This window comes from Nocardioides massiliensis (assembly GCF_030811215.1).
Taxonomy (GTDB): Bacteria; Actinomycetota; Actinomycetes; order Propionibacteriales; family Nocardioidaceae; genus Nocardioides_A; species Nocardioides_A massiliensis.
The window spans coordinates 1,470,919-1,583,907 of record NZ_JAUSQM010000001.1 but is presented as its reverse complement, the minus strand read 5'-3'; the positions used below and the strand labels follow the sequence as shown (position 1 = coordinate 1,583,907).

113 protein-coding genes and 2 pseudogenes (1 of these 115 only partly in view) are annotated in these 112,989 nt (G+C 71.4%); 66 read left to right on the top strand and 49 right to left on the bottom strand.

Going from position 1 to position 112,989, the window contains the following annotated elements; translation table 11 throughout:
• Positions 1-23 precede the first annotated feature (23 nt).
• Positions 24-599, bottom strand: coding sequence for a hypothetical protein (locus J2S59_RS07895; RefSeq protein WP_181641591.1), 576 nt, complete (start codon positions 597-599; stop codon positions 24-26).
• Here J2S59_RS07895 and J2S59_RS07890 point away from each other — a divergent pair.
• Positions 550-2,763, top strand: coding sequence for a 5'-nucleotidase C-terminal domain-containing protein (locus J2S59_RS07890; RefSeq protein WP_181641590.1), 2,214 nt, complete (start codon positions 550-552; stop codon positions 2,761-2,763). The two genes, J2S59_RS07895 and J2S59_RS07890, sit on opposite strands and share 50 nt — an antisense overlap.
• Here the strand turns inward: J2S59_RS07890 and J2S59_RS07885 are convergent, their stop codons facing one another.
• Together J2S59_RS07885 and J2S59_RS07880 are read right to left on the bottom strand one after the other, a co-directional pair.
• Entirely contained in the window at positions 2,764-3,606 is an 843-nt protein-coding gene (locus J2S59_RS07885; RefSeq protein WP_068117849.1) for a hypothetical protein, read from the bottom strand.
• Positions 3,584-4,594 carry a type IV toxin-antitoxin system AbiEi family antitoxin gene (locus J2S59_RS07880; protein ID WP_068117846.1) on the bottom strand — a complete coding sequence of 337 codons (1,011 nt, stop codon included), beginning with the start codon at positions 4,592-4,594 and terminating at the stop codon, positions 3,584-3,586. Before J2S59_RS07880 ends, J2S59_RS07885 begins: the two co-directional genes overlap by 23 nt.
• A 311-nt stretch (positions 4,595-4,905) precedes the next feature.
• On the opposite strand from J2S59_RS07880, the gene J2S59_RS07875 reads away from it, so the two are divergent.
• The gene (locus tag J2S59_RS07875) at positions 4,906-6,417 is read left to right on the top strand and encodes a catalase (RefSeq protein ID WP_281366693.1); all 1,512 of its coding nucleotides are present in this window, start codon (positions 4,906-4,908) and stop codon (positions 6,415-6,417) included.
• A gap of 211 nt (positions 6,418-6,628) precedes the next feature.
• On the opposite strand, the gene J2S59_RS07870 is transcribed toward J2S59_RS07875, so the two are convergent.
• The 4 genes from J2S59_RS07870 to J2S59_RS07855 form a co-directional block, all read right to left on the bottom strand.
• Positions 6,629-7,090 carry a hypothetical protein gene (locus J2S59_RS07870; protein WP_068117840.1) on the bottom strand — a complete coding sequence of 154 codons (462 nt, stop codon included), beginning with the start codon at positions 7,088-7,090 and terminating at the stop codon, positions 6,629-6,631.
• Between the two features lie 33 nt (positions 7,091-7,123).
• Entirely contained in the window at positions 7,124-7,492 is a 369-nt protein-coding gene (locus J2S59_RS07865) for an ankyrin repeat domain-containing protein (protein WP_068117838.1), read from the bottom strand.
• A gap of 413 nt (positions 7,493-7,905) precedes the next feature.
• Complete coding sequence (locus tag J2S59_RS07860) at positions 7,906-8,265, bottom strand: phosphomannose isomerase type II C-terminal cupin domain (protein WP_068120869.1); 360 nt, start codon at positions 8,263-8,265, stop codon at positions 7,906-7,908.
• An 86-nt stretch (positions 8,266-8,351) separates the two neighbouring features.
• Complete coding sequence (locus J2S59_RS07855; protein ID WP_068120867.1) at positions 8,352-8,654, bottom strand: MerR family transcriptional regulator; 303 nt, start codon at positions 8,652-8,654, stop codon at positions 8,352-8,354.
• Positions 8,655-8,781: 127 nt separating this feature from the next.
• On the opposite strand from J2S59_RS07855, the gene J2S59_RS07850 reads away from it, so the two are divergent.
• From J2S59_RS07850 to J2S59_RS07840, 3 genes are all read left to right on the top strand, one after another.
• Positions 8,782-9,219 (top strand): Hsp20/alpha crystallin family protein, encoded by a 438-nt coding sequence (locus tag J2S59_RS07850; protein ID WP_306824991.1) that lies wholly within the window; start codon positions 8,782-8,784, stop codon positions 9,217-9,219.
• 212 nt (positions 9,220-9,431) lie between these two features.
• Positions 9,432-11,621, top strand: coding sequence for an ATP-binding protein (locus J2S59_RS07845; protein WP_306824990.1), 2,190 nt, complete (start codon positions 9,432-9,434; stop codon positions 11,619-11,621).
• 368 nt (positions 11,622-11,989) lie between these two features.
• Entirely contained in the window at positions 11,990-12,439 is a 450-nt protein-coding gene (locus J2S59_RS07840) for a VanZ family protein (protein WP_068120615.1), read from the top strand.
• Here the strand turns inward: J2S59_RS07840 and J2S59_RS07835 are convergent.
• The 3 genes from J2S59_RS07835 to J2S59_RS07825 all read right to left on the bottom strand — a co-directional run bounded on the left by J2S59_RS07835 (position 12,408) and on the right by J2S59_RS07825 (position 14,065).
• Positions 12,408-13,007: a hypothetical protein gene (locus tag J2S59_RS07835; RefSeq protein ID WP_068120614.1), complete on the bottom strand. Its 600-nt coding sequence runs from the start codon at positions 13,005-13,007 to the stop codon at positions 12,408-12,410. The two genes, J2S59_RS07840 and J2S59_RS07835, sit on opposite strands and share 32 nt — an antisense overlap.
• On the bottom strand, positions 12,991-13,509 hold the full coding sequence (locus J2S59_RS07830; RefSeq protein WP_068120613.1) for a pyruvoyl-dependent arginine decarboxylase: 519 nt from the start codon (positions 13,507-13,509) through the stop codon (positions 12,991-12,993). The genes J2S59_RS07835 and J2S59_RS07830 overlap by 17 nt, the downstream gene beginning before the upstream one ends.
• Positions 13,510-13,600: 91 nt before the next feature.
• Positions 13,601-14,065, bottom strand: coding sequence for a Fur family transcriptional regulator (locus tag J2S59_RS07825; protein ID WP_246360303.1), 465 nt, complete (start codon positions 14,063-14,065; stop codon positions 13,601-13,603).
• A gap of 106 nt (positions 14,066-14,171) precedes the next feature.
• Here J2S59_RS07825 and J2S59_RS07820 point away from each other — a divergent pair, with 106 nt between their 5' ends.
• Positions 14,172-14,552, top strand: a complete 381-nt coding sequence (locus J2S59_RS07820; RefSeq protein ID WP_068120612.1) for a response regulator — start codon at positions 14,172-14,174, stop codon at positions 14,550-14,552.
• Positions 14,553-14,859: 307 nt separating this feature from the next.
• Here J2S59_RS07820 and J2S59_RS07815 read toward each other — a convergent pair whose 3' ends face one another.
• Positions 14,860-15,354 carry a heme-binding beta-barrel domain-containing protein gene (locus tag J2S59_RS07815; RefSeq protein ID WP_068120610.1) on the bottom strand — a complete coding sequence of 165 codons (495 nt, stop codon included), beginning with the start codon at positions 15,352-15,354 and terminating at the stop codon, positions 14,860-14,862.
• A 185-nt stretch (positions 15,355-15,539) separates the two neighbouring features.
• Between J2S59_RS07815 and J2S59_RS07810 the strand changes: the two genes are divergently transcribed.
• Together J2S59_RS07810 and J2S59_RS07805 are read left to right on the top strand one after the other, a co-directional pair.
• Positions 15,540-15,899 carry a DsrE family protein gene (locus J2S59_RS07810; protein ID WP_068120608.1) on the top strand — a complete coding sequence of 120 codons (360 nt, stop codon included), beginning with the start codon at positions 15,540-15,542 and terminating at the stop codon, positions 15,897-15,899.
• Between the two features lie 167 nt (positions 15,900-16,066).
• Positions 16,067-17,764, top strand: a complete 1,698-nt coding sequence (locus J2S59_RS07805; RefSeq protein WP_068120606.1) for a hypothetical protein — start codon at positions 16,067-16,069, stop codon at positions 17,762-17,764.
• Here the strand turns inward: J2S59_RS07805 and J2S59_RS07800 are convergent, their stop codons facing one another.
• From J2S59_RS07800 to J2S59_RS07790, 3 genes are read right to left on the bottom strand one after another with little or no spacing between them, the layout of a single operon-like run.
• On the bottom strand, positions 17,765-18,619 hold the full coding sequence (locus J2S59_RS07800; protein ID WP_068120603.1) for an SGNH/GDSL hydrolase family protein: 855 nt from the start codon (positions 18,617-18,619) through the stop codon (positions 17,765-17,767).
• A gap of 2 nt (positions 18,620-18,621) precedes the next feature.
• Positions 18,622-19,545 (bottom strand): NAD-dependent epimerase/dehydratase family protein, encoded by a 924-nt coding sequence (locus J2S59_RS07795; protein ID WP_068120601.1) that lies wholly within the window; start codon positions 19,543-19,545, stop codon positions 18,622-18,624.
• The gene (locus J2S59_RS07790) at positions 19,542-20,537 is read right to left on the bottom strand and encodes a GDP-mannose 4,6-dehydratase (protein ID WP_068120598.1); all 996 of its coding nucleotides are present in this window, start codon (positions 20,535-20,537) and stop codon (positions 19,542-19,544) included. Before J2S59_RS07790 ends, J2S59_RS07795 begins: the two co-directional genes overlap by 4 nt.
• A gap of 74 nt (positions 20,538-20,611) precedes the next feature.
• On the opposite strand from J2S59_RS07790, the gene J2S59_RS07785 reads away from it, so the two are divergent.
• Complete coding sequence (locus J2S59_RS07785) at positions 20,612-21,040, top strand: hypothetical protein (RefSeq protein WP_068120595.1); 429 nt, start codon at positions 20,612-20,614, stop codon at positions 21,038-21,040.
• Here the strand turns inward: J2S59_RS07785 and J2S59_RS07780 are convergent.
• The 5 genes from J2S59_RS07780 to J2S59_RS07760 form a co-directional block, all read right to left on the bottom strand.
• Positions 21,037-21,879, bottom strand: a complete 843-nt coding sequence (locus J2S59_RS07780) for a beta-keto acid cleavage family enzyme (RefSeq protein ID WP_068120593.1) — start codon at positions 21,877-21,879, stop codon at positions 21,037-21,039. The genes J2S59_RS07785 and J2S59_RS07780 overlap by 4 nt on opposite strands.
• A 162-nt stretch (positions 21,880-22,041) precedes the next feature.
• Entirely contained in the window at positions 22,042-22,350 is a 309-nt protein-coding gene (locus J2S59_RS07775) for a DUF1416 domain-containing protein (RefSeq protein WP_068120591.1), read from the bottom strand.
• A 2-nt stretch (positions 22,351-22,352) separates the two neighbouring features.
• Positions 22,353-23,201 (bottom strand): sulfurtransferase, encoded by an 849-nt coding sequence (locus J2S59_RS07770; RefSeq protein WP_068120590.1) that lies wholly within the window; start codon positions 23,199-23,201, stop codon positions 22,353-22,355.
• A 71-nt stretch (positions 23,202-23,272) separates the two neighbouring features.
• Positions 23,273-23,791, bottom strand: coding sequence for a DUF4395 family protein (locus J2S59_RS07765; protein WP_306824989.1), 519 nt, complete (start codon positions 23,789-23,791; stop codon positions 23,273-23,275).
• A gap of 288 nt (positions 23,792-24,079) precedes the next feature.
• Positions 24,080-25,735 (bottom strand): hypothetical protein, encoded by a 1,656-nt coding sequence (locus J2S59_RS07760; protein WP_068120788.1) that lies wholly within the window; start codon positions 25,733-25,735, stop codon positions 24,080-24,082.
• A gap of 152 nt (positions 25,736-25,887) precedes the next feature.
• On the opposite strand from J2S59_RS07760, the gene J2S59_RS07755 reads away from it, so the two are divergent.
• Genes J2S59_RS07755 through J2S59_RS07745 form a run of 3 tightly spaced genes read left to right on the top strand, consistent with a single transcriptional unit; the run spans position 25,888 to position 29,269 of the window.
• Positions 25,888-27,045: an acyltransferase family protein gene (locus J2S59_RS07755; RefSeq protein WP_068120790.1), complete on the top strand. Its 1,158-nt coding sequence runs from the start codon at positions 25,888-25,890 to the stop codon at positions 27,043-27,045.
• The gene (locus J2S59_RS07750) at positions 27,042-28,229 is read left to right on the top strand and encodes an acyltransferase family protein (RefSeq protein WP_306824988.1); all 1,188 of its coding nucleotides are present in this window, start codon (positions 27,042-27,044) and stop codon (positions 28,227-28,229) included. Before J2S59_RS07755 ends, J2S59_RS07750 begins: the two co-directional genes overlap by 4 nt.
• Positions 28,208-29,269 carry a glycosyltransferase family 2 protein gene (locus J2S59_RS07745; protein ID WP_068121952.1) on the top strand — a complete coding sequence of 354 codons (1,062 nt, stop codon included), beginning with the start codon at positions 28,208-28,210 and terminating at the stop codon, positions 29,267-29,269. Before J2S59_RS07750 ends, J2S59_RS07745 begins: the two co-directional genes overlap by 22 nt.
• On the opposite strand, the gene J2S59_RS07740 is transcribed toward J2S59_RS07745, so the two are convergent.
• The 7 genes from J2S59_RS07740 to J2S59_RS07710 form a co-directional block, all read right to left on the bottom strand.
• Entirely contained in the window at positions 29,192-30,433 is a 1,242-nt protein-coding gene (locus J2S59_RS07740; protein WP_068121949.1) for a CDP-glycerol glycerophosphotransferase family protein, read from the bottom strand. The two genes, J2S59_RS07745 and J2S59_RS07740, sit on opposite strands and share 78 nt — an antisense overlap.
• Complete coding sequence (locus J2S59_RS07735; protein WP_306824987.1) at positions 30,430-31,767, bottom strand: lipopolysaccharide biosynthesis protein; 1,338 nt, start codon at positions 31,765-31,767, stop codon at positions 30,430-30,432. The genes J2S59_RS07740 and J2S59_RS07735 overlap by 4 nt, the downstream gene beginning before the upstream one ends.
• The gene (locus tag J2S59_RS07730) at positions 31,764-34,220 is read right to left on the bottom strand and encodes a hypothetical protein (RefSeq protein WP_306824986.1); all 2,457 of its coding nucleotides are present in this window, start codon (positions 34,218-34,220) and stop codon (positions 31,764-31,766) included. The genes J2S59_RS07735 and J2S59_RS07730 overlap by 4 nt, the downstream gene beginning before the upstream one ends.
• Complete coding sequence (locus J2S59_RS07725) at positions 34,217-35,071, bottom strand: lysophospholipid acyltransferase family protein (protein WP_068120436.1); 855 nt, start codon at positions 35,069-35,071, stop codon at positions 34,217-34,219. The genes J2S59_RS07730 and J2S59_RS07725 overlap by 4 nt, the downstream gene beginning before the upstream one ends.
• Entirely contained in the window at positions 35,068-35,562 is a 495-nt protein-coding gene (locus tag J2S59_RS07720; RefSeq protein ID WP_068120437.1) for a hypothetical protein, read from the bottom strand. The genes J2S59_RS07725 and J2S59_RS07720 overlap by 4 nt, the downstream gene beginning before the upstream one ends.
• A gap of 103 nt (positions 35,563-35,665) precedes the next feature.
• Positions 35,666-36,796 carry an alpha/beta hydrolase family protein gene (locus tag J2S59_RS07715; protein ID WP_068120438.1) on the bottom strand — a complete coding sequence of 377 codons (1,131 nt, stop codon included), beginning with the start codon at positions 36,794-36,796 and terminating at the stop codon, positions 35,666-35,668.
• Positions 36,793-37,947, bottom strand: a complete 1,155-nt coding sequence (locus J2S59_RS07710; protein WP_068120439.1) for a glycosyltransferase family 4 protein — start codon at positions 37,945-37,947, stop codon at positions 36,793-36,795. The genes J2S59_RS07715 and J2S59_RS07710 overlap by 4 nt, the downstream gene beginning before the upstream one ends.
• Before the next feature lie 148 nt (positions 37,948-38,095).
• Here J2S59_RS07710 and J2S59_RS07705 point away from each other — a divergent pair, with 148 nt between their 5' ends.
• The 7 genes from J2S59_RS07705 (at position 38,096) to mshD (ending at position 44,645) form a co-directional block, all read left to right on the top strand.
• Complete coding sequence (locus J2S59_RS07705) at positions 38,096-39,145, top strand: glycosyltransferase family 2 protein (protein ID WP_306824985.1); 1,050 nt, start codon at positions 38,096-38,098, stop codon at positions 39,143-39,145.
• Between the two features lie 3 nt (positions 39,146-39,148).
• Positions 39,149-40,297 (top strand): glycosyltransferase family 4 protein, encoded by a 1,149-nt coding sequence (locus J2S59_RS07700; RefSeq protein ID WP_306824984.1) that lies wholly within the window; start codon positions 39,149-39,151, stop codon positions 40,295-40,297.
• A 96-nt stretch (positions 40,298-40,393) separates the two neighbouring features.
• Positions 40,394-42,013, top strand: a complete 1,620-nt coding sequence (locus tag J2S59_RS07695) for a hypothetical protein (RefSeq protein WP_181641435.1) — start codon at positions 40,394-40,396, stop codon at positions 42,011-42,013.
• Positions 42,014-42,046: 33 nt separating this feature from the next.
• Positions 42,047-42,586 carry a TlpA family protein disulfide reductase gene (locus tag J2S59_RS07690; protein ID WP_068116585.1) on the top strand — a complete coding sequence of 180 codons (540 nt, stop codon included), beginning with the start codon at positions 42,047-42,049 and terminating at the stop codon, positions 42,584-42,586.
• Positions 42,583-42,897, top strand: a complete 315-nt coding sequence (locus J2S59_RS07685; protein WP_246360046.1) for a MoaD/ThiS family protein — start codon at positions 42,583-42,585, stop codon at positions 42,895-42,897. The genes J2S59_RS07690 and J2S59_RS07685 overlap by 4 nt, the downstream gene beginning before the upstream one ends.
• A 78-nt stretch (positions 42,898-42,975) precedes the next feature.
• Positions 42,976-43,770: a winged helix-turn-helix transcriptional regulator gene (locus tag J2S59_RS07680; RefSeq protein ID WP_306824983.1), complete on the top strand. Its 795-nt coding sequence runs from the start codon at positions 42,976-42,978 to the stop codon at positions 43,768-43,770.
• Positions 43,767-44,645, top strand: a complete 879-nt coding sequence (gene mshD, locus J2S59_RS07675; RefSeq protein WP_181641730.1) for a mycothiol synthase — start codon at positions 43,767-43,769, stop codon at positions 44,643-44,645. Before J2S59_RS07680 ends, mshD begins: the two co-directional genes overlap by 4 nt.
• Before the next feature lie 68 nt (positions 44,646-44,713).
• On the opposite strand, the gene J2S59_RS07670 is transcribed toward mshD, so the two are convergent.
• Positions 44,714-45,664, bottom strand: a complete 951-nt coding sequence (locus tag J2S59_RS07670) for a type IV toxin-antitoxin system AbiEi family antitoxin domain-containing protein (protein WP_181641731.1) — start codon at positions 45,662-45,664, stop codon at positions 44,714-44,716.
• 217 nt (positions 45,665-45,881) lie between these two features.
• A complete protein-coding gene (locus J2S59_RS07665; RefSeq protein WP_306824982.1) occupies positions 45,882-47,051 on the bottom strand; it encodes an alpha/beta hydrolase in 1,170 nt (389 codons plus the stop codon).
• Between the two features lie 60 nt (positions 47,052-47,111).
• Here J2S59_RS07665 and J2S59_RS07660 point away from each other — a divergent pair, with 60 nt between their 5' ends.
• On the top strand, positions 47,112-49,364 hold the full coding sequence (locus tag J2S59_RS07660) for an RNA degradosome polyphosphate kinase (RefSeq protein ID WP_068121096.1): 2,253 nt from the start codon (positions 47,112-47,114) through the stop codon (positions 49,362-49,364).
• Between the two features lie 101 nt (positions 49,365-49,465).
• Here J2S59_RS07660 and J2S59_RS07655 read toward each other — a convergent pair whose 3' ends face one another.
• Positions 49,466-50,542: a hypothetical protein gene (locus J2S59_RS07655; protein ID WP_306824981.1), complete on the bottom strand. Its 1,077-nt coding sequence runs from the start codon at positions 50,540-50,542 to the stop codon at positions 49,466-49,468.
• A gap of 85 nt (positions 50,543-50,627) precedes the next feature.
• On the opposite strand from J2S59_RS07655, the gene J2S59_RS07650 reads away from it, so the two are divergent.
• The 6 genes from J2S59_RS07650 to J2S59_RS07625 all read left to right on the top strand — a co-directional run bounded on the left by J2S59_RS07650 (position 50,628) and on the right by J2S59_RS07625 (position 57,222).
• Positions 50,628-51,536 (top strand): NUDIX hydrolase, encoded by a 909-nt coding sequence (locus J2S59_RS07650; RefSeq protein ID WP_068120456.1) that lies wholly within the window; start codon positions 50,628-50,630, stop codon positions 51,534-51,536.
• 124 nt (positions 51,537-51,660) lie between these two features.
• Positions 51,661-52,770, top strand: coding sequence for a phosphate ABC transporter substrate-binding protein PstS (pstS, locus tag J2S59_RS07645; protein WP_068120454.1), 1,110 nt, complete (start codon positions 51,661-51,663; stop codon positions 52,768-52,770).
• A gap of 118 nt (positions 52,771-52,888) precedes the next feature.
• Positions 52,889-53,857 (top strand): phosphate ABC transporter permease subunit PstC, encoded by a 969-nt coding sequence (gene pstC, locus J2S59_RS07640; RefSeq protein WP_306824980.1) that lies wholly within the window; start codon positions 52,889-52,891, stop codon positions 53,855-53,857.
• The gene (gene pstA, locus J2S59_RS07635) at positions 53,854-55,122 is read left to right on the top strand and encodes a phosphate ABC transporter permease PstA (protein ID WP_306824979.1); all 1,269 of its coding nucleotides are present in this window, start codon (positions 53,854-53,856) and stop codon (positions 55,120-55,122) included. The genes pstC and pstA overlap by 4 nt, the downstream gene beginning before the upstream one ends.
• Before the next feature lie 55 nt (positions 55,123-55,177).
• Positions 55,178-55,957 (top strand): phosphate ABC transporter ATP-binding protein PstB, encoded by a 780-nt coding sequence (gene pstB / locus J2S59_RS07630; protein WP_068119666.1) that lies wholly within the window; start codon positions 55,178-55,180, stop codon positions 55,955-55,957.
• Between the two features lie 188 nt (positions 55,958-56,145).
• A complete protein-coding gene (locus tag J2S59_RS07625; RefSeq protein ID WP_068119664.1) occupies positions 56,146-57,222 on the top strand; it encodes a putative endonuclease domain-containing protein in 1,077 nt (358 codons plus the stop codon).
• Positions 57,223-57,311: 89 nt separating this feature from the next.
• Here the strand turns inward: J2S59_RS07625 and J2S59_RS07620 are convergent, their stop codons facing one another.
• From J2S59_RS07620 to J2S59_RS07605, 4 genes are all read right to left on the bottom strand, one after another.
• On the bottom strand, positions 57,312-58,340 hold the full coding sequence (locus tag J2S59_RS07620) for an inorganic phosphate transporter (RefSeq protein WP_068119663.1): 1,029 nt from the start codon (positions 58,338-58,340) through the stop codon (positions 57,312-57,314).
• A gap of 2 nt (positions 58,341-58,342) precedes the next feature.
• Positions 58,343-58,960, bottom strand: a complete 618-nt coding sequence (locus tag J2S59_RS07615) for a DUF47 domain-containing protein (protein ID WP_068119661.1) — start codon at positions 58,958-58,960, stop codon at positions 58,343-58,345.
• 266 nt (positions 58,961-59,226) lie between these two features.
• Complete coding sequence (locus J2S59_RS07610) at positions 59,227-59,385, bottom strand: hypothetical protein (RefSeq protein WP_181641762.1); 159 nt, start codon at positions 59,383-59,385, stop codon at positions 59,227-59,229.
• A gap of 366 nt (positions 59,386-59,751) precedes the next feature.
• Positions 59,752-59,955 carry a cold-shock protein gene (locus J2S59_RS07605; protein WP_028650227.1) on the bottom strand — a complete coding sequence of 68 codons (204 nt, stop codon included), beginning with the start codon at positions 59,953-59,955 and terminating at the stop codon, positions 59,752-59,754.
• Positions 59,956-60,271: 316 nt separating this feature from the next.
• Between J2S59_RS07605 and J2S59_RS07600 the strand changes: the two genes are divergently transcribed.
• Together J2S59_RS07600 and csrA are read left to right on the top strand one after the other, a co-directional pair.
• Positions 60,272-61,840 (top strand): VldE C-terminal domain-containing protein, encoded by a 1,569-nt coding sequence (locus J2S59_RS07600; protein WP_306824978.1) that lies wholly within the window; start codon positions 60,272-60,274, stop codon positions 61,838-61,840.
• A 10-nt stretch (positions 61,841-61,850) separates the two neighbouring features.
• Positions 61,851-62,090 carry a carbon storage regulator CsrA gene (csrA, locus tag J2S59_RS07595; protein ID WP_068120683.1) on the top strand — a complete coding sequence of 80 codons (240 nt, stop codon included), beginning with the start codon at positions 61,851-61,853 and terminating at the stop codon, positions 62,088-62,090.
• Between the two features lie 98 nt (positions 62,091-62,188).
• Here csrA and fliW read toward each other — a convergent pair whose 3' ends face one another.
• The 4 genes from fliW to flgN all read right to left on the bottom strand — a co-directional run bounded on the left by fliW (position 62,189) and on the right by flgN (position 65,398).
• A complete protein-coding gene (fliW, locus tag J2S59_RS07590; RefSeq protein WP_068120681.1) occupies positions 62,189-62,581 on the bottom strand; it encodes a flagellar assembly protein FliW in 393 nt (130 codons plus the stop codon).
• Positions 62,582-62,649: 68 nt separating this feature from the next.
• A complete protein-coding gene (locus J2S59_RS07585; protein WP_306824977.1) occupies positions 62,650-63,549 on the bottom strand; it encodes a flagellin N-terminal helical domain-containing protein in 900 nt (299 codons plus the stop codon).
• Positions 63,546-64,922, bottom strand: coding sequence for a flagellar hook-associated protein FlgK (gene flgK, locus J2S59_RS07580; protein WP_068116955.1), 1,377 nt, complete (start codon positions 64,920-64,922; stop codon positions 63,546-63,548). The genes J2S59_RS07585 and flgK overlap by 4 nt, the downstream gene beginning before the upstream one ends.
• Entirely contained in the window at positions 64,922-65,398 is a 477-nt protein-coding gene (gene flgN, locus J2S59_RS07575; RefSeq protein WP_068116953.1) for a flagellar export chaperone FlgN, read from the bottom strand. The genes flgK and flgN overlap by 1 nt, the downstream gene beginning before the upstream one ends.
• Before the next feature lie 249 nt (positions 65,399-65,647).
• Between flgN and J2S59_RS07570 the strand changes: the two genes are divergently transcribed.
• From J2S59_RS07570 to J2S59_RS07435, 28 genes are all read left to right on the top strand, one after another.
• Positions 65,648-66,529 carry a sigma-70 family RNA polymerase sigma factor gene (locus tag J2S59_RS07570; RefSeq protein WP_068116951.1) on the top strand — a complete coding sequence of 294 codons (882 nt, stop codon included), beginning with the start codon at positions 65,648-65,650 and terminating at the stop codon, positions 66,527-66,529.
• Between the two features lie 133 nt (positions 66,530-66,662).
• Positions 66,663-67,781 carry a flagellin N-terminal helical domain-containing protein gene (locus J2S59_RS07565; RefSeq protein WP_068116948.1) on the top strand — a complete coding sequence of 373 codons (1,119 nt, stop codon included), beginning with the start codon at positions 66,663-66,665 and terminating at the stop codon, positions 67,779-67,781.
• Positions 67,782-67,943: 162 nt separating this feature from the next.
• Positions 67,944-69,275, top strand: a complete 1,332-nt coding sequence (fliD, locus tag J2S59_RS07560) for a flagellar filament capping protein FliD (RefSeq protein ID WP_306824976.1) — start codon at positions 67,944-67,946, stop codon at positions 69,273-69,275.
• Positions 69,276-69,284: 9 nt separating this feature from the next.
• Positions 69,285-69,701, top strand: coding sequence for a flagellar export chaperone FliS (gene fliS, locus J2S59_RS07555; protein WP_246360107.1), 417 nt, complete (start codon positions 69,285-69,287; stop codon positions 69,699-69,701).
• 5 nt (positions 69,702-69,706) lie between these two features.
• Positions 69,707-70,090, top strand: a complete 384-nt coding sequence (locus J2S59_RS07550; RefSeq protein WP_068117216.1) for a hypothetical protein — start codon at positions 69,707-69,709, stop codon at positions 70,088-70,090.
• 188 nt (positions 70,091-70,278) lie between these two features.
• Positions 70,279-70,641: a flagellar basal body rod protein FlgB gene (gene flgB / locus J2S59_RS07545; RefSeq protein ID WP_068117214.1), complete on the top strand. Its 363-nt coding sequence runs from the start codon at positions 70,279-70,281 to the stop codon at positions 70,639-70,641.
• Positions 70,641-71,033: a flagellar basal body rod protein FlgC gene (locus J2S59_RS07540; RefSeq protein ID WP_068117212.1), complete on the top strand. Its 393-nt coding sequence runs from the start codon at positions 70,641-70,643 to the stop codon at positions 71,031-71,033. Before flgB ends, J2S59_RS07540 begins: the two co-directional genes overlap by 1 nt.
• Positions 71,033-71,380 (top strand): flagellar hook-basal body complex protein FliE, encoded by a 348-nt coding sequence (gene fliE / locus J2S59_RS07535; RefSeq protein WP_068117219.1) that lies wholly within the window; start codon positions 71,033-71,035, stop codon positions 71,378-71,380. Before J2S59_RS07540 ends, fliE begins: the two co-directional genes overlap by 1 nt.
• Positions 71,381-71,388: 8 nt before the next feature.
• A complete protein-coding gene (fliF, locus tag J2S59_RS07530) occupies positions 71,389-72,984 on the top strand; it encodes a flagellar basal-body MS-ring/collar protein FliF (protein WP_306824975.1) in 1,596 nt (531 codons plus the stop codon).
• On the top strand, positions 72,981-74,003 hold the full coding sequence (fliG, locus tag J2S59_RS07525) for a flagellar motor switch protein FliG (protein WP_068119142.1): 1,023 nt from the start codon (positions 72,981-72,983) through the stop codon (positions 74,001-74,003). Before fliF ends, fliG begins: the two co-directional genes overlap by 4 nt.
• Positions 73,984-74,619 (top strand): FliH/SctL family protein, encoded by a 636-nt coding sequence (locus tag J2S59_RS07520; RefSeq protein WP_068119139.1) that lies wholly within the window; start codon positions 73,984-73,986, stop codon positions 74,617-74,619. The genes fliG and J2S59_RS07520 overlap by 20 nt, the downstream gene beginning before the upstream one ends.
• Positions 74,616-76,001 carry a FliI/YscN family ATPase gene (locus J2S59_RS07515; RefSeq protein ID WP_181641707.1) on the top strand — a complete coding sequence of 462 codons (1,386 nt, stop codon included), beginning with the start codon at positions 74,616-74,618 and terminating at the stop codon, positions 75,999-76,001. Before J2S59_RS07520 ends, J2S59_RS07515 begins: the two co-directional genes overlap by 4 nt.
• Positions 75,998-76,489, top strand: a complete 492-nt coding sequence (locus tag J2S59_RS07510; protein WP_068119136.1) for a flagellar FliJ family protein — start codon at positions 75,998-76,000, stop codon at positions 76,487-76,489. The genes J2S59_RS07515 and J2S59_RS07510 overlap by 4 nt, the downstream gene beginning before the upstream one ends.
• Positions 76,486-77,457, top strand: a complete 972-nt coding sequence (locus tag J2S59_RS07505) for a transglycosylase SLT domain-containing protein (RefSeq protein ID WP_306824974.1) — start codon at positions 76,486-76,488, stop codon at positions 77,455-77,457. Before J2S59_RS07510 ends, J2S59_RS07505 begins: the two co-directional genes overlap by 4 nt.
• On the top strand, positions 77,454-78,692 hold the full coding sequence (locus J2S59_RS07500; RefSeq protein WP_306824973.1) for a flagellar hook-length control protein FliK: 1,239 nt from the start codon (positions 77,454-77,456) through the stop codon (positions 78,690-78,692). The genes J2S59_RS07505 and J2S59_RS07500 overlap by 4 nt, the downstream gene beginning before the upstream one ends.
• Before the next feature lie 9 nt (positions 78,693-78,701).
• On the top strand, positions 78,702-79,184 hold the full coding sequence (locus J2S59_RS07495) for a flagellar hook assembly protein FlgD (RefSeq protein ID WP_306824972.1): 483 nt from the start codon (positions 78,702-78,704) through the stop codon (positions 79,182-79,184).
• A 42-nt stretch (positions 79,185-79,226) separates the two neighbouring features.
• The gene (locus J2S59_RS07490) at positions 79,227-80,069 is read left to right on the top strand and encodes a flagellar hook-basal body complex protein (RefSeq protein WP_068122259.1); all 843 of its coding nucleotides are present in this window, start codon (positions 79,227-79,229) and stop codon (positions 80,067-80,069) included.
• Between the two features lie 176 nt (positions 80,070-80,245).
• A complete protein-coding gene (locus J2S59_RS07485) occupies positions 80,246-80,569 on the top strand; it encodes a flagellar FlbD family protein (protein WP_181642501.1) in 324 nt (107 codons plus the stop codon).
• Positions 80,570-80,572: 3 nt separating this feature from the next.
• Complete coding sequence (locus J2S59_RS07480; protein WP_068124006.1) at positions 80,573-81,340, top strand: flagellar motor protein; 768 nt, start codon at positions 80,573-80,575, stop codon at positions 81,338-81,340.
• Position 81,341: 1 nt separating this feature from the next.
• Positions 81,342-82,319, top strand: coding sequence for a flagellar motor protein MotB (locus J2S59_RS07475; protein ID WP_181642500.1), 978 nt, complete (start codon positions 81,342-81,344; stop codon positions 82,317-82,319).
• The gene (locus tag J2S59_RS07470; protein ID WP_068124003.1) at positions 82,316-82,774 is read left to right on the top strand and encodes a flagellar basal body-associated FliL family protein; all 459 of its coding nucleotides are present in this window, start codon (positions 82,316-82,318) and stop codon (positions 82,772-82,774) included. The genes J2S59_RS07475 and J2S59_RS07470 overlap by 4 nt, the downstream gene beginning before the upstream one ends.
• 132 nt (positions 82,775-82,906) lie before the next feature.
• The gene (locus J2S59_RS07465) at positions 82,907-83,932 is read left to right on the top strand and encodes a flagellar motor switch protein FliM (protein WP_246360573.1); all 1,026 of its coding nucleotides are present in this window, start codon (positions 82,907-82,909) and stop codon (positions 83,930-83,932) included.
• Positions 83,929-84,711, top strand: a complete 783-nt coding sequence (gene fliN / locus J2S59_RS07460; protein WP_068120343.1) for a flagellar motor switch protein FliN — start codon at positions 83,929-83,931, stop codon at positions 84,709-84,711. Before J2S59_RS07465 ends, fliN begins: the two co-directional genes overlap by 4 nt.
• A gap of 1 nt (position 84,712) precedes the next feature.
• Complete coding sequence (locus tag J2S59_RS07455) at positions 84,713-85,195, top strand: FliO/MopB family protein (protein ID WP_068120345.1); 483 nt, start codon at positions 84,713-84,715, stop codon at positions 85,193-85,195.
• A gap of 10 nt (positions 85,196-85,205) precedes the next feature.
• Positions 85,206-86,066, top strand: coding sequence for a flagellar type III secretion system pore protein FliP (gene fliP / locus J2S59_RS07450; protein ID WP_306824971.1), 861 nt, complete (start codon positions 85,206-85,208; stop codon positions 86,064-86,066).
• A complete protein-coding gene (gene fliQ, locus J2S59_RS07445; protein ID WP_068117452.1) occupies positions 86,063-86,332 on the top strand; it encodes a flagellar biosynthesis protein FliQ in 270 nt (89 codons plus the stop codon). Before fliP ends, fliQ begins: the two co-directional genes overlap by 4 nt.
• A 5-nt stretch (positions 86,333-86,337) precedes the next feature.
• Positions 86,338-87,105: a flagellar biosynthetic protein FliR gene (locus J2S59_RS07440; RefSeq protein WP_068117450.1), complete on the top strand. Its 768-nt coding sequence runs from the start codon at positions 86,338-86,340 to the stop codon at positions 87,103-87,105.
• A gap of 3 nt (positions 87,106-87,108) precedes the next feature.
• Entirely contained in the window at positions 87,109-88,248 is a 1,140-nt protein-coding gene (locus J2S59_RS07435) for an EscU/YscU/HrcU family type III secretion system export apparatus switch protein (protein ID WP_068117448.1), read from the top strand.
• Positions 88,249-88,311: 63 nt separating this feature from the next.
• Here J2S59_RS07435 and aroQ read toward each other — a convergent pair whose 3' ends face one another.
• Complete coding sequence (aroQ, locus tag J2S59_RS07430; protein WP_068117445.1) at positions 88,312-88,755, bottom strand: type II 3-dehydroquinate dehydratase; 444 nt, start codon at positions 88,753-88,755, stop codon at positions 88,312-88,314.
• 216 nt (positions 88,756-88,971) lie between these two features.
• Between aroQ and flhA the strand changes: the two genes are divergently transcribed.
• The 3 genes from flhA to J2S59_RS07415 are packed head-to-tail and all read left to right on the top strand — an operon-like array spanning position 88,972 to position 92,878.
• On the top strand, positions 88,972-91,038 hold the full coding sequence (gene flhA, locus J2S59_RS07425; protein WP_068117442.1) for a flagellar biosynthesis protein FlhA: 2,067 nt from the start codon (positions 88,972-88,974) through the stop codon (positions 91,036-91,038).
• A complete protein-coding gene (locus J2S59_RS07420; RefSeq protein ID WP_181641550.1) occupies positions 91,035-91,313 on the top strand; it encodes a hypothetical protein in 279 nt (92 codons plus the stop codon). Before flhA ends, J2S59_RS07420 begins: the two co-directional genes overlap by 4 nt.
• Positions 91,314-91,369: 56 nt before the next feature.
• Positions 91,370-92,878: a fused MFS/spermidine synthase gene (locus J2S59_RS07415; RefSeq protein ID WP_068117435.1), complete on the top strand. Its 1,509-nt coding sequence runs from the start codon at positions 91,370-91,372 to the stop codon at positions 92,876-92,878.
• Here the strand turns inward: J2S59_RS07415 and ccsB are convergent.
• Genes ccsB through hemL form a run of 6 tightly spaced genes read right to left on the bottom strand, consistent with a single transcriptional unit; the run spans position 92,875 to position 99,067 of the window.
• Positions 92,875-93,900 carry a c-type cytochrome biogenesis protein CcsB gene (gene ccsB / locus J2S59_RS07410; RefSeq protein ID WP_068117432.1) on the bottom strand — a complete coding sequence of 342 codons (1,026 nt, stop codon included), beginning with the start codon at positions 93,898-93,900 and terminating at the stop codon, positions 92,875-92,877. The two genes, J2S59_RS07415 and ccsB, sit on opposite strands and share 4 nt — an antisense overlap.
• Positions 93,897-95,549: a cytochrome c biogenesis protein ResB gene (gene resB, locus J2S59_RS07405; RefSeq protein ID WP_068117429.1), complete on the bottom strand. Its 1,653-nt coding sequence runs from the start codon at positions 95,547-95,549 to the stop codon at positions 93,897-93,899. Before resB ends, ccsB begins: the two co-directional genes overlap by 4 nt.
• A gap of 15 nt (positions 95,550-95,564) precedes the next feature.
• A complete protein-coding gene (locus J2S59_RS07400; RefSeq protein WP_068117427.1) occupies positions 95,565-96,323 on the bottom strand; it encodes a cytochrome c biogenesis CcdA family protein in 759 nt (252 codons plus the stop codon).
• The gene (locus J2S59_RS07395; RefSeq protein WP_306824970.1) at positions 96,316-96,927 is read right to left on the bottom strand and encodes a TlpA disulfide reductase family protein; all 612 of its coding nucleotides are present in this window, start codon (positions 96,925-96,927) and stop codon (positions 96,316-96,318) included. The genes J2S59_RS07400 and J2S59_RS07395 overlap by 8 nt, the downstream gene beginning before the upstream one ends.
• Complete coding sequence (locus tag J2S59_RS07390) at positions 96,924-97,679, bottom strand: histidine phosphatase family protein (RefSeq protein WP_181641858.1); 756 nt, start codon at positions 97,677-97,679, stop codon at positions 96,924-96,926. The genes J2S59_RS07395 and J2S59_RS07390 overlap by 4 nt, the downstream gene beginning before the upstream one ends.
• Complete coding sequence (gene hemL / locus J2S59_RS07385; RefSeq protein WP_068120229.1) at positions 97,676-99,067, bottom strand: glutamate-1-semialdehyde 2,1-aminomutase; 1,392 nt, start codon at positions 99,065-99,067, stop codon at positions 97,676-97,678. The genes J2S59_RS07390 and hemL overlap by 4 nt, the downstream gene beginning before the upstream one ends.
• Before the next feature lie 275 nt (positions 99,068-99,342).
• Here hemL and J2S59_RS07380 point away from each other — a divergent pair, with 275 nt between their 5' ends.
• Positions 99,343-100,656, top strand: coding sequence for a lytic transglycosylase domain-containing protein (locus J2S59_RS07380; RefSeq protein ID WP_068120230.1), 1,314 nt, complete (start codon positions 99,343-99,345; stop codon positions 100,654-100,656).
• Positions 100,657-100,777: 121 nt separating this feature from the next.
• On the opposite strand, the pseudogene J2S59_RS07375 reads toward J2S59_RS07380, so the two are convergent.
• Positions 100,778-101,921, bottom strand: a pseudogene (locus tag J2S59_RS07375) (ISL3 family transposase); the annotation flags it as partial.
• 152 nt (positions 101,922-102,073) lie between these two features.
• Between J2S59_RS07375 and J2S59_RS07370 the strand changes: the two are divergent.
• Positions 102,074-103,390 carry an IS256 family transposase gene (locus tag J2S59_RS07370; RefSeq protein WP_068120234.1) on the top strand — a complete coding sequence of 439 codons (1,317 nt, stop codon included), beginning with the start codon at positions 102,074-102,076 and terminating at the stop codon, positions 103,388-103,390.
• A gap of 55 nt (positions 103,391-103,445) precedes the next feature.
• Here the strand turns inward: J2S59_RS07370 and J2S59_RS07365 are convergent.
• Together J2S59_RS07365 and J2S59_RS07360 are read right to left on the bottom strand one after the other, a co-directional pair.
• A pseudogene (locus J2S59_RS07365) lies at positions 103,446-103,646 on the bottom strand (ISL3 family transposase); the annotation flags it as partial.
• A 451-nt stretch (positions 103,647-104,097) separates the two neighbouring features.
• On the bottom strand, positions 104,098-105,867 hold the full coding sequence (locus J2S59_RS07360) for an FAD-dependent oxidoreductase (protein WP_306824969.1): 1,770 nt from the start codon (positions 105,865-105,867) through the stop codon (positions 104,098-104,100).
• 56 nt (positions 105,868-105,923) lie between these two features.
• Here J2S59_RS07360 and J2S59_RS07355 point away from each other — a divergent pair, with 56 nt between their 5' ends.
• The 5 genes from J2S59_RS07355 to J2S59_RS07335 are packed head-to-tail and all read left to right on the top strand — an operon-like array spanning position 105,924 to position 109,690.
• The gene (locus J2S59_RS07355; protein ID WP_068119660.1) at positions 105,924-106,550 is read left to right on the top strand and encodes a TetR/AcrR family transcriptional regulator; all 627 of its coding nucleotides are present in this window, start codon (positions 105,924-105,926) and stop codon (positions 106,548-106,550) included.
• Positions 106,550-107,968 (top strand): flavin-containing monooxygenase, encoded by a 1,419-nt coding sequence (locus tag J2S59_RS07350; RefSeq protein ID WP_068119657.1) that lies wholly within the window; start codon positions 106,550-106,552, stop codon positions 107,966-107,968. The genes J2S59_RS07355 and J2S59_RS07350 overlap by 1 nt, the downstream gene beginning before the upstream one ends.
• Positions 107,959-108,615: an acetoacetate decarboxylase family protein gene (locus tag J2S59_RS07345; protein ID WP_306824968.1), complete on the top strand. Its 657-nt coding sequence runs from the start codon at positions 107,959-107,961 to the stop codon at positions 108,613-108,615. Before J2S59_RS07350 ends, J2S59_RS07345 begins: the two co-directional genes overlap by 10 nt.
• A 26-nt stretch (positions 108,616-108,641) precedes the next feature.
• Positions 108,642-109,178, top strand: coding sequence for a DinB family protein (locus J2S59_RS07340; protein WP_306824967.1), 537 nt, complete (start codon positions 108,642-108,644; stop codon positions 109,176-109,178).
• Positions 109,175-109,690, top strand: coding sequence for a nuclear transport factor 2 family protein (locus J2S59_RS07335; RefSeq protein WP_068122296.1), 516 nt, complete (start codon positions 109,175-109,177; stop codon positions 109,688-109,690). Before J2S59_RS07340 ends, J2S59_RS07335 begins: the two co-directional genes overlap by 4 nt.
• Positions 109,691-109,718: 28 nt before the next feature.
• On the opposite strand, the gene J2S59_RS07330 is transcribed toward J2S59_RS07335, so the two are convergent.
• Together J2S59_RS07330 and J2S59_RS07325 are read right to left on the bottom strand one after the other, a co-directional pair.
• On the bottom strand, positions 109,719-111,122 hold the full coding sequence (locus J2S59_RS07330) for a TIGR02679 family protein (protein ID WP_306824966.1): 1,404 nt from the start codon (positions 111,120-111,122) through the stop codon (positions 109,719-109,721).
• Positions 111,119-112,989: the 3' end of a TIGR02680 family protein gene (locus J2S59_RS07325; protein WP_068121045.1), read on the bottom strand. 2,242 nt of this gene lie beyond the right edge of the window; 1,871 of the gene's 4,113 nt are visible here — the last part of the coding sequence; its start codon lies beyond the right edge, outside the window; it ends in the stop codon at positions 111,119-111,121. Before J2S59_RS07325 ends, J2S59_RS07330 begins: the two co-directional genes overlap by 4 nt.

Genomic DNA, 112,989 nt, shown 5'->3' with positions numbered 1-112,989 from the left:
GACGCTCCGCTCGGCCGCCCCCTCTACTTCCTTCGCGCGAAGATCAACCAGGTCGCTCCGAGAGGACGCGGAGCGCGGTTGAGCAACGTGAGCGCGGCTCCCCAGGCGAGTTTCGAGGCACCGAAGTAGGCGGGCTCCGTGTTGATCGTGTAGGCCGCGAGCTCCCATTGGTCTGCCGGGAACCACCGCTCGAGGTCGCGGCGGGTGTTCATCAGGTAGGTCGTCGGGAAGACGTCCTGGGCCTGTCGGTGGGGTTGGAGCTTCTTGAGGAAGCCGACGTGCAGTGCGTTCGGCACGGCGCGGGCGCCGAGGCCGATGTAGCCCCACTTGTTGGGCGTCATCGCGCACACCCACAGATCGGCGGACGCGTCCGGCAGAGGGTACGGGTCGGCCGGGTCGATGACGTGCGCCTCGTCGAGGGCCGCGTTGCGGCGCACTGCCTCATCCACGTCGAGCCCGATGACCTTCGCGACCTTGCCTAGCCCGCGGTCGAACTCGTGGTTGCCGAGCGCGGCGGCGTCGACGCCGAGGGCGTTGAAGAGGTCGATGGTGGGGGCGTCGTCCTGGCTGGCCGAGCTGAGCAGCGAGGCGCCGGCCAAGCTGCGCTCGCAGATCGAGGCTCGGGCCGACTTCCCGCTGCTCGCCGCGAACGTCGCCGAGCGCGGCAAGACGACCCCGGCATTCGAGCCCTACTCCCTTCATGAAGTCGGTGGTCTGCGCGTCGCGGTCATCGGTGCGGTCACCGAGGACACCAAGCGCACCGCGCCACCGGGTGCGCTGAACGGCCTCGATTTCTATGACCCCGTCGTCATGCTCAACGCCCGCGCCCAGCGGCTCAAGGACGGCAATCCGGCCAACGGCGAGGCCGACATCGTGGTCGCGATCTATCACGACGGCGCGGCGTGGGGTGAGGACTGCGAGCTCCTCGCCCACGAGGTCGGCGCTGGGGCCAGCTTCGGCAAGCTCGTCCTGCAGACCCGGTGGGAGGTCGACGCAATCCTCACCGCCCACACCCACCGGGCGTACTCCTGCGACGCGCCCACCCCCGGCCGCCCCGGCCGCGAGCGCCCGGTGCTGCAGGCCGGGTCGTACGGCGAGCAGGTCGGCCTGGTCCGGCTGACCTACGACCGTGCCGCGCGCGATGTCACGAACTACTCCACGCAGATCGTCCCGCGCGCCGCCGCCGTGGACCGCACGCTGCCAGTGGTGCGTCTCGTCGTCGACGTCGTGCAGAGCGCGCTCGACCTGCTCCAGATCGTGGCCGGACAGCGCATCGGCACCATCACCGGAGACTTCAGCCGCGCCCGCACCGACGGCGAGGTCGACTTCGGCCGCGAGTCGCCGCTGGTCAACGGCATCGCCGACGCGATCCGCGCCTCCGCGCGCGACGCCGGCGGCAACGGACCGCTGATCGGCCTCATGCACCCCGAGCTGGTCCGCGCCGACCTGCGCTACAAGGGCACCCTGCTGCCGCTGGGCAACACCGACGGCGTCGTGACCTACGCCGAGGCCGACGCCGTGTTGCCGTTCTGGACGCAGATGGTCGTCGTGCCGGTCACGGGGGCCCAGCTGCGCCAGCTGCTGGAGGAGCAGTACATCGGGGCGTCCTCCCAGCCGCGCTACCACTTCGGGCTGTCGGAGAACGCCACCGTCACCTTCGACCCCGCACGCGCGGTCGGCGAGAAGGTCACCAGCGTGACCATCGACGGCTCCCCGCTCGACCCCGCGGCGACGTACCGGATCGCGACCAGTGAGTACGTCGTCGCCAGCAACCAGTTCCCCGCGCTGCGCGGGGTGACTCCCCGACCGCTGGGCAAGACCGTGCGCGACGCGCTGGCCGAGCAGCTGACAGAGCGGTCGCCGTGGACGCCGAGCTTCGCCCGCCGGCAGGTGCTGATGACTGCCCCCACGGGGCCCCTCACGCCCGGCTCGACGGCCAGCGTCCGCCTCGCGGCCCTGGGGATGCAGGCCGCCGGGGCGCCGGCGGCGAAGGAGGTGGAGGCGCGGCTGCGCCCCACGGGCAGCAAGCCCGAGTCACTCGGCACCTACCCCGTGCGCGACCGGCGCGCCGACTTCCGGCTGCGCGTTCCGTCGAGTGTCCCGGCCGGTACCCGCATCGAGCTCGTCGTGAAGCCCACGCGCACCATGACCTCCCTCGCCGTCGCCGGTCGCGGTTCTGCTCCGCCCAGCGACCCCCTCCCCGCTCCCAAGGTCACCGCGACGCTGTCCCAGGCACGGCCGCAGGTCGGCAGGGGACGCCCGGTCCTGACCGCCACCGTGGCGCGCGGCTCGACGCCCGCGCGCTCCGGCACCGTCACGGTGCGGCTGGGAGGCCAGGAGCTCGGTAGTGCCGCGGTGAGGAACGGCAAGGCGAGCGTGCGGCTGCCGGCGTTCACCGAGCCCGGCGCCAAGAAGCTCGAGGTCGTCTTTAGCGGTGAGGGGCAGCGTGCAGTTGCCTCGATCACCGCCCGCCCACGCAAGGCAAAGCCCACGCTGCGCGTGCGGGTGATGCCGAAGCGTCCCCGGGCGACGCGGGCCCACCCACGGATCCGGGTGCGCGTCGTCGCCCCCGGGATCACCGCGAAGGGCCGGGTCAATGTCCGAGCCCGCGGCCGCGTCTACCGTGCGCCGCTGCGCAACGGCGTTGCGACCGTGAGGTTGCGGCCCTTCCCCCGGGCTGGTGTCTATCGGGTGCGGGTGGTGCACCCGGCGGGACCGTTGACCACGCGCGCTGTGCAGGTGGTCAGGGTGCGGGTGCGGTAGCTAGACCAATTCCAAACCGCTTTCCATCGCCGCCACGATCTCGCTTCGGCGGCGGTGGTCGCGCGGCCATTGTGCCTCCACCGGCAGCGTAAGCTCGCTGATCAACAACGCCCGACGAGCGTCAGGCCAACGAGCCCTGAGTTCGTTGTGGCGTTCGGGGCCGAGCAACGCGCGAATGTCCTGACCCAGCAGATGTGCCGCTGACGCACTGAGGTCCATCTCGTGTTCGAGCAGGACAGCGTTGCCCGCGTCCGAGGAATACAAACGCTCCTCGAGGGCGTCGGAGTTAGCGAACCAGTACAGAACGGTCGCGAGGTCGGCGGCGTCCTTGTACTGGCCACCTCCCGCCCGGTCCAACCACGCACAAAGCTTCAGCGCGGCGTAGCCGGGTATCGACGGGACTCGGATCTGCGTATTCGGATCCAGGCGGAGGTTCATAGCTCCGGCATAGACCTCACGGAAGGCCCAGACGCTCATCGCTTCCCCACGACCGCGAGGCGTCACGATGCCAGCCGGATCCTCCACCCTCCCGAACGGCATCAGGTCGACCGGCACACCCGCGACGGCATACCGAACGCCGTTCGCCGCGTCCCGCATTGGCGTCAGCCGACTCGTCAAGTGACTGTAATCAGCCCAGTCCGCCATGGCGAAAGCCAGATCGAGATCGTTGGTCGCGCGCAGTGGCCAGTCGAACCCCAGGGCACTGTGCAAGATGTCCCTACACGTTGCTCCCACGAGCATGATCGTCTCCGGCGCGACGCTAGGGACCATCTGGACGATTTCTCTCACGACGTGGCGCACCAGGTCGAGCTCTCCGGGGTCACTCGCCGTTAGGTCCAGCATGGCGCTCTCTCCACTGGCGGGCGACTTCGCGTTGCCGCGGGTCGCCACTAGCGATCAAGTCGGCGTAGACCAACGGCCAGGGTGCCGTCCTGATGCCGACCAGTGGCCCGTTGTCCCCGGCAGGCGAGGACCAGAATTTGTGGCGAAGGAAGATGTTCGGCTCCTGGTCGGCGCGCCACCGGTTGGCGATCGCCAACTGACGGTCCATTGACTCGACATAGAAGGTCGCCGTCAGCGGCGTGATGAACTCGCTGGCGGCGTACTCACCGCTAGCGAACATAGGCATATCGGGTTGCGGTTTGCGCACATACGGGACCTCTCCGCGGTAGGACGCGATTCCGAGCCGGCGCCCGAGGCCGGTCGGATACGCAGCCGTCCAGTGATCCATCAGTTCGTCGCGGCGGTAAATCACCGTCCCCCCGTCAACGAGGTAACCCGCCTCGCCCAGTTTCGCCAGCGTGTCGTGAGCCTGACCGACCGAGACCCCCGAGGCCCGCGCAACCTCACGGACGTTGGCACCAACCAGGTGGGGCCACGCCAGAAATGCAAAAACGACCTGGGACCGGCGCGGGCTGAAGAGATTCGTCGGCCGCCTGGGCCGCCCGGCCGCCCCACCGCTGGGGGGCCTGCGGCGACCACGAATGTCGACCAACACATCAGCGAAGCTGACGTAGGCGTTCCCTGCTAGGTCAGCGAACTGGATCCCGGCCTCGCGCAGTGGAGCGGAGGTACGTTCGGTCAGGTAGTCGGTTGCGACGAAAGTGGGCAGAAGGTCCGCCAGAGCTACCGACCTGATGCGGCCGACGTCGGTGAAGGTCAAGCCGCGCCCGAAGATGGTGAGGTAGGTGCCCCGTGCCGGTCCACGACTGATGGTGGCGAGCGCGGTGGCGTGGCGCTCTGTTTCCTCCATCCGGTCGAGGTTCAGGTTGAGCCCGATGTGGGCGAGCCTCTCCTTAACAGCATGAATAAGCTCGTGGGGATTAGTCACTGCCGCCTCGCTCGTTCATTCGTCGATTGCGTTCAGCATAAGTGAACGGCACGCGAAACTGAACATCACCAGAGGGCGCGACGTTCTCACGCGGTCCAGGCCTGGGCGCTACGAGGCGAGCGGCGCGGCCGGCCGATGCGACCGAGGGTCGTGCACGCCGCGGGGAGCGTCCTCGCCGTACCCAGATTGCGCCACGCCACAAGACAGAAATTGGAATGATTCAAGAAAACGTGGTTGACTGAGGGGTACCCACCGCGCCGCGCCCAGTTCATCTCCGCGCAGCGCACCTGCATCTTCGAAGGAGATCCTCTGTGCCCGTAGACGTGCCTGAGAACACCGCCCCTGCGACCACCGTTGCCGGTGCACCGGTTGTCGACAACCAGAACAGCCTGACCGCCGGTCCGCGTGGCCCGATGCTTCTGCAGGACGTTTGGTTCCTCGAGAAGCTCGCCCACTTCGACCGCGAGGTGATCCCCGAGCGGCGCATGCACGCCAAGGGCTCGGGTGCCTTCGGCACGTTCACCGTGACCAGCACGGAGATCACGAAGTATTCCAAGGCCGCGATCTTCTCCGAGGTCGGCAAGCAGACCGAGCTCTTCGCGCGGTTCTCCACCGTGGCCGGCGAGCGCGGTGCGGCCGACGCCGAGCGCGACATCCGCGGCTTCTCGGTGAAGTTCTACACCGAGGACGGCAACTGGGACCTCGTCGGCAACAACACCCCGGTCTTCTTCTTCCGCGACCCGCTGCTGTTCCCCGACCTCAACCACGCGGTCAAGCGCGACCCGCGCACCAACCTGCGCAGCGCTGAGAACAACTGGGACTTCTGGACCAACCTCCCCGAGGCCCTGCACCAGGTCACCTACGTCATGGGCGACCGCGGCATCCCCGCGTCGTACCGCCACATGCACGGCTTCGGCTCGCACACCTACTCCCTCTACAACGAGGCCGGCGAGCGCTTCTGGGTGAAGTTCCACCACGTCACCCAGCAGGGCATCAAGAACCTCACCGACGCCGAGGCCGCCGCGGTCGTCGCCGAGGACCGCGAGTCCAGCCAGCGCGACCTCCTCGAGGCCATCGACGGCGGTGACTTCCCGAAGTGGAAGCTCATGGTCCAGGTCATGCCCGAGGCCGACGCGAAGGACTACCGCTTCCACCCCTTCGACCTCACCAAGGTCTGGTCGAAGAAGGACTACCCGCTGATCGAGGTCGGCGAGTGGGAGCTCAACCGCAACCCGGACAACTACTTCGCCGACGTCGAGCAGGCCGCCTTCACCCCGGCCAACGTCGTCCCCGGCATCGGCTTCAGCCCCGACCGCATGCTGCAGGGCCGGCTTTTCTCGTACGGCGACGCGCAGCGCTACCGCCTCGGAGTCAACCACCACCAGATCCCGGTCAACGCCCCCCGCGGCGTGGCCAATCCCAACCACCCGCACCGTGACGGCGCGATGCGCGTCGACGGTAACCAGGGCGCCGTGCCGTCGATCGTGCCGAACTCCTACAACCACTTCGGCGACCGGCCGCAGTACCGCGAGCCTGCGCTGCAGCTGGACGGTCCGGCCGACCGCTGGGACTACCGCGAGGACGACAGCAACTACTTCGAGCAGCCCGGCAACCTGTTCCGGCTCATGGACTCCGCTGCGCAGAAGCGGCTGTTCGCCAACACCGCCCGCGCCATCGACGGCGCCTCCGAGGCCACCATCGAGCGCCACATCGCCAACTGCACCCAGGCTGACCCGGCGTACGGCGCCGGCGTCCGCGCGGCGATCGAGGCCCTCAAGGCCGGCACGCTGGACGACACCGACGTGAACTCCGACTCCGTCTGAGTCTCATAGTCAGCAGCGGCCCGGAGCTTCAGCTCCGGGCCGTTCTGCGTTCCTAATGATCAACCGAGGTCTGAACATTGGCACGCAGGACCCGCTGTGGGTGCGTTGCCCCTAATGCTCTTCGGGCCGTTTCGGTTTCATTTCGGGGTGTCCGCTCGGTTTCGTCCACGCCGGGGCTCCTGGGCGTCGGCGATTGGCGTCAAGATGTCAGTCAGACTTCGGGACCTTGCTGCAACAGCGGCCGGGAGCCGACGACCGCAAGCCACGAGGTGTCGAGGTCGGGTTCGATCGCTCGGCGTAGCCAGCGCTGGTTCAGGCCCAGTTCGTGGCGGACGACCACCCGCAGCTTTTCGATGTCAGCTGCCGTCGTAGCGGAATGGCCCTGAAGGCCTAAGCACTGGAGAAAAGCTGCAGCGACTTCCCTGTTCCGACACGTGACGAGCAACCTCGAATGTGTCAACCGAAGCTCGGCAGCGGACACGGCGCTCTGCGGGGTCGAATCCGGGAACAATGTAGTGAACACAGCGTCGACCTGCGCCAGAGCCTCGAGACATGCTTCGCGCTTCATCGCGAACAACTGCAGGGTTCGTTCCACCCGCGCTTTGAAGTAGATCGACAGCCCTGCCCCTAAAACGGAAGACGAGGCCAGGGCTACCAAAAGCGTTTCAGCCACTGCGGCACCATACGGCGCCTCGCATGAGCGGGATCACTCGATTACAAATCCGAACATCACCGCCGCCTGGCGCGCCGGTGGCGTACCGGCGTCCAGGTCGGCACCCGCCTCCAGCAGCACCTGCACCACCGCCCGCTCACCCTTGAACATCGCGCCCGCGATCGGCGACTGGTCGCGCTCGTTGCGCAGGTCGACATCGGCCCCGCGCTCGACGAGTGCCGCGACCGTCTCGGCCTGACCGTGGTACGCCGCCAGCATTAGCAGCGAGTCGCCGGCGGCGTTCTGCGCGTCCACGGGAAGGCCGTGGTCGAGGAACTCGAGCAGTTGTGTGGTCTCGCCCTCGCGCGCAAGGTTGCCTGCCAGCTCGATCACCTGGGCGGTCTGCTCGTCGGAGAGTGCCATGGGGTGATTGTGCCCAAGCGCGACGCGATCACCCGACGCCGGATGGGCGGGTGCTGCTTACGGGCGCGATTGACACGCCGTGCCGCGATCACGCGCAGTGTTCGGTTGACCCGGTCCAAACTTGCCGGTCGACGGATCGGCATCTCAACGCCGCCGTCGGTTGGCTCTGGACGAACCGTCGCGCGACGAGCCACCCCGGCCCCACAACGCGGCCTCCGCTCACCCGCCGTTCTTCGGCTTGGTTGCACCGCACTCGCACTGGTAAAAGTCAGGGGCCTGGTCGATCCGGATCAGCACCCACTCGTGCTCGTGGTCGCTACTCATAACTCAACGTTACGACGGCGGTTGCTTCCCTGCAGCAAATTGTCCTAACTGACCAATAAGCAGCACATCGGCCAATCCAACGGACCCGCCTACGGGCTCTTGACCTCAGCGCGCCCGAAGTCGTCCTCAAGCCGGCAGATGTCGTCCTCGCCGGTGTAGGCGCCGCGCTGGACCTCGACGATCACGAGTTCCTCGGTGCCCTCGTTGCACAACCGGTGCGCGGCGCCCTGCGGCACGTCCACGGACTCGCCGGGGCCGATGATGTGGGTGACGCCGTCGATGATGGCGGTCGCGATGCCGAAGATGACGACCCAGTGCTCGGAGCGGTGCTCGTGGGTCTGGTAGCTCAGCCGGCTGCCCGGAGTGACGTGGATGCGCTTCACCTTGTAGCCGCGATCGACGTCGATGACGTGCCACGAGCCCCAGGGCCGCTCCTCGGACTCCAACATGCGCATGACCCCTTCGGCTGACGGCACCAGTGCCGAGACAGTGTCGACCCCCCTAGCGTACGAGACGGCCGCCACCTGGCGCAGACCTATCGACGCTGGCGGCGCCGCGCCAGCCGCGCGCGCAATCGCGCGTTCTCCTCCTCCAGCTCCAGGACCCGCGCGATCCCGGCGAGGTTGAGGCCCTCGGCCAGCAGGTCGCGGATGCGGTGGAGCCGGTCGACGTCGGCGGCACTGTAGAGCCGGGTGCCGCCGTCGGTGCGCGCCGGCTCGAGCAGGCCGCGCCGCTCATACACCCGCAGGTTCTGCACCTCCATGCGCACCATCGAGGCGGCCACCGAGATGGCGTAGACGCCCTCGGTGTGCGCTGGTCCCGCACCCGCTGCCGACATGGCTTGCCTCCTCGGCGTTTCGACGCTATAAGGAATATATAACAGTGACTACAGGTTATGGATGGTGAGCGGATGAGATATCCGCTCCATCATCCAATCGCCGTGAGGCAAGAGAAGGAGGTTCCCCATGCTGCTGCGCACCGACCCGTTCCGTGACTTCGACCGGATCATGGCCCAGGCCTTCGGGTCCTCGACCGGCACGTCCACCCGCCCCGCCGTCATGCCGATGGACGCGTGGCGCGAAGGCGACACGTTCGTGCTCGAGTTCGACCTGCCCGGCGTCCACGCCGACGCGATCGACATCGACGTCGAGCGCAACGTGCTCACCGTCCGCGCCGAGCGTCCCGGCCGCAACGGCGACTGGGAGCTGCTGGCCTCCGAGCGCACCCGCGGCGCCTACAGCCGCCAGCTCGTGCTCGGCGAGAACCTCGACCTCGACCGCCTGGAGGCCGCGTACGCCGACGGCGTCCTGCGGCTGACGGTCCCGGTCGCGGAGAAGGCCCGCCCGCGCAAGATCGAGGTCCGGCGCGCCGACGACGCGCAACCCGCCGCGATCGAGAGCTGACCGCGTCCCACCCCCACAGCCGGGCCCCAGCGACACGCTGGGGCCCGGCTTTGTTGTGACCGCCGCGACCGGGACTCGCGATCCTCGAGCGCCGTGCCCCGACTGCGAGACGCCAGGTTGAGGGGGTCACCGCGGAGCCATACGGTGGGCCGGGCACTCGCAGGCGGCATCGTGCCCACCTCGAGGCCCTCCCCCGACGAACGGATCAGCCCGTGCTGCGCAGGACCAGGTCGAGCACCTCGCGGGACGACGACCCCACGTCCGCGTGGGACTCCAGCCCGTCCCCACGAGCGTTCGCCCTGGCCGTCTTCGTCACCGTCCCGACGCTCAGCCTCGTCGGCGCGATCACCCTCGGCTTCCCCGGCAGCGACGTCAGCACCAACGTCTCCTCCGGCGCCCTCGTCCTGGCGGGACTCGCCGCCACCGTCAGCTGCCTGCTCCGCGCTCGCCGTACGACGGGCCGGCGCCGACGCGGCTGGAACCTGATCGCGCTCGCCGGCGTCATCGTCATCTCCGGCAACGTCGCGGCCAGCACCGTCTCCGGGGGCTTCGCGACCGGCCTGGCCAACGGGCTCACCGACACCACCATCGCGCTCGGCCTGGTGGTGTCGGCGATCGCGTTGCTGCACTTCACCCGCGTCGCCTCGCGGCGCAACCTCACCGCGCTGACCCTCGACGGCACCGTCGCCGGTGCCGCGGTGCTGATCATCGCCAGCTCGGTGATCTACGACCCGTTGCTCGAGCAGGCGGACGGTGGGTTCATCAACGGCTTCACCGTGCTGCTGATCCCGGTCCTCGACGTCATCGTCGCCACCATCGCCGGCATCCAGGCGCTCCGCGCCGGTCGCTCGGACCGACTTGCGCTCGGCCTGATCGGGGCCGGCTACCTGGCCTACATGCTCGACGACCTCAACTACGTCGTCGAGCAGGCGAGCGCGGGCTACGTCTTCGGCACCTGGACCGACCTGGGCTGGGTCGCCGGCTACGCGCTCATCGGCCTGGCGGCCTGGGCGCCCTCGACCACGCGCGGACCGCGCCGGATCCGTCGTCGTACGGCCGAGGCGTTCGGCACGATCATCATCTTCGTCATCCTCCTCTCGGCCGGGCTCGTCCAGGCGCTCGCCGCGGACGGTCCCTCCACGGCCGGCCGCGTCGCACTGTGGGTCGTGCTCGTGGGGGCCGCCCTCGGTCGCGAGCTCCTGCAGAGCCAGGAGATCCACGACCTGCGCCGCGGGCTCGAGCAGCGCGTGACCGAGCAGACCGCCTCGCTGCGGCATTGGGGCGAGCAGACCCAGGCACTGCTCGACAGCGTCGGCGACGGCATCTACGGCGTCGACGTACGCGGCCGGATCACCTTCATCAACCGCTCCGCGCAGACGATGCTGCAGCTCGACGACGCGGTGCTCGGCAGCGCCCACGCCCACGACCTGTTCCACGCCCCGAAGGCGTCGGGCGAGCCCTACCCGGTCGAGTCCTGCTACATCACCGAGGCCATCGAGCACGCCATCACCGCCAACTCCGAGGAGGACGTCTACCTCCGCGCCGACCAGACCGAGCTGGCCGTCGAGATCACCGCCTCGCCGATCCTCAGCCGGGTCGACGGGACCGTGTCCGGCGCCGTGGTCGCCTTCCGCGACGCCACCGAGCGCCGCGAGGTCGAGCGGATGAAGGACCACTTCCTGTCGGTGGTCAGCCACGAGCTGCGTACGCCGCTCACCGCGATCCGCGGCAGCCTCGGCCTGATCTCCAGTGGAGCGCTCGGCGACCTGCCCGAGGAGGTCAGCGCGTTGACCGCCACGGCGGAGGAGAGCGCAGAACGGCTCGGACGCCTGGTCAACGAGATCGTCGACGTCGAGCGGCTGGCGTCGGGCAACTTCGTGGTCAACCTCGCCGCCCACCGGGCCGCCGACCTGGTGGCGGCCAGCCTCACCGAGCTCGACGGCTTGGTCAGCGCCTCCGGCATCGAGCTGGTCACCGGGGAGATCGACGGGACCGTCTTCGCCGACGCCGACCGGTTCTCGCAGGTCCTGACCAACCTCGTCGGCAACGCGGTGAAGTTCTCCGAGCCCGGCTCGGCGATCACGCTCACCGCCGTACCCGACGGCGACGAGGTCGTCTTCGCCGTCACCGACCAGGGTCGGGGCATCCCGCCCGAGCGTCTCGAGGACATCTTCGAGCGGTTCCGCCAGGTCGACTCCTCCGACGCGCGGCTGCAGGGTGGCACCGGTCTGGGCCTGGCGATCACCCGCGCCATCATCACCCAGCTCGGTGGCCGGGTGTGGGCCGAGAGCCAGGTCGGCGTCGGCAGCACCTTCCGCTTCACCCTGCAGTCGGCCACCCACGCCGACGCCGAGGAGCTGGAGTGCGACTGCGAGGGCTCCTGCGAGCATGCCGCCAACTGAGCGGCTTGCTCGCTGCGGCGAGCTGACCGGGACCCCTGCCTGCTGGCGCTGCGCGCGTATTGCGCGGGCGTCACGTCCGGATGGTCCCGTACGCCATGGCCACTACCTCGCCCGCCTGGCGCCCGCTCCCCCCAGAGATCGCGGAATGGATGGGTATGGACGAGGCGATGGTGCCGTTCGCCCTCGCCGTGGCGCGCGGACGACCCCGGCAGCTGGACGCGTGCGAGGCGGACACCCGCCGCTGCTCCGCGTCGCACGTGTCCAGTCCCTAATCGCTCACCTGCCGGCCCACCCAGCTGCCGATCTGCCACCTGCCGGCCCGCCGGGCACTGTGAAGGCCTCGGCAACGCACCTCTACCGTTCACGAGGTGACCCACCAACGCCTCGCCCGCCGGTGCCTGGTCGCGTGGGGACTCGTGGTCGCGGTGTTCTTGCTGACGCCGGCCGTCGAGCTCCCCTCCGGCGCCGTCGGCTGGGTGGCCGACGTCCTGCGCTCCGGCGGGGCGCCGGAGACGGTGGTCGCCGGCAAGCGCGTGGAGTTCGGCGTCAACGTCGCCGTCATCAGCCCGCTGACGTTCCTCGGTCACTGGGCGTTCCCGGGCCGGACGTGGCGCGACTGGACCGCCTACGGGTTCGTCGGCTCCATGGCCGTCGAGGCCACGCAGGCGCTGCTGCTGTCGAGACGGTCGGCGGAGTTCGTCGACGTCGTCGCCAACACCGCCGGTGCGCTGCTCGGGGCGATCGCGGCGATCGCCGTGGTCTCGACGGGGCTCGACCAACGGATGATCAGTCGGCGCCGACCCCGAAGTCCGCGGTGAAGTAGGTCTGGGTGTCGACCTGGATCGACGGCGCACCCGCGCCCTTGAGCAGCATCCCCATGATCCCGTCGTTGAGACCGGCGCGGACGTTGGCCTCGCACATGTCCCAGGCGACGATGACCTCTTCGGCGACCGCGGCCTCCATCATCGCGGTGAGCATCGTGGCGAAGATGCCGCCGCCCTGCTCGCCGGGGATGGTCATGGTGAAGCCGAGATACCAGACAGCACCGCGGGCGACGTGCTCCGGGTGGCGCGCGGCATAGAACTCCGCGCTGGCCCACGGCACCGCCGCGAGATCGGTCACCAGGATGGACAGGCCGAGGAAGTTGCCCTCGCCGTCGGTGGCGACCCACTTGTCGATGCGCTCGTCGGCCATGTCCTCGACGAACTCCTCGAGGCTGAGCACGTGGCGCGCGGCTGCGGCCGTGCGCAGCGGGCCGAAGGTGCGCTCGTAGTGCGGGTAGAGCACCGTGGCCTCGTCCTCGGGCAGCTTCGTGCGCCGCTCGACGTGGACACCGGGCACGCGCAGTCCGTTGACCTGTCGTCCGGCGTCACGCACGTGCGTCATCCCAGCCGCGCACCTCGAACGTCGCGATCGCCAGCGCGCACACCGGCTGGTCGACGCAGTGCGCCCCGATGACCGCCTGGTGCACGGGGCCGAAGTCCCGCTCGCGGCGCCTGGCCATGTCCTGCATGGACATCTCCACGAGCTCCCGCACCGACGCCTCACTGCCGCTGTGGTGCTCGACGAACAGCCCGCCGTGGTCCTCGTCGTACGCCCACCCGAGCCCGGCCCAGGTCGACTCGCCCCGCAGCTCGGCGTGCCCGGCGGCATAGACGCAGTAGAGCCGGTCGCCGTGCTCCATCGGCAGCGGCTCGTCGCTCACGACGACGTCGGAGCGCGGCGGGACGACCGAGGAGAGCCGGATCAGGTTGAAGTCGGCGACGCCGGCCTTGTGCAGGGCGTCGTCGAACGCCGAGACCGGCGTGCGTCCGGTGCCGGCGGCGGTGCGAACGGTGATGTGCAGCCGTCCCGAGGCCTCGGCGGCCTCGCTGGAACGTGCGTTCACGCTGTGCTCTCTCTCCTCGTCCCTCGCGGACCCCCTCCGGGTCCGCCCCTTGCACCCCCGTGCTGTGCCCGTGCGGGCCCCTCCGCACTACTCAGTCGGCGGAGGTCTCCGAGGCGCAACCGGCGCACCGACCGAACAGTGCCAGATGGCCTAGGTCGGCGGTGAATCCGTGCTGCTCCCGCAGCGTGTCGCCCAACGACGCCGCCAGCGCCAGCTCGACCGACGTCACCTCACCGCACCCGCGACAGACCAGGTGGAAGTGGTCGTGGTCGGTGACGGCGTGGTAGGTCGGGGCGCGGTCGCTGAGGTGCGTGTGGCGGATGGCGCCGAGCTCCTCGAGGACCTCGAGGTTGCGGTAGACGGTCGAGAGGTTGATCGCGTCGTGGTGACGGCGTACCTCGGTGAGGATCTCCTCCGGCGTGGCGTGTCGCAGGGTCTCGACCGCCTGCAGCACGAGCCGACGCTGCGGGGTCAACCGCAGCCCGCGTGCCCGCAGCTCCGCGCGCCAGTCCCGCGGGTGTGCGGGCGTCAGATGGCGCGCTTCGGGCTGAGGCACGCAGTGAGTTTAGGGGGTATCCGACACGAGTCGGACAACGAACCTGCCACAATCAGGACGTCCACCCCTCCACCCGGTGGCACCAAGACTCGGGAGTACGTCTGCCGTGACCCCACGACTCGCGCTCGTCGTCGACGACGACGACGACATCCGCATGATCACCTCGCTGACGCTGCGCCGCGTCGCGGGGTGGGAGGTGCTGACGGCCAGCGACGGCCAGGAGGCGATCGACATCGCCCGCGAGCGGCGCCCCGACGTGATCCTGATGGACCTCATGATGCCGGGCATGGACGGCATCGAGGCCTCCAAGCTCCTGCTCGCCGACGCCCGCACCGCCGACGTCCCGATCGTTCTGCTCACCGCCAAGGCCAGCATCGGGGGCGCCCAGCCGCCCTGGGACGGTCTCGGCGTCGCGGGCGTCATCTCCAAGCCGTTCAACCCCCGCTCCCTCGCCGAGGAGGTCGCCGGGATGGTGGGGTGGGAGTAGGGGTGTTGGGGGCGGCAGCTTCACCGCCCGACTAACGACACGCCCGCTCGTCGAACGTTTCTCCCCCGTCGGACGCCCGGTTTCGTGCGACCAGTGTGACGTGAGTGGCGCTCCGGCCGGGCGCGGCGGATGCCGAGCGCGCACCCCGACCTGCTGGGCGTGCGCCGCCGAGCGCGGCGCGCGAGCCGAGCATCGCCGTACCTCTGACCCCACGAGCACCACTTGTCGACCGAAACCGGGCGTCGCGGACGACAGTTTCGTATGGCAAGCGGGCGTGTCGTGGCTCGGGCGGTGAAACTGCGCCGGCTCAGGCTCGTTTGAGGCGCGCCCACAGGTGGGGCTGGAGCTGCTGGCCCATGGCGGCCATGTCGAAGGCGTAGAGCAGGTCGCCCTCGACGTTGCCGTAGAGGCGGTGGCCGCCGACGTACTCCTTGGCGCTCTCGGTACGCGCAACGGCGTCGGTCGAGATCTCGAGCTTGCCGTCGCCGGCCTTGCCGTGCCAGATCTCCACGAACCCGATGTTGTGGCTCAGCGTCACCTCGATGTCGCCACCGGGGCGGCAGCGGATGAATCCGGTCTCGAGCGCGGCGTCGCGGACCTTCTCGCCGTTCTCGTCGATGATCCAGGAGCGCGCGAAGTAGTGGAAGAACGGCCGGCCGTCGTGGGTGAAGATCAGCTCCTGGCCGAACTGGAACGCGTCGATCGTTGGGTAGTCGCCGTGGCCGTTGCCGCGCCAGGTGCCGAGCATCCACGCCAGCGGCGCGCAGTCGGGGTGGAGGTTCTCGGGCAGCTCGAAGGGCATGGGTTCTCCTGGTTGTGCGGGGGTACGGCGGTGGGGCTCAGTCGCGGCCGGCGCGCAGCACGCGGACGACCAGCATCCCGCCGATCCAGCCCGCGGCGACCACTGCGGCGATCATCGCGACCACGAAGAGGGCTTCCATGAGGCGCCACCCTACGCGTCGGCGTCTCCCGCCTACGCTGGCGCGCATGAGGTCGCTGGTCGTCAAGGTCACTGCTGGAGCCGAGGATGCCGAGCGCTGCAACCAGGCGTTCACCGTTGCCGCCTCCGCCGTGGCAGCGGGGGCGTCGGTGAGTTTGTGGCTGACCGGCGAGGCGGCGTGGTTCGGCGTGCCCGGCAAGGCCGAGGAGTTCTCCCTCCCACTCGCGACCCCGCTGGCCGACCTGCGCGACGTCGTGCTCGCCGGCGGCACCCTGACCGTCTGCACCCAGTGCGCCGAGCGGCGCGGGATCGGCGCCGACGACGTGCTCGACGGGGTCCGCATCGCCGGGGCGGCCTCCTTCGCCGAGGAGATCCTCGACGACGGGGTGCAGGCGCTCGTCTACTGAGCCCGGCATAGCCCGAAAGGACTATGCCGCGGTGCCCCATGAGGGGATGGGGAGCGCCCCGATCGGGTCGATGATGGACGGTGGGGGATCAGAGCAGTAACGGGCAACAGCCCGCAGCGTTGAACAGTTGGTACCACCTCTCGGGTACCGCGTGTGGGGAGGCTGGAATGACGACGACGACGTCGGCCGACGGATCGGCCGTGCGCGCACTGCTCGCACGCCACGACGAGCCGTTGCGGGCGTTCGCCGAGAAGCTCAGCGGCCAGCCCGACGAGCTGCTCGCGCAGACCGAGGAAGCCGCGAGGCAGCGGTACGCCGCGGACGCGCCCGGCGAGCTCGCCCTTCCCTGGCTGCTGCGGCTCATGGCCGTCACGCATACCGGCCGCGATCCGAAGCCGTCCGCCGACCTCGTCCCCGTCGCGGCGTACCTCGCGCTCCCCCGCGCCACCCGCGGCCTGCTGTGGCACGTCGCGGTCGAGGGCCAGGACGTCGACGAGGCCGCTGCCGCATTCGGCACGGAGCGCTCGGTGGCCCTCGCCCAGGTGCGCGCCGGTGCGGCCGACCTGCGCAACGCCGTCCTCTCCCAGCACGAACCCGAGTCGCGGCCGGAGGAGTGCCAGTGGCTCTACCGGCGCGAGCTCGAGGCGCCCGAGCGGCCACTGACCACCGGCGAGCGTGCCCGCGGCGAGCAGCACGCTTGTGCCTGCGCGTGGTGCGGCACCATCGTCGACCAGCTCACCATGGTCTCCACCGAGCTCCGCTCGACCATGGCGGTGAGCGTGCTGGGTTCGCTGGCGCCGCTCTACCTCGCCACCCGCCCCGAGCCCGCGCGCTCCTTGGCGCCGCCGGTCCTGCCCACGCTGGCCGGATTCCGGCGTACGGCGGCCGAGCACCAGCGTCCGCTCATCGGCATCGGCGCGATGGCCGCGGTCGCCGCGGGCGTCGCCGGAATGGTGCTGCTGCAGCCGATCGTCAGCACCGAGCAGGTCTTCAGCGCCGATAACGGGATCGTGGAGATCCGCGAGTCGGGGCGCTCCGGCAACGACGTGGTCGTCGCCGACCCGCCGGCAGCCGTGGGTACGACGCCAGCACCCGCGGCGGCACCGGCCGGAGCCCCGGCGGGCGAGGGGGTCGACGGTCCGGGTACGCCGGACGCCGGCGCCGGCGAGGGTCCCGGCCGCACGCCGGGCACCGGTCCGGGCGCTGGTCCTGGTCCCGCCCCGGGCGACGGCCCGGGCGGTCCGGGCGGACCCGGCACCGGCCCGGGGACGGGCACGCCGGAAGGCGACGACGGTGACGGCGACGGGCTGCTCGACCTCGACGTCGACCTCGCGCCGATCGCGGTCGACGCCCGCGTGGGCCTGCGCCCGCTGCTCGGCGCCGACCAGCGGCTGCATGTCGGACTCGACCGGGTGGGCCTCGACGGGCTCATCACGCTCGAGGTGCCGCTGCTCGGGGGCGGCCGTCAGGCCGAGCCGGCGGAGCGGGCCGCGCCGGCCCCGCGGGTGGCACCGGCCCCGCGGGTGGCACCGGCGAAGCGTGCGGCGCCCGCGAAGCGCGCAGCTCCGAAGGCCGTGGTGCGGCGCGGGCCGGCGCCCCAGGCCGACCGTGGTCGCGCCCCGGCACACGCGAGCAGGTCGCACGCGAGCAGGCCCCACGCCGGGAAGCCCGCGACCACCGGCCACCGCGGTCGGCACGAGCGGCGTACGGGCCGCACCGACGACCGGAGCGACAACGCCTCAGCCGGCGGCCGCACGACCCGCCAAAACGCCGCTCCGCCACGACGCGTCAGCGACACGCGCTCCACCGACCGGCCCACGGCGGTCGGAGCACTGCTCCGCGGGCTCCTCGGGCAGCGGGACTGATCAGCTGACGATCTCGACCAGGAGTTCTGCCACGGCTGCGTGATAGTCACTCCGGGGATGACCGATCGCCCCATCGCCGTCGGTGGTGAAGCCGTTGGTCCAGGGCTCGGCGTCACACACGCCGTGTCCGCGGGTGGCGGCATAGGTGTCGACGTACGCCGCGCCGGCTTCCTCGGCGGCCTCTTGCAGCACCACGTTGAGCTCGCGGACCGTGGCCACGGCCAGGTCGAAGGCATCCTGGGTCAGCGGCATGGCCGGGCACGGACCGGCCGCGCCGAGCGCGTCGCCGTACCCCACGACGAGGACCTCGGCCTGCGGGGCGCGCTCGTCGATCGTCTCGAGCAGGACGCGGAGCTCGCTCGCGAACGCTTGCAGGCGGTCGCCGGCCGCAGCCCGTGCGGCGGTCGTGGAACACGAGTCGTCAGCTGCACCGTCTGCGCAGTCGGCGCTGACGAGTCCGGCGTACCCGAGGTCGTTGGCGCCGACCATCACCGTGACGAGCGTGGTCTGCTCGTCGAGCGCGTCGACCGGCGCGTCCCCGCGCGATCCTGGGCCACCTATGACGTCGATGACGCGGGCGCCAGCACAGGTCCGGTTGACGAGCTCGAGGCCGTTGCGCTGGGCGAGCAGGACCGGGTACGCGCGCGCCGAGCGCCGGCAGATGTCCCCGGGCCGCTCCGGCGCGATGCCCATGCCCGACGCGGCAGAGTCGCCGAGAGCGACGTAGACCCCCTCTCGGATCTCGCCGGCCGACCCCTCCGGCTCGTCGGGGCGATCAGGCCCGGAGCCGACTCCACATGCCGTCAGCAGCACACCGAGCAGCACCAACAGCACGAGCCGGTACGGCGCACGCATGCTCAGCCCCGCAGGGAGAGAGCAACGAGGTCGCGCACGCTGTCGGCCACGGTTCGCTCCGGCTTCCACCCGGTCGCCGCGTGCAGCCGGCCGGCGTCGCCGGCGACCACGCGCGGGTCGGTGGGCCGCACCCGGGCCGGGTCCACCTGCAGCGTGGGCGTGGGGAACCCGCCGGCCGCGACGAGCTCGGCCAGGAGCGCACGACCCGTGGTCGGCGTACCCGAGCAGACGTTGAAGACGCGGTGGGGCAGCGCGTCGGCCTCGAGCAGCAGCCGGTAGGCGCGGCACACGTCGCGCACGTCGGTGTAGTCGCGCGCGGTGTCGAGGTCGCCCACGACCAGCGGCGCGTCGGACCCCCGGATCGCGCGCAGCCCCGCGACGAGGTCGCCGAGCAGGAACCCCGGGCCCTGGCCGGGACCGATGTGGTTGAAGGGGCGTACGACGACGGCGTCGAGCCCACGTCGCACGTAGTAGTCGACCTGGTGCTCCATCGCGGCCTTGCTGACGGCGTACGGCGAGGCACAGGCCAGCGCCGCGTCCTCCGACAGCGGTCCCGGCCTGCTCGTGTCATAGAGGGCGCCGGTGCTGATCACCAACACCCGGGCGCCCGAACCCCGGCGCAACAGCTCCTCGGCGACGGTGGTGAGGGCAGCGGTGTTGACCTGCAGGTAGCGCTGCGGCTCGGTGAACGACTCCGCTACCCGCGACAGCCCGGCGAGATGGACGACCGCGTCGATGTCAGCGATCCCGCTCAACGACGCGGGTTCGCACAGATCGGCGGCGACGTGCTCGACGTCCGCGGGCAGAGAGTCCGGGCGCGGACCGCGATCGGTGGTGACGACCGACCAACCATGCGCGCGCAACTCGCGCACGAGGTGCGGGCCGACAAAGCCACCGGCTCCGGTGACCAGCGCGGTCCTGCTCACCGACCCTCCGGCGCGTGCAGGCGCAGGTCGTGGTCGACCATCCGCTTCACCAGGCCGGCGAAGTCGACCTCGCGCTTCCAGCCCAGCACCCGCTCGGCCTTCGCCGGGTTGCCCAGCAGGATGTCGACCTCCGCGGGGCGCTGCAGTTCGGCGTCCTGGCGCACGTAGGGGTGCCAGTCCTCGATGCCGATCTCGCCGAAGGCCAGCGTCAAGAACTCCTCGATGGAGTGCGTCTCCCCGGTCGCTAGCACGAAGTCATCGGGCTCGTGGTGCTGCAGCATCTGCCACATGCCGCGCACGTAGTCGCCGGCGTACCCCCAGTCCCGCTTGGGATACAGGTCGCCGAGCGTGACGTGGTCGGCCAGACCCCAGTGGATGCGGGCGACGGCGTCGGTGATCTTGCGGGTGACGAACTCCAGCCCGCGGCGCTCGCCCTCGTGGTTGAAGAGGATGCCGGTGGCCACGAACATCCCGTAGGACTCGCGGTAGTTGCGCGCGATCCAGTGGGCGTAGAGCTTGGCGACGCCGTAGGGGCTGCGCGGGTGGAACAGCGAGTCCTCGTCATAGCCCGTGCCGGGGCGGTTGTAGTCCAGGCCGCCGAACATCTCCGACGTCGACGCCTGGTAGAAGCGCGTGTGCTGGTCGAGACCGGTGATCCGCACGGCCTCCAGCAGGTTGAGCGTGCCCTTGGCCGTCACGTCCGCGGTCAGCTGCGGGTTGCGGAACGAGTAGCCGACGTGGCTGATCGCGCCGAGGTTGTAGATCTCGTGCGGCTGCGCGACGTCCACCGCGCGGATGAGTGAGGTCTGGTCGGTGAGGTCGGCCTCGATGAGGTGCACGTAGGGGAACTCCCCCACCACTGCCTCACGGCGCGAGTTGCGCTGGCCGCGGATGAGCCCGAAGACCTCGTAGCCCTTCTCGTGCAGCAGCTCGGTCAGGTGGCCGCCGTCCTGTCCGGTGATGCCGGTGATCAGGGCACGCCTCGGCTCCACGGGTCACCTCTCTCTCGGCCGCGCACGGGACGCGGCGACTCTATACGCGTCCGCAGCGGGTGGATGATGGGACCATGGACGGCTGGTTGGCGACCACGGCAGGCATCACCTTCTTCTGGACGGGCGTTGTCGTGGCGATCTCCTTCATCGAGGCGCCCCTGAAGTTCCGCGCACCGGGCATCACCGTGCCACTCGGTCTGGGCATCGGCCGGCTGGTCTTCCGCGCGGTCAACTCCCTCGAGGCACTGCTCGCCATGGTGCTCGTGGTCGCGCTGGTGCTCGCCGGTGCGGACGCGCTGGTCTGGGTGCCGCTTGCCGTCGCGATCGCGGCGTTGGCGCTGCAGGTCGTCGTCGTCCGCCCGGCGCTGTCCAAGCGCTCCGACGCCGTGCTGGCCGGGGAGGACGCCCCGCGCTCCCACGCCCACCTCGGCTACGTCGCGTTCGAATGCGTCAAGCTCATCGCGCTGGTCCTCGGCGGCGTGAGCGCCCTCGCGTCGGGTTAGGCCATCCCGAGCAGGGTGCGGGCCTGCGACGGCGTCAACGGCCGGCGCTGGGCCAGCTCGCCGAGCGCGACCGCACGCTCGACCAGCTCGGCGTTGTGGGTGACCGGGACGCCGCGGGCGAGCGTGAGCACGTCCTCCATGCCGACCCGCAGGTGCCCACCCTTGCTCAACGCGGCGAGGGCGACCGGCAGCGCCGTACGCCCGATCCCGGTGGCCGACCAACTGGTGACCGCTGCGGGGAACGCCGCGACCGCTGCGACCAGGGCGTCGGCCGTGCCCGGCATCCCACCCGGGACCCCCATGACCAGATCGACGTGAACCTTGCCGCCGTACGGCAACCCGTAGCGATCGAGCAACCGGCTCAGGGTGGCGACCTGCCCGAGGTCGAACACCTCGAACTCGGGCACCACCTGGCGCTCCTGGGAGAGCTGGTAGAGGTCGCAGACGAAGCCCCACGGGTTGAGAAAGACGTCGTCACCGAAGTTGACCGTGCCGAGGGTCAGGCTGCAGGAGTCGGGAGCGGCGTCGAGGACGCGCAGCCGCGCGTCGAGCGGGTCGTGCACCGAGCCGCCCGTCGACAGCTGGACGACCAGACCGGTCTCGGCCCGCAGCGCCGCGACCGTGTCGGCCAGGCGGGCCGGGTCGAGCGAGGGGCGGTGGTCGTCGTCGCGGATGTGGACGTGGATCATCGCCGCACCCGCAGCCTCACAGGCGCGCGCCGTCTCGACGAGCTCGGGCAGCGTCGTCGGGAGCGCCGGACAGTCCGCCTTCGCGGTCTCTGCACCGGTCGGGGCGACCGTGACCAGCAGCCCCTCAGCCGGAAGATCTTCGGCAATCATGGTGTCATGCTGGCATATCTGCGGACGCCATGCGCTTTCGGCGCAATAGCGCGGCCCCCGCATGACGCTGTGGTGCAGCGTCATACGAGGGCCGGACTATAGGCCGCGGGACGTATGACGTCCCGGACCGGGGTGGTGCGGTGGTACGTGTGGTGCGGTGGGTCAGATCGCGATCTCGAGCTCGGCGACCGAGCCGAGCGCCGCGACGACCTTGCGGTCGGTCGGCTCGGCGCGGGGCGCCAGCGTGCGGACCGTCCACTCACCGGGGCCGGCGAAGAACCGGAAGTGCCCGGTGGCCGAGGTGGGGACCTCGGCGGTGAACTCGCCGGTGCGGTCGAGCAGCCGGACGTAGGCGTTGCCGACCGGCTCCGCCGCGTCACCGGTGCCGCGCAGCACCTGGCCCTGAATCACGGCCTGCTTGTCGAGGTTGACGCCGTCGAGCGACAGCCCACCCTTCGTCGCGCCGCACATGCTCAGGCCTCGCCGGGCTCGTCGCCGAGCACGACCGGCACGCCGACCAGCGAGCCGTACTCGGTCCACGAACCGTCGTAGTTCTTGACGTTCTTGCGGCCCAGGAGCTCGTGCAGGACGAACCACGTGATCGACGAGCGCTCACCGATGCGGCACAGCGCGATGGTGTCTTTGTCCTCGTCGAAGCCGACCTCGGCGTAGAGCTTCGCAAGCTCCTCGTCGGACTTGAACGTGCCGTCGTCGTTGGCGTTCTTGCTCCACGGCACGTTGACCGAGGTGGGGATGTGACCGGCGCGCTGAGCCACCTCCTGCGGGAGGTGGGCCGGGGCGAGCAGCCGGCCGGCGTACTCGTCGGGGCTGCGCACGTCGACCAGGTTCTTGGCGCCGATGGCGTCGACGACCTCGTCGCGGAAGGCGCGGATCGAGGGGTCCTGGTCCTGGGCGACGTACGACGTCTTCTCGCGCGTCGGCACCTCGGAGACCAGCTCGCGGGAGTCGAGCTCCCACTTCTTGCGGCCGCCGTCCATGAGGCGGACGTCGCCGTGGCCGTAGAGCTTGAAGTACCAGTAGGCGTAGGCCGCGAACCAGTTGTTGTTGCCGCCGTAGAGGATCACCGTGTGGTCGTTGGAGACGCCACGCTCGGAGAGCAGCTGCTCGAAGGCCTGCTTGTTGACGAAGTCGCGACGCACCTGGTCCTGCAGGTCGGTGGTCCAGTCGAGCTTGATGGCGTTGCGGATGTGGCCCTGGTCGTAGGCCGAGGTGTCCTCGTCGACCTCGATGACGACGACGCTGGGGTCGTCGAGGTGGTCCTCGACCCACTGGGTGGAAACGAGTACGTTCTCGCGGCTCATGGTGATGCCTTTCGTTCGGTGCTTCGCAGGATCTGTGTCAGATGTCAGTGGTGCAGGGGTACGGCGGCCGGCTAGGGCGTCGCCCCCTCGGCGACCCCGGAGCGGGCACCGCGCAGGCGGGCCAGCAGGAGGTACATCTCGCAGCCGAGGCAGAAGTCGAAGGCGGCGTTGAGGAACGCCGCCGCCAGCGCGAACCCCAGCGCGACCTGCCCGACCAGCGTGGCGCCGGCGAGCAGCGCGACAAGGGCGACGACGACGAAGACCAGCCCGACGCTCTGGGCGAAGCGCGGAGGCTGCGGTGCCTCGAGCTCGACCGGCGGGGCCAGACGCGGACGCACCACGGCGCGGAAGAGGACGGCGTACGGCGTGGCCGCGACCCCGAGCAGGGTCCCGACGGCGAAGACCGCGCCCTGGGCAGCGACGAGCGCGATGCCGACCGGTCCCGGCACGAGCAGCAGCGCGAGCGCGAGGACGGTCGTGGTCAGGACCGCGGCGAACCGGGGTCCGCGCGGGTCGATGCCGGAGGCGGGACCAGCAAGATCCGGGGGCGCCGGCGTGGCGGCGAAATCGGCGGTGGTGCGGGCACTCAAAGCGGGCCTCCTGGGCCGGGTCATGCGTGCGCGGGGTACGCCGGGACACGGCGTACGGCGCAGGGACGGGTCGAGTCGGGGTCGAGTCAGTCCGTCAGGCGCGACACAGGGACGAGCGCATGCGGCAGTGGTCCACTGCCCTGCGCTTGGTCAACCAGGTCGACTGCATGGGCCCGAGACTACGGGGGGTCGCGTGGCGCCACGAACCGTCGTCTCAAATAGCGAGCAGCCCGTCCAGATGCTGGACGGGCTGCTCGGCATTGGCGTGCGGCCTACGCGGCCGATGGCTCAGCGGGCGGGACGCCACACCCGGCGGGGTGCGCCCCATCCGACGTCGTTGCGCGCCCGCACGGCCACGAGGAGCCGCACGTCGCGCCGAACGCCCCGGAAGACCACTCTCCGCTGTTTGCCTCCGACCACCTTGACCTGCTTGCCCAGGCGCACGCGGTAGCGATCGACGGCGCTGCCGCGCGGGCGCGCCGCGCGCCACCGGACAGCCACGCGCTTGCCCCGGGTGACGGTGGTGACCGCGCCCGGTCGGGTCGGCGCCTTGGCCGGGTTGGCCACCGGCTCGGGCTCCGGGTCCGGGGTCGGCTCGGGATCGGGCGATGGCTGCGGGTCCGACGTCGATTGCGGGTCGGGGTCGAGCGTGATCGCGGTGACGCCGCCGTCGAGGTCGAACTCGACCGAGGATCCGACCGACGAGCTCACCGGCTCCGCCCCCTCGGAGACGCGGTGGACCGTGATGCCGTAGTCACGGGTGAAGTCCAGCGTCACCCGTGAAGGCTCCAGCGGCAGGTCGCGGTTCGCCGTCGTGTCCCAGACGTCGACGTCGCGGTACCCGAGCAGGACGTACGTGCCGTCACGCTTCTGCGTGACCATCCAACGACCGTCGCCCGGCCACCCCTTCGCCACCCGCGCCAGCTCGAGCGGCTTCGGCGTGAACGCCGGACCGGGGTCGTCGAGCAGACCGAGCAACGTCTTCATCGCCGTGTAGGCAGGCTTGGGCGACCAGTCGCGGCGCAGGAGGCCGAAGTGCGACTCCGGGTTGACCCGGGCGTTGAACGGCTCCGGGACGGAGTCGATCAGCTCATAGGCGTAGGTGCGCAGGTGGCCGCGCTGGACGTGCTCGAGCAGCAGACGCGGGTGATAGAGCGCGGCTGCCCGCTCGGAGACCGGTCGGTGCACGTTGGGCAGCGCGTTGAGCGCGTTGTGGTAGCCGGTCTCGGTCGTGACCAGTGGCTTGCGATCGAGGACCGCGAGCAGCGCCCGGACGACGTTGCGCTCCTCGGTGCCGGGACGCTTCCCGCCCGGGTAGATGTGCACGTTGGCGACGTCGGAGAACGGCGACAGGTCAGGCAGCAGTCCATAGTTGTTGCGGAACGCCAGCGCCGGCGAGAGCACGGGCAACCCACGAGTCTCCGGGGTGGTCTTGATGCTGGCATAGAGGCGTGCCTGCCAGTCCGCGAGCTGGAGGACCCATGCGCCGTCCGGACCGAAGTGGTCCCACTCGTTGATGCCCTCGACACTCGTCACCGCCCCCGCCGGCAGTTGCGTGACGGCGCGGACGTAATCCTCCGGCGAGCCGGGACGGTCGGGTCGACCCATGATCAGGTTGAAGGTGACCCCCCGGTCGGCGATCGTGCGGATCGCCTGCGCCTGCCGAGCGTTGATCCGCAGGTCGGCATCGAGGAAGAGGTCGTCGCGCACGTGCCGCACGCCAAGGTCCTCCAGCGCGTCGGCCACGCGTTCGGCATCGGCGTACGGCGTGTCGAGGAAGGGTGTGTGGATGCCCAGGCCGTACGCGTCGACCAGAGAGTCAGCGGGCACGGCCGGCATGGGGATCGGCTCCGCTGCGACAGCAGCATCACGGTGGACAGGAACGGCGAGGAGCACAGCCACCATCGCGATGGTGACTGCGCACGCGTGGAGGGCACGGCGCATGAGCCGGACTCTACCCGCTGGCGGGCCGACCATGCGCCGCGTGCGCTTCCGTCCCGTGCTGCCGTAACCCCAGCCCGCACCACGTCGTTGCTCGATGGAATCACGCGTTCTTGCTGACCCCACTCCACTCCTTCGACGATCGCGGAGGGTCCATGGCGGGCACCGGTCGCTTTCACTACCTCGACGGTCTGCGCGCCGTGGCGATCGGCTCCGTTCTCGGCGTGCACTGGCTTGTCTGGTACGTCCCGTTCTTCCATGGCGGGGTCATCGGCGTGGACATCTTCTTCGTACTCAGCGGCTTCATCATCACCACGGTGCTGTGGCGCTCGTCGTCGACCCGCACCCTCGCGGGCGAGTGGCTGCACTTCGTACGGCGCCGCGTCGTCCGGCTCTACCCGGCGCTGGTCGGACTGGTCGTCGGCGCGACCGTGCTCTACGCCGTAGTGCCGCACAGCGGCCTCTCCGCCACCGAGGTGACCCAACGGGGACTGATGGTCCTGGGGCAGGCGACCTCCATCTGGGGGGCGGTGCAGGAGGGTTCGCTGCTCGTCCCGGCCCTCGAGCCGTTCGGACACACCTGGTCGCTCGCCGTCGAGTGGTACTTCTACCTCGCCTGGCCGCTGCTCCTGCTCGCCGTACGACGCCGAGGCTGGACGGCCCAGCGAACCGCCCACCTCAGCGTCGTGATCGCCGCCTGCTGCTACGCGGGCTCGCTCGTCCTGCCGCCGTTCTGGTTCTACTTCGGCCCCTCGGCGCGATTCGCCGAGATCCTGGCGGGTTGTGCACTGGCGCTCTACCTGCTCGCACGTCCGAACGACGCCGCTCCCCTGCGGATGCCCCCTGTCCTCCCCGCGGCCGCCCTGGTCGCCGTCGTCCTCTACGTCCTGCTCGCCCCCGCGAGTCACGGCCCCTACCGCTGGATCGGCGTCCCGCTCGCCGTCACCGCGACGCTGGTGATCATCTGCGCGGGGTACGCCGCGTCCGGCGGACCGGTGCGCACGCTGCTGAGCCACCCGCTGCTCACCGCCATCGGCCGGGTCAGCTACAGCCTCTACCTGTGGCACACGGTGCCGGTCCTCGCCCTGGAGGACGTGCCGAGCGTGCCGAAACCACTGCTAGGAGTGCTGGCGGTCGGCATGGTCGCCGCGCTCACGGTCGGCAGCTACTCCCTGCTGGAACGGCCGTTCCTGCGCGGCCGGAGCGACGTGCTGTCGCCCCGGCGCACCCCCACCTCGTCGGTGCCCCGGCCGCGGGAGGTCTCGACCGAGAAGCCGCCGGTGTCCCGCACGAAGGAGACACCCGGCCCATGACCCATACCGGGCGTTTCGCCTACCTCGACGGACTCCGCGCCGTGGCCATTCTCGCCGTCCTCGGGGTGCACTGGTTCTCCTCGTACGTCCCGTTCTTCCGCGGCGGCGTGATCGGCGTCGACATCTTCTTCGTGCTCAGCGGCTTCATCATCACCACGGTGCTCTGGCGCTCGAGCTCGACGGCGTCCCGCAGGAGCCAGTGGTGGCACTTCGTACGCCGCCGGGTGGTGCGCCTCTACCCGGCGCTCGTCGGGTTGGTCGCCGGATCGGTCCTGCTGTACGCCGCCGTACCGACGAGTGGCCTGTCGCCCGCGCAGGTCGCCGAGCGCGGATGGCTGACCCTCGCACAGGCGACTTCGATCTGGGGACCGCTGCAGGACAACGACCTGCTGGCTCCCACGTTGAACCCCTTCAGCCACACCTGGTCCTTGGCCGTCGAGTGGTACTTCTACCTGGTCTGGCCACTGCTGCTGTTCACCGTCAAACGGCATGGCTGGACCGCACGCCGCGCCGCGCAGGTCAGCGCGGGGATCGGGGCGTGCTGCTATCTCGGCTCCCTGGCGCTGTCGCCGTACTGGTTCTACTTCGGTCCGTCGGCACGCTTCGCCGAGCTGCTGGCGGGGTGTGCGCTCGCCCTCTACCTGCTGTCACGCCCCACCGACGCCGGACCGATGCGGATGCCACCCCTCGCGACGCCGATCGCCCTGGTCGCGATCGTGCTCTACGTCGTGCTGGCCCCGCCGAACCCGGAGGTGCATCTCGCCCTGGTCGGTGTGCCGGTCGCCGTTGCTGGGACCCTCGTGCTCATCTGCGCCGGCTACAGCGCGGACGGTGGCGCCATGCACGCCCTGCTGAGCCATCGTGTGCCCACCTTCATCGGACGGCTCAGCTACAGCCTCTATCTGTGGCACATGACGCCGATCCTCGCGTTGGCCACGGTGCCCGGTGTCCCGCGACCAGTGCTCGCCCTCCTCGCGCTGACGTTGGTCGCCGCGCTCACGCTGAGCAGCTTCTACCTCCTCGAACGACCGTTCCTGCGGGCGCGCAGCGACGTGTTGTCCCCCGCGCCCCTCTTCGCGTCCAGCCCGGGCACTGCACAGGTGCCCCAACCGCGCGACGTGGCACACGACCCGATCCCGCCTGTGCCGGCGAAGGAGAAGCCGTGGTCCACGCCGTCGCCGTGACCGTCGCCGTCATCGTCACCGCGCACAACCGCGCCGACCAGCTCGAGGCAGCACTCTCCAGCGCCACCGCACAGACCTATCCACACCTCGACATCGTCGTCGTCGACGACGCCTCCACCGACCGGACCCCCGAGGTGTGTCGCCGGTACGCGGCCATCGACTCCCGGGTGCGCGTGCTGCGGATGGAGCGCAACGGCGGCGTCGCCCGTGCCCGCAACGCCGGTCTCGACGCGGTCCGGTCCGACTACGTCGCCTTCCTCGACGGCGACGACTACGCCGACCCGCCGTGGATCGAGGAGATGCTCACCGCCGCGCTCGCCACCGATGCGCCGCTGGTCGCGACCGGTCACGTCGTCGACATGCACGCCGGTGGCGACGCAGCCGTCAAGAGCGAGTCACGACCGGTCGACGAGCTCACCCTGATGCCGGGTGGGCCCGTCCCTGCCGTCCATCCCCAGCCCTTCGTCTGGGCCATGGGCTACTGCTGGAACAAGCTCTACCTGCGCTCGTTCCTCGAGCAGCACCGGCTTCGCTTCGATCCCGCCTGGCCGCTTTTCGAGGACATGATGTTCAACCTGGACCTGATGGCCGTCGCGCCTCGCGTGGCCCTCATCCCGGCGGCGCACTACCACTACGTCCAGCACAGCGCGGACCGGCTCACGAACCGGCCGCAGGTGCCGGACCTGCGGTTCCGGGCCCACTTGGCGCAGCGTCTCGTCGCGCAGCTCGAGCGATGGGGACTCGAGGGGCAGATGAAGCCCGTCATCGGCTCCCTCCTGGGGTGGAGCATGGCTGTCGAGTGCTCGCGGACCACCCCGCCCGGCGTACGGGCGGCGCCCGCGTTGCGGGACGCGCTGGGCGATCCCGGCGTGCAGTGGATGATCACCCGGGCAGTCTCCGAGGGTCACGTACGGCGCGTGGACCGCCCCGTCGTCGCGGCGCTGCGTGCCGGACGAGTCCGGTCAGCGCGCACGCTGGCGCTCGCCGTCCTGGGACTCGCGCGGGTCCGGGCCTGGCTCGGTCTGCGCCTGGCACGCTGACCCACTCCTCGCCCGCAGCACCCCGGCTGCCGCCAGCGCCTCGAGCAGGTCGTCGGCGCACCGACTGCTCTGATGCAGACCGACCCGCTCGGTGACGGCCCGGCGTACCTCGGCGTCCCTCGTGCCACCGGCGTCGAGGTCGGCGACGAACCTGGCGAACGGCCGGTCGTCCCCCACCAGCTCCCCGGGCAGCCAGTCCAGGACATCGGCCGGCACCAGCGCTCGACCGTAGACCTGTCGGTCGGGCACCAGGAACGCGATCGGTCGGTCGAGGAGCAGGTAGTCGACCCACACGCTCGAGTAGTCGGTGACCAGACCCGACGAGGCACCCAACAAGGCGTACAGCGGCACCCCGGCTCGGGCCAGGTCGGCGTCGCTCACGGCGACCACGCCCGCGGCCCGTCGATCCTCGGCATCCAGCGGGTGCGGCTTCACGACCAGTTGCATACCGCGCTCCCGCAGCGCCGCCAGGAGAGGTGTGACCTCCTGGACCCCCGCACCCAGCTCCCCCTCCGACCAAGCGCGCAACCCGCTCTCCTGCCTGGTGGCGCGGAACGTCGGCATCCACAGCACGAAGTCAGCCTCGATACCGAGACTCCCGAGAGCATCTGGGCGTGCCGGTCTCCACAGTTGGTCGGTGCGCGGGTTGCCCGTCACCAGCAGCTGGTCGGGTGACAGCTCGAAGGCCGCCGCCTTCAGCTCTCCGAACAGTCGCGTGCCGGCGACCAGCCACGTGCTGGGGATCAACGACCCTGCCCCGTTGCCCGGTCGGGTCGCCTTCGGGCCGTCGCCGTGCCAGAGGTTGACCAGAGGCTTGCGCCGGGTGGGCCGCGGGCTGCCGTAGAGCCCGTGGGTGAAGAAGACCGCCTCGGCGCGCAGATAGGCCCACAACCCGGCCACACTGGCCTTGTCGACCGTGACCAGCCGCGGATGGTCGGGCAGCGCGAGCCGCGGACCCGACGGCTCGCGCAGCCAGACGACCTGCCCGTCATAGCTGCGCAGCAGCGCCCGCATGACCTCGGACGCGTTGCCCTCCGTCTCGGGGTAGCCCGAGACCACCACCTGGCGGCGAGCCGGGATGGCGGCCGACACCACGGGGAGCGCGCGCCGCAGGATCGTCTGGGCCAGGGTGACGAGCCGGGTGCGCAGGAGAGCGGACGTCACAGGTCTCGACCTCGCTCGCCCGACACCGCCGGCTCGACCGACACCGCCAGCTCGCCCGACACCTGGGGGCCGGCGGGCAACGATCGACTCATCGCACAGCTGACCAGCCCGCCGACGAGGTAGCCGACTCCCAGCGCGGCGCCCACCCACGTCGTGCCGTGAGGGACCGCGGCGACCGCGAGCGACAGCACGGCGGCGGTTCCGACCACCTGTGCGCCGACCATCGCGCCTGGGCGGCCCACCACGCGCAGCCGCATCGCGCCCCAATAGCTCAATCCGAGGCCGATGACGGCCACGGACAGCACCCGCAGCGTCGCGGTGCCCTCGGCGGCGTACTCGGGTCCGAAGACCCGGAGCAGCAGCGGGGCGACGACCCAGACAGCAGCCGCGCTCCCGACGCAGACGACCCCCATCAGGATCCCGCCACGTCGAAAAGCCTGACTGCGGCGGTCGGGGTGGCGCTCGCACTCGGCATACATCGCGTTGCCGACGGCCACGACGATCGCGTTCTGCAGAGCGACGATCTGGATGCTCACGAAGAAGTACGCCGTCGCCGCCGACCCCAGCTCGTTGACGACGAGCAACGGCAGCACGAGCTGCGGAGAGAGGGCGAGGACCACGGTCACGTAGCCCGCGCCGGCGAACCCGCGCGCCGCACGCAGCTCCCGCGACGGCCTCATCCGTCGTGAGCGCGGCAGGTGACGGCTGATGACGACGATGCTCGCGAGCCCGCACAGCAGCGCCGCGCCGCCGGCCGAGCCGTAGAGCCCGAGCACGCCGGCGCCGGCCAGCAGGAACGGCAACCCGCACTTGGCCAGACCGAGAAGGACTCCGTTGAGCCACAGGTAGGACCGCACCCGGTCGATGGCGAGGAAGACGCTGTCGGTGAGCAGGTTGACCGCCGTCGCGGTCACCAGACCGATGAACAGCACCGCCGCCCACGGGCTGCCGATCACCTCGTGCACGCGTGGCGAGGTGAGCGGCAGCAGCAGCACGTAGCCAGCCGCGAAGGCAGCAGCAGCCCCACCGACGACGAGAACGGCGACCCGGAAGTCGGCGAACTGATGGCGGCTGCGTGGCATCGTGCGCACCAGCGCGATGTTGAGTCCCAGCTGCGCGACCAACGCCAACGTGTCCGAGGCCGCGACCACCGCGCCGGCCAGACCGACCGTCTCGGCGGGGTAGAGCCGGGCGGCCAGGACCCAGAACAACGCGCCGAAGCCCGCCATCAGCGCGCTGGTGGCGAACAGCAACACCGAGTTGGTGAGCATCCGGTCGTTGCGCGCACCGGACACAAGGCTGCCGACACCCGCACCGATCGACGCCGCCCTCATCGGTAGATCCTGCTGTCGCCGGCGCTGTAGACGAGGTTGAGCACCCGGTGGATCTCCTCGAGCGGGTAGCGGTAGTTGACGCGGTCGCCGGCGAGGAAGAGCGTGTCGACGCGGTCGCCGGCCAGCCGCGAGTCGGCGAGGAGGTAGGAGCCGCGGTTGAGCAGGGTCGGGAAGGTGCGCCCGTGCACCTCGTCGATCGGCACGCCTGCCACCACGAGCCGGACCCCCATCCGGTTGCCGGCCAACACCTTGGGGAACGGGCTGTCGATCTCGGGCGCCGCGGCGACCCAGCGCGCCGCTGCGAGGTCGGAGTCATCGATGACGTACCGCTCGAAGTAGGTGCCGGTGTTGGCCAGCGCGAGCTTGGCAGGACCACCCCCGATCAACGCCGTGCCGGCTGAGGTCAACACCGCGGTGACGACGAGCGAGACGGCCACCAGCGCGGCGCCGCGGCTGCGACGCAGCCCGCTCACCAACCACCACAACCCGATCGCGGCGACCGGCGCGACGACCAGCATGCTCTGCAGGAATGCCCGCAGCACGCCGTACTCCACCGACAGGCTGGGCACGACCACGACCGGTCCCAGCGCAGCCAGCACACCGACGGCGACGCAGATCAGCTCCAGGGAGATCCGGGACTCGCGCGGCTCGTCGCCGGCGGGCGTCTCGCCGACGCCGTCCTCCGGGTGCCGACCGCGCCGGCGGAAGCGGCGGAGGCCGGCACGCAGCAGCCACCACGTCCCGACCAGCAGCACGACCTGCATCAGTGCGGCGCTCGCCGTGCGCAGGCCGACGACGACGGTGCCGGGATCGAGACCGAGGTCGTCGATCCACTCCCCCGCCCAGGTCAACGGCGCCTCGCTCTCCTCCACGATCGCCGGGGTGGTCAGGGTCGGCCCGGGCTTGCGGAAGACGGCATGGCGCAAGGCGTAGTCCTGGCGGACCTCGTCGGCCTCGGCCACGAACCGATCGAGCCGGTCGCGCGCGGACTCCTCGGCGCCGCCGAAGAGCCAGAACCGCCGGTCGCTGGACCCCACGGTCTCCGCGCCGCTCACCAGCGACTCGATCGCCTCCTGCGCCACCGTGAGCGGGTGCCCACCGGTGTCGGTCACCGGCCCGGTCCACACCATCGACGCACCCGCCACGGCCGCGACCACGAGCGGGTGCAGCAGCACCAGCGGTGGCCGATCGGGCGTACGCCGTCGACGGGTCACCAGCGCCGCGAGGCCGTACAGGACCAGTCCGCCGCCGAGCGCCAGGAGCAGCAGGTAGGTCGTCGAGTAGTGCGACACGATGACGCCGACCCCGAAGACCACGGCCAGCACCCGACGCATGCGCACCGGCGCACCGCGGTCGGTGGCCACCAAGAGGAGCAGGACGACGAAGAGGAAGGCGATCTCCTGCCGGACGAGGTAGGGCATGTCGACATGGAACGTCGGGAACGCCACCACGAAGAGGACCGCGACCAGCGCCAGCCGCTGCGGGACGAAGCGGCGATAGACGAGGTAGGCGAGTGCCGGGACCGCGGCGAAGACCACCTGCAGCCCGACGGTAAACCAGATCGTCCCGGACAGTCCGGTCGTCTCGGCCAGCGCCACCGGCAGGATCGTGATGCTCAGACAGGCGGTGTAGGCGTTCTGCATCAGGTCCATGGACCAGTGCCCGGCGTCCTGGGTCAGCCTGAAGACGCCGTACTCCGCCTGGATGTCATGGCCGGTCACCCCCCACCCGCGCAGCGACGTCGCCAACAGCAGCGCGAGGGCGCTCAGATAGAGCACCCGGAGGTCCCGGCCGGCAGTGCCGCGGCGCACCAGGAGCACCGCGAAGGCCGCCAGAACCAACACGTGCGAGACGAGAGCAACGTCGCCGTCAGCCCCGTTGTTGAGCCGGATCGCCCCGAGGATCGCCGACGGCAGGGCGAGGCAGGCCAGGACGTGGGCGGGCTCGGCGCGCAGGTCCCAGGTACGACGGACGAGCGTGCGCGCTGCGGGAATCACGACGAGGGGCACCGAAGAACGCCAGCACAGCAGCGCAGCGTCCAGCACGAGCCACGTCACCCCCAGGACCGGCGCGGTCAGGACCTGCTCGAACCCCAGCGCCAGTGCGATCGAGTTGACCGCCAGACTCACGAGCATGACGGCCAACAGGCTGAGGCCGAACGCGTAGCCCCAGCGCGCGACCGCGCTGTCGGACGGCAGCCGCGCTCGTCGCACGAGCACGACGGTGGGCAGCACCACCATGGTCGTCACCGCGATGGCGGCGCGCAGCACGGGCACGTCGACATCGAGGATGACGACCGCTTGGGCGGCGACCAGTGCGAGCAGCGACACGAGTAGCGCTGGGCCCGGCGCCCGCAGGTCGAGCCGAAGCGTGTCGTCGACGGACGCACCGACACGCGGCTTGGCCGGCGACACGTCGCTACGGGTCGCCTCTACAGGGAGCGCCAGCGTCACGCGCTGCCGTCCGGCGCGGGCTCCGGCACACCCCAGTGGCTGGTGGGGATGTCGTACAGCTCCGGCCAGCGGACGAGGTAGGGCTCGTGGGCGCCGAGGACCGCCTCGAGCAGCTTCTGCGGCTCCGGGAACTCCTGCGGATCGAAGGCCGGGTGCAGCTTGACCACGGGGAGGAAGCCGTCGCGCAGCTCCGAGGTCATCACGACGACCTGCGCGCCAGTACCCATCGCCAACCGCACGGCGCCGAAGGATCCGATGAGGTCGCGACCGAGGCACCGCATCGGGGTGCGCCCCGGCACGTCGGAGGCCATGGTCAGGATGCCGCCGGAGGTGAGGATCTCCACCATCGCGTCGACACCCGCATCAGCGACCACCGGGATCGCGCCTCCGGCCAACGCGACCTTGGCGTGCTGCTGCATCCACCCCGGGGACGCGGAGTCGAGCAGATGTCCACTGCCCAACGCGTGCAGGACGACTCCGTGACGGCCCAGCGTCGCCATCGCGCCCTCGAAGTGGCCGTGATGCATGTGACTCAGGAGCACACCACGGCCGAGGTCTCGCGCAGCGAGGAGGTGCTCGAGGCCCTCCACCTGCTGGTGGGTGACCAGGTCGATGTGCCACCGCAGCTCCGAGCGCCAGATCTGGCGCTCGACATAGCGGCGGGCGGCGGCCTCGACGTCCGCGTCGGGTCGCGTGTGCTCGAGCACGAACCGCATCTCGGCCCGCGCGTTCTCCCGCACCTTCTCTTGACGCCAGGCGAGCCGGGTGCGGGCGGCGACGTACGCCGGGAGCAGGCCACGCGGGACCATGCCCCGGACCCTGCCGATCCTCAGCTCGGTGGACGGCTTCATGTGGATACCTCCTGCTGGCGTTGCCGGTGACAGTGGACGCGCAGCTGCTCGGGACGCTGTGCGAGCCGGATCGTGACGACGTGGGCGCGGGCGGGGCTGCGGGCCAACCGGGACCGCACATGGGTCGACTCGCCCGGCTCCAGGCGCACGCGACCCCGTTTGCGGACGCTCTCGCGGCGCGCTCCGACGGGGTGGACGGTGACGCGATAGCGGAAGGTGTGCGTCTGCTCCAGCCGGTTGACCAGACGGAAGCGCACGCGCGCGCGGGGGTGAGCCCGTGTGCCGCACACGGCGCGTGGCGGACCGGTCAGCGAGAGTTCGACGTACTCCTGGGGCAACCGAGTCGTGGAGAGCTCGAGCTCCTCGTCGGGAAGGGCGTAGACCGCAGCACCGACGGACAGCGCGGCGACGAGCCCGACCGGCACGGCCCGTTGCCACCACCGGACGGGCGGGGTCAGGGCACGCCCGCCGTCGGGACCGGGTCGAGTCATCGAGCTTCCTCTCGGCGTCCGCGGGGGTCCGCCTCGGATAACGGCGACCTGGGACACCGGCTACAACGCTGCCGCCGGGCCGGAGTTACGCCAGCGGCACGGTTCAACGGGCGTGCGCGCGCAGGAACTTCCGGACCTGCCGGTCGTAGCGTTTCGGTGCGAAGTTCCAGGCCTCGACGTGCCCGGCTCCCTCGACGAGGTGCAGCGTCACGAGGTCCGGTGCGGCCTCCGCCAGACGCCGGGAGGTCTCGACCGGCACGCTGTCGTCGGAGGTCCCGTGCCAGACGAGCGCCGGCGCCGTGAGCCAGGAGGTGTCGTCGAGGTGAGCCACAGCTGCCAGGTCCACGCCGGACCGCCACTGCGCGAGGCGCAACCCCGCCGACGACAGCAACTTCGGTACGCCGGCTCCCCCGACGGCGTCGTGCACGGTGGCTCGGAGGTCGAACAGGGGGGAGTCGAGCACGATGGCACGCACGTGCCGGGCTAGCTCCGAGCGTTCGAGGAACGAGGCGATCAGCGTGCCTCCCATGCTCGCACCCATCAGCACGACGTCGCGCGCACCGCGGTCGCGGGCGACTCGCACCGCCGCCTCCACGTCTCGCCACTCGCTCAGACCGAGCTCAGTGAGGCCCCCGCCGGTCTCCGGGGCGTTGCGGTAGGTCATGGCCAGCGACGGCAGCCCGGCCGCGACCGCCGAGTGCATCAGCCGGAACATCTCGGACCGAGCCGACCCCCGGCCGTGGACGAGGATCGCCCACGTGTCCCGGTCGCCGGGCACGAACCAGGCGGGCAGGTCACCGGCGCCGCCCGGGATGGTGAGCTCCTGCACCTCGAGGCCGGGAAACGCCCGCGTGGCGTCACGCGGATATGCCTCACGGGAGTAGCGCGCGAGCGTGCCCGGTGCTGGAAGGGTTCCTTCCAGGAGGCGGAAGCGCCGCTGCACCCGCTCACCGTCGTTGACGACGACCTGCCCGACCTGGCCGGAGCCGGTCTCCCAGGCCAGCCCGTAGACCGTGCCGACGGTCAACCAGGTGGGCCCGCCATCGACCTGCTCGATCGTGACCTGCCGCCCGGTCGCCTCCACGACCCGCACCTGCGAGGGCCACAGCGCCGAGGGGACCCGCAACAGCTCGGTGACCTCCCGCGACACCTGCACCACGACGTACGCGCTGATCAGCAGGGCCAAGGCCAGGAGCACTGCGAAGGTGCGTACGACGACGCGACGGATCCTCATCGGCCCGCCTCGCTCGGCACCGCTCTCCGCACGGACTCCAGCACCGTCTCCAGCGCGTCGAGGTGCTCCTCCCAGGTCGGCAGTCCCGCAGCCACGACCCGTCCCCGCGCGGCGAGCTCCGCGACGGCGCCGGGTCGATCGATGAGGTCGACGAGTGCGGCGCGCAGGCGCGCGGGCGTCATCGCCAGCTCCTCGACGCCATCGCCCAACCCCAGCGCGCGCATGGCGGGATCGTCGTTGACGAGCACGGCGCATCCCGAGAGCAGCGCCTCCATCGGCGTGAGGGGGCCCTCCCCTCGACTGGCGCAGACGAAGACGTCACAGGCGCGATAGACAGCGGCGACGTCGTCCGGCGGGAGAGTGCCGAGGAAGAGCCGCGCCGACGACTCCGGCAAGTCGACCGGCCGGTCGCCGCCGACGAACACCGTTCGGTAACCCTCGCCGACGGCGGCGGCGACGACGTCGAAGCCCTTCTTCGGGACGAAGCGACCGACGTGGAGCACGAGCACCTCGCCGAGCGGAAGTCCGAACCGACGGCGGATCTCCTCGCGTTCGCGGCCGACGGCAGGTCGGAAGCGAGCACGATCGAGCCCGTTGCGCAGCACCTGCGTGCGGACACCGGGCAGCGCCCCGCGGGTCCACGCGTCGATCACGGGACTGATCGGCAGGACGCAGGCGGCCCCCCGCAGGACCAGTGCGCCAACGGTGTGCAGCACGACCCCCTGGACGAGCCGCACGACCCGCGCCGGGTGGTCCACCATCCCGACGTGCTGGGTGACGACGTACGGCCTGCGCAGCACGCGACACAGGAGCGCGCCGACCCACGACGACAGGTAGAGCATGTCGTGCACCTGGACCACGTCGGACCGTCGCACCAGTCGCCAGGTGTGCAGCAACAGGGAGGGGGCGAAGACCGGGAAGGGAACGCCGTGGCGCTCGAACCAGTTGCCGACGCGGACGCGCCGGACGGTGACCCCGTCCTCGTCCATCGCTCCGGGTGCGCCCGGGCAGGCGCTGGTCACCACCGTGACCTCGTGCCCGCGACGAGTCAGCCCGTTCGCGACCTCGCGCGCCACCACCTCCAACCCTCCGACATGCGGGGGGTAGTAGTGCGCGAGCACCCCGACGCGCAACGGCCTGGAGGTGAACAAAGCAAAAAATCCTGTCTCTGGCTGTGACCTGCGTAACGCCCGGGTGGGGAGGTCGTTGAGCCTCTCCGATGCGCACCCCCTCCCGTGCGCACACCTCACAGTCGGGGGTCCCTTGTCGCCAACGTTCTCCCAGTCCCAGGGTTACGCAGTGCCCGCCCAGCCCTCCCGGGTGTCCGGCGTCCTCGCACCGGACGCCGCGGACCTCCCGATCAGCGGCGCGGTGCCGCGACCCGCACCCCAGCGCGCCGACGGCGCACACGCCTGGGCGGAGCTGAGGGTCGCGGCAATCATCCCGTGCCACAACGAGGCCGGTGCGATCGAGAAGGTCGTGCGCGACCTCAAGCATCACGTCGCCGGCATCGACGTCTATGTCTACGACAACTGCAGCACCGACGGCACCGTCGAGGAGGCGGCCAGGGCGGGTGCGATCGTGCGGCACGAACCGCTCAAGGGCAAGGGCAACGTCGTACGCCGTGCCTTCGCCGACGTCGAGGCCGACGTCTACCTGCTCATCGACGGCGACGACACCTACGACCCGGCGGCGGCCCCCGCCATGATCACCACCCTCATTGAAGGCAACTACGACCAGGTCCTCGGCATCCGCCAACAGCTCGCCGAGGCCGCCGGCGCCTACCGTCCCAACCACGAGTGGGGCAACCGCGTGCTCAACGGCGTGGTCGGTGCCATCTTCGGCTCCAACGTCGGCGACATGCTCAGTGGCTACCGGGTGTTCTCCCGCCGGCTGGTGAAGAGCTTCCCGGCGGTCTCGCGCGAGTTCGAGATCGAGACCGAGCTCACCGTGCACACCCTGAGCCTGCGGGCGCCGACCACGACGCGCCCCGTCGGATTCCGCGAGCGCGCGGCCGGCACCGAGAGCAAGCTGCGCACCTACCGCGACGGCTTCAAGATCCTCGGCTTGATCCTCACCCTGACCCGGCACGAACGCCCGATGGCGTTCTACGGCGCCGTCGCGGCGCTGCACATGATGCTGGCGGTCGCGCTCGGCACCCCGGTCATCGCCCAGTTCCTGCAGACCGGCATGGTGCCGCGCATGCCCACGATGGCCACGGCGATCGCGCTGGGCATCGTGGCGTGCCTGTCGATCACCGCGGGGCTGATCCTCGACGGCATGCGCAAGACGCGGCACGAGCTGAGCCGACTGGTCTACCTCCAGCAGTCCTGCGTCGGAGCACTCTGAGCCGTGACTCCCCCGGTGCGCGTCGCGGTGGTGACGCCGTACTACCCGCCCAGCGTGGGCGGACTCGAGCGATACACCCACCGCATCGCCCGCGCGCTCCACGCCGAGCCGGACTTCGACGTCGTCGTGATCACGACGGGCGACTCCCGGCGTACGCACACCAGCGTCGAGGACGGCGTCGAGGTCGTTCGTCTGGCGCCGTGGCTGAAGGTCTCCAACAGCCCCGTCAGCGGCTGGTGGCCGGTGCAGCTGCGGCGCCTGCTGCGCGATCACCGGATCGACGTCGTGCACGCGCACGCTCCGACGCCGTTCCTCGCCGACGTGGCGTCCTACGTGGCGGGCCCGCGGCCCGTGGTGCTGACCTACCACGCCGGTTCGCTGGTCAAGGGGGAGAGCCGCGCAGTCGACACGCTGTTGCGCACCTACGAGCGGGTCGTGCTCCCGCGGGTCTTCGCGCGCGCTCAGGAGCTCGTCGCGGTCTCGCCGGTCGCGAGGACGTGCGAGACGGGACGAGCCCGCCTGATCCCGCCCGGCGTCGACACCGACGTCTTCCGGCCGGGGACGCCGCCGCCGGATCCGACGGTGCTCTATGTCGGACGGCTGCAGCGGACGTCGCGGTGGAAGGGCGTGACCGTGCTGCTGGACGCCTTCGCCGCGGTTGCCCGCGAGCGGCCCGACGCGCGCCTGGTGCTCGTCGGCGACGGTGACGACGTGCCCGCGCTGCGTGCGCACGCCACGGCGCTCGGCATCGACTCCCGGGTCGCGTGGCGGGGGGCGCTGTCGGGTGCCGCGTTGGTGGACGCCTACCAGCGCGCCTCGGTGGTCGCGCTGCCCTCGCTGACCGAGGCCGAGTCGTTCGGGATGACCCTGATCGAGGCGATGGCCTGTGGCCGACCCGTCGTCGGCAGCCGCATCGGCGGGATCCCGTTCGTCGTCCGCGACGGGGTCGATGGTCGGCTCGTGCCGCCCGGTGACGCCCCCGCGCTGGCCGCCGCGCTGGTGGACGTCCTGGCCACCGGGGACCGCGAGACGATGGGCCGGGCCGGACGACAGGCGGCCGTGGAGCGGTGGGACTGGTCGCACTCCACCGACGCCACCTTGCAGGTCCTCCGTGAGGTTGCCGGGACCGCACGCACCTGCGTGGCTCCCTGAATCGATCGCACCCGCGAACTCGCACGCGGCCCTATGCTGCTGCTGCCCCTCCCGCCCGCGTACGTCCGCGCCAAACCATCCTCGGGACACACCGCCATGAGCTCATCCGACCTCGACCCGGGCTCCGACCCGGGTCCCGCCGCGGGTCCTGTCTGGGACCTGAGCGCGCGGCTGGGCTGGCTGCTGGCCTCCTGGCGCACCCACAGCGCGTACGCCGATCCGGCCGCCTTCGTCGCGGCGCTGGCCGAGTCCGGCGTACCCGCCGATGTCGAGCTCCTGGCTCGCTGGGAGTCCGGTGCGGAGCCACCGCCGTACGCCGCGGTGCGAGCAGCGGAGGAGGTGCTCGGGCTGACCCCGGGGCACCTGTCGGACCTGGCGGGCTATCTCCACACCTTCTTGCCCGGAACGCCGCCGCTGTGGGGCCGTCCGGGGGTCGACGCGGGGGCGGCGGGGTTCGCCGAGCAGGTACGGGCGACGGCCGCGCAGGTGCTGGCGGCAGAACCCTCGGGCGCGGACGCTGACCGGGTCCCGGCCGGGAGCGGACTGCGCGCCTGGGTCGAGCTGGGCCACCAGTTGGCGGCCGCCCGCCACGCCGAGCACGTCGGCACGGCCGGCACTCCCGACGCCCTGCTCCCCGACGAGACCTGGAGCGCGCTCGCGGCGCGGGCGATCACGGTGCTGCCGCGCGGCGTGCACACGGGGCACCGCGCGATCATGCAGGCCGTGCACGTGCTGTGCGGCGTACCAGCCGCCGGCGCGCACGTGGTCGCCCACCTGCGCGACTACCTCGCCGACCCTGCCGCGCAGGTGCTGTCGCTGCCGATCTGCACCCTCGAGCGCATCCCCACGGCGGCCGCCGCCGACCTGACGCTCGACCTGCTCGAGGAGGGCTTCGCCGAGCGCAACCTGCGCGCCGCGGTGTGGGTGGCCGCGCAGAAGCTGCGGCGCGGGGAGTTCGACGCCGCCCAGCGCACCCGGCTCGACCTGCTGCTGCTCACCAAGTGGCGCAGCAACAACCAGGCGACGCCGCAGGACTTCGCCGAGCTGATCGCGGTGCAGCCCGACGAGCTGCGCCAGACGTTCGCGAAGGCCGCCACCCAGGTCGGTCGGCCCGAGGTCGCCCAAGCACTGCAGTCCGGTGAGCTGATGCCGGCTCCACAGGCCCGCGCGGTCGCTGAGGCGTTCTCACGCGGGGTGCTCGTGCGGGCGGGGCAGCCGATCGACACCCTCGACCCCACCCTCGTCGCGACGCTGCGCGAGGCGGTCTTCCACCTCGCCTCCGACCACCGCCACCTCGCCTCGGTGATCCTCGCGTGCTCGCCGTACGCCGACGCGGTCGCGACCTGCGCCCTCGACCTGCTCGACCGCGACGACGTGCCCGAGCTGCTGCGGGCCCACGCGGCCCAGCTCGTCGGCTACACCGCCGACGACGCGCACCGCAACCGGCTGCACACCCGGCTGGCCGACTGCGACGACGAGATCGCCTTCCGCGCCGTGCTTGCGCTGGGGCACCTGCGCTTCCATCAGGTCAGCGACCTCGAGCTGCGCCGACGCCTCAGCGGGCTGGCGACCGAGCAGGCGCAGACGTGTCTCTATGGCCTGGGCATGACCGGCTCGCCCGCGCTCAAGAGCTTGGCAGCGGGCAAGAACGGTACGCCGCCCTGGCAGCAGGCCGCCGCCGCGTGGTGGCTGCGGATCGGGAGTGCGGTGCGCTGAGGCGTCGTTGATCGACGTGCGAGCATGGACCGCATGTCCGCAGGTCTGTGGGTGCTGATCGTCGCCCTCGCCGCCGCGACCGCCTTCGGGCTGGTGCGCGCGGCGCGTGACGGGCGTTTCCGGCCGGCGCGCGGGGTGGCGGACGTGCCGGCGACTCCCCCGGCGACCGCGCCCGGCGCGGCGGGTGAGCCGACTGCTGCTGGAGCGGCGACCGAGTCCGCCGTACCCGTGCTGGGTCCTGCCGACCTCGGCGCCGAGCTCGGAGAGCGGGCGACGCTGGTGCAGTTCTCGACCGCGTTCTGCGCGCCGTGTCGCGCGACCCGGCAGGTGCTCGGCGACGTGGCCGGGCGGGTGCCGGGCGTGGCACACGTCGAGGTCGACGCAGAGCAGCAACTGGCATTGGTACGCCGCCTCGGGATCCTGCGCACCCCTACCACCTTGATCCTCGACCCGGCGGGAGCCGAGGTCACCCGCGCGGCGGGTGCGCCTACCCGAGCCGCGGTGTTGGGGACGCTGCACCACCGGCTCGGCATCGACAGTCGGGACCCGAGCAGCGAGGAGGCGCCCCGGTGACGGAGGCATCAACCGACGTGGCGGCGGAGCAGACGACACCTGCGGGGACGGTGACGGTGCGGTACTGGGCGGCTGCCCGCTCTGCCGCCGGACGTGAGAGCGACCGCGTGGAGCTCGGGCCCGAAGGCACGCTGGCGGAGGTGCTCGCGACCGTGAGCCGGGTCCACGCGGACTCGCCGAAGTTCGCCGACGTGCTGGGCTGCTGCTCGATCCTGGTGGGCGATCGGCCCGTCGCGGGGCTCGAGCCGAGCGACGTACGCGTGCGTCCGGGGGACTCCGTGGAGCTGCTGCCGCCGTTCGCCGGAGGGTGACCTGCGCCTCGTCGGCGGACGGCTGTCCGTTGCGGCCGCTATCCTCGTCTCCCTGACACCGGCTGGCCGGGAGGGCCCATGAGCTCGCTGCTGCTGCTGACCGGCTCCTTGCAGCCGTCGGCCGACGTGCTCCCTGCCCTCGCGCTGCTGCGCCACCAGGTGAAGATCCTGCCCGCCGAGGGCAGCGCTTTGTTGGATGCGCCCGACGCCGACGTCGTGCTGGTCGACGCCCGCACCGACCTCGCCCACGCCCGCGACCTGTGCCGGCTGATCCGTACGACCGGGGCGATCGCGCCGGTGCTCCTGATCGTCACCGAGGGCGGGCTCGCCGTCGTCGCCGCCGACTGGGGCATGGACGACGTCGTGCTGGCGACCTGCGGTCCGGCTGAGCTCGATGCCCGGCTGCGGGTGGCGATCGAGCGGCTGGCGGCGCAGCGCAACCCCGAGGACGACGACGGGCACGTGATCCGCAACGGCGAGCTGGTGATCAACGACGCCAGCTACACCGCCAAGCTCGGCGCGCGGTCGCTCGACCTGACGTTCAAGGAGTTCGAGCTGCTGAAGTTCCTGGCGCAGCACCCCGGCCGGGTGCTGACGCGCCAGCAGCTGCTGCAGGAGGTGTGGGGCTACGACTACTTCGGTGGCACCCGCACCGTCGACGTCCACGTACGTCGGCTGCGGGCCAAGCTCGGCCCGGAGAACGAGTCGCTGATCGGCACCGTGCGCAACGTCGGGTACCGGTTCGTCACCCAGGCCGTCGACCGGTCCGAGGCGGGTGCCGCGGACGCGGCGGATGGCGTGGGTGGCGTCGGTGGCGCGGGAACGGACGCTGCGGCGCGCGAGGACTCCCCGGCCGGGGCGGAGTCCACGTGACGACAGGACTCGACGACCGGTTGCGCGCGGCCATCGAGACCGTCGCCGGCGCTGCTTGCGACCACGACGGCGCCGATCCGCTCGACGAGGCCACCCGCCTCGCGCTGCGCCATCGCGACGAGTCCGAGATGGCCGTCTGGCTCGCCGGCGACGCCGACGCCTTCGCGCTTCTCGTCGACGGTGACCTCAGCCTGGTCACCCACCCCGACGCCCGACGCCGCGGCCTCGCCGCAACCCTGCTGGACGAGGTGATCGCTGCGGCCGGGACCGAACCGCTCACCGCGTGGTCCCACGGTGACCACCCTGCCGCCGTGCGGTTGGGGTCGGCGTACGGGTTTGCGAGGGTGCGGGAGCTGTGGGTGATGCGGCTGACGTCCGTGTCCGACCTGCCGCCGGTGGAGGTGCCCGAGGGGCTGGTGGTGCGGGGCTACCGCGACGCCGACGCCGACGAGGTCGTGCGCATCAACGCCGCCGCCTTCGCCTCCCACCCCGAGCAGGGACGCATGGACCGCGCCCAGCTCGCGCAGCGGATGGACCAGGACTGGTTCGACCCCGCCGGCCTGCTCGTCGCCGAGGACACCGCCGCCCCGGGCCGCCTGCTCGGCTTCCACTGGACCAAGCTCCCCGTCGGCTCGCAGGTCGGGGAGGTCTACGTCGTCGGCATCGACCCCGCCGCCCAGGGCCGCGGCCTCGGCCGCCTCCTCACCCTCGCCGGCCTCCACCACCTCGCCGGCCGCGGGGTCATCGAGGTCGAGCTGTACGTCGAGGGCGACAACCACCCCGCCCAGCGCACCTACTCCGGCCTCGGCTTCACCCACCCCCCTGCCGACACCCACGTGCAGTATCGTCGGGACGCAAATTCGCTACACGTGTAGCGAACTCACCGCTGTGTAGACTTTCCAGTCGGCGTGTCGCGCAAGAACATGTACACAGTCCGTGCCACTCACGCCGGAGCGCCACTGCGGCGCGTCATCGCGCGCCGAATCCGCGCCGCCGTACGCTCGGGCGCGTCGAGGTCGTCCCACGTGAGTCGGATGACCGCCCACCCGGTCGCCTCGCGAATGCGATCCTCCCGTCGCTTCTCCTTCATGAGGACATCGACGGCCGTTTCGCCCTCCGGGACGAAGTCGACGTACTTGACCTTGCCGTCGAATTCGACGATCACGCCGTACTCCGGCCAGGCGAAGTCCACGATCCCGAGCAGCTCGCCGAATGCGCCGTAGACCTTGTACTGCAGCTCCGGCGTCGGCAGCCCGGTGCGCGAGAAGAGCAGACGCGATCGAGTCTCACCGGCTGACTGGGCGAGCGCCGTAGCACCGCCGACGACCAGCCGCACGGGCAAGCTGTGCGGATCGTGGTCCTGCGCCAGCGCCTGGTTGGCAAGACACCGGGGCGTGACCAGACCCTTGGCCAGAGCGGCGTCGGCCACCACCATGCCTCGCTCGACGCCGCCGAGCTTGACGCAGTCGATCACCGTGCGTGCTGCTCCGGTAACCGGCACGTTTCCGACCGTTCCATTTCCTGTCAGCTCCCGGCTGCTGCGGTGGTGCACGATTCCCCCTTGCAAGCGGCCGGAGGCTGGGACCAGGTGGGTGACGTGCACTCGCCGGAGGTCGACGTCCCACACCGGCAACCCGTGCAGCAACGCCGCTGTCCAGTGCGACATCACGATGGGCCGGGTGAACAACCTGGCAGCAGCGCGAGCAACCTCGACGTGCCGCGACTGCGGATCGGCATTCCGCCACCAAAGCCCATCGACGTACAGCCCCTGCCGGGCACGAATCAGCTCGCCCTTGGCGATGGCGCGTCGAAGTGTCGTGTCCGTGAGCCCGAGGGCGAGCGCCTCACGGCGCAGGAAGCCGGGACCGAGTCCCACCATATTCGCAATCGACATCGGGCCAGGGTCGGCGCAATCGGCGCCGCATCGGGCAAGAGCCGTCCGAGCTGGGGAGGGCCGTTGATCGACGGCGGCCTGTGGACGCAGGCTGGCCCGGGCTGCGGCGTACCTTGTACACGTTCTTGCGCGACACGCCGACTGGAACGTCTACACAGCGGTGATTTCGCTACACGTGTAGCGAACTTGCGCCCGCTGCCACGACCTCGACCCCGCCCTACCCCACCAACCCCCGGCGGAGGGCGGTGGCGATGGCGGAGAGCGCGCCACGCGACTCACGACCACCCATGAGGTGGACGAAGGCGTGGATGAGGGGGGCGAAGCGCTGGTGGGTGACCTCGACGCCGGCGGCGCGCAGCTCCTCGACGAACCGCTCGCCCTCGTCGCGCAGGGGGTCGAAGCCGGCGGTGCAGACGTACGTCGGGGGTAGCCCCGCCAGCTCGGCGCGGTGCAGGTTCAGGCGCGGGTCGTCGGGGTCGGCGCTGCCGAGGTAGGCGGCCTCGGCGGCGTTCATGAAGTCCCGGGTGAGCAGGAAGCCCGCGTCGAAGAGCTTGCGGCTGCGCGACTCGCGGTCCGCCGCGAGCGCGCCCCAGTCGGTGACCGGATAGACCAGCAGCTGGTACGCCGGAGCCATCCCGGCCGCCACGGCCTCCAGGGACGCGACCGCAGCGAGGTAGGCGCCCGCGGAGTCGCCGCCGAGCGCGACCCTTTCGGGGTCGGCGCCGATGCCGGCGGCGTTGCGCAGCACCCAGCGGTACGCCGCGAAGGCGTCGTCGGCGCCCGCCGGGAACGGGTGCTCCGGCGCGAGCCGGTAGGCGACCGACAGCACGCGACAGCCGGCCTCCTCGGCGAGGACGCGGCACACTGCGTCGTGACTGTCGAGGTCGCCGCGGAGCATCCCGCCGCCGTGATACCAAATCAGCAGCGGGTCGGCCGTCCCCGAGAGCGGCGTGAGTCCACCGGGCACCTCGCTGGCGCGCAACAAGGCGCGGGGGATGTAGAGCCGGGCGTCCAGCGGCCCGGCGGCGCCGTCGACGACGAGGTCATGGGACCCACCGATCGGCGGGTTGCCGGAGGCCAGGCGCGCCTGGCGCACGAGGTCGCGGCGGGCCTCGTCGCTGGCGTGGTCCTCGGCGTCGAGGCCGTCCTCGCCCATCAGGCGCTGCAGCGCGAACAGCAGCTGGATCTCGGTCGCGAGCGTGAGCCCGTCCCGGACCACCGGGCGCCCCACCAGCCGGCGCTGCACCCCTTCGGGCAGGCCCATCAACCGCCGCAGCGCCACGCCCTGGACCACGTCACCGGCTGCCCCGAGCCGTCGTACGACCGCTCTCAACCGCTCGCTACCGGCAGCCGTGTCACCCGTCGCCCCGCCCACCCTGCTGCTCACGCGTCTCTCCTCGCCCACGGAGGTCTCCTGCTGTTCACCTGACAGTGTCACAGTGACTCTATGAGCCCCGAGACCTCGCCCGCCCCCCAAGACCTGCAGCCGACGGTGTCGGGGTCGCTGGAGGACGGGCCGCCGACCAGCCCGTTGCGCGCGGTGGGTGGCGACACGTTCGAGGTGGAGCCGCCGTACGTCGCGGATCTCGAGGCGGTGGACCTGGACACCGAGGGGTACGCCGACCGGTTCGCCGACCGCGAGCTGTCGTGGCTGCGCTTCAACCAGCGCGTGCTCGAGCTGTCGGAGGACGCCAGCCTGCCGCTGCTGGAGCGGGTGCGGTTCTCGGCGATCTTCACCTCCAACCTCGACGAGTTCTTCATGGTCCGGGTGGCCGGCCTCAAGCGGCGGATCGCCGCCGGTGTGGCGGTGCGCGCCGCCTCGGGGCTGCTCCCGCGCGAGGTGCTCGACCTGATCTGGCAGACCACCACCGAGCTCATGACCCGTCAGGCACGGGCGTTCCGTGAGGATCTCGTGCCCGCGCTCGAGGCCGAGGGCATCGCGCTGGTGCGCTGGCCGGACCTGACCAAGGACGAGCAGCGGCACTGCAAGCGACTGTTCAAGGACCGGATCTTCCCCGTCCTCACGCCGTTGGCCGTCGACCCAGCGCACCCCTTCCCCTACATCTCGGGGCTGTCGCTCAACCTCGCCGTCGTGGTCGGCAACCCCAAGACCGGTGAGGAGCATTTCGCGCGGGTGAAGGTGCCGCCGATCTTCCCGCGGTTCATCGGGCTGGGCGGGCAGCGGTTCGTGCCGCTCGAGGACGTCATCTCCGCGCACCTCAAGCGGCTCTTCCCCGGCATGACCGTCCTGGCCTCCCACTCCTTCCGGGTCACCCGCAACGAGGACCTCGAGGTCGAGGAGGACGACGCGGAGAACCTCCTCAAGGCGCTGGAGAAGGAGCTGCTGCGGCGCCGGTTCGGCCCGCCGGTGCGGCTCGAGGTGGAGGAGTCCATCGACGAGCACGTGCTCGACCTGCTGGTCAGCGAGCTCGACGTCGAGCGCAGCGAGGTGCTGCACCTGCCCGGACCCCTGGACCTGGGCGGGCTCAGCGACATCGCGGATCTGGACCGCGCGGACCTGAAGTTCCCGGCCGCCGTACCCGTCACCCACCACGCGCTGGCCGAGGTCGAGTCCGCGTCGCCGGTCGACATCTTCGCGGCGCTGTCGCGCGGCGACGTACTCCTGCACCACCCGTACCACTCGTTTGCCACATCCGTGCAGCGGTTCATCGAGCAGGCCGCGGCCGACCCGCACGTGCTGGCGATCAAGCAGACGCTCTACCGCACTTCCGGCGACTCACCGATCATCGACGCGCTCGTCGACGCCGCCGAGGCCGGCAAGCAGGTGCTGGTGATCGTGGAGATCAAGGCGCGCTTCGACGAGCAGGCCAACATCCGCTGGGCGCGCAAGCTGGAGCAGGCCGGGTGCCACGTGGTCTACGGGCTGGTCGGCCTGAAGACCCATTGCAAGCTGTCGATGGTGGTGCGCGACGAGGCGACCAACGGCGGTGGCATCCGGCGCTACACGCACATCGGCACCGGCAACTACAACCCCAAGACCGCGCGGCACTACGAGGACCTGGGCCTGCTCACCTGCGACGCCGGGATCGGCGAGGACGTCGCGCAGCTGTTCAACAACCTGTCGGGTTGGTCGCGCAACGCGTCGTACGACCGGCTGCTCGTCGCGCCCGGGTCCGTGCGCGACGGCCTGGTGGAGCGGATCCGGGCGGAGGTCGCCCATCACCGGGAAGGGCGTCCGGCGCGGATCCGGATCAAGGCCAACTCGGTGGTCGACGAGACGGTGATCGACGAGCTCTACCTCGCGTCGCGCGCCGGCGTGCCGGTCGACCTGTGGGTGCGCGGCATCTGCGCGCTTCGTCCGGGCGTGCCGGGGTTGTCGGAGACGATCCGGGTGCGCTCGATCCTGGGGCGGTTCCTCGAGCACTCGCGGGTCTTCTGGTTCGAGAAAGGGGGTGAACCCGAGGCGCTCATCGGCTCGGCCGACCTGATGCACCGCAACCTCGACCGGCGCGTCGAGGTGCTCGTGCCGCTCCCGCAGCGCCGGCTCGTGGAGGACGTCGGCGCGCTGCTCGATCTGGCCTTCGACGACGAAACCAACGCCTGGGAGCTCGCGGCGGACGGGAGCTGGCGGCGTACCAATGGCACCCAGCACCTGCACGAGATCCTCATCCGTGTGCACCGTGCGCGTCGCCCGCGGGCCGAGAAGCAGCGGTTGGGTACCCGGGCGCGACGGAGCTAGGCACCGGCCGGGGAGGGACTGTGTACACGTTCTTGCGCGACACGCCGACTGGAACGTGTACAAGGATCAAGTTTCGCTACACGTGTAGTGAAACTGGGGGCTCAGCAGGTCGCGAAGGACACCGGCCCGCGGGTGACCTCGGTGAGGACGCCGTCGGCGGTACGGCGGGGGCGCAGCTGCAGGCGGACGACGTCGCCGTCCCGGTCGGCGGTGGCGGCGAACCGCTCGGCCCACGAGCCCCCCTTGCCGACGGCGTCGGCTTGCGCGAGGGCGAGGCGGGCGGAGCTGTCGCGGGCGGCGCGGTCGTCGGACTCGTAGCCGAGGGCGGCGACCAGGTCGCGCGGGGCGTAGCGGGCCACCGCCATCCCCGCGAGCGGGCCGACGCCACCAGCTTCCTCGACGAGCTGCTCGACCACGGGGATCTCGGAGTCGTCGGCCTGCGCCATCGCCAGGTCCTCGCACACGAAGTCGGTGGGCCAGAGCACGGCGTTGGTCGGCTCGTCCTCGCCGAGGGCACCGAGCAGCCGGGAGGCGCCCCCGGTGTCGGCGAGGCTCTCGCCCCCGTCGAGCAGCAACTCGGCGGCCTTGTCGAGGAACTCCGGCTCGTCGCTGGCCAGCACCCACCCGTCGGCGACCAGCACGTTGCGCAGCAGCACCGACAGCGACGGTCCGGCCAGCCCGAGCACGTCGTCGTCACCGCGCCAGATCTCCTCGGCTCCCGGCCCGCCGGACGGCTCGGCGTACCCGAGCCCCGCCAGCTTCTCCTCGATCACGGCCGGATCGGCGTCCTCGCCGAGCCGCAGCGCGACCACCGCGCCGTCGCGGCCCTGGCCGATCACCTCGGTCTCGACGTCGAGCGGCGAGAACCCGTACGCCGACCCCAACGTCACCGTCGCCTCCCAGAGCCCGGACGTGGCGATCAGGTCGGCGTCGAAGGCCCGGTCGAGGAAGTCCTGGACCTCGGCCTCGTCCGCACCCGCATCGATGCCACGGCCCACCTCGGCTCGCACGGCCGCCCAGTCGGTGAAGCTCACCCGCTCCGCCGTACCCGGCAGCACCCCCACCGCCTCGCCCAGCCGGGTCGCGGGTCCGCGGGTGAGCACCCACGCCACGCCGGCGGCGAGCACGACAGCGAGCACGACGGCCAGCGCCACGAGCAGTCGTGTCCGCCGCCCCATCGTTCACCCATCCTTCGCCGCCGCTTGTGCCGCTGCTCCTCGACCTGACCCCGCGCGGGGGCCGTCGGGCTGTGACACTAGCGCCATGCCCCACGAGCCCGAGGCGGACGAGACGGCGATCCACGCCGCCGGTGCGGTGATCGCGGCTCCCCGCAAACGGGTGCTGCTGGTGCACCGCCCCAAGTACGACGACTGGTCCTTCCCGAAGGGCAAGGTCGACCCCGGCGAGCACGTCACGACCACCGCCGTCCGCGAGGTCGGCGAGGAGACCGGCCTGCACGTGCGCCTCGGCGTACCTCTGCCCGCGCAGCGCTACCCCGTCGCGACCGACGACGGCGTGCGCGAGAAGGTCGTGCACTACTGGGCAGCGCGGGTGCACGGTGACGACGACATCTCCGGCTACCGGCCCAACGCGGAGATCGACGAGGTCGCCTGGGTGCCGTACGACGAGGCGCGCGAGCGCCTGACCCACGAGCGGGACCGCGAGCTGCTGGAGCAGTGGTACCCCCTGCGCAAGCGCACCCGCACCCTCCTCGTCCTGCGCCACGCCACCGCGATGGGCCGCAGCAGCTGGAACGGACCCGACCCCGACCGCCCGCTCACCGAGCGCGGGTCGCTGCAGGCGCACGAGCTCGTGCCGGTGCTGGCGGCGTACGGGATCGAACGGATCGTAAGCTCGCCCAGCCGGCGGTGCGCCGAGACCGTCACGCCGTACGCCGACGCGACCGGCACCGACATCGACTGGCAGGAGGCGCTCAGCGAGGAGGGCACCTCCCGCGAGGGGGTCGAGGCGATCGTCGCCGCGGCGTACGACGCCCCCGAGCGCCACGTCGCGCTGTGCACCCACCGCCCGGTGCTGCCCCGGGTGCTGCGGGCGGTGGGTGAGCCCTACGAGCCGCTCGAGGCGGCCGGGATGCTGGTCGTGCACCACCGCACCAACAGCCGCGGCGTCCGCACCGTCGTCGCCGTCGAACACCACGTGCCACGCCGGTGACCTGCGGGTCCTCCCGCAATCGCCCGCTCCTGTTCACCTCGCGTTCACCATCGGCCCGGCAACGCGTCACCTGGTCTCCCTACCTTCCGAAGTGACAAGCCCACCAGTCACAGGAGAAGCTCACGTGAAGACCACTCTTCGCCGCGCGGCCAAGCCCGGCCTGGCCGTCCTGGCCCTCAGTGTCGCCCTGACCGCGTGCAGCGCGGCCAACGAGGAGGGGGACACCAACAACGCCGGTTCCGGCGACGACAACGGCAGCAGCCTCTCGGGCACCCTCAACGGTGCCGGCGCCAGCTCCCAGGAGGCCGCGATGGGCGCCTGGCGCGCCGGCTTCCAGACCGCCAACGGCGGCGTCACCGTCAACTACGACCCCGTCGGCTCCGGCGGCGGCCGCGAGCAGTTCATCGCCGGCGGCGTGCAGTTCGCGGGCACCGACTCGCTGCTCGACGAGGACGAGCTCACCGCGGCTGCCGAGCAGTGCGGCGCCGACCCGATCATCATCCCCAGCTACGTCAGCCCGATCGCGATCATCTACAACGTCGACGGCGTCGACGACCTGAAGCTGGACGGCCCGACCCTGGCCGGCATCTTCGCCGGCGAGATCACCAAGTGGAACGACCCGGCGATCGTCGCGACCAACCCCGACGCCGACCTGCCCGACGGTGACATCACCGCTGTCCACCGCGCCGACGACTCCGGCACCACCGACAACTTCACCGCCTACCTCGAGGCCGTCGCGCCCGACGTGTGGACCTACGGTGAGGTCGGCGAGTGGCCGATCACGCACGGCGAGGCTGCCCCGCAGACCTCCGGCGTCGTCTCCGCGGTGAGCAACGGCTCCAACACCATCGGGTACGCCGACGCCAGCCAGGCCGGCGACCTCGGTCAGGTCCAGGTCCAGGTCGGCGAGGACTTCGTCGGTCCCTCCGCCGAGGCCGCGGCCAAGGTCCTCGAGGTCTCCCCCGAGGCCGAGGGCCAGGGCGAGAACGCCATGGCCTACGACCTGGCTCGCGACACCGAGGAGTCGGGCGCCTACCCGATCGTGCTCACCTCCTACCTGCTCGCGTGCGCGTCGTACGACGACGCCAACCAGGCCGAGCTGGTCAAGGGCTTCTTGACCTACCTGGTCTCCGACGACGGCCAGCAGGCCGCGGCCGACGCCGCCGGCTCCGCGCCGCTGTCGGACACGCTGCAGGACGAGGCCGAGGCCCTGATCGAGCAGATCGGCAGCTGAGCACCATCCATCGCACCGCGCTCCGCGCCGCCGGGAACACCCGGCGGCGCGGACCCGCGTCCGCACCCGTGAGCCCCGCACCCCGTCACACCGCACCAGGCCCGAAGGAGCACTCCGCGTGAGCGCACCGACCACCACCCCGCCGGCCCCCGCGCCGGGGGCCCGCCACAGCTCGCCGAGGAAGAAGCGTCGCCTCGGCGATGTCCTGTTCGGCGGTGCCACCCGCGTCGCCGCCGGCACCATCCTGGTCGCGCTGGCCGGGGTGGCGATCTTCTTGACCGTCGAGGGGTTCCCGGCCCTCTCCGCCGACGCCTCGCACCTGGCCGGCGAGTCGACGTTCGTCGCCTACGCCTGGCCGCTGCTGTTCGGCACGCTGCTCGCGGCGCTCATCGCGCTGCTCATCGCCACGCCCCTGGCGATCGGCGTCGCGCTGTCGATCTCGCACTACGCCCCGCGCCGGATCGCACACTTCGTCGGCTACGTGATCGACCTGCTGGCCGCCGTGCCCAGCGTCGTCTACGGGCTGTGGGGGGCCAACGTGCTCGGCCCGGCGATGGTGCCGGTCTACCGCTGGCTGTCCGAGCACCTCGGCTTCATCCCGCTCTTCGCCGGCCCCGCCTCCGGTGGCGGTCGCACCATGCTGACCGCCGGCATGGTCCTGGCGATCATGGCGCTGCCGATCATCACCGCGATCTGCCGCGAGATCTTCGCGCAGACCCCGCGCCTGCACGAGGAGGCGGCACTCGCCCTCGGCGCCACGCGCTGGGAGATGATCAAGATGGCCGTCTTCCCCTACTCCCGCTCGGGCATCGTCTCCGCCGTCATGCTCGGACTCGGGCGCGCACTGGGTGAGACGATGGCCGTCGCCCTGGTGCTGTCGGCCTTCCGGATCGTCAGCTTCGACCTGGTCTCCGGCACCGCCCCCAGCACGATCGCGGCCAACATCGCCCTCAGCTTCCCCGAGGCCACCGGCGTCGGCGTCAACGTGCTCATCGCCACCGGCCTGGTGCTGTTCCTCATCACCTTCGCCGTGAACTTCACCGCGCGGCTCATCGTCGCGCGCAGCGAGAAGGGACTGGTCCGATGACCGGCGACCCCGCCCGGACCGAGGAACGCGACGTGCCCGGCACCGGCCCGGCGGACTTCTCCTCCGTCGCCGGTTCCGCGCCCGGCCGCGCCACCGTCGAGACCGGCCCCGGCGAGTCGAGCGTCGACGAGTCCGATGTCGCGTCGTCGACCGACGAGACGGCCGCCCCCGGCGCAGCCGTGACCGACGGCTCCGCTCCGAGCGGGACCACCCCCGCCGTACGCCGGGGGGAGCTGTCGCTCAAGGCCCCGAAGCTGCCGCGTTGGGCACCCGGTCTGAGCGCGCTCGTCGCGGCGGCCGCGAGCGCGCTGGTCGCGCTGATGCTCGGCTGGGGCCCCATCGCGTTCGGCGTGGTGGCGGCGGTGTTGTACGCCGTCGGCCTGCCGACCTGGGCGATGCTGGTCGAGAACCGACGCGCTGCGACGGACCGGCTCGTCACGACCCTGGTGTGGAGCGCGTTCGCGATCGCGCTGGTCCCGCTGGTGTCGCTGACCTGGACCGTGGTCAGCAAGGGCGCACCGGCATTCTCGGCCGAGTTCTTCACCTACTCGATGCGCAACGTCGTCGGCGAGGGCGGCGGCATCTACCACGCCGTCGTCGGCACCCTGCTGATCACGGGCATGGCCGCAGTGCTGTCGATCCCGATCGGGCTGATGACGGCGATCTACCTGGTGGAGTACGGCGCGGGTCGCCGCCCGGCGCGGGTGATCAACTTCCTCGTCGACGTCATGACCGGCATCCCCTCGATCGTCGCGGGCCTGTTCGCGTTCGCGCTGTTCGCGATCTTCTTCGGCCCCGGTGTCCGGATGGGCTTCGGCGGCTCGGTCGCGCTGTCGGTGCTGATGATCCCCGTCGTTGTGCGCTCGTGCGAGGAGATGCTGAAGCTGGTCCCCAACGAGCTGCGCGAGGCGGCGTACGCCCTGGGGGTGCCGAAGTGGCGCACCATCGTCAAGGTCGTGCTGCCCACCTCGATGGCCGGCATCGTCACCGGCGTCATGCTCGCGATCGCGCGCGTGGCCGGTGAGACCGCGCCGCTGCTGGTGATCGCCGGCGCGACCGACTCCGTCAACTTCGACCTGTTCGGCGAGCGGATGATGACGCTGCCGGTGTTCGCCTACTACTCCTACATGCAGCCCGGCGTGCCGCCGGAGTTCGGCGTCGAGCGCGCGTGGGGAGCCGCACTGGCCCTCATCATCATCGTGATGGCGCTCAACCTGCTCGGCCGGCTGCTCGGCCGGCTCTTCGCCCCCAAGACCGGGCGCTGACGCGCCCACCTGAACCTGCTGTATCGCCAGCCCCACCCGAGAGGAACCACCTGTCATGGCCAAGAGCATCGAGGTCACCGACCTCGACATCTACTACGGCGACTTCAAGGCCGTCGAGGGCGTCACGATGTCGATCCCCGCCCGGTCGGTGACCGCGTTCATCGGCCCGTCCGGCTGCGGCAAGTCCACCTTCCTGCGCTCGCTGAACCGCATGCACGAGGTCATCCCCGGCGCACGCGTCGAGGGCAAGGTCGTCATGGGCGGCCAGGAGCTCTATGGCAGCGACGTCGACCCGGTGGAGGTACGCCGCCAGGTCGGCATGGTCTTCCAGCGGCCGAACCCGTTCCCGACGATGTCGATCTACGAGAACGTCCTCGCCGGCAACCGGCTCAACGCCAAGCGGATGAAGAAGGCGGAAGCCGACGACATCGTCGAGCGCGCCCTGCGCGGCGCGAACCTGTGGAACGAGGTGCACGACCGGCTCAACAAGCCGGGCGCCGGCCTCTCGGGCGGTCAGCAGCAGCGGCTGTGCATCGCCCGCGCCATCGCCGTCCAGCCCCAGGTCCTGCTCATGGACGAGCCCTGCTCCGCCCTCGACCCGATCTCGACCTCGGCCATCGAGGACCTGATCCACGAGCTGCAGACCGAGTACACGATCGTCATCGTCACCCACAACATGCAGCAGGCCGCCCGGGTCTCCGAGGACACCGCGTTCTTCAACCTCGCCGGCGCCGGCAAGCCCGGGCGGCTCGTGGAGATGAACCCCACCAAGAAGATCTTCTCCGTCCCCGACGACCCCTCCACCGAGGCCTACATCTCCGGCCGCTTCGGCTGAGCACTGCCCCCAACCCCCGACACTCCCCTACCTGAGCGCGCGCCTCAGCACGACCTGACGACGCTCACGTAGGGGAGTGTCGCGCTCCGGGGCCGCCTACGGTCCCCCGCGTACGTCGGCGGTGGAGTTTCCACAGCCGCAGTAACGGACCACCCGCGACAGCGGGCAGCGCCTCACCCTCGGTCGGCATGTCCACCCCGATCTCGCCGCTCCACGAACCGTACCCGCGGCCGCCGTACCTCGAGCACCCGTACGCCGGCCAGCTGCGCGTGCCGGTCCGCCCCGACCTGAACGGGCTCACCGGTCCGACGCCCGGCGCAGCTCGGGGTCCGCAGTGGCGGCGTACGTCGCACGGCCGGTTCGTCCCCGCCGCCACCCCGCAGTCCACCGAGCAACTCACGCTCGAGGCGGCATTCGCCCTCCCGCGGTCGGTCTGGACCCGGCCAGACCCGGTGGACGGCGAGCAGGGTGGGGTCATCGGATGGGCGGCTCTCCGGTGGTACGGCGCCCGCTGGTTCGACGGAGCCCTCGACGGGACGGAGCCGATCACCCTCGCGACCCGGGGCCGCACCTCCCGCGGACGCCCCGGCATCGCGGTGTGCGAGGACCGGTTCATCGGCACGGACTTCACCCGCTCACTCGGCATCCCGATGGCCACACCGACCGCCGCGACCTGGCACGCAGCCGCTCACGCGGACAACGTCTGGGCGGCGACCCGCATCCTCGACATGGCGGCGTACGACGGGCTGATCGACCTCGCCGCGTTCGCCGAGTACGTCACGCGCAAGGTCACGTGGACCGGCGTACCCCAAGTGCGAGAAGCCCTTACCCTCGCCAGCGCCAACTCGTGGTCGCCCCAAGAGACGACCACACGACTCGTGTGGGTGTTGCTCGCCGGGCTACCGCCGGTACTCCCCAACTGCCCGGTCTTCGACGAACGGCGTCGGCTGCTCGCGGTGGTGGACCTGCTCGAACCGATCAGCGGTCTGGTCGTGGAGTACGACGGACGCCACCACCTGGACCTCGACCAACGACACCTCGACATCGGCCGGCACGAGGAACTGCTCGCCCACGGCCTGCGCCCCCTGGTCGTCGTCTCCCGCGATCTGGATCAGCCACACGAGTTGGCGCACCGCTTCCGTATGGCCTACGCCGCTCGGCTGGACGAGATGCCGCGACGGCGCTGGACGCTCGAGCGCCCACCCGGGTGGACCGTCCGACACCCCAGCCGCCTGCGCGCGCAGCGTCTGCTGTCGGCCGGCTGACCGCGCCACACGCGCGTCACTCCCCTACGTGAGCGTCGTCCGACCAGCATCAGCACGACGCTCACGTAGGGGAGTGACGAGGGGCAGGCTTAGGGCAGGACCTCGATCAGGTAGTGCGCGACCCAGTAGAACACCGCGGCGACGGAGGCGGCGGCGGGGAAGGTGAGGACCCAGGCCATCACGATCGAGCGGGCCACACCCCAGCGCACGGCGGAGAACCGCTTGGTCGCGCCCACGCCCATGACCGCGGAGGTGATGGTGTGGGTGGTGGAGATCGGGGCGCTGAAGGCGAAGGCGGTGGTGTAGAGGACACCGGCCGCGACCGTCTCGGCGGCGAAGCCGCGGGCGGGGTCGAGGTGGATGATCCGGCGCCCCAGGGTGCGCATGATGCGCCAGCCGCCGGAGTAGGTGCCCAGCGAGATCGCGGCCGCGGCGGAGAAGATCACCCAGAACGGCAGCGGGTCGCCGGAGGAGACGTAGCCTCCGGCCAGCAGCGCTAGGAAGATCACGCCCATCGTCTTCTGGGCGTCCTGCAGGCCGTGACCCAGCGCCATGGCGGCCGCCGAGATCGTCTGCAGGAAGCGGAAGCGTCGCTGGGTGCGGTGCGGGTTGGCCTTCCGGAAGATCCACATGATCGCGAGCATCAACAAGAACGCGACCGCGAAGCCGAACAGCGGCGACGCCACCATCGGGATGATGATCTTGTCGAGGATGACGTCCCACTTCACCGAGGCGAACGGCGCGTCGTGGAGCAGGCCGTAGCCCATCGCGGCCCCGACCAGACCACCGATCAGGGCGTGGGAGGACGACGACGGCAGGCCGTAGTACCAGGTGATCATGTTCCAGGTGATCGCACCGACCAGGCCGGCCATCACCACGACCAGGCCGGCGACCGCCTCCTCAGGTGGGGTGATCACCTCGGCCACGGTCTCGGCGACTCGCTGGCCGAGGAAGGCACCGACGAAGTTCATCACCGCCGCCATGGCGAGGGCGACCCGCGGGGTCAGCGCGCGCGTCGACACCGAGGTGGCGATCGCGTTCGCGGCGTCGTGGAAACCGTTGGTGTAGTCGAAGACCAACGCGATCACGACGACCGCGATGACGATGCCGAGCTCCACGCTCAGGACTCCTTGACGGCGATCTGCTCGATGGTGTTCGCGACGGTCTCGAACGCGTCAGCGGCGCTCTCGAGCGCGTCGACGATGTCCTTCAGCTTCAACACCTCGAGGGCGTCGTAGGACCCGCTGAACAACTTGGCCAGGATGCGGCGGTACGCCTTGTCACCGGTGTTCTCCAACCGGTTGACCTCGATCCAGTACTCCTCGAGGTCCGACATCGTCTTCAGCCGCGGCATCGACTCGGCAGTCAGGTCGGCGCAGCGCTGCAACACCTCGACCTGCTCGGCGAGCTCCGACGGCAGGTCGCCGACCTCGTAGAGGACCATCAGGTCGATGGCCTCCTCCATGAAGTCCATGACGTCGTCGAGGCTCGAGGCGAGGCTGTAGATGTCCTCACGGTCGAACGGCGTGACGAACGTCGAGTTCACCCGCTTGACGATGTCGTGCGTCGTCTCGTCAGCGGCGTGCTCGGCGCGGCGCATGCGCTCGGCGATCTCGTGCCGATCGGCACCGTCGGCGAGGACCTCGGCCAGGAGCGACGCCCCTTCGACGAGGTGCTTGGCCGACGTGGTGAACAAGTCGTAGAAGGTGCTGTCCACCGGGCGGAAACGGAAACCCACAACGAACTCCTGTCGAACGGGTTGGAAACCGCGGGCCATGCTAGGGGTCGAATCGTCGTCGAGCACAACCCGCCACCCCGTACGCCGTACGCCGGCGCCACCGGCTCTCCCGGTCTCATCGGCGTGTCGCGCGCGACGCGCAGACAGCGCCCGCGGTACCGACCCGTTAGCAGGCATGCAGCGCTACCGCCCAGGTGTCGTCGCTCACCTGGCGGCAGGAATGCGGGTGCGCCGCGCCCGTGGCCGGAACGGGTCGGCCCCGAGGGTCAGCCCGTGGGCGGGAGCCCCAGCACCTCGTCGATCTGCGCCTGGCTGAGATCGTCGGTGCCGGTGGCCGCGATCATCAGGTTGGTGGTCATCTCGACCTCGTCGAGTAGCTCGGGGTCCTCGAGAGGCACGTCGAACGTCGAGTCGGACATGCTCACCCCTGCCTTCCTTGGTCCAGGCGGCGCGAGGCCGCTGCGAACCGCCGATCCCCCACCGGCGGTGCTGCCCATTATCTCCTCGGCACCAAGCCCTGCACATAGTCCGACCGAAGGGGGCCGCGATGGCCCCCACGCCCCATCGGCCGCGGAGTCCCGTCCGCCACACCCGTCCCACTCGTCGTACGAAACCGGGCGTTCGGGGCGTCAGTTTCGTTCGGCCAGCGGGCGTGTCGTTAGTCGGGCGGTGAAACTGCGCCCCCTCCACCCTTCCCCCACACACAACGACACCGGGGCCCCGACCTCACGGTCGGGACCCCGGTGCTCGAATGCCGTCGTGACCCTCGCGGGTCGGCTCAGACCCGGAGGTCAGAGAGGACGGACGTTCTCCGCCTGCGGGCCCTTCGGGCCCTGGGTGACGTCGAACTCAACCTTCTGGTTCTCGTCGAGGGACTTGTAGCCCTGCGACTGGATCGCCGAGTAGTGCACGAAGACGTCGTCGCCGCCGTCCTCCTGCGCGATGAAGCCGAAGCCCTTCTCAGCGTTGAACCACTTAACGGTGCCCTGAGCCATGTGCTCGTTCACTCCTTGTGTTGCGGGCGAGAGATCGCCACTTCGGCGACCCCACATCGGAAGCGTGAAACGTCGTCCCACCTCACAAGAGCAGTCGAGCTGTTCACGAGAAGAAACGCCGTCGGATTCACTGGAACACTCCGCGGGCGTTGACCTGCTGGTGTGCTTCCGATGCACTCGTGAGACTACCAACTTCGCGCAGGGAGTCCAGCCTCCGCCGGGTGAACTTGCGGTGACCTGGCGCCAACCCCGCGCGCCGTCGTCCAGAACCCGCAGAACCGGTCAGGAATCGGACATTCCGGCCGATCGCTCCCCTGTGTCCCGTCCCGTTCGGCTGACGATCCCCCTCGCCCTCGCCACCCTCCTCGTCACCCTCCTCGCCACCCTCCTGGTCGCGACCCCCGTCCCCAGCGTCGCGGCGCCGGTCGAGGAGCTCGCCCACCACGATCCGCAGCGCACCTGCGCCGCGAGTGCCGGCCCCGGGACGACGTACCTGCTCGGCTGGCTGACCCGCACCTACGGCGGACGTCCCGGCGGCACCCTGCGCGACTGCGCCTCCGGCGGCGCCTCGGAGCACAAGGACGGCCGGGCCCTGGACTGGAGCCTGGACGCCCGCGACGCGCGCGACCGCACCGCCGCAACCCGCTTCCTCACCGCCCTCGCCGCACCCGACGCCCGCGGCAACGTCGCGGCGCTGGGTCGCCGCATGGGCGTGATGTACGTGATCTGGGACGACCGGATCTACTCCTCCCACCGCGGGTTCCGCGCCGCGCCCTACGTCCACGCTGCCTGCCCGCGCCGCAAGGGCTGCTCGCCCACGCTGCGCCACCGCGACCACGTGCACATCTCGCTGTCGCGCGCGGGTGCGGCCGCCCAGACCTCGTTCTTCCGCGCCCGCGGCGTCCCGCGCGTCCCCGTCCTCGTGCCCGGCACCCACCGGCTCGACCCGGTCGCGACGGCCGTCCACACCGTCGAGGTGCGTCCCGGCTCGTCGGTGCGTACGCCGTTCCGGGTGCAGCGTGGCACGACGTACCGGCTCGTGGCCGAGGGTCGCTACCGCTACGGCGCCGGCGCCCGGGTGGCCGACGCCGCCTGCGTGTGGTCGGCCGGCCGGTGGGCACCCCAGAGCGCGGGTCTGCAGCTCAACGGCACCAGCCCGTGGGTCGCCGGCCCCGCCGACGGCGGCGCGGACGGCACGCCGGACTGCACCTCCGCACGCGGCGACGGCGTCCACGAGGTGCTCTGGAAGCCACGCCGCTCCGGCCCGGTCACGCTCACGCTGGGTCGTGGCGGGCGCGCCGCCTCGGGAGCGGTCCGGTTGCATTTCGTCGCCGCCCACCTGCCTGCCGCCACCGCTGCCACCAGCCTGGGCCGCGGCGCGCCGGCGTACCGCCCAGCCCCACGTCCCGCCGCCCGACCCGGACCCGGCGCGCGACGACTGCGCACCGAGACGGTCGCGCTGCCCGCCCGGGCCGCCACCGGCGTGCGCACCACGCGCGCACTGCGCCGCGGCCAGCGCTACCGCGTCGTCGTCACCGGCGTCGCCGAGCGTGGCGGGATCACGTACGACGGCGCCTGCGTGCGGTACGCCGGCCGGATGCGTCCCCAGCACTCACTCGACCTCACCCGCCCCGACGCCGACCACTTCGCACTGCACGTGCACGGCGTCGCCGTGCCGCTGCGCCCGCGCGGCACCACGGGTGCAGGCAGCTGCTCGGCCACGCACACCTATGTCGGCACCTTCCGCGCACCGGTCCGGGGCCGGGCGCGCGTGCGGGTCTGGGACCCGCGGACCGCCCCGCAGGCCGCGGCCGGCGCGCTGAGCGTGCGGATCACCGCGGTCGGTCGAATCCGACAGCAGCAACGGGGCACGTCTGCCCTGTAGCGTGGCGGCCATGCTGGTTCTCAGCCGCCGCGTGGGCGAGTCGATCGTGATCGGTGACGACGTCACCGTCACGGTCCTCGAGGTGCGCGGCGACGTGGTGCGCATCGGCATCGACGCCCCGCGCTCCGTGACGGTGCACCGCGCCGAGCTGCTCGCCGAGCTCGCGGAGTCCAACGTGGCCGCCGCCTCGCCCAGCGAGGACGCGATCGCCTCCCTGGCGCGCGCGGTCAAGAACCGCGACCGGAGCTGAGCAGCACTACCTCGACGAGCACTGGACATGGGCCGCAAGGACCCGCGCGACTCATCGCGGCAAGTGGCCAGTTGCCGTACGGCGTACGGCGGTCCCGCTCAGGACGCGAGCAGGGGAGCGCGCACGGGCAGGTCCTCGGCGAGGACCACCTGCGCGGCGCGGCGGGTGACTGTGTTGATCACGACCGGCGCCAGGAGGTTGGCGGTCGAGTCCGACAGCCCGTCACCGGGGTTGACGATCACCAGCACGAGCGCGTCGTCCGGGGCGGTGATGCCGAGGGCCCCGGCGACCTCGTCGTCGATCTCGGGCGCGTAGCTCGGGAAGAACGACGCCGGGGGCACCACGAGGAAGCGCAGCGGCGCGGCATCGTCGAGGCCCTGGAGCGCGCACAGCACCCCGTCGTCGTCGAGGCGCACGAGCGCGAAGTGTCGGTGGTCGGGGAAGCCGGGAAAGGGCTCGACCAGCTCGATCACCGGCAGCTCTTCGGCCACGTGCGCGCTCTCCTCCTCAGGATTCGGGGACGGTGCCGTCCGTGTCGCCGCCACCCCTACCGCTGTGCTCATCGCAGGAAGTCCAGCAGCGACGGCTGCATCACCCTAGCCGTGGCGGCGAGGGCGGCTTGGTACGCCGTCTCCTGCATCTGCAGGTCGACGATGGCGCGCGGCAGGTCGGTCTGCTCGAGGGACGTGAGGTTGGTGGTGAGGGCCAGCTGCGCGTCCTCGGCGGCCTGGCCGGCCTGCTCGATCCGCGCGGCTCGGGAGCCGACGTCAGCGATCGCGGTGGTCATCCGGTCGAGCACCCCACCCAGCTTCTCGATGCCGGCGCGGATCTGGTCGGTGTCCCCGGCACGCAGGGCGGTGGCCAGGGCGTCGAGGTCCTGGAAGACCGTGGTGGTGCCGGGACCGGAGACGCCGAAGACGGCCGCGGGGTCGATGTTGACCTGGATCCGGATGCCCTCGGCGACGGTGCGCGTGACCGCGCCGGGCGTGCCGACATAGGTCCCGTCGGGGTCGAAGGCCACCCGCCCGCCGGTGATGCCACCGAACACCGGCCGGTCGAGGTACGTCGCGTTGCCCAGCGCGACCAGCCCGGCCCGCAGCTGGTCGACCTCGGCGGCCAGCGACTCACGAGCCTGCTGTCCGGCCGCTCCCGCGCTGGCGCCCTGCAGCGCGAGCTCGCGGGCGCGCCGGGTATGGTCGATGGACGCCTGCAGCGCCGAGTCGATCTGCGTGAGCCACCCACGCCCGTCCTCGACGTTGCGCAGGAACTGATCCTGGTCGCTGAGCGCTCCCCGCAGCCGCATCGCGGTCGTGACGTCGGCCGGCGAGTCGGACGGACGGTTGAGGATGCGTCCGGTGGAGAGCTGCTCCTGGGTCTGGGCGAGCCGGCCGAGTGCCTGCTGCAGGGCGGTGTGGGAGCCGCGCAGCATCATCGACTGGGTCACACGCGTCAGGGTCATCGCAGCAGTCCTGTCCGGTTGATCAGCGTGTCCAGCACCGAGTCCACGACGGTGATGACCCGGGCTGCGGCCTCGTAGGCACGCTGGTGGGTCAGCATCGCGAGCATCTCCTCGTCGGTGCTGACTCCTCCCAGCTGGTCACGCGAGGTGTCGATCTGGGAGGTGAGCACCCGCTGGTTGGCAGCCAGCCGCTTGACCGAGGCGACGGTCGAGCCGAAGCCGTTGACCAGCTGTTGGTACGCCGCCTCCCCGCCGCGCAGGCTGCCGAGCTCGTGCGCGTTGGTGCCGTCGCGGTTGGGGCCGCCCGCGATGCCGGAGGCGGCGACCCGGTCCGGATCGGTGAAGCCCACTGCCAAGCTGGCGGCGGGCGCACCCGCGGTGTAGGTGAACAGCGGCGGGCCGGGGTTGCCGGCGGCGTCGTACCCCTCCCCGTGCTGGGCGTTGACCTCGTCGGCGAACTGCTGCGCGACCGCGTCGAGCCCGGCGAGATAACCCGGCAAGGTGGTGTCGAGGAGCTCGATGGTGGCGCCGAGCTCCCCGGAGACCTCGCCGGCGGCCAGGGAGTGCGACGTGCCATGCACGTCGGTCACCGTCACCTGCACCGGCGATCCCGAGCCGTCGACGGTGATCGTGCCGACCTGCTGACCGGCGACGAGCACCGCGCTGCCGAGGGTGACGTCGAGTCCCCCCTGGGGGTTGACTGCTGCGGTGGCACCGGTGAGCTGCGATATCCGCAGCGCGAGGCGGTCCCGGTTGTCGAGGAGTACGCCGTCGGCGGAGCCGTTGAGCCGGGCCACCGCGATGGAGCGGTTGGTGTCGGCCAGGTCGGTGATGAGGGTCTGCACCTCGGTGCCGAAGTCGCCGACGCGCAGCCGCTGGCCGTCCATCTCGTTGGTGACGTTGCGCGCCTGCAGGCTCAGGGCGTGCGCGAGGTTCTCAGCACGCGCGAGCAGCTGGGTGCGCGCGGCACCGTTGCTCGGGTTGTTGGCGACGTCGCCCCACGCCGTACGGAAGGCGGTCATGGCTGCGGCGACGCCGTTCTCCCCGGGCTCACCGATGCCGGTCTCGACCCGCTCGAGCACGGCACGCCGCGTGTCGAGGAAGGACTGCTTGCCGTGCTCCTGGCGCGAGCGCGCGTCGAGGAACAGGTCGGCCATGCGACCGACTGCACCCACGCGTACGCCGTCGCCGACGCCCTCGTAGCGCGACCAGAGGGCCGGCTGGCTCGGGGCGCCGACGGTCTCACCCTCGATCCGGCGCCGCGTGTAGCCCTCGGTGCCGACGTTCGCGATGTTGGAGCTGGCGACGTCCATCCCGAGCTGCTGGTAGCGCAGCGCGCTCAGGGCCGTGTTCAGGCTGGAGAAGGAGGTCATCAGATGCTCCGATCCAGCAGTCGCTGCCGCGGCTCGTCGGCGACCGCCGACCCGTCCGGGGCGTAGCCGGAGGCGCCGTCGCCCAGGGCGAGCAGGGTCTCGCGGGCGGCCTGGTAGCCGGCGGTGAGCAGCTCCCGGTTGGCCGAGGCGAGCTCCATGATCTCCTGGGTGTAACCCACGAACGCCTCGCGGTGGTCGAGGAGGATCGTGCGCCACGGCTCCTCGCTGTGCTCGGCCAGGACGCGCAGGCTCGGGTTGGCGGTCATCCCCAGCGCAGCGGCGGCCTCGTCGGCCGCGACGGCACGCAGGAGCTCGGTCTCGCGCAGGGACTCGAGGACGGCCTCGACCTCGCGCGCCGCACGCGCGAGCCACCGGGTGCGGCCGTTCGCGAGCACGAGTTGCTCCTGCTCGAGGCGATAGAGCAGGGTCTGCAGCAGCTCCCGCTCGCGCCAGAGGATGAGGGACAGATTCTCCACAGCCTTGAGGTCGGCCGCTGTGATCCGAAGGTGAGCGGTTCACCCGCCGATCTTCTGCAAGACCGGCGCGAACGACCGCACGGGCGGGGACACCAGGCGATCCGCGCCCCACCGCTCCGGCGGGTGGCCCCCGTCTAGTTCTTTCGGGCTATGTCCGATTGTCGGGTCGGTCGCGAGTGTGCCGACGGAAGTGCGGTCCTGCGACGACTTGCTAGAAACACCGAAGTTTCCTGACGCAGGGTTCGAGCCATGAGCACGGACATCGCCTCCCCCTCCACGCGTGTCGCCCCCGCCCCGGTGGTCGACCTCGACCGCGACGAGCTGATCACCAGCCACATGGCGCTGGTCGGTCACCTGGTCCGCGAGACGATGTCCCGCGTCCCCGCCCATGTCTCGCGCGACGACCTCACCTCCGCCGGCATGACCGCGCTGGTGCAGGCCGGCCAGTCCTTCGACCCCGCGCGGGGCGTCGTGTTCGCCCGCTACGCCTCCACCCGCATCCGGGGCGCGATCCTCGACGAGCTGCGCGGCATCGACTGGGCCTCCCGGTCCGTCCGGCGCCGGGCACGTCAGCTCGACGAGACCCGCTCGCTGCTGGCCACCCGGCTCGGGCGCGTGCCCACCAACGCCGAGGTCGCGGCCGCCGCCGGTCTGCGCGCCGACGAGGTCAGCGCCAACGACGACGACGTCTCGCGGGCCAGCGTGATGTCGCTGCAGGGCTTCGGCGACACGCCCATCGATGACCTCCTCCCGACGACCGAGGCTTCGCCCCAGGACGAACTCGAGCACCGCGAGCGCCTGGGCTACCTCGTCGACGCGGTGGCCGAGCTGCCCGAGCGGCTGCGCACCGTGGTCGAGGACTACTTCTTCGCCGAGCGGCCGATGGCCGAGATCGCCGCCGAGCTCGGCGTCTCGGAGTCCCGGGTCTCGCAGATGCGGGCCGAGGCGCTCGTCCTGCTCAAGGACGCCATGAACTCCGCGCTCGCCCCGGAGATGGTCGCCGCACCGAGCCGCCCCGACGGCTGCGCGGCACGACGCCGTCAGGCCTACTTCCAGGCAGTGGCGAGCCGGCGTACGGCGAGCGCGCGACTGTCGCTGGTGCCGTCGGAGTCCTTCGAGCGCACCGCCTGACCGATCCGGGAGCCGGCGCGGAGAAACTCCTCGCCCGGATCCCTCAGGTCCATCGACACCCGGACGATCAGTCCGGCACAGGAGCCCACGGACGGGCCCCTATCTCGACTCAGTCATCCAGGAGGGAATAGTCATGAGTCTTCGCATCAACCAGAACATCGACGCGTTCAACTCGTACCGGAACCTGTCGGTCACCCAGGGGCAGATGAGCAAGTCCCTGGAGAAGCTCTCGAGCGGCTTCCGCATCAACCGCGCCGCCGACGACGCGGCCGGCCTGGCGATCTCCGAGGGCCTGCGCTCGCAGGTCGGCGGACTCAAGGTCGCCGTCCGCAACGCGCAGGACGGCATCTCGGTGGTCCAGACCACGGAGGGTGCGCTCACCGAGGTCCACTCCATCCTGCAGCGGATGCGGGACCTCGCGGTGCAGTCGTCCAACGACTCCAACAACGCCGACGCACGGGCCAACATCGCCGCCGAGGCGTCGCAGCTGACCGCTGAGCTGACCCGTATCGGCAACTCGACCAACTTCAACGGCACGAAGTTGCTCGACGGCTCGACCAACAGCATGACCTTCCAGGTCGGCGCGGATGGTGCCAACAGCAGCAGCATCACCGTTGACCTGTCGTCGGCCAACGTCGCGGCAGTCGCCACCGCGCTGGGCAGCGGAGGCGCAACCGGCGCTACCTTCACCGTCGATGCCGCGGCCGTCACCGGCGCCCTCGCGTTCACTGACGGCACCGTCACGCGGACCGTCACAATGGGTGCCGTCGGCGAGGCCAAGACCGTTCACGACGTCGCCAACGCCCTGAACGCCGACACGGGCTTCGCGGACAGTTTCGTCGCTGCCGTCGACGCCAACAACGAGCTGGTCGTGCGTTCTCTCACCGGTGAGGACGTTGCGCTGACCGCCCCGGGCACCGGCATTGCGGCCGGCACCGCAACCGACCCCGGCATCTCGTTCGCCAACAATGCCGACGCCCGTTCGTCCATCGCTGCGCTGGACGCTCAGATCGCAGGCATCTCCACCGCCCGCGCCAACCTGGGTGCCTACCAGAACCGGCTCGAGCACACCATCAACAACCTCAACGTGGCAGTCGAAAACCTGACCGCCTCCGAGAGCCGGATCCGCGACACCGACATGGCCGCCGAGATGATGAACTTCACTCGGGCGCAGATCCTGTCGCAGGCCGGTACGGCGATGCTCGCCCAGGCCAACCAGGCCCCGCAGGGCGTGCTGCAGCTACTGCGCTGATCCTGACGCGCGGGGACCGCCACACCCGGTCGGCTCCCGCATGCCCAGCGCACCTCTGACCACCTGGGCGGGAGCGGGTCATCCGCTCCCGCCCGGGCAGTCACCCCGGCGTACGCCGGACCCCGGGACCTGAGGTCCCACCAGTTCGCCCGAGGAGGACCGATGGCCACCAGCAGCATCAGCGGCGTGGCAAGCGGGCTCGACACCGCGGGGATCATCAACCAGCTCATGGCGCTGGAGGCCGTGCCCCAGGCCAAGCTCAAGTCCCGCGTCACCAGCGAGCAGTCGGTCATCACGACGCTGCAGGGCCTCAACACCAAGCTGGCCCAGCTCACGAGCCGCGCCGAGGAGCTCACCAAGCCCGACGGCTGGCGTGCGTACGCCGCCACCTCCTCCTCCGCCGCCGTCACCGTCTCCACCGGGACCGGCGTCGCGCCGGCCGGCTTCGCCCTCACCGTCGAGGATGTCGCCCGCACCCACCAGCTCGGCTTCGCCACCGCTGCCGCGCTCGGCGACGTCGTGACCGGGAGCGGCACCACCGTGCTGCTCGACCGTCTCGACGGCACCGGCCCGGTCGCCATCGACGCTGGCGACGGCACCTTGTCCTCGCTCGTCGCGGCGATCAACGACCCCGCCAACGAGACGGGTCTGCGCGCGACCGCGGTCCGCGTCGGCGAGGGCTCCTACCGACTCCTCGTGGAGTCCGCCACGACCGGCGCCGCCCAGGACTTCACCCTGACTGCCGGCGACGGCAGCACCCTGCTCGGCGGCGCGACCGTCCGCGCCGGCACCGATGCGCGCATCGACCTCGGCACCGGCATCACCGTGACCTCGGCGAGCAACACCTTCGCCGACCTCGCACCCGGCGTCAGCGTCACGCTCGGCGCCGACGCGGTCGCCGGCACGACGGCCACCGTCGACGTGCGCGTCGACAGCTCGGGCCTCGCCGGACGCGTCCAGTCCTTCGTCGCCCAGCTCAACGGCGTGCTCGCCGACATCGACGCAGCCACAGGGAGCGGCACGCGAGCAGGGGCCCTGTCGGGTGACTCGCTGGTCCGCGGGATCCGCCAGAACCTGCTCGACACCGTCTTCCCGGCCGACGGCACCTCGATGGCGGATCTCGGCGTCCAGACCGACCGCACCGGTCGGCTGGTCTTCGACGCCGACGCGTTCGCCACGGCGTACGCCGAGGACCCGGCCGCCGTGACCGAAGCCTTCACAGCACCGACCACGGGGTTCCTCGCTCGCGTCGAGGGCGTCGCGAGGTCCGCGAGCGACCGCCACGACGGCACCGTCACGCAGGCGATCAACGGCCGCAACCAGACGATCACCCGGATGCAGGACTCCATCGAGAAGTGGGACCTGCGCCTGGAGATGCGGCGTACGACCCTGACCCGCCAGTTCACCGCCCTGGAGACCGCACTGAGCCAGATGAACAGCCAGTCGAACTGGCTGGCCGGCCAGATCTCCTCCCTCACCAACCAGCGAAGCTGAGGTAGCGACATGTATCAGTCCATGTCCGGGTTCTCCGGCGGAGTCGGCGGCCAGCAGGCCGCCCGTGCGGCCTATCTCGACGCCTCCGTCGCCACCGCCTCGCCCGCCAAGCTGCTGGTGATGCTCTACGAGCGGCTCGTCCTCGACGTACGCCGCGGGCTCGAGGCGCAGCAGGCCGGCGATCTGCAGGCAGCGCACAACCAGCTCGTGCATGCCCAGGAGATCGTCATCGAGCTCCGCTCCAGCCTGCGCACCGAGGTCTGGGACGGCGGGCCGGCTCTCGCCTCCATCTACGACTTCCTGCACACCCAGCTGATCAAGGCCAACGTCGCCAAGGACCCGGCCATCACCGAGAGCTGCCTGGCGATGGTCACCGACCTGTGCAGCGCCTGGCGCGACGCCGCCCTGCAGTCCCAGGCGACGTGAGACCGATGGCGCCCGCTCCCGAGCCGTCCTCCCACTCCGACGACGCGACCAGGTCCGACAGCCGGGTCGAGCGAATGACCGCGCCGTCGAGCTGGCACCTCATCTGGGAGACCGAGCTCGACCGGATCGAGCTGGATGTCCGGATGGCCGAGCGGATGCTGCGCTCCGCGGACCCGCAGCCCCTGGCGGAGTGGGCGCCGCCGGCGATCGCCGTCCCCCTGCCCGAGGACCTCCTCCCCCGCGCCCGCCTGCTGCACGAGCGCCAGCTCGCCGTCGCGCACGCCCTCACCTCACGGCTCGCCTCGACCGTGCGGCACCAGGCGCTCACCGACCGGATGCGTGAGAACACCCCGCCCGACGTCCCGGTCTACGTCGACGTCTCGGCCTAGCCAGACCGGGTCCTCGACCGATCGGACGAGCTCGACGGGACCTTGGTCCCGGTTCGGTGGACCCTCCTCAACTGGACCGGCCGGGTGCCGACAGGGAGCACCGAGCGCAGGAGGCGCTCACCTCGCCGACGGATCGGCACCGCCGTTCCTTGTGGTCTGACCACGAGGACGAGGAAGAAGGTCCGTGCATGCCCGTGCTTGCCTCCGATGCCGTCGCCACCGCGCTGCACAACGCGTTGAACGGGCTCTCGCTGCGGCAGAACGTCATCGCCGACAACATCGCCAACATCGACACGCCCCACTTCCGGGCGACGAGCGTCGACTTCGAGTCCGCCCTGCGCGGCGCGATCGCCGACGGCTCCCTCCAGCCGGGCGCGACGACCGGCGCGGCCGCCACCGCGACGAACACCCCGGTCGGTCCCAACGGCAACAACGTCGACCTCCGCAAGGAGACGATGGCGGCGATGCAGTCGGTGTTCCAGTACCAGATGCTGTCCCGGGCGATGAGCGATCGGTTCACGTTGGTCAAGACCGCCGCTGGGGCCATGTGATGAGCGCCTTCCACCTGCTCGGTGTCGCCGGCTCCAGCCTGGGGTTCCACCAGACCTGGCTGGACGCGCTCGCCCACAACATCGCCAACGTCAACACCGTCCGCTCCACCGAAGAGGACGCCTTCCAGGCGCAGATGCTGGTCGCGCGGTCGCGTCCCGGCGGTGGTGTCGAGGTTGCCGGGATCGTCACCTCCGACCCCGACGGCCGGGTCGTGCACCAGCCCGACCACCCGCTGGCCGACGCCGACGGCAACGTCCGGTTGCCGGAGGTCGACATGCCGAGCCAGATGAGCCAGCTGGTCATGGCCCAGCGGGGCTTCCAGGCGAGCGTGTCGGTGACCAAGAACGCCCAGGACGTCTACACCAGCGCGCTGCAGATCGGGAGGCAGTGATGAGCGTCTCCGGCATCGAGGGCTTCACGCCGTACGTCCCGCCCCAGCTCGGGATCGGTGGCGCGGGCCCGATCGGCACGACCGGCACCACGACCGCCAGGGGGGCCGCCGACGCCGCGTCGGGCGTGGAGTTCGGCGAGCTCGTACTCGACAACATCGACCGCCTCGAGTCGCTGCAGGACCGCACGGACCAGCTGGCGGTGCAGGCGGCGACCGGTGACCTGACCAATATCCACGACTACACGATCGCTGCGACCGAGACCCAGGTCGCCACCCAGCTGACCGTCGCGGTCCGCAACAAGGCCCTCGAGGCGTTCCACGAGATCATGCGGATGCACGTCGGATGAGGTCGCGGATGACGGTGGGCCTGGAACGGTTCGCCGCGACCTTCAAGGAGTTCACGACCGGACAGAAGACGGTGGCGATCCTCGGCACCGCCGCTCTGGTGCTGGCGGGCGCGATGATCTTCCGGTGGGCCGCAGCGCCCAGCTATGCACCGCTCTACAGCGGCCTCGCCCCGGCCGACGCCTCCGCGGTGGTCGACGAGCTCACCGCGCAGGGCGTGCCCTACGAGCTCACCGCCGGCGGTACGACGGTGATGGTGCCGCAGGGCTCCGTCTATGACACCCGGATCGCGCTCTCGGGCAAGGGCCTGCCGTCCGGTGGGGACAACGGCTACTCGCTGCTGGACAACCAGGACCTGTCGACCTCGCAGTTCAAGGAGCAGACCGACTTCAAGCGGGCGATGGAGGGCGAGCTGTCCCGGACGATCCAGGCGATCGACGGCGTGCAGAGCGCCGTGGTCCACCTGGCGATGCCACCCAAGCAGGTCTTCTCCGACCAGCAGGACCCGACGACCGCCTCGGTCCTGGTCGGTACGCGGGCCGGCACCTCGCTCGAGCCGCAGCAGGTGCAGGCGATCATCAACCTGGTCTCGTCGTCCGTCGACGGCCTCAAGACCGACAACATCAGCGTCACCGACTCCACCGGACGGGTCCTCGCCGCGCCGGGCGGCTCCGCCGGCGCGGCGGCGAGCACCCAGACCCAGCAGGTCAGCGACTTCGAGCACCGCATCAAGCACCAGGTCCAGTCGATGCTCGACCGGGTCGTCGGAGCCGGCAACTCCACTGTCGGGGTCACCGCCGATCTCAGCTTCGACAAGGCGACCACCGAGACCGTCCGCCACTTCGGCAACGCCGACACACCGGCGCTGTCGGAGTCGGTCGCGACCGAGGAGTACTCCGGGGTCGCGCCCAACGCGGGCAGCACCGGTGTCGTCGGGCCGGACGGGCAGATGGACTCCGACCTGGCTGCCGACGACGCGACGACCGAATACACCAAGCGCAACGCCACCACCGACCGTGCGGTGGACCGCACCACGGAGGTGCGCGAGGCCGCCCCGGGGAGCGTCCGGTCGCTGCACGTCGCGGTCGCACTCGACTCGCGCTCCCTCAACGGCACGGACCCGCAGGTGGTGCAGGACCTGATCGCCGCCGGCGTCGGCATCGACGACGAGCGCGGCGACACGGTCGAGGTCAGCGCGGTGCCGTTCGACCGCACCGCGGAGGAGGCCGCCGCTGCGGAGATCGCCGCGGCCGAGAAGGCAGAGCGCGACGCTGCGACCCGGGCGATGCTGCGCAACGGCGGCCTGGCGGTCCTGGTCGCACTCGTGGTGATCCTCGCGGTGATCCAGGCCCGACGTGCCGCCCGGCGCCGCGAGACCGCCACCACCTACATGGTCGAGCAGCTGCGCCGCGATGCCGAGGAGCGTGCGGCCCTCCAGGCCTCGGCTGCGACCGCGGTCGAGACCAGCCCGGCGCTGGCAGCCCTCGAGCAGGCCGACAACGACCTCAGCCAGGAGGTCCGCGACGAGATCGCTGACCTGGTCGAGCGTCAGCCCGACGACGTCGCCGCCCTCCTGCGCGGCTGGTTGGTGGAGAAGGGCGGATGACGAACCTGCTCACCACGACGACGACGGAGGGCGTGCGCAAGGCCGCCATCCTGCTGATCCAGCTCGGACGCGAGCGCGCGTCGGCGCTGCTCTCGCAGCTGGAGGACCACGACGTCGAACGGATCACCGCCGAGATCGCCCGTCTGGAGCGGGTCGACCCGGAGGAGTCGAGCGCCGTCATGGTCGAGTTCCGCGACCTGCTGATCGCCCGTCGGCACATCTCCCAGGGTGGGCTCGCCTACGCCCAGCAGCTCCTGGAGCAGTCCCTCGGCACCGAACGCGCCGCCGAGATCCTCGACCGGCTCAAGGCGGCGGCGGTCCAGCTGCCGTTCCAGTTTCTGCACCGGGCGGACCCCGCGCAGCTGCGCTCGTTCATCATCGACGAGCACCCGCAGGTGATCGCGCTGGTGATGGCGCACATGACCCCGGACCGGGCCTCCCTCCTGCTGTCGGGGCTCCCTCCCGAGACACAGGCCGAGGTCGCGCACCGGATCGCGACGATGGACCGGACCTCACCGGAGATCGTGCGCGCCGTGGAGAGCACGCTGGAGCGCAAGCTCTCCTCGATGCTGCAGCCTGCGGAGATGTCCCGCGTCGGTGGGCTGGACCCGCTGGTCAACATCATCAACCGCTCCGACCGCTCCACCGAGCGGCAGATCGTCGCCGGCCTGGAGTCACTCGACCCCGAGCTGGCCGACGAGGTCCGCAGCCGGATGTTCATGTTCGAGGACGTCGTGCTGCTCGACGACCGTTCCGTGCAGATGGTCCTGCGTCAGGTGGAGACCAGCGACCTCACCCTCGCGCTCAAGGGCGTCACCGACACCGTCCGCGACAAGATCACGCGCAACCTCTCCCAGCGCGCCGCCGAGACCCTGCTCGAGGAGGTCGAGCTGCTCGGACCGGTCCGGCTGCGTCAGGTCGAGGAGGCCCAGCAGGCGATCATCCGCACCATCCGCCAGCTCGAGGAGCAGGGACAGATCGTGGTCAGGAGGGGCAACGATGACGAGTTCGTGGACTGAGGACCTCCCCGATCTCCGCGCGGGCACCTGGACCCGGCTCGGCGACCCCGGCGTCCTCGGCGATGCCGTCACCGAGCAGCTGTTGACCGGCCTCGCCGCCGAGGCGCGCGCCGCTGCGCGCTCCCAGGGGTACGCCGTCGGGTGGGCCGAGGGCCGTCGTCACGCCGAGGCCGAGGCCGCCGACCTGGCGGAGCAGGTCGCCGCCGAGCGGGCCGCCCTGGACGCGCGCCGCGACGCGGAGCACCGCGCTGCGCTGGCCGCGCTCGAGACCGCCGCCGCGCGCCTGCACGACACGGTCGCCGCCGTGTGCGACCAGGTCGCCGACCGGGCCGTCGAGGTCGCGCTCCAGCTCACCGAGGCGCTGCTCGGCCGTGAGGTCGGGGCTGCGGACGCCGTACGACGAACCCTCGAGCTGCTGCCCGCCGAGCCCGTCGTGCGGGTCCGGATGGCATCGGCCGACGCCGCCGCCACCGATGCGGCCGACCTGCCGGCGACCGTCCGGGTCGTCCCCGACGCGACGCTCACCACCGGCGAGGTCGTGCTGGAGACCGACGAGCAGGTCATCGACGGCCGGTTCAGCACCGCGTTGCTCCGCGTCCGGGAGGCCCTGGCATGAGCACCGCCGCCTCCTTGCGCCTCCCGGGACTCGACCAGCTCGCCGTCGAGCGCGTGCGCGCCGCGCGGGCCGTCGCCGCGCCCGTGACGCACGGGCGCGTCAGCGAGGTGCTCGGCCTGCAGCTGCGGGTGCGCGGAGTGGAGGCGGGCGTGGGCGACCTGGTCGAGGTCCTGCCGTCGTACGGCGGTGCCGGGGGCCAGCCGCCGGCGGGTGGTGCGCTCGCCGAGGTGGTGGCCGGGGACCGGGACGGTCTCGTGTGCCTCCCCCTCACGGCGACCGCCGGGTTGCGCACCGGCATGCCCGTGCGCGCCACCGGCGGGCCGCTACGGATCCCCGTCGGCGTGCAGCTGCGCGGTCGGGTGCTCGACGGCCTGGGCCGCCCCATCGACGGGGGCCCGGCCCTCGACCATCTGCCCCACGTCGGCATCGACAACCAGGCTCCTGCGCCCCTGGACCGCGCGCGGATCACCCACCAGGTCGGCCTCGGCGTGCGCGCCCTCGACGGCCTCGTGCCCTGCGGACGCGGCCAACGTCTCGGCATCATGGCCGGCTCGGGCGTGGGCAAGTCCACGCTGCTCTCGATGGTCGCGCGGGGCACCGAGGCCGCCGTGTCGGTCATCGCCCTGGTCGGCGAGCGCGGTCGTGAGGTGCGGGAGTTCATCGAGCACGACCTCGGACCGGACGGGCTGGCGCGCTCGGTCGTCGTGGTGGCGACCTCCGACGCGCCACCGGTCGAGCGCCTGCGTGCCGCGTTCGTCGCGACCCGGATCGCGGAATGGTTCCGCGACACCGGGGAGGACGTCGTCCTGATGATGGACAGCCTCACGCGCGTCGCCATGGCCCAGCGCGAGGTCGGCCTGTCTGCCGGCGAACCGCCCGCGACCCGCGGCTATCCGCCCAGCGTGTTCGCCCTCATGCCCCGCCTGCTCGAGCGGGCCGGACCGGCGGCGACCGGCTCGATCACGGGGCTCTACACGGTCCTCGTCGAGGGCGACGACCTGCAGGACCCGATCGGCGACACCGCGCGCTCGATCCTCGACGGTCACGTCGTGCTCACCCGTGCGCTCGCCACTGCGGGACACTTCCCGAGCATCGACGTGCTCGAGTCGATCTCCCGCGTCACCAACGCGGTCACCACCCCGCAGCAGCGTGCCGACGCCACACGGTTGCGCCGCCTCCTGGCCGCCCACCGCGACGTGCGGGAGCTCGTCGAGATCGGCGCCTACGTCGCCGGCACGGACGCCGACGCCGACACCGCGCTCGCGCTGATGTCCCAGATCGAGCAGTTCCTGCGCCAGGACGTCGAGGACACCGTGCCGGTCGAGGAGACCTGGCGCCAGCTGCACGAGCTGGTCGGCTCGGTCCCGGAGGTCGCGGCATGACCCACCTCGACGACCGCGGCCTGCGTGCCGTCGCGCGGGTCCGCTCCGTGCGCGAGCAGGACTCCCGCATCGGTCTGCAGCAGGCTGTCGCACAGGTGCGCGAGACCACCTCGGCGTTGGTCGTGCTGGAGGAGCAGCTCGAGTCCGGCGTCGAGGCCCTCGGTGTCGCCCGGGGATCGTTGGCGGACTTCCGCGCCCTGCAGCTGGGTGTCGACGCGCTCAACCGCCGCGTGCACGAGTCCCGGTCGTCGCTGCTGGCTGCCGAGGTGGTGGCGCGTGCGGCCCGCGACCGGTGGGCCGCCGACCACAGCCGCCTGCGGGCGGTCGAGACCCTGCTCGCCAACCGAGCCCTGGAGCGCCGCCGCGAGGCGGCTCGCGCAGAGGCGCGCGAGCTCGACGACGTGGCCGGTCGCGGCTGGCTGCGCGGTCGTCGCGCAGCCACCGAGCGGGCGCGCTCCTCGCGCCACAGCAGTGGGGGTGCGGCATGAGCGTCGCCATGGTCCAGGCCCGCATCAGCGAGCTCCAGCGCGAGTTCGCCCTGCTCGCCCCCGCGCGCCCCACCGGCGGCGCGACCGCCACGCAGTTCGCGGCGGCGATGAGCGCAGCTGCCCTTGCGTCGAGCGCCGGCGCGCCGGTCGGTGGCGCCGGCGCGGCCGGTGTCGTCGCCGAGCAGGCGGTCGTCCGCACCGCCGAGAAGTACCTCGGGGTGCCCTACGTCTGGGGTGGCACCGACCCCGCGACCGGACTCGACTGCAGCGCCCTGGTCCAGCGGGTGTACGACGACCTCGGCTACGACCTGCCCCGGGTCAGTCACCAGCAGGCACAGGCCGGCCGAGCGGTCGAGGGCGGCCTCTCCGCCGCCCGCCCCGGCGACATCCTCGCCTTCGGCCACCCCGTCAACCACGTGGCGCTCTATGTCGGCGACGGCCGGATGATCGAGGCGCCACGACCCGGTCTGGCCGTCCGCGAGACCGCGGTCTCCGCGACCCCGGTGGCGATCCGACGGATCCTGCCCGACGTAGCGGCCGGCACCCTGGGTCCCGCAGCGGTGGACGCCGCATCGTCGACCACGCCCACGGCGGCCCCGTTCGCCTCCCTGTTCGCGCGGGCCGGAGCGGCGTACGGCGTGGACCCCGCCCTGCTCGCGGCCGTGGCCAAGCAGGAGTCCGCCTTCGACCCCGGTGCCGTCAGCCCGGCCGGCGCCCAGGGGCTCATGCAGCTCATGCCGGCGACTGCGCGCGGGCTCGGCGTGAGCGACCCGTTCGACCCAGCCCAGGCCGTCGACGGTGCAGCGCGTCTGCTGCGGGACCTGCAGAGCCAGTTCGGCCGCGTCGACCTGGCCCTCGCGGCCTACAACGCCGGACCTGGGGCGGTGCTGCGCTACGACGGGATCCCGCCGTATCCGGAGACCCGGCAGTACGTGCAGCGGATCCTGACCGACCTGGGGCAGCGATGAGGAGCACGATGATCGGCGGCTCCCCGGTGGTACCGCTTCCAGGTCCGCCCACCGAAGCGGGTGCGCATGCGGGTGCGACGTCCGGTGACGTCGACTCCCCGACCGCCCCCGGCGCGTTCGCCGCGCTGCTCGCGACGTTGGTGGGCGAGGTGACCGCGCGCCCCGCCTCCACACCCGCCGCACCCGCCGCCGCACCCGTCGCGGGGACGGCGGAGGCGGCCCCCGAGCAGCCCGCGGAGGAGACCCTGGTCGCGACGGTGGTCGTGACGACCGTCGCCGAGATGCCCATGGCGACGCCCCAGGGGATGCCCGCGACCCCGCCCGCCACCCCGCCCTCCGACGGCGTACCGCTCCGGGTCCCCGAGCCCGGTGCGCCCCTCGCCGCGACTGCCGTGCCGTCCCCGGGGACGACCGCAGCCCCCACCGCCCTGATCGCCGCCGACCCACCGAGCATCCGCCCCACGGGTGCCGCATCCCTCGGTGCACCCGTCGCTGCAACCGTCGCTGCACCGGGAACGGAGCAGACGGCCGGACCGGCCATGGCACAGGCCACCGGGCAGGCCACCGGACAACCCTTCGTGCCGACCGCGCGCATGGCGCCGACCGGTGAGCCGACGTCCGCCGCCCCCGCCCCCGCCGGCATCGCGCTCCCCGCGCTGAACGCCGCTGCGACACCGGGTGCGGCTCCGGTCGAGGCCGGGCCGGCGACGAACGGCTCGGTCGCCGACCAGGTCTCGCGGGTACTCGACGCCGAAGTCGCCCGCGTCGTGCAGCGCGGCGACGGCACCCACCGGATCTCGCTCACCCTCCACCCCGCGTCCCTGGGGCAGGTGCAGGTGACGCTGACGGTGCGCGCCGGGGCCCTCACGGTGACCCTCGCCGCGGGTCCGGAGGCGCAGGCGGCACTCGGCGCGGACGGCGCCGAGCTGCACCGTCTGCTCGGGCGAGCCGTGAGCGGTCCGACCGAGATCGTGGTGCAGCAGCTGCCCGGATCGCCCTCGAGCGCCCAGCCCGAGCCCACCGCGTCCGGCGGCTCGACCGCGGACGACGCCGGCCAGGGGCGCGGCCGGGCCGAGGCCGACACCCCCGACCACCACCACGCACGGACGCGTGGTGGCACTCCGCCCTCCACGGAGCACGCCAGGGACGGCGATTCCAGGGAGCACCCGACCGCGGGCGCTCCGTCGATCCGATCCGGCACGCGTCCCCTCACCGGGGTCGACGTGCGGGTGTGAGGAGGAGCGGTGTCGATCTCCGCGACCGAAGGGGTCGGGCCGAGCCTGTGGGGGCTCGGTGCCACGACCTCGGCGAAGACCCAGCAGGACAAGGACATGTTCCTCCAGCTCCTGGTGGCGCAGCTGCGCTACCAGGACCCGATGAACCCGACCGACTCGAGCCAGTTCCTCGCGCAGTCCGCGCAGTTCACCTCCCTGGAGAAGATGGAGGAGGTCGCTGCGCAGACCGCCGCGATGGTCCAGGCCCAGCTCGCCTTCGGCGCCAGCAGCCTGGTCGGCACGACCGTCACCTACGCCACCGGACCTGCCGGTGACGACGGCAGCCCCGCCCCCACCGCGACCGGCGTCGTCGACGGGGTGACCTTCGGCTCGCAGGGCCCGGTGCTCTCGATCGACGGCACCGACGTCGCCCTCGCCGCCCTCCACACCGTCACCCGGCCCGGCATCGGACCGGACGCCGGCACGGCAGCTGCCACGCCCGCCGACGACTGACCTGCACGACCGACCCGACCGCACTCACCCAGAGGACACCTCATGCTCCGTTCACTCTTCGCCGGCATCTCCGGGCTCCGCGTCAACCAGACCATGCTCGACGTCACCGGCAACAACATCGCCAACGCCAACACCACCGGCTTCAAGGCCAGCACCACCGTCTTCCAGGACACCCTGAGCCAGATGCTGACCGGGGCATCGCCGGGCAGCGACGATCGCGGCGGCACCAACCCCATCCAGGTCGGCCTGGGCGTCCAGGTCGCCAGCGTCAGCACCAACTTCCTGCAAGGCTCCACCCAGACGACCGGCCGCTCCACCGACCTGATGATCCAGGGCGACGGCTTCTTCGTGGTGCGCAAGGGCAACGAGGAGCTCTACACCCGCGCCGGCGCCTTCACCTTCGACGAGTCCGGCACCCTCGTCACCCCGCAGGGGTCGCGCGTCCGGGGGTACGCCGTCGACGCCGGCGGCGCCCCCACCGGCCCGTTGGTCGACATCACCCTCGACACCGCCGGTCTCGGCCCGGGCGTGACACTGTCGTCCTACAACTTCGGCTCCGACGGCGTCCTGCGCGGCGTGTTCTCCGACGGCACCCAGCGTGCCATGGCACAGCTGGCGATGGCCGACTTCAACAACCCCATGGGGCTGGAGAAGGTCGGCGAGACGGCCTACCGCGCCAGCGCCAACTCCGGGCCGGTGCAGCTCGGCGTCTCCGGCGAGGGACGCAACGGCACCTTCGTCGCCGGCGCTCTGGAGATGTCCAACGTCGACCTCGCGGCCGAGTTCACCAACCTGATCCTCGCTCAGCGCGGTTTCCAGGCGAACTCCCGAGTCATCACCACCTCCGATGGAGTCCTCGAGGAGCTGGTGAACATCAAGCGCTGAGCGTCCCGCCGCTCCGCGCTGCTGGCCGCCGGGGCCGGCCGTCCACCCAGGGACGGCCGGCCCCGCGGTTGTTTTCACCGTTCCCTCAGGTCGGCGGCGACCCGGCCGATGAGAGGTGCCGACAGGCCACGGACGGCCCGTCGTCTCGGCAGTCAGCACAAGGATGGTGCGCCTCGATGATCATGCTCACCCGTCTCACCGGGACGGAGTTCGCGCTCAACTCCGACCTGATCGAACGCGTGGACGCCACGCCCGACACCGTGATCACGCTGGTCGACGGCAAGAAGTACCTCGTCCTCGAGACCATCACCGAGGTGGTCGCCGCGGTCCGCGCCTACCGCGGCCTGCTGGTCAGCCAGTCCGCCGACCCCGGCGCCGGCTCGGTCGTCACGCCGGCGGTCACCCCGGCCGTCACCGCCACGTCCCAGCCCGGGCCCGAGGGCCGCCACCTCGCGGCGGTCCTTCCCGCGACGCGGCCGCGGCTCGACGGCGAGGGCTGAGCGATGGATCCGGCAACCCTCATCGGTCTCGGTCTGGCGTTCCTGGTCATCGTCACCGCCAACATCCTCGAGGGTGGGCATCCGGCAAGCCTGCTCATGCTCCCCCCGATGCTGCTGGTCTTCGGCGGCACCATCGCCGTGTGCCTGGCCGGGGGGACACTGCGCGACTTCAAGGCGTCGGTCCTGGCGTTGAAGCGGGCGTTCACCGCGAAGATCCGACCGGCCTCGGACGTCATCCCCACGGTGGTGTCACTCGCTGACAGGGCCCGCAGGGAGGGTCTGCTCTCCCTCGAGGACGCGATCGGCGAGCTGGACGACCCGTTCATGGTCCGCGGCGTCACCCTCGCCGTCGACGGGACCGACCCCGACGAGCTCCGCGACATCCTCGAGTCCGAGGTGGCGGCCAAACGCGCCGACGACAAGCAGTCGGCGAAGTTCTTCACCGACGCGGGCGGCTACGCCCCCACCATCGGGATCGTCGGCACCGTGATGAGCCTCGTGCACGTCCTGGAGAACCTGGCGAAGCCCGACGAGCTGGGCCACATGATCGCTGCGGCCTTCCTGGCCACCCTGTGGGGCGTCCTGTCGGCGAACGCCATCTGGCTGCCGATCGCCGCGAAGCTCAAGCGCGTCAGCGAGCTCGAGTGCGCGCGGATGGAGATGGTCATCGAGGGCGTGGCAGCCATCCAGGCCGGCTCCAACCCGCGCATCGTCGCCCTGAAGCTGCGCTCGTTGCTGCCCGCCGACCAGGCCGAGACCGTGGCGGCGTGACGTGGCGCCGCGCTCTCGACCCCGTCGTCGTCGTGGCCCCCACGAGGAGGAGCACGAGAACCACGAGCGTTGGTTGGTGTCCTACGCCGACATGATCACCGTGCTCATGGCGCTGTTCATCGTGCTCTACGCCATGAGTCAGGTCGACGAGACGAAGTTCGAGGAGCTCAAGGAGAGCCTGGCCGCCGGCTTCGGCAGCCAGGCCGACATGCGTGGCTCGCCGGCGGTGCTCCAGGGGCAGGGCCCTGCGGTCATGTCGGCGGTGATGCCGATGCCGGTGCCGGCCGCCGAGGTGCAGCACCAGCAGGACGGCGTACGCCCCGACCTGGCGGCGTACGTGCTCGACGACCCCGCCCGGCGTGAGCTCGGTCGCCAGCAGCAGCGCAGGTACGCCGAAGCCTCCGCGGAGGCCGAGCGGCTGGCCGACGTCGCGCGGCGCATCACCGCGGCACTGCGCCGGGCCGGCTTGGCCGACGACGTGCTGATGCAGGTCGACGAGCGCGGCCTGGCCATCAGTCTGGTCTCCGAGCACGTGGTGTTCTCCGCGGACCTCGCCACCCTGACGCCCCGGGGCACGCGGGTCATCGACACCCTCGCCCCCATCCTGCGCGACCTGAGCGACCCCCTGCAGATCGACGGGCACACCAACCAGGTGGACGTTCGGCCCAAGTACTACCCCACCGACTGGGATCTCTCCTCGGCGCGGGCGATCACCGTCCTGCGGCGCCTGCACGAGGTCGGAAGGGTCCCCCAGGAACGCATGGTCGCCAGCGCGCACGGCAAGGAACGCCCACTCCTCGACCCCTCGCACCCGCGGTCACAACGGGTCAACAAGCGGGTCGACGTCGTCGTCCTCTCCGCACTCGACGCCGAGAGCCGCCAGCTCCTCGACGAGGTCTCGGACCTCGACATCCCCGGCGCCCTCGGCGCGTCTCCCGAGCGGCGCACGCCCCCGTCCGACAAGGAGGTCCGACCGTGACCGTCACGGCCATCCCCCCGACCAAGCCCCGCGCCGAGGCCCCGCCGGGCGCGCCGCCCCCGGCACCGAGCGGGAAGCGCCGGCTCATCAGCATCGTCGTGGCGATGCTCATCGTCGCTGGTGCGGCGTACTGGTTCCTGCGGCCCGCACCGCTCCCGGCCGACGCTGCCCCCGTGCCCGGGGAGGTGGTCGCCCTCGAACCCATCCAGGTCAACCTCGCCGGTGGGCACTACCTGAAGATCGGCATCGCCCTGCAGCTGAGGGCCGAGGCGCCGGAGACCGACGGCAGCAAGGCGCTCGACGCGGTGATCGACCTCTTCAGCGGACGCTCGATGAGCGAGCTCGCCTCCGCCGACAACCGCCGGGCGCTCAAGGACCAGCTGGCGGTCCGCCTGGACGAGCTCTACGACGGTGAGGTGATCGAGCCGTACTTCACCGACTTCGTGACGCAGTAGCCCACTGCGACACCCTCCGAGCCTCCTGCTCGGGACCAAGGTCCCGGCCCTGATCGGCCGAACGTGTGGCTTAGCGGGCTGCGTGCGGGGCAAGCACTCAGGTGGTCCGGGCCCCGCGCCGATAGCCCAGGCGTGACCACCCCTGCCGTCGACCCGACCGCGGGGACGAGCGAGCCCACGGCCGGTGGCCTCGCCGCGGCCACCGGGTCCGTGCTCGCCAGCGCCGGCCGTCAGCGCCGTCGGCAGCCCCGCGTCGTCTCCGGCTACGACTTCCGCCGTCCGATCCAGCTCTCCCGCGAGCACTCCCGGATGCTGCAGCTCGGCTTCGAGGGGTTCGCTCGGCAGGCGACGACGGTCTTCACCTCGTCGCTGCGCAAGGTCTCCCAGATCTCGCTCGTGTCGATCGAGCAACGCTCCTACGGCGAGTACGTCGACGGGCTTCCCCCGACGACCTACATGACGTTGTTCTCCATCGACCCGATGCCGGGCCTGGGCGTGCTCGAGCTGTCGCTGCCGGCGACGATGGTGTGCGTCGACCACATGCTCGGAGGGCACGGCGCCGGCGACCAGCCCGTGCGCCCGCTCAGCGAGATCGAGGCCAGCGTCATCGGCGGCCTCGTGCAGCGCCTCCTCGGCGAGATGCGCTACGCCCTCGGCGGCACCGTCGAGCTCGAGCCCCGCGTCAAGGCGGTCGAGTACAGCCCGCAGTTCGCCCAGGTCGCCGGCGCGAGCGACGTCGTCGTCGTGCTCACCTTCGACCTGCGCATCACCGACCGGTCCTACCCGTTCACCGTCTGCCTGCCGTTCTCACCGCTGCTCCCCCAGCTGCAGGCGGCTGCGACGCCGGCGCCCGTCTCCGAGCGCGAGCGTGCCCAGCGCAAGCACGCCGGTGAGCAGCTGCACGCGGCCTTCGCGCACGTGCCGGTGGAGGTCACGGTGCAGTTCCGCCCCACCCGGTTGGAGCCCGGTGCGTTGAGCACCCTCGCCGTGGGGGACGTCCTCCGGCTCGACCACCCCGCCGCCGCCCCCCTCGAGGTCACCGTCGAGAAGCCCGACGGCCACGGCGTGCTGGCCCACGCCACCGCCGGCGTCCAGGGACGCAAGCTGGCCGCTCTCGTCGTCACTCTTCCGCCCCCGTCCCAGGAGACCCGCCGATGAGCCCGACCACCGCCGACCCGCAGCTCGCCCTCCCCGCCGCGCAGGCCGCGGCCGCCGTCCTGCCCTCGGCCGATCCGCTGAGCGCCGGGACGGCGCAGCCGGGCACCCCGCACGTCGTGGCCGGCTTCGCCGGGGCCGTGGCTGCCGCGCTCGACGGCGGCGCACGGGGACAGATCGCCGTCCTGGTCGGCCAGGAGCTGGTGAGCGCCCTGTCCGAGAGCCCTCTGGGGCAGCTCGACCTGGCCGCCGCGGTCCAGCCGGCCCTCGACGCAGCGGGGAGCGCGCTCGGGTGCCGGGTCGAGGCCGGTCGTCAGCTCGACCCGCACGCCGCGGTGGCGCTGCTGGGTGAGTCCTTCGTCGTGGTGCCGCTGGGCGGCGTCGCTGTCGCCGCCGCCCTGCTCGTCGCCGACGCCGCCTTCGCGCCCGCCCCGGGTCCGGTCTCGGCGGTGTTCACCCCGGACCCGACAGTCCTCCCGGCTGCCGTGCCGGGCCCTGCGGCGGCTACGGCGACGGCAGGCCCGGTCCGCGGCATCGAGCTGCTGCACGGGGTGGTCATGGACGTCACCGTCGAGCTCGGGCGCACCCGGATGAGCGTGCGCGACCTGCTCGCGCTCACACCGGGCACCGTCCTGGAGCTCGACCGCGCCGCGGGGAGCCCCGCGGACCTGCTCGTCAACGGTCGCTTGATCGCCCGCGGTGAGGTCGTCGTCGTCGACGAGGACTTCGGGCTGCGGGTCACCGAGATCGTCGACGCCGGCTCCGTGGCTGCGACGGCCTGACATGTGGGAGCTCGCTCTCCGTCTCGTCGTGTCGCTGGCGGCCGTGGTGGGCCTGCTGCTCGTCCTCGCCCGGATCACCCAACGACGCATGGGTGGCGGCCAGGACGACCTGGTCCGCATCCTGCACCGGCGCCCGCTCTCCCGGACCTCGGCCGTCGCCGTGGTGACGGTCGGTGAGCGGGTCCTGGTCCTCGGCACCACCGAGCAGCAGGTGAGCGTCCTGGCCGAGCTCGACCCCGACGAGATCGCCACGACCCTGCCGGCGGGCGTCGTGGGCGGCCCGGACGCACCCGTGGCCACGGGCCTGAGCGTCGTCGCCCCCGGCAAGCATCGGGCGGACGTCCCGATCGCCGTCCCCACCGTCCCCGCCGGGCGCGGCGGCGTACCCCCGCAGCCGGGAGGCCCGCTCGCGGGATCGTTGCTCTCGGTGCAGACCTGGCGTCAGGCCCTCACCGCTGCGACCCGGGCGCGCGACGCCTCATGACCACGATCGCATGACGACGACGGCTCTGTGGCGGCGTACGACGCCCGCCACGCCTGGCAGGCGTGCCCTGGTGGTCCTGGCGACCGCGGTGCTCGTCTCCCTCGCGGTGCTCGTGCTCGCGACGGTGCTGGCCGCGCCCGCGGCCGGCGCGCCGCTGGGTCCCGACGGCCCCGTCGGACCGGGTGGCCCCGAGGGAGGGGCCTCGGTCACCGTCGACCTCGATGGTCTCACCGGCGAACCCGGCACCCCGGTCATCGCGATCATCGGGCTCACGCTGCTCTCCCTGCTGCCGGCGATCCTGCTGACCTGCACGAGCTTCACCAAGATCCTCGTGGTGCTCGGCCTGACGCGCAACGCACTAGGGCTGCAGCAGACCCCGCCCAACCAGGTCCTGGCCGGGTTGGCGTTGTTCTTGAGCCTGTTCATCATGGCGCCGGTGCTGACGGCCATCAACGACGCGGGGTTGCAGCCCTACCTCGCCGGCGACCTGACGGCCAGCCAGGCGTTCGACGTCGGCATCGAACCGCTGCGCGACTTCATGCTCGACCAGACCGGGGACGACGAGCTCCGGCTGCTGACCAGCGTCGCCGACCGCGAGCTGCCCGCGACCCGCGCCGACGTACCGCTCACGACCCTCATCCCCGCGTTCGTGCTCAGCGAGCTCAAAGCCGCCTTCATCATCGGCTTCGTCATCTTCGTGCCGTTCCTGGTCATCGACATCGTCGTCAGCGGCGCGCTGATGGCACTCGGCATGATGATGATGCCGCCGGTCATGGTGTCGCTGCCCTTCAAGCTCTTGCTCTTCGTCCTCGTGGACGGATGGGCCCTGATCATCAGGGCGCTGGTGTCGAGCTACGGAGGAGGCGGATGACCGACACCCAGGTGATCGAGATGGCGATGCAGACGATGGTCGTCGCCCTCAAGCTGAGCGCGCCGATCCTCGTGACGTCGCTGGTCATCGGATTCACCATCTCGCTGTTCCAGTCGATGACGCAGATCCAGGAGTTCACCCTCGCGTTCGTGCCGAAGCTCCTCGGCGTGGGCATCGCGCTGCTGATCTGCGGCAACTGGATGCTGCACACCATGGTGGGATTCACCCGGGACCTCTTCGAGCGCGTGCCGAGCCTGCTGGGCTGAGCGCGATGACCCTGACCATCGCCGGCGAGCCGTTGATCGCCTACCTCCTCGCCTCCGTGCGGATCGCTGCCTGGATGCTCCTGGTGCCACCGTTCTCCTCGCGCGCGGTGCCGACGGCGGCGAAGGCCGTGCTGTCCTTGGGCCTGGCTCTGGCGACGGTGCCCCTGGCCGTGGGCACCACGGTCCCCCAGCAGACGGCACCGCTGATCCTCGCCGTCGTCACCCAGGTGCTGGTGGGCGCGGCGATGGGGTTCGTGACCTATCTGATCTTCGCCGCGGTCTCCGCCGCCGGCGCGATGATCGACGTGTTCGGCGGCTTCGCCCTCGCCCAGGGCTTCGACCCGCTGTCGATGAACCCCAACACCGTGTTCGGCAAGTTCCAGCAGCTGCTCGCCACCACCCTGCTCTTCGCCACCGGCGCCCACCTGTTGGTGATCGGCGGCCTGCTGAGCACCTTCGACCTGATGCCCGTCGGTGCGTCGGCGGACCTGAGCGGCCTTCCCGAGATCCTGGTGCGCGCCTTCGGCGTGTTCTTCACGACCGCGGTGCAGATCGCGCTGCCGCTGATCGCCGTGCTCTTCGTGGCCGACCTCGCCCTCGCGCTCCTGACGAAGGTCGCGCCGCAGCTCAACGCGCTCAACGTCATGTTCCCCGCCAAGATCGGGCTCACCCTGCTCATCATCGGCCTGGCGTTCCCCGCCCTGCCCGGCATCGTCGAGCGGCTGGCAGGGCTGGTCAACGAGGCCGTCGCCACCCTGGCCGGGGGCGGGTGAGCCATGGCGGCGAGCGAGGAGAAGACCGAGAAGCCCACCACCAAGAAGAAGAAGGAGTCCAAGAAGGAGGGGCAGGTCGCCCGCACGCCCGACCTGGGCGGCTGGTCGGCCCTGCTGCTCGCGGCGATCTTCCTGCCCTCGCTGGTGGGCCGTGAGATCGACGCGTTGCGCGGGCTCATGGCCCGCGCGCTGCTGCTCGTCGAGGAGCCCGACGTGGCCGAGGCGCTGCAGCTGCTCGACGACGGGCTGCTCCACACCCTCTTCGCGCTGGTCCTGCTGGGCTCCGGCGTCCTGGTCATCGGGGTCGCCGGCGCGTTGGCGCAGGGCGGTTTCTATCTCGCGACGAAGTCGATGAAGCCCAAGCTCTCCAAGCTCGACCCGATCAAGGGTGCCAAGCGGATCTTCGGCCTGCAGGCCCTGTGGGAGGGCGTGAAGGTGCTCATCCGCAGCGTCGTCGTGGCGGTCCTGGGATATGCGGCGGTGAGATCGATGCTCCCGCTCGTCGGCGGGTTCGTGCCGGTCCACTCCGTGCTCGACGCGATCGCTGCGGAGGCGACCCAGATGGTGCGCGTCGTCGCGGTCGCCGGCGTGGTGATGGCCGCGGCCGACTATGCGTTCAAGCGCCGACAGATCGGCAAGCAGACCCGGATGAGCAAGCACGAGGTCAAGCAGGAGCACAAGCAGACCGAGGGCGACCCACTGGTCAAGTCCGCCATCCGTGCCCGGCAGATGTCCACGGCCCGCCAGCGGATGATCGCCGACGTCCCCACCGCGGACGTCCTGCTCGTCAACCCCACCCACGTCGCGGTGGCGCTGCGCTACGACCCCGAGCACGGTGCGCCGCGGGTCGTCGCGAAGGGTGCCGGCGTCATCGCCGCGCGGATCCGCGAGATCGCGCAGGAGTCACGGGTCCCGCTGGTCGAGGACGTGCCGCTCACCCGCGCTCTGCACCGCTCGTGCGAGGTCGGCCAGGAGATCCCGGCGGAGCTCTTCGCCGCGGTCGCCCAGATCCTCGCCTTCGTCATCTCCCGCAAGACCCAGGGCCACGGGGGCGGGCGCCATCGCAGCCCCCGTGCCGAGACCGTGCTGCCGACCGTCCCCCCGGCCGGGCGCCGCCGGCGGCGTACCCCCACCCCCACCTGACGTCATACGCCTGTGCACCTATAGGACCTATCGCCACGCGGGCGCATGACGTCCCGGGAGGTGTCAGGCGGGCAGTGCGGCGACCAGCTCGCGTACGGCGCGGGCGTACCCCGCCACCCCTTCACCCACGACCACGACGGTCGCGAGGTCGCTGAGGTAGGAGAAGTGCCGGAACTCCTCACGCGCGTGCACGTCGGACACGTGGACCTCGGCGAACGGCAGTGCCACCCCCGCCAGGGCATCGCGCAGCACCACCGACGTGTGGGTCAGCCCCCCGGGGTTGATCACGATCGCGGCGCAGTCGTGGCGCGCGTCGTGGATCGCGTCGATCAGGACGCCTTCGTGGTTGCTCTGCACCGCACGCACCTCGTGACCGGACTCGGCCGCGGTCGCGCTCACCAGCGCGACGACGTCATCGAGGGTCTGGTGCCCGTAGACGTCGGGCTCCCGCGTGCCCAGGAGGTTCAGGTTCGGGCCGTTGACCAGCAGCAGACGTCGCGCGCTCACCCCCGCACCGTACGGCGCGTGCCCCGTCGGTGCACGCGATCCCCCGACCCGTCCCGGACCCGCAGCGCCCACCGACCGGTCAGCGTCCACGGGACCAAGGTCCCGAGCGGGGCGCGAGGGCTCAGGGGTGCGGGCCGCGCGCCGATCAAGCCGGCGTCGCCAGGACGGCGCTGACGCTCCACCACGGACGGTGCGAGGGAAGGGCTCGACCCCAAAATGCCGTGGAAGCGACTCAGTCAGCTGGCCATCCCGGTGGGCATCGTCGGCGTCGTCGTCATGCTCGTCGTGCCGATGCCGGCCGCGATGCTCGACGTCCTGCTCGCGCTCAACATCACCGTCTCGTTGTTGATCCTGATGGCGGCGATGTTCGTGCACCGACCGCTCGACTTCGCCGCCTTCCCCGCGATCATCTTGGTGATGACGTTGTTCCGCCTCGCGCTCAACGTCAGCACCACCCGCCTCGTGCTCACCGACGCCTACGCCGGCAAGGTCGTGGAGACCTTCGGCAACTTCGTGATCGGCGGGTCGCTGATCGTCGGTCTCATCGTCTTCGCGATCTTGCTCGTCATCCAGTTCGTCGTCATCACCAACGGCGCCGGACGTGTCGCGGAGGTCGGTGCGCGGTTCACCCTCGACGCGATGCCTGGCAAGCAGATGGCGATCGACGCGGACCTCAACTCCGGACTGATCGACGAGGAGGAGGCGCGGCGGCGGCGCGGCGAGGTGCACGCCGAGGCCGACTTCTACGGTGCGATGGACGGCGCCTCGAAATTCGTGAAGGGCGACGCCATCGCCGCGGTCGTGATCACGCTGGTCAACCTGCTGGGTGGATTCGCCGTCGGCGTCGCCCAGATGGGCATGCCGATGGGTGAAGCCGTGCAGACCTACAGCCTGCTGTCGGTCGGCGACGGGCTGGTGTCCCAGATCCCGGCGCTGCTGCTGTCGGTCGCGACCGGTCTGGTGGTCACGCGCAACACGTCCGACCACGACATGGGCTCCGACATCATCGCCCAGATCACGCGCACCCGGACCCCGGTGCGGATCGCCGGGTTCGCCTCGCTCGCGCTCTGCCTCATCCCTGGCCTGCCCAAGCTGCCCTTCCTGCTCGCCGGCGGTTCGATGCTGCTGCTCTCGGCCCGGCTGGAGGACCCGACCGAGGCCGACGCCGGCGCCGAGGGCTCGGCGCCGACCGAGGTCGGACCCTCCCCTGACTCACCCGAGGTCATCGCCGCCGAGATCCAGGTCGACCCGCTCGGTCTGGAGCTCTCCGCGGATCTCATCGATCTCGTCGACCCCAGCACCGGTGGTGACCTGCTCGACCGGGTGAAGGCCCTGCGTCGCAAGGTCGCCGGCGACATCGGGATCGTCGTCCCGCCCGTGCGCACGCGCGACAACCTCGAGCTGCCGCTGCGCACCTATGCGATCAAGCTGTTCGGCATCGAGGTCGCGCGCGGCGAGGCCCCGCCCGGCACGGTCCTGGCGATCGGCGAGTTCCTCGGGTCGCTACCCGGCGAGCCGACCACCGAGCCGGTCTTCGGGCTCGAGGCGAAGTGGATCCCGGCCGAGCTGCGCAGCCAGGCCGAGCTCAGCGGCGCCACGGTCGTGGACCGCGCGTCGGTCGTGACCACCCACCTGGCCGAGGTCGTCCGGACCCACGCCGCGCGACTCCTGGGCCGCGAGGACGTGCGCCTGCTGACCGACGTCGTCAAGCGCACCCACCCCGCCGTCGTCGACGAGCTCACGCCGGCCCAGCTGAGTCTCGGCGAGGTCCAGCAGGTGCTGCAGTGCCTCCTCGACGAGGCGGTCTCGGTCCGCGACCTCGTGCGCATCTTCGAGGCCCTGTCGCTCAAGGCGCGCGAGACCAAGGACCTCGACGCCCTGGTCGCCCACGCCCGGATCGCTCTGGGGCCGGCGATCGTCGCGCCGTACGTCACTGACGGTGCGGTCACCGTGATCAGCTTCGACCCGCGCCTGGAGCAGCGCATGCTCGAGGCTATGCGACCCAGCGACGACGGCGCGGTGATCGCGCTGGACATCGAGACCGGGCAGGCGGTGCTGACCCAGCTCGCCCAGCTGCTGCACGAGTGCGAGAACCGCAACGTCAGTCCGGTGCTGGTCTGCGCGCCGCAGGTGCGTGCCGGCGTACGCCGGATGGTCCAGCCGGCCCTCGGCCGACTCCCGGTGCTGGCCTACAACGAGCTCACGGGCACGGCACAGGTGCGCTCCGCCGGTGTCGTCACCGGCCAGCCGACCGTCGTCGGCAGCGCGGCGGTAGGCGCATGAGGTCGCCAGGCCCCGGTGCCGTCCTGGCCGCCGGGACCGTGGTCTCCTCCCCGGCCCTGTGGCGGGCGTTCGACGGCGCCCTACCCGTCGATGTCGCACTGACCCGCTACCTGCTGGCGATGGCCGTCTGCTGGGGCGCGCTGGCCCTGGTCCGCACGTTCGCGTGGCCCGATGTGCGCGGCGAGCGGACGCCCGGCCGGGCAAACAGCGCAGAGAACCCCGCTGATCGGCCCGATCCGGGGGCGTTCGCCCGGCCGAGCGGCCGGACCCGCTAGGCCGGCGCCATGCCGGCGCGCCACCACGTCGGTAGGCCGGACCGTACGGTGGACCGGTGCCCGCGCGATCGCTTCCCCGCCCCGTCGCCGTCGGACTCGTCTTCGGCTGCTCCGCCGCCGTCCTGGTCGTCGAGCTGGTCGCGCTGCGACTGGTCGCGCCGTACTGGGGTCTGACCCTCGAGACCAACACCATCGTCATCGGCCTGGCCCTGCTGGCGATCGCCGCCGGCTCCTGGGGCGGTGGCCGGCTCGCCGACCTGCGCCCTCCCGCCGGGCTCCTCGCTCCGGCGATCGGGGTCTCCGGCGTGGTCGTTGCAGCCACGCCGTTCCTGATCCGTGGCGCCGGCGCCACGGGCGACGCCGCGCTCTTCGCCCTCGCCGTGGGCGTCACGCTCGTCGTCCCCGGCGCTCTGCTCTCGGCCGTCACCCCTGTCGTCACCAAGCTGCACCTGGGTGACCTCGACGAGGCCGGGAGCGTGGTGGGCAGGCTCTCCGGGGTCAGCACCCTGGGCGGCATCACCGGCACGGTGCTGACCGGGTTCGTGCTCGTCACCGCCCTGCCCGTCACCGCGATCCTGGTCGGGCTCGGGCTGGCTCTGGTGTCCACCGCCCTGACCCTCGCCGTACGCCGCACCGGCGGCACGGCCACCGCCCCCGCGGTCGTCGCCGGAGTCGCCACCGCAGCGCTGCTGGCCTCCGGTCTCAGCGTCCTCGGGCCGGGCGACTGCGATCTGGAGACCCGCTACCACTGCGTCGAGCTGCGGGCCGAGACCCCGCGCGACGGAACGGACCGACCGGCTGCGCGGACGCTGGTGATGGACGGCCTGCGGCACTCCTACGTGGACCCCGACGACCCGGCCTACCTCGACTTCGCCTACGTGCGTGCCCTCGCCGCCGTCGTCGACGCCGCGCACCCGGGGACAGGCCCCTTGCGCGCCCACCACCTCGGTGGCGCCGGCCTGACCTACCCGCGGCTGCTCGCCCGCACCCGGCCCGGCACCACCGGCACCGCCTCGGAGATCGACGCCGGCCTCGTCCGCGCCGACGGCGGGATCCTCGACGCCTCGGACATCCCCGGCCTCACCGTCCGCGTCGAGGACGGCCGGCGTGGACTGACTCGACTCCCCGACGACGGCCTCGACCTCGTCGTCGGCGACGCGTTCGGCGGCGTCAGCGTGCCGTGGCACCTGACCACCCGCGAGGCCCTGAGCGACGTACGCCGTGTGCTGCATGCCGAGGGCAGCTACGTCGCCAACCTCATCGACCACGGACCGCTCGACCTCGCCCGCGCCCAGGCCGCGACGATGGCCGAGGTCTTCGACCACGTGCTGGTGCTGCTCGTCGACGCCTCCTCGACCGAGGAGTTCACCGGCGGCAACGTCATCCTCGCCGGCACGCGTAGGCCGGTCCCGGCCGGAGCCCTGGAAGCGGCGCTGGACACCAGGGACGTCGAGGTGACCACCCTGCGCGGAGCCGACCTCGCGGCCTGGGTCGGGGACGCCCTGGTGCTGCGCGACGACCACGCGCCGGTCGACCAGCTGCTCACGCCGTACCCGGTGTCCTAGCGGATGGCTATGAGCACCTCGAGGGCGTAGGAGTGCTGGCTGGCGTCGCCGAAGAAGTAGTTGATGCCGACGAAGTTGAACCACAGCGTCACGAGCCCGACCAGGCACAGGATCGCGGCGTGCCGGCCCTTCCAGCCGCGGGTGGCGCGGGCGTGGAGGTAGGCGGCGAAGACGACCCACGTGATGAAGGACCAGACCTCCTTGGGGTCCCAGCCCCAGTAGCGACCCCAGGCGTTCTCCGCCCAGATCGGTCCGGCGATCAGGACGCCGAAGGTCCAGACCGGGAACGCGAACGCGGTGACGCGGTAGGCCACGCGGTCGAGCGCCGGAAGTGACGGGATCCGGTCGAGGTAGCCACGGGGACGGACCTTGCCCTTGCGGGCGCGGCTCTCCTTGATCAGGTAGATGATCGAGGCCATGCCGGCGACGGTGAACGCGCCCGTGGCGAGGATCGCGGCGAAGACGTGGATGATCAGCCACGGTGACTGCAGCGACGGCATCAGCGGTGCGACCGGCACGTAGAGGATGCGCACCGCGGCCAGCAGCACGACCCAGGTGAAGCCGACCATGACCGGGCCGAGCCAGGCAAGCTGGAACCTCTTGTGCAGCGCGAGGTAGATGACGACCGCGACGAGCGTGGCGGTGATCGTGAACTCATACATGTTGCCCCAGGGCACGCGCACCGGGTCGGCACCGAGCCCGCGGGTGACCACGCCGACGAGGTGGACGACGGCGGCGAACACCGTGAGCACGACCCCGAGGCGCGCCCAGAACGCGACCTTGGCCTCGCTGTCGGCCGGGTCCGCGGGCTCGTCCGCCCCGGGCCCACCTGTGCGCACGAGCACGTCGCCCTCGGCGGCTCCCGTCGTACCCCCGGTTGCAGCGCCGACCGGCGCCTCGGCCGGGACGACCGCGCGCAACCGCGACCACTCGACCAGGTGCGCCAGCAGCGCGATGAAGTAGATGATCCCGGCGACCGTGATCGCCTGGTTGCTCAACGACGCGAAGTCGGTGCTGCTCACTGCTTCTCCTCGGTGGGGGTCCCGGCGAGCTGACGCGCCAGGTCGTCGACGGTGTCGGCGAGCTGCCCAGGATCGTCACTGCTCCCGGAGCGGTCCAGGCCGGCCACCTCGACCAGGGTACGGCGGCCCTGCTCGCCGTCGGTCCCGTGGCCACCCGTGGCCTGCCCGTCCGCGTCGTCGCCGGTGACCTGGCGCACGCGCACCCACACGCGGCGCGGCCGGATGAACAGCGACAGCATGAGGCCGAGCAGCGCCAGGACGACGCCCGCGAGTGCGACGAACGTGCCGGGGGTGTGCGCGGTCTGGACCTTGATCCAGCGGCTCAGCCCGGTGAACTCCACCGTGCCCAGGCCGTCGGGCAGGTCGGCGACCTGGCCGGGTGAGAGGTCGAGCCGGGTGGGCTTGCCGTCGTCACCGGTGACCTGCTCGAGGTCGTCCTTGCGCAGCGTGTAGACCGACTGCGAGCCCTCCGCCAGCCCGAGGTCGCCAGTGTAGACGAGCATCGAGATCAGCGGGTTCGCCGCGTCCGGGTAGACCGTCATCGGGTCGCCGTCGACCATCGCGAACGTCGGGTAGAAGAAGCCCTCCAGACCGATCTGCTCCGGCTCGGCGAAGGGCACCTTGACGACGCCGAAGGAGCGGAAGCTGGCGTCCTCGGGCAAGAACACCGTCGGTCCGGAGTAGGCGATCTCGCCCTCGCCGTCACGCACCGTGATGTGGGGCGCGTAGCCGTGCCCGACGAGGTAGACGTCGCCGCCGTCGAGGCGCAGCGGGTGGTTGACCTCCAGGTCGTAGTCGGTCGGCTCGTCGCCGGGTTCGTTGCGGTAGGTCACGTGGGCGGTGAAGTCGCGCGGCAGGCCGCGCTGCTCGCCCTCGAGGATGAAGTCGACGTCGAAGTCGTTGACGGTGAAGGAGTACGGCGCGAGCTCCTCGGGGTCGAAGAAGGCGCCGGGCACGAAGTCGTCGTACTGCGTCAGCACGTTGGAGAACCCGTTGCCGGTCACGATGATCGCGCCGCCCTTGTAGCCGAACAGCGAGCCGGCCGCGACCCCGACCAGCACGACCAGCACCGCCAGGTGGAAGACCAGGTTGCCGGCCTCGCGCAGGTAGCCGCGCTCGGCCGCGACGTAGTCGCCCGCGACGTGCTCGACCCGGTAGCCCTGGTCCTTCAGCGCCGCGGCGGCACGGTCGAGGACGTCGTCGGGAGACGCTCCGGTGACGGGGTACGACGCCGACACCGGCATCCGCGACAGGTTGCGCGGCGCCCGCGGCGGCCGGGCCCGCAGCGCCCGCCAGTAGACCTTCGTGCGCGGCAGGATGCAGCCGACGAGCGAGATCATCAGCAGCAGGTAGATCGCGCTGAACCACGGTGAGCTGTAGACGTTGAAGAGCCCGAGCGCGTCGAAGATCGGGGCGAGTTGCGGGTGATCGTCGCGGTACTGCAGCGCCTTGAACGAGTCGACGTCGTCTTGTGGGATCAGGCTGCCCGGGACCGCGGCGACTGCGAGCAGCAGGAGCAGCAGCAGCGCGGTGCGCATCGAGGTGAGCTGACGCCACGCCCAGCGCCCGAGCTCGCGCGGCCCCAGCCCGGGCGGTGGGGTCGCCGGGGCGTCCGGGTCGTAGGCGCGCGCCGGCGCTTCGCTGCTCATGTGTCGCGCTGCTCCTTAGATGACGACCGAGAACCCGGAGTACCAGGTCTGCAACTCATAGACCCACCGGTCCCACAGACCGCTGACCAGCAGCAGTCCGACGACCACCAACATCGCACCTCCGGCGCGCGTGACCCACACCTGGTGGCGCCGCACCCACCGCACCGCACCCAGCATCCGCCGGAACGCGAGTGCGGCGACGATGAACGGCAGGCCCAGCCCCACGGCGTACACCAGGCTCAGGATGGCGCCGCGCATCGCGCTGGCCTCGCTCATCGCCAGGGCGTTGACGGCCGCGAGCGTCGGGCCGATGCAGGGGGTCCAGCCGAGGCCGAACAGCACGCCGAGCATGGGCGCGGCTGCCACCCCGACGGCGGGCACGCGGTGGATGCGGACGTCGCGCTGGAGGAAGGGCACGAGACCGGCGAAGGCCAGCCCGACCAGGATCGTGATGCCGCCGAGGACGATAGAGATCTGGCGGCGGTACTCGAACAGCCACGCCCCGAACGCGCCCGAGATCGCGCCGAAGGCGACGAAGACCGACGCGAACCCGAGGACGAACAGCACGCTGCCGGCGAGCATCCGTCGGCGCCGTTGACCGTCGTACGCCGCCTCGAGGTCGGCGCCACTGAGGCCGGTCGTGTAGGAGAGGTAGCCCGGCAGCAGGGGTACGACGCACGGGCTGAAGAAGGAGACCAGACCGGCGAGCAGGGCCACGGGCAGGGCCAGCAGCAGCGAGCCGGAGAAGACGGTCTCGGAGAACGCCTCACCCATCGCTCAGGACGTCCTCCACGAGACCGACCAGGGTCGAGGCGGTCACCTCGCCGAGCACCCGGGCGGCGATGCGCCCCTCGCGGTCGACGATCAGGGTACTGGGGATCGAGCTCGGCGGGATGGTGCTGCGGAAGGCGAGGAGGACCTCGCCGGCGGGGTCGTAGAGGGAGGGGTACGGGATGTCGTGCTTGCGCTCGAAGGCCAGCGCCGGGTCGCGGGACAGGTCGCGGGTGTTGATGCCGAGGAACGCGACGTCGGGGCCCTGCAGCTCCTCGGCGGCCTCGACGAGGTGGGGGGCCTCGCGGATGCACGGTCCGCACCACGAGCCCCAGATGTTGAGCACGACGACCTGTCCGGCGTAGTCCTCCAGCGACACCGCCTCGCCCTCGAGGGTCTCGCCCTCCACGACGCGACCCGGCTTCTCGCGCTCGTCGACCGCTGCCCGGCTCACAGCGCCGTTGGCCGAGACAAATCCTTGCTCGCCGCCGGACTGCAGCTCGGCGTCACCGGTGCAGCCGGCGAGGAGCAGAGCCGCGAGCAGCGCGCCGGCCCACGTGCCGGTCGAGCGCCCCCGGTTGTTGGTCGAGCGGAGTCGAGACCTCATGGTCGCGAGCTGTCGTCCGGCGGGGTGTCGGTGGGGACGTCGTCGGGGGCGTTCGCCGCCCGCTCGGCCTCCTCGACCGCCTTCTCGACCTCGGCGGGGTCGTCGGCACCGGCGGAGAACGCAGCGCCGCGGGCGGCAGCCGGGATCAGGTCGCCGGCGGGCTCGGAGTAGGTGACCCGCACGACCCGGTCGTCCTCGAAGTGCAGCGACGTGAGGCTGCACAGGGTGCACTGGCGCTTGCGCGGGTCGTGGAAGAACGGACGCTCCTCGACGTGCAGCCGGGTGGTCCAGATCGGCAGCTGGTGGGAGACCAGCACGGCCTCGTGCCCCTCGGCGACGGCGCGGGCGTCGTGGACGGCCGCCATCATCCGCGCGGCGATCTCCTTGTAGGGCTCGCCCCACGACGGCCGGAACGGGTTCCACATGTGTCGCCACACCGAGGGCCGCAGCAGCAGGCCCGCGCTGACGGAGAACGGCCGGCCGGCGAAGACGTTCTCGGACTCGATGATCCGCTCGTCGATGCTCACCTCGAGGTTGCGGGCAGCCGCGAGCGGCGCCGCGGTCTGCTGGGCGCGCTCGAGCGGGGACGACACCAGGTGGGTGATGTCGCGCTCGCCGATGACGTCGGCGACCCGCTGGGCCATCGTGTTGCCGAGCGTGGAGAGCCGGTACCCCGACGCGCGGCCATAGAGGATGCCCTCGGGGTTGTGGACCTCGCCGTGGCGCAGCAGGTGGACGATCGTCTGACTCATGCGGACTCCCCGGCGGAGGTGGGCGTGGTGGCTGCCGCCGCGGCGCGGGCCGCGGCGGGGAGGGCGGCCAGGACATGCTCGACGGCCCGCTCGTCGTGGGCGGCCGAGACGAACCACGCCTCGAAGGCGCTCGGCGGGAGGTAGACCCCCTGGTCGAGCATGGCGTGGAAGAACGCGCGGAAGCGGTGCTGGGCTTGCGCCTGCGCCCCGGCGAAGTCGACGACCTCGGTGACGCCCTCGTCGGTGAAGAACAGGCTGAACATCGTGCCGTTGCGCTGCACGAGGTGGGGTACGCCGGCGGCCGCGAGCGCCTCGGACGCGGCGTCCGCGAGCGTCGTCGCCGTACGGTCGAGGTGGCTGTAGACGTCGTCGGTCGCGAGCCGCAGGGTGGTGAGCCCGGCGGCGCAGGCGACGGGGTTCCCCGACAGCGTGCCGGCCTGATAGACGGGCCCGTCGGGCGAGAGCAGCGCCATCACATCGGCGCGCCCGCCGAACGCCGCGGCGGGGAAGCCGCCGCCCATCACCTTGCCGAAGGTCATCAGGTCGGGCACCCAGCCCTCCTGCGCCCCGTCGAGACCCCACTGGCCCTGGCGCGAGGCCCGGAAGCCGGTCATGACCTCGTCGCTGACGAACAGCGCGCCGTGGGCCCGCGCGGTGGCGGAGAGGAAGGCGTTGAAGCCCTGCCCGTCGACGTACGCCGGCGGCACGACGCCCATGTTGCCGGGGGCGGCCTCGGTGATCACGCACGCGATGCGGTCGCCGTGCTCGGCGAACGCGGCCTCGACGGCGGCGCGGTCGTTGTAGGGCAGGACGAGGGTGGCGGCGGCGACGGCCTCGGGCACGCCCGGACTGCCGGGGACGGCGTGGGTGGCGACGCCGGAGCCGGCCGCGGCCAGCAGCGCATCGACGTGACCGTGATAGCAGCCGGCGAACTTCACCACCAGGTCCCGCCCGGTGAACCCGCGCGCGAGCCGGATCGCCGACATCGTGGCCTCGGTGCCCGAGGAGACCAGCCGCACGCGCTCGGCCGGCGTACGCCCCACGATCTCCTCGACCAGCTCGACCTCCGCGCGCGTGGGGGTGCCGTACGACGTCCCCCGGCTCACGGCGGCTTGGACGGCGGCGGTGACCTCCGGGTGGGAGTGGCCCAGGAGCATGGGTCCCCACGAGCAGACGAGGTCGACGTAGGCGTTGCCGTCGGCGTCGTGCAGCCACGCGCCCTCGGCACGCTCGATGAACCGCGGCGTGCCGCCGACCGCCGAGAACGCCCGCACCGGCGAGTTGACGCCGCCGGGCGTGACCGCGCGGGCGCGCTCGAACAACGCGGCGGAGGCCTCGACGCGGGAGCCGGAGTCCGGGGCGGTGGGGTCAGCTGGAGTAGGGCACATCGCGATCCATCATCCCTGACGGGCCCAGCCCGGCCACTGCGGCCCGGCACCGCGCACCATGTGCGGTGTCCCTGGTCACAGGGGGCGCGCTGCCCTACGCTGGCACTCGGCGAACACCGGTGCACTGACGTGTGCTGCCGACTCGGGCGCTCGGCGCTTCTGCGCAGGTTTGCGCAGACGTAACCGATGAGCAAGGTGTTCGTTGTCTCAGTTGTCCGTCCAGGCACCCGCCGGAGGGTGGACGGACAAACCACACGGGAGAAGACGAAGAGACTATGGCGCACAAGCGGATGAAGCCCTGGCAGAAGGCGACGGCACTCGTGCCGCTGGCGCTGCTCTCAGGTGCATGGACCACCAGCATCGCAGCCACCAGCGCCGCGACCGCCGACGAGCAGGGCGACCAGCCCACCGCCAGCTCGCTGCCGGACGGTTCGCTGCTCCCCGCCGAGGTGGTCGAGGACCCCGCGTCGGTGTCGCTGCCGGCCGCGGTCACCGCCGACATCCCCTCCACCGTCGCCTCGCAGGCGATGGTGCGCGACGCGTCCCCCAACGGCATCCCATCGGCCGCGCTCGCCGCCTACCAGCGCGCCGCGCAGGTCATCAACTCCGCCGACACCGCCTGCAACCTCTCCTGGGAGCTGCTGGCCGCGATCGGCCGCGTCGAGTCCGACCACGGTCGCTACGGCGGCAACATCCTCGACGACGACGGCAACAGCCGCCCCGGCATCTACGGCATCCCGCTCGACGGCACCAACAACACCGCCAAGATCCCGGACACCGACGCCGGTCAGTACGACAACGACCCGGTCTGGGACCGCGCGGTCGGTCCGATGCAGTTCATCCCCTCCACCTGGGCGATCGTCGGTGTCGACGCCAACGGCGACGGCAAGCGCGACCCGCAGAACATCCACGACGCGGCCCTCGCCAGCGCCGTCTACCTGTGCTCCGGCGCCGAGGACCTCGCCACGACCGCGGGTCAGCGCACGGCGGTCTTCCGCTACAACCACTCCAACGCGTACGTCGACCTGGTGCTCTCGCTCATGCGGGCCTACCAGAGCGGCGACTACTCCGCGGTGCCCAACGGCACGGTCAGTGCGCGGATGCTGACGCCCAACACCGGCGACGCGGTCGTCTCCGACGGCACCAAGGGCCGCAAGACGACCCGCAAGCAGACCGGCACCGGCTCCGGCCCGGGCGCCCCCGGCCGCGACACCGGCACCACCCCCGGCGGACCGGGCAACAACCCCGGCGCCCCCGACGCCGACAACGGCGGCGACGACGCGGGCGAGACCCCCGGCAGCCCGACCAAGCCCGGCATGCCGAAGGCACCGGACCCGGTCAAGGTCATCGAGGACACCGTCGACAACGTCACCGAGACGGTCGAGGAGACCCTGAGCCCGCTGGAGCAGGCGATCGCGACCTGCCAGGCGACCTTCACCTCCCAGGAGCTGCAGCTGCTCGGCGGCCTCACCTCCTGTGCCCAGCAGGTCCTCGACGGTGGCCTCGGCGCCGTGCAGAACCTCGTCAACGGCCTCCTCGGCACCGTCGGCGACCTCGTCGGTGGCCTGCTCGGCGGCAAGAAGGGCTGAGCCCCCGCACCTCCCGCACAGAGGGCCCGGCACCGCACTCGCGGTGCCGGGCCCTTCGTCGTACTCCCCAGGGAGGCAGTTTCACCGCCCGAGCCACGACACGCCCGCTCGTCGAACAAAACTACCGCCCCGGACGGCTCTCCTGCTGGATGTGTGGGTGCTCAGCGGCCGGGTAGGGCTGGTCGGTGTCCGCCGAGGCTGAGCATGGCGATCGCGATGAGTGCTTGAGGGGATTTGAATCCGAACGCGATGCGGGTCAGGAGTCGGATCTTGGTGTTGACCGACTCGGTGCGGCCGTTGGACAGGCCGTTGGCGATCGAGGCCAGGATCTGGGCGCGGCGAGCGGCGATGGAGCGTGAGAGCTTCACGAACTGTGGGATCCGGCATCTGCGTGCCCAGCTGACCCAACGGTCGATGGCTTCGGCGGCTTGGTCGTGGGGCATCTTGAAGATCACCCGGAGTGCTTCTTTGAGCCGGTAGGCCCGGTGCAGCTTGGGGTCGGTGATCGCGACCCATTCCAGCTTCGCGCGCTGCTTGTCGTTGAGGTTCTCGGGGTTCTTCCACAACGCCACCCGGACGCCCTGCAGTGCCTTGGCGCGCTCGCTGGCCGGTCGCGGGGGCGCGTCCTTGCGAGGCCGTCCCGGGCCGCGGCGCACCTCGGTGGACCGTGCGATCCGGCGCGCCTCACGCCATGCCTGGGCACGGACATCGCTCAACGCGTCGTTAGCCCACATCACCACGTGGAAGGGGTCGATGCCCTGGATCGCGTCGGGACAGTTCTTGGTGACCGCTTTCGCGATCCAAGCAGCTGCATCGGCTGAGACGTGAGTGATCTGGGCGCAACGCTCGGGGCCGAGCTGATCGAAGAATCGCTGCAGGGTCGCTGTGTTCTGACCGGCCGCAGCCCACACCAATCGACCGGAGTCGTGGTCGATGACCACCGTCAAATACAGCTGTCCGCGCTTGTAGGAAATCTCATCGATGCCGATGCGGCGCAAACCGTCGAAGGGGTCGAAGGTTGCTTCGACCTCTGTCCAGACCCGGGCGATGATCGCGCCCACGGTGCGCCACGCGATCCGCATCAGCTGTGTTACCGCGCTCTTGGAGCTTTGCGTGGCCAACCACGCGACCTGTTGATCGAAGGCGTGAGTGTGTCCAGCGCCGTGCCGCGCCCAGGGCACGTGCGCGACCACGACGCCGTGCTCGCGGCATCGCACCCGCGGTGCTTCGGCCTCGATGAACGCGATCACCGTGCCGAGATCCAGTGGGGGGTGTCAGATGGTCTGTGTAAGCGGTCGGTCCTGAGAAAGGGACGAAGATGACCGCTGTGACCACTGAGAGCGACGAGGCAGCCGTGAACAAGACCGCCAGCGAGCAGCCCAGCCGGACAGCTGCTCGGCGTGCTACACGAGCCGAGATGCCAGGCTCCAAGGCGGCCGCTGAACTGGCCGCTTCGGGTGCGCTGGATCCGCTGTTCGCCCAGATCGACGCCGGCGAGATCGAGCTGACCGGCGACGGTGGATTCATCCCCGCGCTGATCAAGACGGCCCTCGAGCGCGGGCTGGCCACCGAGCTGAGCGATCACCTGGGATACGACAAAGGCGCGGCGGACGCGGCGGCCTTCCCGAACTCCCGCAACGGCACCACGCCGAAGACGGTCGCCACCCAGGTCGGCGACGTCGATCTCGCGGTCCCGCGCGACCGTGCCGGGTCGTTCACCCCGCGGCTGGTGCCCAAGGGCAGCCGCCGCCTCGGTGGGCTGGACGAGATGATCATCAGCCTCTACGCCGGCGGAATGACGGTGCGCGACATCGCCCATCACCTCGAGTCCACGCTGGGCACCGAGCTGTCGCACGAGACGATCTCCAACATCACCGACGAGGTCGCCGACGCCGTCATGGAGTGGCAGGCCCGGCCGCTGGATGCGCTCTATCCGGTGATCTACCTCGACGCGATCGTCGTGAAGGTCCGCGACGGCGCGCACGTGGTCAACAAGGCCGCCCACATCGCCGTCGGTGTCGACTTCGACGGCGTCAAGCACGTCCTGGGCATCTGGCTCCAGCAGACGGAGGGCGCGAAGTTCTGGGCCGGGGTCTGCGCCGATCTCGCCAACCGCGGCATCCGCGACGTGCTCATCGTCTGCTGCGACGGCCTCACCGGCCTGCCGGAGGCGATCGAGGCGACCTGGACGCAGGCGACGGTCCAGACGTGCGTGGTGCACCTGATCCGAGCCGCGATGCGGTTCGTCGGCTACGGCGACCGCAAGTCGGTCGCGAAGGCACTCAAGCCGATCTACACCGCGGCGAACGCCGAGGCCGCTCGGATCGAGCTGGACGCGTTCGCGGACTCGAACTGGGGCAAGAAGTATCCCCACGCGGTCGCGACCTGGGAGGCCGCCTGGGAGCGGTTCACGCCGTTCCTCGCCTTCCCGCCCGAGCTGCGCCGCGTCATCTACACCACCAACAGCATCGAGAGTCTGAACTACCAGCTGCGCAAGGTCACCAAGAACCGCGGGCACTTCCCCAACGACGAGGCGGTCGTGAAGCTGCTCTGGTTGGCGATCTGCAACATCGAGGACAAGAGAGCCCGCCAGCGCGACAAGGACCGGGGCAAGCCCGCCGGCGAGCGCAAGGCCGCTGGTCGCCTCGTCGAGGGCCAGGTCGTCACGAACTGGAAGCAAGCTCTGGCCCAGCTGGCGATCGCCTACCCCGACCGGATCAACCCCTACCTGTGACCATCAATCGAAAGTAAAGAGATCCGGTCGCTTACACAGAAAAGTTGACACGCTCATCCAGTGCGCGCCACCGGCGACGCCCCCGGCCCCTGTCATAGCCCTGGGCAGGGCGTTCGCAGCGCCCGCAACGACCCCTGGCTCGCGCCACCGGACGCACCGTGACCACGATCTCCGCCCGGTCCTGGCCGAACTCGACGTCCTCGATCACCGTGTTCTCGACGCCCAAAACTGCACGCCATAGGCTGTTCGCGCGCACGCCGTTCTCCTCGCCTGGTTCCTGTTCCTTGACAGCTCAGAAACCTAGACAGGGAACGGCGTGCGCTCATTCGGAACCGACCAACCCACCCACACATCGGTCAGGAGAGCCCCCCGGACGCCCAGTTTTGGTCGACGAGCGGTGCGGATGGGGCCGGAGGTACGACGATCCGGGTCACCGCGTGCGACGGGCCCTCCCTCACGCCTCACGCCGTACGCCGCCCCGCACACCTGCGCCGCAGGTTCCGCTGCGCGACTCCGCCGGCGGGTGGGTGCCGGTCGCTGCGGTGTCCCGCCGCCCGCAGTCCAGGCCGCCCGCGGCTCGCGGCCCGCCCCGGGCCGGCCGCCCCGCCGTACGCGCAGATCACCAGCCCAGGCGTCACTCCAGCACCACTCGTCGAACGAAACCGGGCGCCGGACGCGTCAGTTTCGTTCGACCGGCGGGCGTGTCGTTAGTCGGGCGGTGAAACTGACGCGACCTTCGGCATCCCCAGCTCGACGGGGCGCAGGGCGCCGGGGGCGTCGGCGGGGACCATGGGGTGGCGGGGGGCGACGGGCTCGAGGCGGGCGTACGGCGCACCCAGCGGCGGGCGGGGGTCGGCCTCGCCCTTGTTGGGCCACAGCGCGGTGGCGCGCTCGGCTTGGGCGGTGATCGTCAGCGACGGGTTGACGCCGAGGTTGGCCGAGATGGTGGAGCCGTCGGTGATGTGCAGGTTCTCGTAGCCGAACGCACGGTGATACGGATCGACGACGCCGTCCTGCGCGGAGGTGCCGATGACGCACCCGCCGATGAAGTGCGCCGTGAGCGGCATCCCGACCAGCCCGCCGACGGATCCGCCGGCGACCCCACCGAGCCGCTGGGCGAGCTGGCGGGTGAACTGGTGCGCGATCGGCAGCCAGGTCGGGTTGGGCTCCCCCACGCCGGGGCGGCTCGTCATCCGCTTGAAGACGCCCTTGCGGAAGGTCGTCACGGAGTTGTCCAGCGACTGCATGACCAACACGATGATGCTCTGCTCGGCCCAGCGTCGCGGGGTGTGCAGCGCCCACGCGCGGCGCAGCCCCTCGCGCCGATAGGTGCGCAGCACCGAGCGCCACATCGGCACCCCGTCCTCGGGGTCGACCAGCAGTGCGTTGAGCAGCGCCAGCGCGCTCGATCCCCGGCCGTAGCGGACCGCCTCGATGTGGGTGTTCTCGTCCGGGTGCACCGACGACGTGATCGCAACGCCGGGCGTCAGGTCGGCGCTGCCCTCCAGCGTCCGCGCGCTCAGCACGGCCTCGGAGTTGGTGCGGCTCAGCTCACCCACACGCGGCGAGAGTCCCGGCAAGGTGGTCGCGCGCAGCTTGTGCAGCAGCTTCTGGGTGTTGAGCGCGTTGCCGGCGAAGACCACGTGCTGAGCGGTGAAGGTACGCCGGCGCACCCGGTTGCCCGTGCGGTGGGTGGCCACGGCGTACCCCGCCCGTCCGCTCCCGTCGCCCAGCGGCGCCACGCTGTCGACCGTCTGCATCGCCAGCACCCGCGCCCCCGCCTGCTCGGCGAGGTGCAGGTAGTTCTTCATCAAGGTGTTCTTGGCGTTGTGGCGGCAGCCGGTCATGCAGGCACCGCAGTCGATGCAGGCGCGGCGCTCCGGACCGACACCGCCGAAGAACGGGTCGGCCACCTCCTCGCCGGGCTGCTCACCGAACAGCACGCCGACATCGGCAGGGTGGGCAGGCTCCTCGATCCCGAGGTCGCGCGCGACCTTCGCGAGCAGGTCGTCGGCCTCGGTGTGCCCGGGGTACGTCGTGACGCCCAGCATCCGCTTGGCCTGGTCGTAGTGCGGCGCGAGCTCCTCGCGCCAGTCGGTGATGTCGGCCCACTGCGGGTCGCGGTAGAAGCCGTCGAGCGGCTCGTAGAGCGTGTTGGCATAGACCAGCGATCCGCCGCCGACACCGGCACCGCTGGCGATCAGCACCTCGCCCAGCGGGGTGATGCGCAAGATGCCGAAGCAGCGCGCCGCGGGCGCCCAGATGTAGCGGCGCAGGCTCCACGAGGTCTTCGGGAAGTCCTCGTCCTCGAACCGCCGACCGGCCTCCACGACCAGCACGCGATAGCCCTTCTCCGCCAGCCGCAGCGCCGTGACGCTGCCGCCGAAGCCGGAGCCGACGACCAGGACGTCGGCGTCGAAGGTCGCGCTCTCGGTACGCCGGGCGCCGGTGCGGGGGGAGGGGAGTCTCAGAGCCACGTCGGCAGCGTACGCCGTTGTTGACAGGTTGCCAATAACCCCGTCACCATCGGTCCGTGACCACTTCGGCCCGCCGGCTCTCCCCCGACGCCCGGCGCCAACAGATCCTCGATGCCGCCCGCGCGTTGTACGCCGACCGCTCCTACCACCAGGTGTCGACCAGCGAGGTCGCCCGCGCCGCGAAGGTCACCCGCGGACTGGTCCACCACTACTTCGGCACCAAGCGCGAGCTGTTCCTCGAGGCCATGCGCTCCACTGTCGTGATGCCGGCCGGCGAGCTCCCCACCGACCTCGACACGATGACCCTGGCTGCCCGCGCGCGCTGGACGATGGACTGGATCCTCGACGGCGCAGCGACCTACGGCCAGGGCTGGGTCAACGTCGCCGGAGCGGTCAGCACCGAGGCCGGCTCCGACCTGCAGGCGCTCGTCGACGAGGCCGACGACAACGCCGCACGCCTCGTGCTCGACGCCCTGGCGCTGCCCGACGAGCCGCAGCTTCGTACCCGCCTGCGCACCGTCGCGCCCCTGGTGAAGGCGGCCTGCCGCGAATGGCTGCAGCACCACACGCTCACGCGCGACGACGTGCTCGACCTGACCACCGCGACCGTCCTCGCCGTACTCGAGACCGCCGGCTTCACCGGCGACACCTCCCCCTCCACCCCCCTGCCTGAGGAGAACTGATGCGCGTCGGAATCATCGGCACCGGGTTCGGCGGCATCGGCATCGCCGCCGAGCTGCTGCGCCACGGGTACGCCGACCTGCGGTTGTGGGAGCGCGCCGACGACCTCGGCGGGGTGTGGCGCGACAACCACTACCCCGGCGCCGGCTGTGACGTCCCGTCGCCGTTGTACTCCTACTCGTGGGCGCCGACCACCCGCTGGCACCGTCGCTACGCCCTGCAGGACCAGATCCACGACTACCTGCGTGACGTCGCCGACCGCTTCGGCGTCAGCCCGCTGATCCGCTACGGCCGCAGCGTCGTCAGCGCCACCTGGGACGACGAGGGCGCCACCTGGACGGTCGGGTTCGCCGACGGCAGCACGGAGGAGGTCGAGGTGCTGATCAGCGCGGTCGGCCAGCTCTCGGAGCCGCACATCCCAGCCGTGCCCGGCGTCGACGACTTCGCCGGCACGTCCTTCCACTCTGCGCGGTGGGACCACGACGCCGACCTCGACGGCAAGCGGGTCGCGGTCGTCGGCATCGGCGCCAGCGCGATCCAGTTCGTCCCGCATCTCGTCGAGCGCGCCGCGGAGGTCACGCTCTTCCAGCGCTCGGCCAACTACATCCTGCCCAAGCCCGACGGGCCGCTGCCGGACTGGTACGCCCCCGGTGTCGCGGTCGAGCGACGGCTCTTCCGCTCCCTCGGTGAGGGGTTCTCGCGCGGCATGCACGACGGATCGAAGGTCGGCGAGGTGCAGCGCCGCGTCGCGCTCGCCCACCTGCGCCGCCAGGTGCCGGACCCCGAGCTGCGCGCCAAGCTCACGCCCGACACCCCGATCGGCTGCAAGCGGATCCTGTTCTCCAACAACTTCTACCCGGCCGTCTCCCAGCCCCACGTCGAGCTGGTGACGGACGCGGTGCAGGAGGTCACCGCGGGCGGCGTACGCGCGGGCGGAGTCGAGCACGAGGCCGACGTGCTGATCTGGGGCACCGGGTTCGCGACGCAGGCCTTCGACCACGGCATCGAGGTCACCGGCCGCGACGGGCATACGCTGGCCAAGCAGTGGGGCGACGGCGCGCGCGCCCACCTCGGCGTACACGTGCCGGGGTTCCCCAGCCTGTTCCTGCTCTACGGCCCCAACACCAACCTCGGCGGCTCCTCCATCGTCGTGATGCTCGAGGCGCAGTCGCGCCACATCCGCAGCGTGCTCGACCACGCGCGACGCGCCGGCAAGCACCAGGTCGAGGTCACGACCGCCGCCGAGCTGCAGTGGGACACCGAGATCCAGCAGCGGCTGGCCACGACGAGCTGGGCCCACTGCGACAACTGGTACCGCCACCCGGTCTCCGGCCGCATCACGTCCAACTGGCCCGGCAGCACGCGGGAGTACGACGCGCGCCTCGACGCTCTCGACCCGACGGAGTTCGCATGGACGTGAGCCGGCCGGACGCGACGGGCGCCGCCTACCCGCCCGAGCCCTGGGACCTGCACGGCCGCTCGGTCCTGTCGGTGTTCCTCGTCCCCGCGGCGGAGGCCCCGCCCGCGCCGGTCGGCGTACGACCACTGCGGCTGTTCGGGCGGGTGGTCGTCGCGGCCGCGTGGGTCGCCTATACCGAGCCGAGCCCGCTGACGTACGGCGAGCTGATGACGACCGTACTGGTGCGCGAGGGATGGCGGCCGCGCGCGCACATCACCCACATCTGGGTCGACAGCCCCGCCTCGATGGCGGGCGGGCGCGAGCTCTGGGCGATCCCCAAGGACCTGGCCGACTTCACCCTCGACGACGCTGCCGCCGCCGCCTCGGCGTACGCCATGAGCATCGACGGCACCGAGGTCGCGCGCACCCGGTTGGGTCGCGTGCGCGCGCTGCCGCTGCCTGCGCGGCTGGCGTTCCGGCTCGCACAGGACGGCGCCGTGCATCGGCGCCCCGGACTCACGGTCAGCCCCGTGCGCCTGCGCACCCCGCTCGGCCTCGCCCGGGCGACCTGGCACGTCGCGCCCGCCGGACCGATCGGCTTCCTCACCGGCCGCCGCCCCCTGCTGACCCTGGTCGCCCGCCGCTTCCGGATGCGCTTCGGCTCCTGACCACCCGCGGGTGGGAGGATCGCTCCATGAGCACGCCTGCCCCGATCCCGCCCGACGACAAGGACTGGACGTGGGTGCTCGAGCGCCCGTGTCCCGACTGCGGGTACGACGCAGCCCGGGTCGGCGTCGCCTCGATCCCCGCCACGATCGCGGGCAACACCGCGCTCTGGCTGGACCTGCTCGACGAGCTCGGCGAGGCCAGCCGGACGCGTCCAGCGCCCGAGGTGTGGTCGCCGTTGGAATACGCCTGCCACGTGCGCGACGTCCACCGCGTGATGGGCGCGCGGGTGTGGTTGATGCTCCAGCACTCCGACCCGGAGTTCGGCAACTGGGACCAGGACGCGACCGCGATCGAGGAGGCCTACCACCTCGCCGATCCAGCCGTCGTACGCCGCGAGCTGACGCAGGAGTCCGAGGCCGTCTGCGCGACCTACGAGCAGATCCCCGAGTCCGCCTGGACCCGCACCGGCCGCCGTGACAACGGCAGCGTCTTCACCGTCGCCAGCCTCGCGCGCTACCACCTCCACGACGTCGTTCACCACGCGTGGGACGTGGGCCGATGAGCGCCGGATCGACGGTCGAGGCCGACCGCCGCGCCATCCACGACACCGTCCTGCACTACTGCCGCGCGGTCGACCGGCTCGACTACGAGGGCATCCGCGCGGTGTACGCCGACGACGGGGTCGACCACCACACGGGGTTCAGCGGTCCGGCCGACGACTACGTGGCGTGGCTGCGCGGTCTGCTGCCGCGCCTCGACGGCACGATGCACCTCATCGGCAACCACCTCGCCGAGGTCGACGGCGACCAGGCCGTGGCGGAGACCTACGGCACCGCCGTCCACTGGGGCACCCCCGGCGACGACGCGAGCCTCAACTTCACGAGCGGGTTCCGCTACGTCGATCACTTCGTCCGCACCGACGCGGGCTGGCGCATCCGGGAGCGCTTCGCCGTCCGCGAGTGGACCCGCAGCGATGCCGGCCGGATGGTCCCGCCCCGCGCGGAGGGACCGCGCGGTCGGCGTGACGACCAGGACCCGCTGGCGATCCTGCGGCGTACCGTGCTCGGCGCCTGACCCGCCGGGACGTCATACATCTTCGGCGCTATACCTCCGGAGGCGTATGACGTTGCCCGACCGGCGCAAATCCCAAGAGGTCGTCGGCGAGCAGGTGCGCCACCGCCTCTTCCTCGACGGCCAGCCCGCGCTCCGCCATGACGATGGCGAGGTCCGGGTCCCACGGCGCGTCAGCGGGCGAGCCGACCAGGGGGCGGGAGAGCGACCACCGCTCGGCCGCGGCGAGGTAGTCCGCCGACTGATACCTCCACGGCGTCCACTGCACCCGTTGACGCACGGCGCGGGCGATCCGCAGACCAGGCCAGTCGAAGTCACCGTGATAGAGGCAGACCGCGCCCCCCGCCATCAGTTGCCGCAGGAGTTCGATCACCGCGGTGCTCGGCTGTCCCGCCGTGCAGACGAGGACCGGCTCGGCGCCGCGCGCGTCGTCCGTGACCCACCGTCCGGCGACAACCTCCACGACCGTCGGGTTCTCGCACACCCAGACGACAGCACCCGGTGGTAGCGGCCGCACCCCGCCGGACCGCACCTGGTCGAGTGTCAGGACGAGTGGGGTACGAGCGGCACGCATCGCCTCGAGCGCGGTGGCTGTCGCGGTCGCGCGCACCGATAGCGGATGTGTCGATGGCTCCCCATGTCCCGGGACTCCGAGACAGAGCACTGTCGAGGCGACGGACGACAACACGATCCCGACGGCAGCCCAGGTGTCTCGCGCCGAGGAGGCTCGCTCCCCTTCTGGGTCGCATGGCCCAGGTGCCTGGGCTCCCACCGCTGCGCCGATCACCGCGACCGCCAATCGGCCGAGCGGCCTGGACTCGTCGAGGGCATGGGCATCCCCCAGGGTGCGGCGGGCGAGCATCGCCAGCGGCTCGGACGAGGAGGGAAGGGAGTCCAGGACGGCGGCGAGCTCCCCAACGAGCCGCTGACCGACCTCCGGTCCGGTCGGCACGCCGAGCCGTGCCGCCTCCGCACGCGCCGAGCGTTTCAACCCGCCGGCTGCACACCAGCTCGCCCACCAGAGGGCGAGACCCGGGAGCCGACCAGCCACCCCGTCGAGCCCTGACTGCGCCTGCGTCCAGCGCGCATCCTCCTCCGCTCGCCGCGCTTGCGGGTCGACGATCGGCCCGGTGAGCGTGGTCACCGCATCGGCCAGCCCCGCCGGCCACGGCCCGCGGCGAAGGACATCCTCGAGCACAGCGAGATCAACGCTGATGCTTCCGGCGGATCGGCGTGGCCGCCCCACGAGCCGTACCACCGCGGCGCGCTGCTCGGCCGTCGGATCGGCCAGCCGTACGGCGCCCGCCAGTGGCTTCCCGGCCGCCGCGAGGATCCGGGCGCGCACCCGGTCGAGGATCCACGCCGTCTCCGGTACGCCGAGCAACCGGTCCAGCACCGCGCGGTCGCCCCCACCGGTCTGCTCAGTCCCGCTCATGCGAACAGTGACTCGTCGGTCTCCGAGGCGACCGCCGCCCCTCCAGCGCGCGCCGCGTCGTCGACGTCCGCGACCCGTTCGCGCAGCCGACCGTTCCAGCGCCAGCGCGTGACACCCACAGCGTCGACCCCCTCCACCCGCGACAACTGGGCGATCGCGAGGCCGGGCACCTGCGGGTAGCAGCCCCACTCACGCTCGCTGGTCATCACCACGTCGAGATCGAAGGTCGCGAGCAGACCCAACGACTTCGCTCGCGAGTCGTCATCCACGCCCGCGAACGCCTCGTCGAGCAGGATCAACCTCGGGGCGTGCGGGGCGGCTGAGTTGTAGTGCGCAGCAGCCGCTGCGAACAACGGCACCGAGACCGCCAGCGCCTTCTCCCCGCCCGACGCCGGGCCGGCCGCGGAGCGCCACTGACCGTTCTGCCAGCGTTCGACGACGAAGTCGTGCCAGTGCCGGTAGTCGAGCGCCCGTTCCAGGTGTTCCTGCCAACTGCCGGCGGGATCCGTCTGCCGCACCTCCGCGATCCGTGCTTGCAGGAACTCGCCGATCGCCGCTCGATCGGCTGGGGCCCAGGTGGCGTCGGAGCGCACCAGCAGGTCACGGACCGCGCGCAGCCCCGGCGGACCGTCGGCACACTCGCGCCACCGCACCCGCAGCTGCATGCCGGTGGAGGTCTTGCGTGCCGCGAGTTCCCGATTCATCGCGTCGAGCTGGGTGTCGGCCGCGTGCAGCAGTTCGTGGAGGTGACCGGCGACCTCGTCGACCAGATAGGTCTCGAGGATCTCCCGCTCGCGGGCGCTGAGCAACCGCTCCCGGTCGGCCACGTCGTCGGCCAGGCGCTTGGCGAGCAGATCGACGTCGGTCTCCTCAGAGCGGTAGCGCACCCGGGCAACCATCACGTCGCCCTGCTGCAACATGGAGGAGGTGTGGCCGTGTCGGCTCATCTGCGCAGCCAGCTCGGTGGATGCCCGTGAGACCCGCTGCTGTGCTCTGCCCCAGGCGTCGTCGGACTCGTCGACGTCCTCGAGCAACTGCTCGGTGGCGCGCGCCAACGCCAACGCCGTGGTGACGTTCCAGTCGACGTGGTCCTCAGGACGCTCCATCTCTGGGAGCGCCACCCGGAGCAGTCCCGTCTGGACGAACCCGCGCAGCGTGCCCACCACGACGGCCCGCTCCTCAGCAACTTCTTCGCGCCGCCGCCCGAGATCCTCGACCTTCTGCTCAAGCCGGGCGCGCTTCTCCCCGGCATCCATCCGGTGCTGCACCAGCCGCTCGATCTCCTGCTCCACATCGCGGGCCGCGGCGCTGACCTCCGCAAGTCGCGCTTGCAGCTCGGCCACCGAGGCGCCGACGGTCTGCTGCAGCTCGTCCGCGCGCGAGCGCCGGGCCACCGCCTCGGCGCGTGCCGTGCGAGCGTCCTGCTCTGCGTCGTTGGCGATCCGTGCAGTCTCCTGCGCTCGCTCATCAGCCGTGCGCCGCCCGCTCGCCGCCGCAGTTGCCATCTCCGTCGCACCGCGCAGCTCGGTCAGGGCGACCTCGTAGGCCGCTACCGCCTCCCCCAGATCGTCGAGCTCGGCGGCGGTGCTCCCGGTGCCGAGGTCCGCAGCTGCCTCGGCAAGCTCGTCGGCCGCACGTTCAGCCGTCGTGGCCGCGGCCTCCCATGCTGCCCGCGCGCCGTCGACGGCCACCTGTGCGCGCTCGAGCTCGCGGAGGGTATGGGCGACACCGTCGTGAGCTGCGGCCACGGCGCGCTCGGCCGCGGCGGGATAGGCGCTCTCTTCCCGCCGGGCCTGCGTGATCTGCTGCTCGGCAGCGCTCGCACGCGCCTGGGTTGTGATCAGATCCTGCTCCTGCTCCCCCAGCT

Coding starts and splice junctions, on each gene's coding strand:
- J2S59_RS07330 (WP_306824966.1), bottom strand. CDS start 111,122: ATGAGCGGGACTGAGCAGACCGGTGGGGGCGACCGCGCGGTGCTGGAC.
- fliP (WP_306824971.1), top strand. CDS start 85,206: ATGACGACGACGGCTCTGTGGCGGCGTACGACGCCCGCCACGCCTGGC.
- J2S59_RS07865 (WP_068117838.1), bottom strand. CDS start 7,492: ATGGCACTCTCCGACGAGCAGACCGCCCAGGTGATCGAGCTGGCAGGC.
- J2S59_RS07490 (WP_068122259.1), top strand. CDS start 79,227: ATGCTCCGTTCACTCTTCGCCGGCATCTCCGGGCTCCGCGTCAACCAG.
- J2S59_RS07650 (WP_068120456.1), top strand. CDS start 50,628: ATGCCCCACGAGCCCGAGGCGGACGAGACGGCGATCCACGCCGCCGGT.
- J2S59_RS07420 (WP_181641550.1), top strand. CDS start 91,035: ATGAGGTCGCCAGGCCCCGGTGCCGTCCTGGCCGCCGGGACCGTGGTC.
- J2S59_RS07760 (WP_068120788.1), bottom strand. CDS start 25,735: ATGCGCCGTGCCCTCCACGCGTGCGCAGTCACCATCGCGATGGTGGCT.
- J2S59_RS07480 (WP_068124006.1), top strand. CDS start 80,573: ATGGATCCGGCAACCCTCATCGGTCTCGGTCTGGCGTTCCTGGTCATC.
- resB (WP_068117429.1), bottom strand. CDS start 95,549: ATGAGCAGCGAAGCGCCGGCGCGCGCCTACGACCCGGACGCCCCGGCG.
- J2S59_RS07660 (WP_068121096.1), top strand. CDS start 47,112: ATGAGCCCCGAGACCTCGCCCGCCCCCCAAGACCTGCAGCCGACGGTG.
- J2S59_RS07505 (WP_306824974.1), top strand. CDS start 76,486: ATGAGCGTCGCCATGGTCCAGGCCCGCATCAGCGAGCTCCAGCGCGAG.
- J2S59_RS07715 (WP_068120438.1), bottom strand. CDS start 36,796: ATGAGGATCCGTCGCGTCGTCGTACGCACCTTCGCAGTGCTCCTGGCC.
- J2S59_RS07725 (WP_068120436.1), bottom strand. CDS start 35,071: ATGAAGCCGTCCACCGAGCTGAGGATCGGCAGGGTCCGGGGCATGGTC.
- pstA (WP_306824979.1), top strand. CDS start 53,854: ATGACCGGCGACCCCGCCCGGACCGAGGAACGCGACGTGCCCGGCACC.
- J2S59_RS07390 (WP_181641858.1), bottom strand. CDS start 97,679: ATGAGTCAGACGATCGTCCACCTGCTGCGCCACGGCGAGGTCCACAAC.
- J2S59_RS07655 (WP_306824981.1), bottom strand. CDS start 50,542: ATGGGGCGGCGGACACGACTGCTCGTGGCGCTGGCCGTCGTGCTCGCT.
- J2S59_RS07625 (WP_068119664.1), top strand. CDS start 56,146: ATGTCCACCCCGATCTCGCCGCTCCACGAACCGTACCCGCGGCCGCCG.
- J2S59_RS07540 (WP_068117212.1), top strand. CDS start 70,641: ATGAGCGCCTTCCACCTGCTCGGTGTCGCCGGCTCCAGCCTGGGGTTC.
- J2S59_RS07515 (WP_181641707.1), top strand. CDS start 74,616: ATGAGCACCGCCGCCTCCTTGCGCCTCCCGGGACTCGACCAGCTCGCC.
- J2S59_RS07395 (WP_306824970.1), bottom strand. CDS start 96,927: ATGAGGTCTCGACTCCGCTCGACCAACAACCGGGGGCGCTCGACCGGC.
- flhA (WP_068117442.1), top strand. CDS start 88,972: ATGCCGTGGAAGCGACTCAGTCAGCTGGCCATCCCGGTGGGCATCGTC.
- J2S59_RS07440 (WP_068117450.1), top strand. CDS start 86,338: ATGACCCTGACCATCGCCGGCGAGCCGTTGATCGCCTACCTCCTCGCC.
- fliS (WP_246360107.1), top strand. CDS start 69,285: ATGTATCAGTCCATGTCCGGGTTCTCCGGCGGAGTCGGCGGCCAGCAG.
- J2S59_RS07565 (WP_068116948.1), top strand. CDS start 66,663: ATGAGTCTTCGCATCAACCAGAACATCGACGCGTTCAACTCGTACCGG.
- J2S59_RS07510 (WP_068119136.1), top strand. CDS start 75,998: ATGACCCACCTCGACGACCGCGGCCTGCGTGCCGTCGCGCGGGTCCGC.
- J2S59_RS07690 (WP_068116585.1), top strand. CDS start 42,047: ATGTCCGCAGGTCTGTGGGTGCTGATCGTCGCCCTCGCCGCCGCGACC.
- J2S59_RS07350 (WP_068119657.1), top strand. CDS start 106,550: ATGCGCGTCGGAATCATCGGCACCGGGTTCGGCGGCATCGGCATCGCC.
- J2S59_RS07750 (WP_306824988.1), top strand. CDS start 27,042: ATGACCCATACCGGGCGTTTCGCCTACCTCGACGGACTCCGCGCCGTG.
- J2S59_RS07520 (WP_068119139.1), top strand. CDS start 73,984: ATGACGAGTTCGTGGACTGAGGACCTCCCCGATCTCCGCGCGGGCACC.
- J2S59_RS07860 (WP_068120869.1), bottom strand. CDS start 8,265: ATGTTGGAGTCCGAGGAGCGGCCCTGGGGCTCGTGGCACGTCATCGAC.
- J2S59_RS07810 (WP_068120608.1), top strand. CDS start 15,540: ATGAGGTCGCTGGTCGTCAAGGTCACTGCTGGAGCCGAGGATGCCGAG.
- J2S59_RS07605 (WP_028650227.1), bottom strand. CDS start 59,955: ATGGCTCAGGGCACCGTTAAGTGGTTCAACGCTGAGAAGGGCTTCGGC.
- J2S59_RS07345 (WP_306824968.1), top strand. CDS start 107,959: ATGGACGTGAGCCGGCCGGACGCGACGGGCGCCGCCTACCCGCCCGAG.
- J2S59_RS07720 (WP_068120437.1), bottom strand. CDS start 35,562: ATGACTCGACCCGGTCCCGACGGCGGGCGTGCCCTGACCCCGCCCGTC.
- J2S59_RS07500 (WP_306824973.1), top strand. CDS start 77,454: ATGAGGAGCACGATGATCGGCGGCTCCCCGGTGGTACCGCTTCCAGGT.
- flgB (WP_068117214.1), top strand. CDS start 70,279: ATGCCCGTGCTTGCCTCCGATGCCGTCGCCACCGCGCTGCACAACGCG.
- hemL (WP_068120229.1), bottom strand. CDS start 99,067: ATGTGCCCTACTCCAGCTGACCCCACCGCCCCGGACTCCGGCTCCCGC.
- fliF (WP_306824975.1), top strand. CDS start 71,389: ATGACGGTGGGCCTGGAACGGTTCGCCGCGACCTTCAAGGAGTTCACG.
- J2S59_RS07775 (WP_068120591.1), bottom strand. CDS start 22,350: ATGTGCGGCGCGACGAAGGGTGGGCTGTCGCTCGACGGCGTCAACCTC.
- J2S59_RS07885 (WP_068117849.1), bottom strand. CDS start 3,606: ATGCTGGACCTAACGGCGAGTGACCCCGGAGAGCTCGACCTGGTGCGC.
- csrA (WP_068120683.1), top strand. CDS start 61,851: ATGCTGGTTCTCAGCCGCCGCGTGGGCGAGTCGATCGTGATCGGTGAC.
- J2S59_RS07550 (WP_068117216.1), top strand. CDS start 69,707: ATGGCGCCCGCTCCCGAGCCGTCCTCCCACTCCGACGACGCGACCAGG.
- fliG (WP_068119142.1), top strand. CDS start 72,981: ATGACGAACCTGCTCACCACGACGACGACGGAGGGCGTGCGCAAGGCC.
- J2S59_RS07755 (WP_068120790.1), top strand. CDS start 25,888: ATGGCGGGCACCGGTCGCTTTCACTACCTCGACGGTCTGCGCGCCGTG.
- J2S59_RS07485 (WP_181642501.1), top strand. CDS start 80,246: ATGATCATGCTCACCCGTCTCACCGGGACGGAGTTCGCGCTCAACTCC.
- fliN (WP_068120343.1), top strand. CDS start 83,929: ATGAGCCCGACCACCGCCGACCCGCAGCTCGCCCTCCCCGCCGCGCAG.
- J2S59_RS07855 (WP_068120867.1), bottom strand. CDS start 8,654: ATGTCGGCAGCGGGTGCGGGACCAGCGCACACCGAGGGCGTCTACGCC.
- J2S59_RS07335 (WP_068122296.1), top strand. CDS start 109,175: ATGAGCGCCGGATCGACGGTCGAGGCCGACCGCCGCGCCATCCACGAC.
- J2S59_RS07455 (WP_068120345.1), top strand. CDS start 84,713: ATGTGGGAGCTCGCTCTCCGTCTCGTCGTGTCGCTGGCGGCCGTGGTG.
- J2S59_RS07835 (WP_068120614.1), bottom strand. CDS start 13,007: ATGACGCACGTGCGTGACGCCGGACGACAGGTCAACGGACTGCGCGTG.
- J2S59_RS07400 (WP_068117427.1), bottom strand. CDS start 96,323: ATGGGTGAGGCGTTCTCCGAGACCGTCTTCTCCGGCTCGCTGCTGCTG.
- J2S59_RS07780 (WP_068120593.1), bottom strand. CDS start 21,879: ATGATTGCCGAAGATCTTCCGGCTGAGGGGCTGCTGGTCACGGTCGCC.
- J2S59_RS07680 (WP_306824983.1), top strand. CDS start 42,976: ATGAGCTCGCTGCTGCTGCTGACCGGCTCCTTGCAGCCGTCGGCCGAC.
- J2S59_RS07785 (WP_068120595.1), top strand. CDS start 20,612: ATGGACGGCTGGTTGGCGACCACGGCAGGCATCACCTTCTTCTGGACG.
- J2S59_RS07735 (WP_306824987.1), bottom strand. CDS start 31,767: ATGAGGGCGGCGTCGATCGGTGCGGGTGTCGGCAGCCTTGTGTCCGGT.
- J2S59_RS07670 (WP_181641731.1), bottom strand. CDS start 45,664: ATGTCGATTGCGAATATGGTGGGACTCGGTCCCGGCTTCCTGCGCCGT.
- J2S59_RS07435 (WP_068117448.1), top strand. CDS start 87,109: ATGGCGGCGAGCGAGGAGAAGACCGAGAAGCCCACCACCAAGAAGAAG.
- flgK (WP_068116955.1), bottom strand. CDS start 64,922: ATGACCTCCTTCTCCAGCCTGAACACGGCCCTGAGCGCGCTGCGCTAC.
- J2S59_RS07800 (WP_068120603.1), bottom strand. CDS start 18,619: ATGCGTGCGCCGTACCGGCTCGTGCTGTTGGTGCTGCTCGGTGTGCTG.
- J2S59_RS07380 (WP_068120230.1), top strand. CDS start 99,343: ATGGCGCACAAGCGGATGAAGCCCTGGCAGAAGGCGACGGCACTCGTG.
- J2S59_RS07570 (WP_068116951.1), top strand. CDS start 65,648: ATGAGCACGGACATCGCCTCCCCCTCCACGCGTGTCGCCCCCGCCCCG.
- J2S59_RS07805 (WP_068120606.1), top strand. CDS start 16,067: ATGACGACGACGACGTCGGCCGACGGATCGGCCGTGCGCGCACTGCTC.
- pstB (WP_068119666.1), top strand. CDS start 55,178: ATGGCCAAGAGCATCGAGGTCACCGACCTCGACATCTACTACGGCGAC.
- J2S59_RS07815 (WP_068120610.1), bottom strand. CDS start 15,354: ATGCCCTTCGAGCTGCCCGAGAACCTCCACCCCGACTGCGCGCCGCTG.
- J2S59_RS07585 (WP_306824977.1), bottom strand. CDS start 63,549: ATGACCCTGACGCGTGTGACCCAGTCGATGATGCTGCGCGGCTCCCAC.
- J2S59_RS07770 (WP_068120590.1), bottom strand. CDS start 23,201: ATGAGCCGCGAGAACGTACTCGTTTCCACCCAGTGGGTCGAGGACCAC.
- fliQ (WP_068117452.1), top strand. CDS start 86,063: ATGACCGACACCCAGGTGATCGAGATGGCGATGCAGACGATGGTCGTC.
- fliD (WP_306824976.1), top strand. CDS start 67,944: ATGGCCACCAGCAGCATCAGCGGCGTGGCAAGCGGGCTCGACACCGCG.
- J2S59_RS07850 (WP_306824991.1), top strand. CDS start 8,782: ATGCTGCTGCGCACCGACCCGTTCCGTGACTTCGACCGGATCATGGCC.
- fliE (WP_068117219.1), top strand. CDS start 71,033: ATGAGCGTCTCCGGCATCGAGGGCTTCACGCCGTACGTCCCGCCCCAG.
- J2S59_RS07340 (WP_306824967.1), top strand. CDS start 108,642: ATGAGCACGCCTGCCCCGATCCCGCCCGACGACAAGGACTGGACGTGG.
- J2S59_RS07370 (WP_068120234.1), top strand. CDS start 102,074: ATGCCAGGCTCCAAGGCGGCCGCTGAACTGGCCGCTTCGGGTGCGCTG.
- J2S59_RS07695 (WP_181641435.1), top strand. CDS start 40,394: ATGAGCTCATCCGACCTCGACCCGGGCTCCGACCCGGGTCCCGCCGCG.